We start from the raw sequence: 111,171 nt of genomic DNA, 5'->3' as shown, positions 1-111,171 counted from the left end.
GCCGTGCGCGCTGTACGCGGTAGGCGCGCGGCTGATCCGCGACGTGCAGCCCGGCGAACTGGTGTGGGTGGACCGCTCGGGGCTGCATTCGCTGATGGTGGAGCCGCGCCAACCCACCCCGTGCGCCTTCGAGTGGATTTACTTTGCCCGCTCGGACAGCCAGCTGGACGGCGTGGACAGCCACGAGAGCCGCATTCGCATGGGCCACCAGCTGGCCAAGGAGCACCCCGTGGAGGCCGATATCGTGGTGCCCGTGCCCGACAGCGGGATTGGCGCGGCCATCGGCTACGCGCGGGAAAGCGGCATTCCCTTTGATTACGGGTTGTACAAGAACCCGTATGCGGGGCGCACCTTCATTGCCCCCACACAGGAAGCGCGCGAGCTGAAGGTGAAGATGAAGCTCTCGCCCACCAGCGCGGTGCGGGGCAAGCGCGTGGTGCTGGTGGACGACTCGATTGTGCGCGGCACCACCAGCCGCCAGATCGTGAACCTGCTGCGCGAGGCGGGCGCCACCGAAGTGCATTTCCGGGTCAGCAGCCCGCCCATCAAGCACCCGTGCTTTTACGGGATTGACACCGCTGCCCGCAAGGAACTGGTCGCCAGCACCCACAGCGTCGAGGAAATCCGGGGGCTGATCGGCGCCGACACCCTGACCTTTATCAGCGAGCCGGGGCTGCGGGCGGCCATTGGTGGGGGCGGCCTATGCGGCGCGTGTTTTACGGGCGAGTACCCGGCGGGCACGCCCCTGCTGAACGACGTGGACAAGCTGGCGCTGGAGGTCTGAAGCGCGCCCCCAGGCCCCGCCCAGGTAGAGGGCGGGGCCTCTCCTTATGTCCCTCTACCGCAGCAGCGAGGCGCCGCCGTCCACGTACAGCTCAATGCCGGAGACATGCCGCCCCAGGTCCGAGGCCAGGAACAGGCAGGCGTCGGCGACGTCCACCGGCTCGCCCTCGCCGCCGTGCAGGGCGGGGCTGCCCTTGGGGAGTTCCACCTCAATGCCAATGCGCTCGGTATGGCGCTGGTCCGTGCGGTCCTGAATGTTGGTGTGAATCAGGCCCGGGCACACGGCGTTACAGCGGATGTTGTGCCGGCCCAGTTCCAGGGCGATCATCTTGGCAAAGGCCACCTGCCCAGCCTTGGAGGCGCTGTAGGCGCTGGCCCCCGGCGTGGAAAAGGTGCGGTTGCCGTTCACGCTGCTGGTGATCAGGATGCTGCCGCCCCCCGCGCGCTTCAGGTGCGGCACGGCGTAATGCACCGTGAGATAGGTGCCGCGCAGGTTGATGCTCTGGGTCTTGTCCCACTCCTCGGGCTGCAGCTCGTCAATGGGGGCCCACACGCCGTTGATGCCCGCGTTGGCGAACACGATGTCCAGGCGCCCGTACGCCGCCACCGTCGCCTCAATGGCGTCCCGCACCGAGGCCGCGTCGCTCACGTCGCACTGGATGTACAGCGCCTCGCCGCCTGCACCGGCAATCTCGCCGCGCAGCTTCTCGCCTTCTTCGGGCTGCACGTCGGCCAGGGCCACGCGCGCGCCTTCCTGCGCAAACCGCCGCGCCGTGCCCGCGCCAATGCCGCTGGCGCCGCCCGTAATAAATGCCACCTTGCCGTCTAACATGCCCATGCGCTGTCGCCTCCCGGGAATTGAACTTGGGTGGGGTGCCTGCTTGCCCGTGCAGGGTAAACCGCCCCCCCAGCCCAAGCCTGATCCCCGCCTTGATCGTCCGATCACGTTGGGCGCAAGTGTGGCGTACCGTGCGGTCATGGCTCCTCCCCGTTCCCAGATTCGCCCCGGCCTCACCGTGGACATCGTGCAGAAACAGGACCAAGCCTCGGGGCGGCTCACCCGTGGGGTGGTCGCGGCCCTGCTTACCCGCTCGCCCTCGCACCCCCACGGCATCAAGGTGCGCCTGACCACCGGACAGGTGGGCCGGGTGCAGGTGGTGGTCTCCCCCACTGGGGGCGAGTAAAGCTGGGCAGCAGACGCGGCTGGCTGTCCCTATGCTGGGGCTGTGACGTCGACAGCGGCTGCCAGTTCCATTGAAGGGCTCAACAGCAGCCCTTCAACTCCACTTCTGCCGCTGTCTTTCACGGAGACTCACTTCGTTCGCCCCAACGTCGTTGAAGGGGGGCCCTCCAACGACGTTGGGTTCCGCTATGAACTTGCCCCGCAGAGCGCAATGGACCGGGTGTGGCAGCGGGTGGCGGACCGCGAGGCCGCGCGCCTGCGTGACCTCTTTACCGCTCATGCCTCGCCCACCGTGCCCCCCCGGGCGGCGCTGGGCCACGCGCTGGCCGCACTGGTGCTGCTGGGCTTTGCGGCGCTGGCCCTGCTGGGCGGGTGGCTGCTGCTGCGCGCGCTGGGGCTGGGAGGGCTAAGCCAGGGCACCCGGATCGCCTGTGGGCTGGGGGCCCTGCCCCTGCTGCTCTTTGCCTGGACCGCGCGGCCCCGTGTTCACCGCATTGAAGGGGCGCGCCTGACTGAAGCCCAGGCCCCCGAATTGCACGCGCTGCTGCGCCGGGTGGGCGAGGCGGCCGGGGTGACGCGCCCGGTGCGGATCGTCCTGACCCCAGAGGCCAACGCTTTCATGGGCCTGCACGGCCCGCGCCGCGAACCCACCCTGGGCCTGGGACTGGCGCTGTGGTACGGCCTGGGCCCGCAGGAACGGGTGGCGCTGCTGGCACACGAACTCGCGCACCTGAAAAATGGCGATCCCACCCGGAGCGGGCTGGTGCACCACGCGTTGACCGTCCTGGAGCAGACCGTCAGCGTCCTGTGGCCCGACCCCATCATGGAAGCGCGCGCCACTCTGCCCGAAAAAGTAGGGAACCTGCTCCTCAAGGGCGCAGCCCTGCTGCCCCTGGGCCTGGCCCACCTGCTGCTGGGGCTGGTGGGGGCCGGCCAGCAGGCGGCCGAATACCGCGCCGATCTCTTGGCCGCGCGGGTGGCCGGCTCGGCGGCCAAGGCGGGCCTGCTGGACCGCCTGCACATGGCCCACCTGCTGGACAGCGCCCTGCACAAGCAGCGGCACCAGCCCCAGCGCCCCCACGCCTTTGCCGAATTCCGCCACATGCTCGACACCCTGCCGCCGGCGCAGTGGCAGCGGGCCCGCCAGGAGCAGGCCCAGCACCGCGTGCGCCTGGACCAGTCCCACCCCCCCACTGCCGACCGCCTGCAGGTGGTGCAGGCGTGGCCCAGTGCGCCCCAGTGCACCCTCAGCAGCGCCGAGGCCGCCCGGATTGACGCCGAACTGCTGCCTTTCGTGCCGGACCTGGAGGCCGCCGCCACCGAGGCCTACCGCGACCGCATTTCGCGCTGAAAAGCATGAACGGAGGGGCGAGAAAGGCTTTTCCTCTTCAGCGGAGGCTCCTGAATAACCCGCAAAGTGAAATAACAAGCCAACTGATTTGAAGCCGGCCCTTCTGCAGAGAAGGGGCGCTGTGGGCCGCACAAACAGCCCAGACCCTCAGTCGCACCGGGCGACATCGTACCAGCCACGGTGAAGCTAGCCCGTTTTGCCGCTCTGCTACACTGGGCGCCAACCTTTATGACCGTCTGCCCACCGTAACCGCAAGCTCCAGGGACGCTGTTCTTCTTTGTCTCCTGCGCCGCCCACCCTTCGGCGGCGGCCTGACTTGCTGTGTGCGGAGTTGCCATGACCTTATCCGAGACACGCGCCACGCGCGTGCCTGCGTTCAACCGCCTTTGGGCGGCCGAAACCCTGTCCGTTCTCGGCCAGCAGGTGGCCCTGCTGGCCCTTCCCCTCATCGCGGCGGTGACCTTGCACGCCACGCCAGCCCAGATGGGCCTCCTCGTGGCCATGGAGACCGCCCCGCTCCTCCTGTTCAGTTTGATCGCGGGCGTCTGGATTGACCAGCGGCCCCGCCGTCCCGTCCTGATCTGGACGGACCTGCTGCGCGCCGCCGCCCTGCTGGTGGTCCCACTGACCGCGCTGCTGGGTGTCTTACGGCTGGAGGTGCTGTATGGGGTGGCCTTCGTGGTGGGCACCCTCAGCGTGTTCTTCAACGTGGCCTATCAATCCCTGCTGCCCGACCTTGTCCCCAAAACAGCCCTCACCGATGCCAACAGCAAGCTGGAAACCTCTCGCTCCGGGGCCGAGGTGCTCGGCCCCGGTCTGGGTGGGGGGCTTATCGGTCTGGTGGGGGCCGTGGCGGGGGTCTGGGTCAACATCGGCACCTTCCTGGCCTCGGCCGCATTTCTGGGTGGGATTCGCGTTCCAGAGCAAATTCAGGCGCCTCAGACACGCACTTCGCTGGGCCAGCAGTTGCGCGAGGGCCTGCACTATGTCTGGTCGCATCCGCTGATCCGGCCACTGGTGCTGTGTGCCAGCACCCTGAATTTTGCCCAGGGCTTGCTGGACGCCCTGCTGGTGTTGCACCTCAGCCGCGACCTGGGCCTCACACCAGCCCAGATAGGGCTGGTGTACATGGGCGGCAATATCGGCTTTGTGGGGGGTGCGCTGCTGGCTGAACGGGTGGCGACCTGGCTGGGCCTGGGCCGCGCGGCCCAGCTGGCCGCACTGGTTGCGGGCGTGGGGCTGCTTCTGGTGCCGCTGTCCAGTCTGCTGGGGCCGCTGGCCATTCCCGGGCTGATTGCGGCGCGGCTGCTGTTCGGGTTCGGCGCCATCATCTTCTCGGTGCAGCATGTGACGTTGCGGCAAACCATCACGCCACGCGCCTTCCAGGGCCGCATGCATGCCAGTGTCCGCTTCTTTGCTGGTGGTGTGGTGCCACTGGGCGCCCTGCTGGGCGGGGTCGTGGGGCAGCAGTTTGGCGTGGGCACGGCGCTGGTCCTGGCCGGCGGCGTGGGATGCACGGCCTGGCTCTGGGTGTGGCGCTCGGGTGTCCCGGGGGTCGCCTCAGCTGAAGCGGTATAAACCTGGCCTGCGCGAAGGAGCCTCGCTCTGCCGCATGTACATGTCACGCACCTGACTTGCCCATCCCACTACCTGCCCCCAGGGCGTCGCTTGAGCCGCTCCTCAGGCGGCCTTCACAGGGTGCCCACCCGTACGTTCTGGGCGCGGCGGCTGCGCTTTGCTGGGGGTGTTCGTCCCGGGGCAGTCCTTCCCTGCCCACGCCGGAGCCGTCTGCTCTGCGTGCCCCTGGCCTGGCCCTGGCGGGGCCAGCCCCCCTGTCCTCTTTTCCCCGGAGGTGTGGCTATGAAACTGCACAACATCCTGTATCTGCTGGGCTTCGGCTCGATTCTGCTCAGCGCCTCGCAGTACTTCAAAGACGAGTCCTCGGAGAAGGAGCGCGACGGCCTGTTTGTGGGCCACTGGGCGCCCACCTTCTTCATTCTGGGCAAGATTGCCGAGGACAAGGCGCGCCTCAACCGCACGCTGACCGAGTAGGCCAGCACCGCCCTCTTTGCCGCTGCACCGGTTCACCCTTCGGGGGACTGGTGCAGCGGCCTTTGTGGTGAATGGTGACGGGGCCTGAAGTCCCCCCTCACCGTCCTTCATGGCCCCTGGCCTACGGTCAGGCCCAGGAGGTCCCCATGCCCAAAGCCTGGACCAACAAAGACGAGCGGCAGTACGAGCACATCAAAGGCAGTGCCCTGGAACGCGGCGAACCCGAAGACCGCGCCGAAGAGATTGCCGCCCGCACGGTGAACAAGCACCGCCGCGAGGAAGGGCGCACGCCGAACAGGCGCACCCAGGGCACCGGCAACCCGAACAGGGCCCTGGCCGAGCTGACCCGCGACGAGCTGTACAACCGCGCCCGCGAGCAGGGCATCAGGGGCCGCAGCGCCATGAGCAAGGCGCAACTGGTTGCCGCGCTGGGCGATTAAAGAGCGGGGACCACAAAAGGAGGCCGGTGCATTCGCTGCACCGGCCTCCCCTCTTCTCCTGTCCTGGTGATTACTTTCCGTTGCCGTTGCCATTCCCGTTGCCGGGGGGGGGCGTGGTGGGGCAGCCCTCGGGCGGCGCGGGGATGATGTCGCCGTGGCCCTCATGGGCGCTGAGGGCGTTGCGGCTGATCGTGATCAGGTTGTAGGGGTTGTTGGCGCTGCCCGTGGCGTGGCAGATCGTCACCTTGTCATTGTCCGAGCCGCCTCCAGGCGGGGTGGGGCTGGGGGGCGCCGGGTTGGGCGGCGTGGGGCTGGGCGGGGTCGGGCTGGGGGCCGCGCCGTCCGCCGTGGTGGGGCAGCCTTCGGGCGGCGCGGGAATGATGTCGCCGTGGCCCTCGTGGGCGCTCAGGGCGTTGCGGCTGACCGTGATCAGGTTGTAGGGGTTGGTCTCGCTGCCGGTGGCGTGGCAGATGGTCACCTTGTCGTTATCCGAACCGCCTTCAGGGGGTGCCGGGGGGGTGGGGGCGGGCGGCGCCGGATTGGGCGGCGTGGGGCTGGGTGGGGTGGGGGACGGCGGCGTGGGAGAGGGCGGCGTGGTGCCGGGGGCACTCACGGTAACCGGGCAGCCGCCTGCGGGCGCGGGGATAATGTCGCCGTGGTTGCGGTGGGCCGCCAGCGCACTGGCGCTCACGGTCAGCAGGGTGTAGGGGTTCGTGGCGCTGCCGGTGCGGTGGCAGATGGTCACGCGGCCACTGGTGGCGCCGCCTGCGGGCGGGGTGGCGGCTGGGGGCGTGGTGCTGCCCGCCGCTGGGGCGGTGACGGGGGTGGGGGTCACCACAGGCGCGGGGGCAGGCAACTGGCCGGGCAGCAGGGTCACCGGCGCCACTGGCAGCAGGCGCACGCTGCCCACGGCCACGGGGGTGCCGGGGGCCACTGGCGTCTGCAGTTCGTAGCGCTGCGCCCCCGTGCCGCGCGTGACCACCACGGCCGTGGCGGGCGCACTGCCAGCGGCCAGCAGGACCGTGGGGCCGCGCACGGTGGCGGCCACCACGTTGCGCCCGGTGACCAGGGTCAGGACGCCGCCGCCCCGCTGCAGATCGGCCAGCGTGACCGGGGTCACGGGCACCGCCGCACCGAAGGGATTGATGGTGGTGCCTGCCGGGCGCGACACCGCCGGACCACCGCCGCCAGCAAGGGCGGGGGTCAGCAACAACAGGGCAAGAGAAAGGGCACGTTTACCGTTCATGATCGGCCTCCTGGAAAGGGCACTGCTTGGGATGTCCACCGATGGTAGGAGGCCGGCGCCCGGCTGTCTTTTAAGTGACGTTGGTTTTTCTGTGTTACACCACACGGTTGAAGAAGCCCTCAAGGACCGCCTCATCTGCGCAGCGGCTGGGGATGGCGGCAAGGGCTGGCTGGGCCGCCGCACCGAAGGCCCTTGCCTGGAGAGCGCACCGGCGCCTTTTCTGGGTATGCCCGCAGCGCACAGCGAACATCTGCCCGGATTTGCCCGCAGAAATTCGCGGGGCACGTCAGCCTCGCTCTCCACCAACAGTTGACCCCCGCGTGGGCCCAGGACGCATCCAGGGCACGCGGGGGCGTTCTCAGGCCGCTCAACGGCAGCGCAGGTGTTAGGGGCGCCCCGCCTCAGTGTCGGGGCGCGGCCGTTCGGGTCGGCGCAGGCCCAGCCCGGCCAGAAGGCCGCCGGCCGCCGCCAGCCCCACGGTGATCAGCACATTGTTCAGCGGGCTGGGAAAGTTGGTGCTGCGGTTGGCGTTGGCCACGGCGTGCAACTGGTTGATGTCAATGACATCCTTGCCCAGCAGCACCGCCGCAGCGATGAGCAGAATGACGCCAAGCAGCAGGGCCACGCGCGACAGCAGGTACATGCCCCAGTGTAGGCAGCCGGCCCCCGGCGCGGCCTTCAGGCGTTCTTGGGGCTGTGGCCCGCCAGGCCCTCAGCCGCGCACCCGGGTGGGCACGCGCCAGAATTCTGTGCTGGCCGTCACGTACAGCGTGGTGCCCTCCGGCCCGCCGAAGCACAGGTTGCTGACCGTCTGGGGAAAGAGGATGCGGCCCAGCTCCTGGCCGTCCGCGCTCAGCACATGCACCCCGTCTCCGGCGCTGCTCCAGATGCGCCCGGCCCGGTCCACCCGCAGGCCGTCGGTCTTGCCGGGCGCCACGCGGAAGTGCTCGCCCGCACAGGTGGCGCGGCCATCTGGGTCCACCTCGTAGCGGTAGGTGACGCCGTCGCCTGTGTCGGCCAGCAGGAGCGTGCGGGCGCCAGCAAACACGAGGCCGTTGGGCTTCTGGCGGTCACGGATGGGGGCGGTCAGTTCGCCGTCCGGGCCCAGGCGAAACACCCAGCGGCCCGGCAGTTCCATCGGCGCGCCGGTGCCGCCTTCCTCGGGCTTGTCCAGGCCGTAGGTGGGGTCCGAGAACCACAGGCTGCCGTCGGGGTGCAGGGCCACGTCGTTGGGGGAATTGAATCTGTGGCCCTCAAAGCGGTCAGCCAGGGTGGTCCAGGTGCCGTCTTCTTCCTGGCGCAGCAGCGCGCGCTGGCCGTGCGAGCAGGCGATCAGGCGCCCCTGGGCGTCCAGGCAGTGGCCGTTCTGGTGGCCGCTGGGGTTCAGTTCCTCGCGCAGCTCGCCGCCGTCCGTGTAGGCCCAGGTTCGGTTCTGGCGCACGTCGCTGAAGATCACGGCCCGGCGCGCCGGGACATACACGGGCCCCTCGGTCCAGGTAAACCCCTCGCCCAGCCGTTCGGGGGCGGCACCTTCAGGGAAAAGGGTCAGGAACTCGGGATGGGCGCTGTGCAAGGCGGGGTGCGGCATGGGCCTATGGTGCCGCGTCTGGGGGCAGGGCGGGCCGCAGACCTCTGTCCAGCCCCGGCGAATGGGGTTACGCGCCCAGAGACAAAGCAGGGGCGCCAGGGTGCCATTTGCCGCTGCGGCCAGCGGTATGCTGAGGCGTTATGACGCAGTCGCAGACGATCATGTCCGGGGGCAACGCGGCCTTTATTGAGGGGCTGTACGAGGCCTACCTGGCTGACCCGAACAGTGTGGACCCGCAGTGGCGGGCCTACTTCGACGAGGTGCGCGCCGGCGCGCCCGACACCGCGCATTCCGCCATTCAGCAGGCGTTCTACCAGCTGGGCACCCAGCGCCGGGGCCAGACCGTGCTGCCGGTGCCCCAGGGCGTCAGCGGGGCGCAGCAGGCGGCGGGCGCCCTGATCACCGCCTACCGCGTGTACGGCCACATCAGCGCGCGCACCAACCCGCTCAAGATGCGCGGCATTCCCACCGTGCCCGAACTGACCCCCGAGTACTACGGCCTGTCGGCCGCCGACCTGAACGAGCCGGTGCAGGACGGCGTGTTCACCGGCCCCCTGCGCGACGTGATCACCCAGCTGCAAGACACCTACTGCGGCGCCATTGGCTTTGAATTCAACTACCTGCCCGCCACCGAGCGCGCGTGGTTCCAGGAGCGCATTGAGGCTGGGCGCGGCCGGGGGCAGTACAGCCGCGAGGAACGCCGCCGCCTGATGCAGAAGCTCACAGCTGCCGAAGGGCTAGAACTGTACCTGAAAAACAAGTACCCCGGCGTCAAGCGCTTCGGCCTGGAAGGCGGCGAGAGCTTTATTCCGCTGCTGGACCGCATTATTCAGCAGGCCGGGAAGGCCGGCGTGAAGGAAGTTGTAATGGGCATGGCCCACCGTGGCCGCCTGAACACGCTGGTGAACATCTTCGGCAAGCCCAGCTCCGTGCTGTTCGACGAGTTCGACGGCAAGAAGAAGCTCAGCGACAACCCCGATGTGGCGGGCGACGTGAAGTACCACATGGGCTATTCCAGTGACGTGCGCACGCCCGGCGGCCCCATGCACCTTGCGCTGGCCTTTAACCCCAGCCACCTGGAAATCGTCTCGCCGGTGGTGCACGGCTCGGTGCGCGCGCGCCAGGACCGCCGGGGGGACGTGGAACGGCGCAGCGTGCTGCCCATCACCGTGCACGGCGACGCGGCCGTCAGCGGGCAGGGCGTGGTCATGGAAACGCTGAACCTCTCGCGGCTTCGCGGCTTTTCGACGGGCGGGGCAGTGCGCATTGTCATCAACAACCAGGTGGGCTTTACCATCTCGGACCCGCGCGACACCCGTTCGAGCCGCTACTGCACCGACGTGGCCAAGATTGCCAACGCGCCTGTGCTGCACGTGAACGGCGACGACCCTGAAGCGGTGGCCTTCTGCGGCGACCTCGCGCTGGCCTACCGCCAGGAATTTGGCAAGGACGTCTTCATTGACCTGATCTGCTTCCGCCGCAACGGCCACAACGAGGGCGACGAGCCGCGCATGACCCAGCCGATCATGTACCGCGAGATTGACGGTCACCCTGGCACCCGGGCCCTGTACGCCAAGGCGCTGGAGGGCGCGGGCGTGCTGGACGCCGGCGAGGGCGAGCGCCTGGTCGAGCGCTTCCGCGACCAGCTGGACGCGGGCGAAGCCGTGGTCGAAGAGATGGAGAACGCGGCCCAGAGCAAGCTGGCCGTGGACTGGAGCGAGTACACCGGCACCCACTGGCGCGACGAGGTGCCCACCAGCGTGCCCCAGGCCAAGCTGACCGACCTGGGCCTGAAGCTGACCGAGGTCCCCGAAGGCTTCAAGGTGCACCGCACCATTGAGCGCACGGTGATCAAGCCCCGGCAGGCGATGGCGCGCGGCGAACAGCCCCTGGACTGGGGCATGGGCGAGATGCTGGCCTACGCGACCCTGCTGGACGAGGGCTACGGCGTGCGGCTGGTGGGCCAGGACTCGGGGCGCGGCACCTTTGTGCACCGCCACGCCGTCCTGCACGACCAGAACGCCCAGGACCCCATGAACGAGGAATACATGGCCCTGGCCCACCTGCGCCCGGAGCAGGGCCGCGTGGAAGTGGTGGATTCCACCCTGTCCGAAGAAGCCGTGATGGCCTTTGAATACGGCTACTCTACCTCTGAACCCAAGGCGCTGATCGCCTGGGAAGCGCAGTTCGGGGACTTTGCCAACGGCGCGCAGGCGGTCATTGACCAGTTCCTGAGTGCGGGGGAAAGCAAGTGGCAGCGCCTCAGCGGCCTGACGCTGCTGCTGCCCCACGGCTATGAGGGCGCGGGCCCCGAGCACTCCAGCGCCCGCCTGGAGCGCTACTTGCAGCTGTGCGCCCAGAAGAACATGCAGGTGGTGGTGCCCTCAAGCGCCGCGCAGATCTTCCACCTCCTGAGGCGTCAGGTGCTGCGCCCCTACCGCAAGCCCCTGATTGTGATGACCCCCAAGAGCCTGCTGCGCAACAAGCAGGCCATGAGCCCGCTCTCAGAGCTGGCCGAGGGCCGCTTCTGCGAAGTGATTGGCGACGACACCGTGCAACAGGCCCGGCGCGTGGTGATCAGCTCTGGCAAGCTGCACTGGGAGCTGGTGGAAGCGCGCGACGCCGACAAGGATGGCTACGCTGGCACCGCCCTGATTCGCCTGGAACAGCTCTACCCCTTCCCGGGGCAGGCGCTGGCCGAGGAACTGGCGGGGCACCCCGGCGCGCAGGTCGTGTGGGCCCAGGAAGAACCCGAGAACCAGGGCGCATGGCTGATGATCTGGGAGGACCTGGAAAAGATCCTGGCCCCCGGTCAGACCCTGAAGAGCGCCACCCGCCCACGTGCCGCCAGCACCGCCGCCGGGTATGCTAGCGTGCACGCCAAGGAACAGGCCAAGGTGATTGCTGACGCCCTGGGCGAAAAGATCAGCCGCGAGGTCGTGCAGGACCAGAAGGAACTGGCCCAGACGGCGCAGCAGGACGGGTAAAGTTCACTTGAAAAGCCCCTGGGGACATCCCCGGGGGCTTTCTCTATCTGCCCATCAAAGAGGTGGAGCGAAGGACATGTCCGGTCCTCCGCCCCTGGGGTGCCGCTGAATTGCACGGGTCCACGGCGTTTAAGCGTCCGGTTCATGCTCAGCAGCCGTGCTCTCCCGGCTGAGCTACCGCTCCGTGGGTGGAGGAGCGAAGGGGTTTTGAACCCCTGACCTCGGCTTGTCCGACCGGCCGCCCTTGATTGGACCCTCAGCGGCGAATGCTCAGCTTGGAGTGGAAGCTTGAGCTTGTGTTTCGGAAGGCCGCGCCGCCTCTACCGGTTTGGGCTACCCCGCCGCAGTGATGGCGGGCGCAGGACTCGAACCTGCACTGAAACGCGGTCTTCCTGTCAGCTTGAGGCTGAGCCTCAGCTTGGTACTCCAGGGCTCAGGATAGGGCGCGGGGCCAACCGCCCACATGCGCCGGGTGGCGTAGGCCACAGCAGAAACCGGAGCCCTGTGGTCGGGGCTCCGGTCATTCATAGGCGGCGCTTAGCTGTCCAGCAGGTACGCAAACACCCGCTCGCCCACCTTCTGCTCGGTGACTTCAAAGCTGTTCGCTTCCTCGCGGGCAAATTTCACGGCCTGCTGCAACTTCTGCACGCGGGTCTGCAACTCGTGCACGCGCTGGGCGGGCAGGGCGCCGCTGAACTTCACGGTGCGCCAGTACCCCACGGTCACGTCCTCGTAGTACACCTCCACCTGCGCCGGGTGCTTGTCGGTGGCCTCGGCCTTCACGTGGTTGCGCGGAATCTTGCGGGTGCGCACGGTCTGAACGGGCTCGGTGGCGTAGGCGTCGGCACCCGGGTCAAAGGTCCAGCTTTCGCTGGCGTCCAGCACGGGCAGCTTGCGCAGGAAGGTGCTCAGGTCGGTCAGCTGCTTTTCCAGAAACAGCAGGTAGCTGACCGGCACCTGTTTCAGGAGCACGCGCTCGCCCACCACCACGTCGGCTTTTGCCTCGCAGTTGGCCCAGTCCTTGGTGGCGGTCACGTCAAACAGCCCGGTCAGAATCTGGGCGGTCTGGCGGACCACCTCTTCGGCTTTTACCTGCACGCGGGTGGATTCGGGGGGCAGCAGCTCGCCTTCCTCGTCCTTGGGGCGGTAGGTGCGGGCAATGCCGCCCAGCAGGGTGGGCTTTTGCAACTGCTGGTGGGCGTCGGTGAGTTCGGCAAAGGAGCGGCTTTTCACGCCCTTTTCCACGGCGATAATCTGGTTCAGTCTGGGCATGGCAACTCCTCCGGAGGCGGCGTCAGGCGCTCCTCTCGGTTGGCTCTACGCTAGCGGCCCGCCCCGCCTGCCGAAATTCGCCGCATGACGCACTGGCCCCTAAGCCAAAGGGCGCGGCCCGCCCGCAGGGACGCCGCACCCGCCTCTGTTGCCGTTCCCGGCCCAGTCACAGGTCCCGGGGGGTATAACAGAAGGCGTTATGGCGGACATCAAGGTTCCTGTTTTTTCCGAGTCGGTGAGCGAAGGCACGCTGCTGGCGTGGCACAAGAAGCCCGGCGATCCCGTGAAGCGCGGCGAGGTGCTGGCCGAGATTGAAACCGACAAGGTGGTGCTGGAAGTCACCGCCCTGCAAGACGGCGTGCTGGTCAGCACCGCCAAGAACGAGGGCGACACCGTCCTGAGCGAAGAGGTGCTGGGCGTGGTGGGCGACGCGGGCAGTGCGCCGGCCCCGGCCCCCACCGAGACGCCAGCGGCGGGCACAGCCGCCAGCACAGCGCCCACGGAGAACCCGGCCGGCAACGAGGCCACCCGCCGCGACGACCTCTCGCCCGCCGTGCGCAAGATCGTGGCTGAACAGGGTCTGAACCCCGCCCAGATTCCCGCCACCGGGCCCCGGGGCAACATCACCAAGGCCGACGCTGTGGCCGCCGCGCAGGGCGGCCTGACCTACCAGGGCCCCCAGGACGCCGCCAAGCCGGTGAGCCAGCAGGCCGCGCCGCCTCAGCAGCCCAGCACCCCCGCCGTGATGCCCGCCGCCCACATTCCGGCTGGCGCGCGCCCCGAACAGCGCGTGCCCATGACGCGCATTCGCCAGCGCATTGCCGAGCGCCTGAAAGACGTGCAGAACACGGCGGCCCTGCTGACCACCTTCAACGAGGTCAACATGAAGCCGGCCATGGACCTGCGCAAGAAGTACCAGGACCAGTTTGTGGCCAAGCACGGCACCAAGCTGGGTTTCATGAGCCTGTTCGTGCGCGCGGCCACCGAGGCCCTGAAGGCCTTCCCGGTCGTCAACGCCAGCGTGGAGGGCAAGGACATCATCTACCACGGCTACTACGACATTGGCATTGCGGTGGCCAGTGACCGTGGTCTGGTGGTGCCCATCCTGCGCGACACCGACCAGATGAGCCTCGCGGGCATTGAGAAGCAGATCGCTGAATTTGCCACCAAGGCCAAGGGCGGCAAGCTGACGCTGGAGGACATGTCCGGCGGTACCTTCTCCATCACCAACGGCGGGACCTTCGGTTCCATGATGAGCACCCCCATCATCAACGCGCCCCAGAGCGCGATTCTGGGCATGCACAACATCATCGAGCGCCCCATTGCCCAGAACGGGCAGGTGGTGATCGCCCCCATGATGTACATCGCCCTGAGCTACGACCACCGCATCATTGACGGCAAGGAAGCGGTGCAGTTCCTGGTGATGATCAAGAACCTGCTGGAAGACCCCGCGCGGATGCTGCTGGAACTGTAAGGGGTGATGGTTGAGGGTTGAAGGGTGATAGAGAGGTCACCTTCGACCAACAAGAGGCAGGCTGGCGTGTTCGAACGCCGGCCTGCCTTTTTTGCTGTTGCCTTTTTAAGGGACTTCCAGGGTGTAGGCCACTAAGCCGTCGCGGCCCATGCGCACGGCTAGGCCCAGACGCAGCAGCGCCACAGCAGGCTTGGCGGCGCCGCTTGCGCCCAGCGCCTTCAGATCCCGCACGAAGCGCACTTGCGGTTGGGCGGAACGGAATGGCAGTTGTCCCTGGTCATCCACCGTCGCCAAGTCCATGCCCAGACCATTCACCCCCCGGAAAGCCACCGGGCGCAGCACGGCGTACACCTCGCCGGGTACACCCTGTACGTCAATGTGCTGGGCGAAGCTAGGCACACTTCCCCGCGATTCATGAGGCCGGGGAATCAGGTGGGCGCCGGCAAAGATGGTCAGCTGCGTGGGGCCGTAGAGCGTGGCTCCCAGCCGCTGCTCCACCATCGGCAGGACACTGACCCCCTCTCCGGGTTGCGCCAGTTCCAGCCGGAGGCGGCCCAGCCGCAGTACCGGGCCATCAAACGGGCGTTCCACGGTGAGCGGCTGGTTCAAGGTGGACCAGACACTGCTGAGGAGGATGTCGCTGCTCAACAGCCGCTCGCCGCCGCGCTCCAGCACCGGGCCCGGCCAGAAGTCTGGGCGCCCATTGCGGTTTGCCTGCTCAATCATGATGTCCAGGACGCGGTTGGTGCGGGGAAATTCGACCCTACCTGCTTCACCCGTTGCCTCCATCCAGCGCACCACCAAGACCTCTTCAGAAACGCTGGTCAGGGGGCTCTCCAGCCCTGCAGGGACCGGCACCGTTCGCTGAACCGTCTCCACCGTCGCCCCCTGCGCCTCCAGGCGGGCCGTCAGGCCGCCCAGCCCCACCCAGAAGTCCTGGGCGTGGGTACAGAGGGCGGCGCTGGTGGTGCTGCTTGGCCGACACTCTGGAAGATACGTGACCAGGGGCAGCTCTCTTGCGGTCTGGCGTGGCAGGGCCAGAAGGGTGCCCGCCAGCGCCACGCTGCACAACCCGCCCAGCAGCCCCAGCCTGGGCCACAGGTGCACCCGCCGGAGCCCGGCGGCCAGTGGCGCCGGCGCGCCAAAATCCTGCAGGGCGCGGCGCAGCGCCTCTTCTCTGGGCAGGCCCGTCACCTGCAATTCCGCTGTCCGCTCCAGAATGTTGCCTCGCAGCTCTTCGCGGACTAGTCGCCTTCGGCCCGCCGGCAGGCCGCGCGTGGCCCGGTTCAGAAACCGCTCAAGGCCATTCACCGGTTCCCCCAGCGCTCGGTCAGGCCCTGGTGCCAGCGGTGGTAGGCCTCCCGCTTGGCCTCCAGCGCAGCCTGCCCGGCTGGGGTGAGGCGGTAGTACCGCAGGGGGTGCCCGCCCCGGCTGCTGGGGCGGCTTTCGCTCTGCAGCCAGCCCCTCTGTTCCATGCGGTGCAGCGCCGGATACAGGGTGCCCGCATTCAGCGCCAGGTCGCCCCCCGTGAGCGTGTGCAGTTCCTTGGCCAGGTCCAGGCCGTACCGCTCACCCCCCTCCAGCAACGTCAGCAGCGACAGTTCCAGATCACCGTGATGAATTGGCATACATCAATATACGTTTTCGTTATTGGATTCCAATATCGGTTAGGCTATCTCTGACTTGGCCCGTTTCCCTCACCCTTCGGCCATCACCCATAATCCCCGTATGGATGCTCTTTCAGGCCGCTTCGGCGGTGTTGCGGATGGGGTGGCCCTGCAAGCCACCTGGGACGGCGAGCGCCTGAAGGGGCGCGTGGGCGGCTACACAGACGGCACCGACGTGACGGTGTGGATTGACGAGGGCGTGCTGCTGGGCCGCGTGGGCGGTATCACCCACGGCTTTGACGTGCGCGCGCAGATTGCAGCGGGCGTGATGACCGTGCGCCTGGGGGGCTACACCGAGGGCGTGGACGTGACCCTGAATTTCACCCCGGACACGGTAACGGGCCGCTACGGCACCTTCACCGATGGCCTGGACGTCAACCTGCGCCACTACGCAGGCGAGGTGCGCGGGCGCTTCGGGTCGTTCACGCGGGGGGTGGACGCCCGCATGGACCTGGGCGCGGTGCCCTTTCCGCTGGGCGCCCTGCTGATGGCCTGCGCCCTGCGCCTGTGGCTGGGCCAGGGCCGGCTTCTCAGCGCCAGCCGCTGAGCCCTACAACTTGTCGCCCACGTGAATGGCGGCAATGCCAAAGGTGAGCAGCCGGTGCCGGGTGCGAAAGCCCGTGGCCTGCATCATGCGTTCCAGGCGAGCGGGCTCGGGAAAGGCCAGCACGCTTTCGGGCAGATAGGTGTAGGCCCCGGCGTTCCCGCTGACCAGCGCGCCAATGCGCGGCAGGACATGCTGAAAGTAAAAGCGGAACAGCGCCCCGAACAGCCCGGGTCGGGGCGGGGGGAACTCCAGAATCACCGCCCGGCCCCCCGGCGCCAGCACCCGCCAGAATTCGGCCAGCCCGCGCTCGTAGTCCGCAAAGTTGCGAAAGCCAAAGGCACAGGTCACGGCGTCAAAGTGGCCGTCGGGGTAGGGCAGGTTCAGGGCGTCCCCCTCTTCCAGAGCGATCTTCAGGTGGCGGGCCTGGGCCTTCTCGCGGCCAATGGCCAGCATCTGCGGCACGAAATCGCTGCCGATCACCTCGGCTGCTGGGGCGCGGCTCTTGAGTTCCAAGGCAAAGTCGGCGGTGCCGGTGGCCACGTCCAGAACGCGGCGGGGCTGCAGGGCCAGCGCCTCCTGGGCCGCCGCGCGGCGCCAGCCCCGGTCCACGCCCAGGCTCAGCACCCGGTTCAGCAGATCGTAGCGGGGCGCAATGGCGGCGAACATCGCCTGCACGTCCTGCCCCTTGTCCTGCCGGTCGCCCACCGCTGGCCGCTTGGTCATGGGGGGCATGATAGGGCGCGCCGCCCGGGACAGGAGGGAACCCTGGTCAGTTCAGCCGCAGCAGACCCGCTGCTGTCGGCCTAAAACCGCAGGCCGCATGGAAGCCAGCCAGATGCGGTTCGTAGTCCACGTGCAACCACTGGGCGCCCAGATCGCGCGCCGAAGCTGCCGCCCGGCGAACCAGTTCGGTCCCGATGCCGCGCCGCTGCCAGGCCGGGTGAACGGTGGTGTCCAGCAAAAAGGCATGAACGCCCCCGTCCCAAGCGGCATGAACGAAGCCGATTAGCACGTCACTGTCATGGGCGGTAACCCAGGTCAGCGAGCGGGACAATATGGCCGGCCAGCCCTGGCCATCATCGTCGCCGCCCCAGGCCACCTCACGCAGCTGCCCCAGCGCGAGCGGGTCAACAGAGGCCCGAATCCGGTAATCCATCAGCCTCCAATCGTGCCCAGGGCGCGGCCCACCTTCTCGTAGGCGGCCAGGGCCTGTTCCAGATCGTCGCGGGTGTGCTCGGCGGTCACGATGTTACGAATGCGGGCCAGGGTGCGGGGCACGGTTGGGAAGCCCAGCCCCACAGCGAAAATGCCCTCGTCGAACAGGCGGCGGCTGGCCTCGAAAGCGGCGGGCGCTTCCCCGAAAATGACCGGCGTAATGGGCGTGACGCTGCCAAAGGTGTCGAAGCCCAGGCGCTGCAATTCCGCCTTGAAGAAACGGGTGTTGTCCCACAGCCGCTCCATCAGGGTGGGGTCGCGCTGCACCTCGTCCAGGGCGGCGGCCAGGGCCCCCACGGTGGCGGGGGCCTGGGCGGTGGAGAACAGGTAGGGCCGGGCGCGGTTGATCAGCAGCTGGCGCAGGTTGGCGTGCCCGGCCGCGTAACCGCCCACGCCGCCCCAGGCTTTGGACAGGGTGCCCACCTGAATCACGTCGTCGGCGTATTCAAAGCCGAAGTGGTGCACCGTGCCCCGGCCCTGCGCGCCCATCACGCCGCTGCCGTGGGCGTCGTCCACATAGGTCACGGCGCCGTACTTGCGGGCCACCTCAACGAGTTTGTCCAGCGGCGCCACGTCGCCGTCCATGCTGAACACCCCATCGGTGACCACCATGATCAGGCCTTCGGTGGGGTTCTCGCGCAGCACGCGGTCCAGGTCTTCGGGGTCGGCGTGCTTGAAGACCTTGCGGGTGGCCTTGGTCAGGCGCAGGCCGTCAATGATGCTGGCGTGGTTCAGCTCGTCGCTGACCACGAGGTCACCCTCTTTGAGCAGGCCGCCCAGCACGCCCTGGTTGGTGGAAAAGCCGCTGTGCAGCACCAGCGCGCTGCCGGTGTGCTTGAAGCCGGCAATCTGCTCTTCGAGTTCTTCGTGAATGCGCAGGGTGCCCGCAATGGTGCGCACGGCCCCGGCGCCCACGCCCCATTTCTCCAGGTACTCGGCGGCGCGAGCCTTCAGGGCCGGGTGGTCGGCAAAGCCCAGGTAATTGTTGCTGGCAAGGTTCACGACCTCGCGCCCGTCCACGGTGGTGCGGGCGTGCTGCGGGGCGTCAAGCACGCGCGGGCTGATCAGCAGGCCACTTTCACGCAGGCCGGAGAGTTCGGCGCTCAGGCGGTCGGACAGGGTGACAGGCATGGGGGCAGTGTACGGGCGTGGGGGCGAGTTTGTCCGTGCGGCAGGGACGGGTAAAATCAAGAGACATGCAGCTGCAGAACGGTGGTGGACTTCACCTGTCTCTCGAAATCCTGGACTACCAGTTCCCGGAGGCCACAGACGAATGGGATGCCAACTGGCTGAATGTGCGGCTAAAGCTGTCTTTGCCAGATGGCCGGCTCTGGGAGGTGGTAGACCCCTGCTTGACCGCGCAGGAGGCGCAGCGGCTGGGGACCTGGCTGACAGAGGTGGCAGAACACGCCCCGACCTTTATTGGCTGGCAGGGGGCCGTGCTGAGCAGCGAGGAGTCCTTCACCGAACCCTGCTTGATGATCGCGGCCCGCTCGCCCTGGTTCAGACACCCTGAGCGGGACGATCAGCTGCACCTACGCGTCACGCTGAGTTCAGAGTATCTGCCGCCCTTTGCCCATGAACTAAACCATTCACCAGCCTGGTCAGAAACCGGTGAGATCTTGGAATGCTGGCTCGACTTTCCCCTCACCGAGGAGGATCTGCGCAAGCTGATAGCGCAGTGGGAGGCACAGGTCAGCCAGTTTCCAGTTCGGCCCACACCCTGAAAGCTAAAGGGGCAGCCACATCCAGTGCTCTGCGTGCACCCGCCCGTCCCGGCGCACCGCGTCCGGCTGGGTGCCCCACACGCGAAAGCCGCAGCGTTCGTACAGGCGCCGGGCGGCGTGCTGGGTGTCCATGACGGCGAGGTTCAGGGCGGTCACGCCGGGCCACGTCTGCACTTCGGCGATGGCTGCGCGCACCAGCGCCTCGCCCACGCCCTGCCCGCGCGCCGCCGGGGCCACCGACACACTGAAAATGTTCACGCGGTGCGCCTGGGTCGGGGGCTGCTCGCGCATCAGGGTGAGCAGCCCCACGAGGTCACCCTTCAGGAAGGCGCCCAGGGTTACGCCGGGGGCGTCCGGGGCCAGGCGCTCGGCCAGCCGTTCAGCCGGCCACGCGGCGAAGTGCTCGGCGGTGGTCACAAAGGCGTCGGGGTCAGCGCGCAGGGCAGCGAGACGGGCCTCACGGTAGGCGGGGGCATCGGCCAGGGTCAGGCGGCGAATGCTGGGGGCGGTCACGCGGGCACCTCGGCCGCCAGGGGCACCACCTCGGCGGGGCCGGGGCGGCTCTGGCCTATTTGTCGGTCGCGCCAGTTCAATACGTGGCCGTCGGCGCGCACATGGCGGGTCAGGGCCAGATCCAGGTCGGCCACCAGCCAGCCCGCCTCGTTCCAGCCGCGCTGCGCCACCACGCCGTCGGCGGGCAGGCCGTTATCGGCGGGGGCGTAAATGCCGGCGGCCCCGTGGGCGTCTTCCACCGCGTAGGTCCAGGGGGCGTTGGCAATCAGGGGCGCGTGCAGGGCGTAGCACTGGTTTTCCAGCGCACGGGCCATGCTGCCCACCCGCACGCGCGTGTACCCGGCGCGGCTGCCGGTGAACGACGGCACCACCAGCAGTTCCGCGCCGGCTTCAGCCAGTTGGCGGGCCAGGGTGGGGAACTCGCTGTCGTAGCAGATGGCAATGCCAAAGCGCAGCGTCCAGCCGGGCAGCGGCAGGTCAAACACACGCACGCCTTCGCCGGGCGCAATCGCCCATTCCTCGGCCTCAAAACGGGTCATCAGCAGCTTGTCCTGGTGGGCCTGGGTGCCGCCCGGGCCAAACACGTAGGCGCGGTTCACAAAGCCCTCGCCCTGGGCCACCGGATAGCTGCCCGCCACGATCCCCACGCCGTGCTGGCGGGCCAGCCGGGCGTGTAGGGCCAGGAACTCGGGCAGGAAGGCCTGCAGCGCCGGGCGCATGCCCAACACATCGTGGTGAAGGTCGCGGGGCAGCAGGCTGATCAGTTCCAGCGGGCTGTATTCGGGAAAAACGAGCAGCTGCGCGCCCTGGGCCGCCGCCTCCCCCACCCAGCGCGAGAGCTTGGCCTCGTAGGCCGCCCAGCCCTCCAGAAAATCCACCGGATACGCCGCCGCCGCCGCCCGCACCACCGAGCCCTGTTCCGTCATGCGCCCGAGTGTAGGCCAGCGCCCCCACCGCGCGCCGCCGCCAGATGACCTAGCCCGCGTAAGGAGAGTGACCTCCAGGGGTGGCCCTCTGCGGCACTTGACCGGCCGTTCCGTATGCGTTCTCTCTGGGCTATCAAACAGCCGCCGAGCCCCCTACAGAAAAAAGAAAAAAGCCCCTCTAAGAGGAGCTTCTCTGCTGGTCGAGGCGGCGAGATTTGAACTCACGACCCCTACCACCCCAAGGTAGTGCGCTACCAGGCTGCGCTACGCCTCGACGGCCAGCCACAGAACTATAGGCAACGGGGGGGCAGCCGTCAAGGGCTGTGTCCGGCCCCGGCAGCCGCCCTGGCCCTGGGCCCCGCTATCCTGCACCCTGACATGACACTTTCTTTTGACGAGAAACTGCGCAACTACGCGCGGCTGGCGGTGCGGGTGGGTCTGGGCGTGCGTGAGGGCCAGCGGGTGCTGGTACAGGCCCCGGTGGAAACGGCGGCGCTGGCCCGACTGGTGGTGCGCGAGGCCTACGCGGCGGGTGCGAGCTTCGTGGACGTGCGCTGGGACGACGACGACGTGCAGCTGGCCCGCTTTGAACTGGCCCCGGATGGTTCCTTTGAGCAGATCAGCAAGTGGCGGGTGGACGCCGAGATCGAAACCGCCGACGCGGGCGGAGCCGTGATCGCCATCCGCGCCACCAACCCCAACCTGCTGGGCGGCGTGGACGCCGAGCGCGTGGCCACCCACCAGCGCACCCTGGCCGCTTACCGCCGCCCCTACACCGCGCAGGTGATGACCAACCGCCTGAACTGGAACCTGATCAGCGCGCCGGTTTCGGGCTGGGCGGGGTTGATGTTCCCAGACGCCAGCGCAGAAGAGGCCGTAGAGAAGCAGTGGGACGCGATTTTCGCCGCCACCCGCGCCGACCAGCCCGACCCGGTGGCGCTGTGGCAGGCGCATCTGGCCGACCTGAAGCGCCGCCGCGACCTGCTGACCGAGAAGGGGTACCACGCGCTGCACTTTCAGGGTGGCGACACCGACCTGACGGTGGGGCTGGCCGACGACCACGTCTGGGGCGGCGGCGCGGCCGATACCCCGGGCGGCGTCACCTTCACCGCCAACATTCCCACCGAGGAAGTCTGGACCGCCCCACACCGCGAGCGGGTGGACGGCACCGTGGTCAGCACTAAGCCGCTGTCGTACAACGGCACCTTGATTGACGGCATCCGCATTCAGTTCGAGGGCGGCCGGATCACCGGGGCCAGCGCCCAGCAGGGCGAGGCCGCGCTGCTGAAGATGATCGAGACCGACGAAGGCAGCCACCGCCTGGGCGAAGTGGCGCTGGTGCCGCACTCCAGCCCTATCAGCCGTTCGGGGCTGTTTTTCTACAACACCCTGTACGACGAGAACGCCGCCAGCCACATCGCCATTGGCAGCGCCTACCGCTTTAACGTGCGCGGCGGGGTGGACATGACTCTGGACGAATTCCTGGCCAAGGGCGGCAACGACTCCCTGACCCATGTGGACTGGATGATCGGCAGCGACCAGATGAACGTGGACGGCCTGACCAAAGACGGTGGCCGCGAGCCGGTGATGCGGAACGGCGAGTTTGTGATTTAGGCGGAGAGCGCAAGGCTGATAGCAGATGGCCGATGGCTCAGGGTTGCCCCTGCCATCGGCCATCTGCCATTGACCATTTGCTATAGGCCGCCCTATGGCCTTAAGTCCTCTTCTTCGGTCAGGAAATCCACGGCGCCGCTGCCAATCTCGTAGTAGGCGCCGATCACGCGGATCTGGCCGCTGGCCTCGGCGGCGCGGATCAGGGCTTCGCCGCGCAGGCGGTGCACCTGATGGCGGACGTTGTGCAGCACCGCCTCGCGCATGCGGGCCTTCTTGTCACGGATGGGCGACATGGCGCGCAGGCTGGGCTGAATGCGCCGGATCAGGGCCTGCAGATGGGGCGGTTCCTCGGCAATCTGGGATTCGGGCAGCAGGGCGGCGGCCACCGCGCCGCAGGCCTCGTGACCCAGCACCACGATCAGGTGAACGTCCAGGTGGCGAATGGCGTATTCCAGCGTCCCCAGGCCGGATTCCCCCACCACGTTGCCCGCCACGCGCACCACGAACAGCTGCCCCAGCCCCTGGTCAAACACCAGTTCCACCGGCACGCGGCTGTCGCTGCAGGCCAGCACCGCCGCGTAGGGGGTCTGCCCCATGATCTGGGCGCGGCGCTCGTTGGCGCTGACCTCGGGGCGGGTGGCGTGCCCGCTGAAGAAGCGCGCGTTGCCGTCCTTGAGGGCCCGAATGGCCGCCTCGGGGGTGGCCACGTCCGACTCTTTCAGGTTGGCGATGTCCGCCATGCTGGCCCCGCGCCGGATGGCGTCGAGCAGCCGACGCTCCAGGTCAGAGGCGGTGTGTTCGGCGGTGTCATCCATGCGCGGCATGGTAATGTCCGCGCCGCCGGCCGGGCTGCACCGGGTCTATCCTGGGGCCCATGAGCGAACCCGACGACCTCTCGCTGGCCGAGCTGCTGGAGCGCTACGCCACGCTGCGCGACACCCTGCTGGGCCTGGAAGCCGAGCGCGACGAACTGGGCGCGCGCATCAAGGCTGCGCTGCAGACCGGGCAGCAGGCCGAAACCGAGCTGTACCGCGCCGCCCTGAAGGTCTCGCGGCGGGTGGAATACCCCGTGGACCGCTTCCGGGAAACCTTCGGCGACGCCGCCGCGCTGGAGGTGGCCACCATTGACCGCAAAAAGGCCGAGGCGCTGGCTGGGGCCGGCGACCTGGACCCCGAGCAACTGCGCGAACTGGCGGTGGTGAAAGAAACCCAGGCGCTGGTGCTGCAGCCCAAGACCCGCTGACCGTGGCGGCTGACGGGCCCCTGACCCGGCGCAGACCCCACGGTGACAGGCGAGCGCGACCCTGGGCCCATGAGCCAGGACCCCGTCTCCCTGCTGTCGCTGCTGCACCCGGTTCTGCGCCCCACCCTGGGGCACGAGGTGGGCGACCCTGCCCCGCTGACCGAGCACTTTACCCCCCACGCCCACGTGTACACCGAGCGCGAAGCCCGGCAGGCACGCCTACGCCAGGCCCAGAGCGACCTGGACCGCCTGACCCGGTAAGAAGCTCGCCAGCCTCACAACAGCGCGCGGCCCCTCTTTAGGACGGGCCGCGCGCGTTGATGGCACTAAAAAAGCATTGCCGGTGAGCAGCGGCACCCGCGAATCATCCCTTATGGCTGCTGCCTTCCGGCCCTGACCAGGTTCAGGCGTTCACGCTGCGCTGCGCCAGCAATGCAGGCGGAAGCATAGCACAGGTGCGCTGGGAACAGAGGCCAGAGCGCCGCCCACCGGCACAAGGGCACAAAACGGCGCCGGCACCCTGATCAGAGTGCCGGCGCTTGTGGTGCTCGGGATGGGACTTGAACCCACACAGCTAAGCTACACGCCCCTCAAACGTGCGCGTCTACCAATTCCGCCACCCGAGCATCTCAGAGAGGCGAAGCCATACTAGGGGCGAGGGGGGCCCGTGTCAAGGTGAGGCCGCTTGCTTCTGTGCCCGGGCGTGCTATCCTCGCGTTTGCCGCCGCGAACGGTCAGGCCCCGGGGGTTCTCCCCCGTTTTTGCCGGGCTGGCGCGTGCGGGACGTTCATAACAAGAGAGGCATCACCCATGATCGACAAGAAGCAGACCATCCAGACCCACGCCAAGCACGGCACCGACACCGGCAGCACCACCGTGCAGATTGCCCTGCTGACCGAGCGCATCAACAACCTGTCGGCCCACCTGACCGCCAACAAGAAGGACAAGCATGGTCAGCGCGGCCTGCAGCTGCTCAACGGCCAGCGCCGCCGCCTCCTGAAGTACCTGGAGCGCACCAACTACGACGAGTACATCGCCCTGACCGATCAGCTCAAGATTCGTCGCGGCCAGCGCATCGTTCGCTAAACCCCGACTGAATGGTCACCGCCACCCTGCTTTGGGGTGGCAGTTTTTTGATGCCTGCGGCGCTGATGCTTTACCGCTCGCCGGGGGCCGGGCGGTCGCGGTGCGGCACGGCGCGCCAGTCGCCGCCCGGGACCGCCACGGCGCCGGGCTGCCCCAGCCGCCCCGTGCGGGCGTACACGTATACCCAGGCGGGCGCCTCTCCCCCACCTTCCAGGTGCAGGGTCACGAGCTGACGGGTGTACAGGGGTGGGGCGTCGTGCAGGCCTTCCAGGTCGTCCAGAAAGGGCAGGGCCTCACGCCACGCTTCGGGGGTGTAGCTCAGCAGCTGGCCGCGCACCTGGGCCTCTGGGGGGCCCGGCACCAGGGCGGGGTAAGCTTCGGGGCTCAGGTGGTAAAGGGCAAAGCCACGCAGCACCGCGCGCTGGGCGCGGAAAGAGCCACCCAGCGCCGCCACGTGGGCGTTGCGCTCGCCGGGCATCAGGGTGCCGTACACAAAGACGCCGCAGGGCCCTTGGGTCATGGCCGCCACTGTAGCGGGGCCGGGCGTTCTATGGTGGGGGTATGTCGCTGCACCAGTGTGCCGCCACCCTGCTGACCAACCCCCAGGGTCAGGTGCTGCTGGTGCAGCAGAGTTACGGCCTGCGCCTGTGGGGCTTTCCAGGCGGCGTGGTAGACCCCGGCGAAACCGCCCCCGAAGCCGCCGTGCGAGAAGTGCGCGAAGAGGTGGGGCTGGACGTGGAACTGAGCGGCGTGGTGGGCGTCTATCGCCTACAGGGCGGCGGCTGGCCGGACATTCTGGCCTGGGTGTTTACCGCGCGGGTTCTGGGCGGCACCCCGCGCCCCGATCCGGCCGAATTGACCGCCCTGGGCTGGTTTGCCCCCGGTGCCCTTCCCAAACCTCTGCTGCCAGACGCCGAAGCCGGACTGGTCGACTGGACCGCCGGCCGCAGCGGCGTGGTGCGCCCAGTACAGCGCACCCTCAGCCTGCCGCCGCTGGTCTGAGAGCAAAAGCCAAAGCGGTGGGATGCACCTTCCACCGCTCTGCGGGGTCCCCACCAGAGACAGGCGGCGCGGGCGGAGTTGAAGGGCGGCTTTTTGGCCTCAGGACGAATTCGGCGGAGGCTGTAAGACCACCGCTGAGCCCGCAACGGTTCAGGCCGGGCCGGCTGACCCGACCGCAGTGACCCGTGCCGTGCCGCAGAGAGTGGGCCCCCTCTGCGGACGGATCATTCCGACGGCTGCCATCTGGGGCGCTCCAACAACGCTTCAGGCCGATAGCCAAAGCGGCACCGCAGACGAGGCCCCCGTGACCAGAAAAGGAGCCCTCAACGCCTTGGGCCGTCTCCTCCCGCCTCGCCTGCCTTAAAGCCGCTGGCCGCGCGGTTGGTGAAAGTACACACGGCCCACCACCGTCGCTTCCTCGGGCTTCAGGGGCGGGTGGTCGGGGTTATCGCTGCTCAGCCACAGGTGATCGCTGTAGCGGCGCAGGCGCTTGACGGTCAGGCCCAGGCCCGGCACATGCAGCACGTAAATGCGGCCCTCGCGCAGGTCCAGGTCGCCGGGGTCCACGTACACGCGGTCTCCAGGGCGAATCCCGCCCGCCTCGGTGCTCATGGAGTCGCCCTGCACCTCCAGCACCAGCATGCCGGGGCGGTGGTCACGCAGGGGCACCAGTTCGTAATCAATCACGCGGCCCTCGGCCTCGGCGGTGGGCAGGCCGGCCGTGGCGAGGGCGCGCACCGGCACGCGCACCAGTTCCAGGGTGCTCAGGATGTCCTCGCTGGGGTGCGGTGCCAGAGGCCGCAGGCCGGTGCGGGCGGTCCACTCGCTGAGCGACAGGTTCAGCGCCCGGCGCAGGGCGTCCTGCCGCTCGGGGGTCAGGGCACTCAGGGCGCGCTCGCCCCGTTCCAGGCGGCTGAGATACGGCTGGGTCACGCGTCCGGCCTCGCCGCCGTGCTGCGCGGTGCGGGCGCACAGTTCGGCCTGCCCCAGACCCTGGCGCCGCCGCTGTTCGCGCAGCCAGAGGGCCACATCACTGCCGGGCACGGTGGTGGTCATGAGCGCAGTGTAAACGCCTGCCCCGAGAGGGATTGCATACCGGCGACTTGTTTTATGACTATAGACATATTATGCTGACAGCAGATCGCACCGCGTTCGTTCGTGGGCCCCTTTTTCCCTGCCGTCGGAGGCCACCATGCCTGACCCGTCTTCCCTGCCCCCCGCGCTGAGCGCCCTGGCCCCCCTGTTGCTGCTGGCCTTCGTGGCGGGCAGCTTTACCCAGCTGACCCGCGTGCTGTCCCGCCCGGGGCGACAACCTCTGCGCCGCACCGCTGCCCAGGCCCTGGCCGCTGGCGTGGCCGCCCTGACCGTCACAGCGCTGCTGAGTGCCGCGCTGCCAGCCCCCGTGGCCCCCGCGCTGCTGCTGGCCGCCGCCTGCGTGACTGGCTGGAGTGGGCCCGCCGTGCTGGCCCGCCTGAGCGTGTTGACTGAGCGCCAACTGGGCCTACGCCCCCCACTGCCCGGCCGCGACCCCGAGCGCTGACCATGCGCCGCCGGGCACACCGCCCTATCATGAAAAAGGCTGTCATTTGCATGAAATCTGCCCCAAGTCACATAGAAATGTTGGCCACAGCATGCCGGCCGCCGCTGACCGACAATGCGCCATGAACCTCAGGTCAGCTGCGGGCGGCGCTGTCCGCCCTTTCCTTGTGGCCCTGCTCTCTGCCCTGCTGTCGGCAGGCGGCGCCCAGCAGAGTGCCTCGCCCCAGAACCCCACCTCGGCCCCAACGCCAAATGCTCAGGCGCAAAGTGTTCAGGACCGCCGCGTGCGCACGCTGGCGCCTGCCTCGCCCCTGACCACGCAGGAGCAGGCCACCCTGCAGGGGCTGGTGGCCAAGGTGCGCCCCGCTACCGTGCGTGTAGAACAGTGCTCTACCCCCACGTGTACCAGCCGCGACGGCGTGGGCACAGGCGTGCTGATTTCGCCTGACGGTCTGGTGCTCACGGCCTATCACGTGATTCAGGGCGCCACGGTTCTGAGCGTGCAGACCGAAGACCGCACGCGCTACGTGGCCCAGGTGGTGGGCTACAACGATCAGGACGATCTGGCGCTGCTGCGGGTCTCAGTCCCGGCGGGCACACCGTACCTGCGCCTCGCCGCCGCGCGCCCGGCGGTGGGCGACATTGCCCTGGCGATTGGCAACGGGAACGGCGCGTTCCTGAAGACCAAGGTGGGCCGCCTGACCGGCCTGGATTCAGATGCGGGGCGCGCGGACTTTCCGCCCGGCACCCTGGAACTGAATGCGCCGCTGGTGCCCGGCGACAGCGGCGGCCCGGTGGTGAACGCCCGGGGCGAACTGACCGGCATCGTGAGCTACATCAGCCTCCGCCCGCAGTCGCGCCAGCCGCAGTCCTACGCGGTGCCGGTAACGGCCACCGACCCCCGGCTGGCGCAGCTGAAAGCGGGCGCCAAGCTGGACGCCCCGGTCATCGGCATTTTCCTGGGTGGTCCCTTTTCGAATCTGTTCTTCCTGCCCGCAGAGGGTTTCCGCGAACTGGCGCCGCTGCTGAAGCTGGGAGACACCCCCGGCGCCTTTTTCACCAGTGTGAGCCCTGGCAGCCCGGCTGCGCAGGCCGGCCTGCGGCCCCTGGTGCTGAATGCTGACGCCGAACGCGTCTCGGGTGACATCGTGACCGCCGTGAACGGCAAGCGCATTGTGAATTTCAGCGAGTTTCAGTTTGCCGTGCGGGCCTACAAGCCCGGCGACACCATCACCCTGAGCGTGCTGCGCGACGGCAAGCCGCTGGAGGTCAAGCTCACGCTGGCGGGGCGCAGCACCGTCCAAAACTGAGAACCACCGCGTGCAGATGGGGCCTCCGGGCCCCGTTTGTGTGCAGAGGGATCTTCATACTCTCGTAATAGACCTTGACAATTCTGCCCAGGGCAGAATAATGCAGCTATGGACACCCTGAAAAAAGCCGGAGCCATGCTGGCCCACCTGGAGCTGTTTCACCGCATGCTCGACCTGCGCGGCCTGCTGCAACTCGCCGCCCACATGGAAGAGCGCGGCGACCGCGTGACCCTGATCAGCCCCGCGAGCATCACCCTGATCGGCGCTGAGATGCACAGTGACGCCCAGGTGACCACCGCCAAGGGCGCCACCATTGAGGCCACCACCGCCTACCGCGTGTTGCAGGGCCTGAAAGGGCACGAAGCCCCCGAATACGCCGTGACCCGCGAGGAACTGGGCGCCCTGAACGCCCGCGCCGTGGCCGAACTGGGCGAGAGCGACGCCCTGCGTGCCTTTGAAGCCACCCTGAGCCGTATTACGGGCGCGCCCACCGAGCCTGCGGGCGAGCGCCCGGCCCGGGGCCGCCGGGGCGCCGAGGCCGACACCCCCACCGAGCAGCCCGCCGCCTGAGCCCGCCCCACGCCACCATCAGCCGCGCTTCACGTCCGCCCGCTAGGGTGGGGCCCGTGAAGCGCGGCGCATTGGCAGCTGTTCTGATGGTTTCTCTGGCGGGGGCCCAGGTGGTGGCAGGGGCGCCGGGACTGCTACTGAGCGGCGAGTACGCCCGCGCCTACGACGCGGCGCGTGCGGCCGACGATCCGCTGACGGCCAGCCGCGCCGCCGCCGCGCAGGCCGAGTACCGGGCCGGGGGCACGCTCTGGGTGACGCGGGCCGTGGAAAGTGGGCGGCAGGCCAGCCGCGAGCAGCCCCACAACGCCGACGCCGCCCTGGCCCTGGGCAGCGCCCTGGGGCTGCAGGCGCGCGCCGGGGGCTACACCCTGGGCGCCCTGAAAACCGCCCACGAGGCCCGAGCCGCCCTGGACCGCGCCCTGGCGCTGGCCCCCGGCCGCCCCGACCTGCAGGCGGTGCTGGCCGAGTGGCACGCCGGGGCCTGGGCGCGGGCGCGCATGTTCAGCGGCGGCAACCCAGAGCGCGCCCGCACCCTGGCGCTGGGCGCGGCGCGCGCCGCCCCGGACACCGTGTTCGTGCAGGCCCACGCGGGGCTGGCCCTGGCCCTGCTGCGCGACCCCCAGGCCCGCGCGGTGCTGGCGCGCGCTGCCGCCCTGAACGCCGACAGCGCCCTGGACCACGACGTGCAGGCCCAGGCCCGGCAGGCGCTGGGCACTCTGAAGTGACCACAGAACCCGGAGACCTTGAGGGCAGACCCCCGCAAGGTCTCTGGGGCGAACGAAGTGAGTGCCTGTCGGAGACAGCGGCGGAAGTGGAGTTGAGGGGCCGCTTGCGGATCCCAGGGGAGAACTGGCCGCCGCTCTGGTCAGGCTTCCGGTTCATCAGTGCTGGAAGAACGGATGAACCCGACCGGAGGGGCTCGCAGAGAGGCGTGGAGGCACCGGGTTGCCCCTGTGGGTGTACCGAAGTGGAAGGGCTGCAACGGATGATCCGGAATCCGTATGAATCGCGCGCGGTTGATCTGAAGGTCAACCGCGCGGCCTGAAACAGCGGCGCAGTAGAGCGGGGAGCAAGCAAGAGGACCTCGCTCCTCCTCTGGCCACGGTTCAGTGGCGTGCCGAGAGATTTCCGCGCCCGGTGCGAAACCCTCCACCTGGGGGCCGCTATCCTACGGGGTATGACGGCCCCCGACTCCCCTGCTGCCCCTTCGCCCGGCGCCCCGCGCGTGGCCCCCAATTTCATTACCGAGATCATTGAGCGCGACCTGAAGGCTGGCAAATACCCGCAGATCGTCACCCGCTTTCCGCCCGAACCCAGCGGTTACGCGCACCTGGGGCATATTTTTGCGTCGTTTCTGGATTTTCAGACGGCTGTGCAGTACGGCGGGCGCTACCACCTGCGCATGGACGACACCAACCCCGAACTGGCCACCCAGGAATACGCCGACGCCATTGCCGAGGACCTGCAGTGGCTGGGCTGGGACTGGGGCGAACACCTGTATTACGCCAGCGATTACTTTGAGCGCTACTACGCCTACGCCGAGCAACTGGTCCTGCAGGGCGACGCCTACGTGGATTCGGTGAGCGGCGCCGAGATGGCCCGGCTGCGCGGCGACCCCCATACCCCCGGCACCCCCAGCCCCTACCGCAGCCGCACGCCCGAAGAGAACCTGGACCTGCTGCGCCGCATGCGGGCCGGCGAGTTTGCCGACGGCGAGCATGTGCTGCGCGCGAAGATTGATCTGGGCAGCCCCAACATGAAGCTGCGCGACCCGGTGCTGTACCGCATTCTGCGCGGGCACCACTACCGCGCGGGGGACGCGTGGTGCATTTACCCCATGTACGACTTTCAGCACCCACTGCAAGACGCCATTGAGGGCGTCACGCATTCCATGTGCTCGCTGGAATTCGTGGACAACCGCGCCATTTACGACTGGCTGATGGAGCGCCTGGGCTTTGAGCCCCGGCCCCACCAGTACGAGTTCGGGCGCCGGGGCCTGGAATACACCATCACCAGCAAGCGCAAGCTGCGCAAGCTGGTGGAAAAGGGCGCCGTGAGCGGCTGGGACGATCCCCGTATGCCCACCCTGCGTGCGCAGCGCCGCCTGGGCGTGACCCCGGAAGCCATCCGCGCCTTTGCCGCCCAGATCGGCGTGAGCCGCACCAACCGCACCGTGGACATCAGCGTGTACGAAAACGCCGTGCGCGACGACCTGAACCACCGCGCCCCCCGTGTGATGGCGGTGCTGGATCCGGTGCGCCTGACCCTGAGTAACCTTGATACCGCGCAGCTCCTTCAGCTGCCGTACTGGCCCTTTGACGTGGTGCGCGACAGCCCGGATGGCCTCGTGGCGCGGCCCACGGGCGAGCGCGTGGCCCCCGAGCAGGCCACCCGCCCGGTGCCCCTGACGCGCGACCTCTACATTGAGCGCGACGATTTTCACCCCGAGCCCCCCAAGGGCTACAAGCGCCTGACACCCGGCGGCACCGTGCGCCTGCGCGGCGCCGGGATTATCCGCGCCGACCGCTTTGAGGTGGACGAGCAGGGGCAGGTGACCCATATTCACGCCACCCTGCTGGGCGAGGACGCCAAGGCGGGCGGGGTGATTCACTGGGTCAGTGCCGAGCGTGCCCTGCCGGCCGAATTCCGGCTGTATGACCGCCTGTTCCGGGTGCCCAACCCGGAAGCCGCCAACCCCGAGGACACGGCGGCCGGACCCGAAAATCCCCCCTTTGATCCCGAAGGCATTGGCCACGAGGACGAAGCCGCGCCCCTGGACACGAAATTCCTGCGGTACCTGAACCCCGAGAGCCTGCGGGTGACGCGGGGCTTTGTGGAACCCAGCGTGGAGCACGACCCCGAAGGTACCCGGTACCAGTTCGAGCGCCAGGGCTACTTCTGGCGCGACCCGGTGGACAGCCGCCCCGGCACGCTGGTGTTCGGCCGGATCATCACGCTGAAGGACACTTGGGCAGGCAAGACAGAGGGCGGAAAGCCAGCGGCAGAGGGCCAGAGCAAGGGCAAGAACGCCCAGGAGTCGAAGGGTCAAGGGGTCGAGAAAAAGGCCGGGGGCGAGAAACCAGCTTCGCCCGCTGCGGCCCCGGCGCCGCTGACCCCCGAGCAAGAGGCCGAGGCGGCGCGGCTGACCGGGCTGGGCGCCGCCGAAGCCGAGGCGCGCACCGCCGCGCGGGACGAGGCGCTGCTGGCCTTTGTCCAGGGGGCCGCGCCCGGGGCCACCTTTGGGCAGGTGGTGTCGTGGGCGGTCAACGACCTTGCGCCGGGGCTGCGGGCGGGCACGGTGCAGGTGCAGGCCGCCGACCTCGCCCCCCTGGCCGAGCGACTGGCGGCGGGCGAGCTGACCACCCGCGTGGCGCGCGAGGTGCTGGCCCGCGCCGCCGCGTCCGGCGAGGCGCCGCTGGGCATCATTGAGCGCGAGAACCTGGGGGGCGCCCTGTCCGCAGAGGCGCTGGCGGCGGCGGTGGCCGAGGTGCTGGCCGCCCACCCCGACAAGGTGGCGGCCTACCGCGCGGGCCGGGTGGCCCTGATGGGCTTTTTCACCGGCCAGGTGATGCGTGCCACGGGCGGCAAGGCCCAGCCGCAGGCGCTGGCCCAGGCCCTGACCCGCGCGCTGGAGCCGCAGGGCTAAGCCGGCACGCCAGACCGCACCCCACCCAGCGACCAGGCCCTGCTCCCTGGTCGCTGAGTCTTTTCGTTGGGTCTTTGCCCCTGCGCCCCCAGAGGGGGGCCCCGCAAGCCAGCACACGGGCCCGTCGCCGCCCCTGTACAGTGGCCCTGATGACGCCCAAGACCCCGTTTGCTGCCCTGCTGGGCCTCGCCCTGACGCTGGGCAGCGCCGCCAGCGCCCTGAGCCTCTCGGACCCCAAGGTGTACACCGTGCCCGGGGCCAACAGCCGCGTGGCCGCCTTTCTGCCCGGCGGGCAGGTGGCCGTGAACGCCGATAACGGGGTGCTGATTCTGGACCAGAACCTCAAGACCGTGCGCAGCTGGTACACCCTGCAAGACGAGGTGACCGGACTGGTGGCCAGCCCCGACGGCGCGCGGGTGGCCGCCATGACGCGCCGCCGCTGGTCGGTGTGGGACACGGCCACCGGCCGCGAGGTGCGCAGCGGCCAGAGCACCTACGACACCCGGCTGGGCTTTGACGCTCAGGGCAACCTGCTGGTGCTGGACGACGGCACCCTGTACCGGGTGACCATCGCCAGCGGGCAGCGCCAGTCGGTGCTGGGCGACGGCGACCTGTACGACATCGCCGTGAGCCCCGACGGCACCCTGCTGGTGGCCCTGTACGAGGATCAGGTGGAACTGGTGCGCCTGACCAGCGGCGAGGTGCTGGCCAAGGCCCCGGTGGAGGGCGAGCCCTACGAGGTGGCGGCCACTTTTGCCCCCGGCGGCGAGACGGCGGTGGTCCGGCTGGACGAACAGGCTCTGCTGCTGCGCGCCGGGCAGGCGGCCACCGCGCTGGAAGGCGGCGAGGACCTCTCGGCGCGTGGCAGCGTGGTGTTCCTGAACCCGCAGCAGTTCGTGTATGCCCTGTACGGCGAAGGCCAGCTGTACGACGCCCAGAGCGGCGAGACCGTTGGTGACCCCCTGGAGTTCGATGCCGCCGGGCCCCTGGTGGCCGGCCCCGACGGCACGGTGCTGTCGCTGGGCCGCAGCGTGGGCCGCCTGAGCACCGCCAACCTGGGCGCCCCGGCGCGCCCCCAGGTGACCCTGCCGTCCAGCAACACGCTGGTGGGCGCCTTCGTGGGGGGCGTGCCGCACGCCGGGGTGAATGAGTTCATCAACCTGAAGACGGGCACGGCGCTGAACGTGGGCGCCCGCACCATCTGGTCGGCCGAGGCGGCTGGGGACAGCGTGTGGACCCTGGGGGGTGTCACGGTCAACGTGTACCGCGCGGGTAAGATCACGCGGCTGGAGACCCTGGACGAGGACGCCGAGTACGAAACGCTGCGCACCTCGCCGGGCGGCCAGCTGGCGGCAGTGAGCGGCTATTACGGCGCGGCGCTGCTGGACGGCCGCAGCGGCAAGCTGCTGGGCAAGGTCACCGAGTCGCAGCTGAAGGTGGAAGACATCCACGGCGCCGTGCCCACCCTGGACGGCAAGGGCCTGATCATCACCCCGCACGAGGGCGATCCTTTCCGCTACGATCTGGCCACCAAAAAGCGCACGCCAGTCTTCAAGCTGCCCGCCGACGCGGAGGTCTATGACCTGCAGCAGAGCCCCGGCGGCACCCTGGCCGTGCTGTACGGCACCGAGAAGGATGACCGCATTGCCCTGATCAAGCCCGGCGCCACCACCGCCTTTAAAACCCTGGTCGCCACCAGGGCCGTGCGCGCCCTGCGCTTCAGCCCCGACGGCAAGCTGCTGGCCGTGCTGACCAGCGACGCGCAAAACGCCCTGCAGCTGTACGACACCGCCACTGGCGCCCTGCTGACGCGCACCGGCGCCTTTGGCATGCAGACCTCGCTGCTGGTGTGGAACGCCGGCGGCACCGAACTGCTGGTGGGCTCGGGCCTGCTGGGCCAGAGCGGCAGCGCCACGGTGTACACGGTCAAGCGGTAATGCGGCTTCCGAACAAGCCCGTCACGCGTAACGGGCTTGTTTCGGCCGGAAGGACTCGCAGCCTTGCACAGCAGAGAAGGCAAGGGAACGGACGTCCGGAAGACGGAGCCGAGAGGCGCCGATGGTAGAGATCACCCAGCCCTTTCCTGAATGGTGCAGAGATGGACGGCAGTCCGTCTCAGGGCAAGAAGCCAAAGGCCATGAGCCGTGGGGAGACCCGGGGCTCATGGCCTGTCCTCAGGTGGCCGACCGGCAGCATCGAGCCACCGGTTTTGGGCGTCCTGAACGTCCCTGCACTCAAATCCCCTTCTTCAGGAGGAGCTGCTGGAGAAGCTCAGGGCTCTGGCGCGCGTCATCCTGGGCCACGCGAAGGGCTTCGGCCAGCACCTCCAGGTGGCTCTGAGCCACGATAAAGCGGTCATCGGGGTACTGCCGCAAGGTGTATTGCAAGGTGTGCAGCGCACTCAACGCTTCGCTGAGGTTCTCGGTGCAGTGCAGTGTCTGCAGCAGGGCGCCCAGGTGCAGGCTCTGTTCCCGCTGCACTGCTTCGATGCTGCTGCGAATCAGGAAGCTGGCGCGCCGGATATCCAGCAGCATCGCCGCCGTCATCGTGTCTGGTCCACCGTATCCACGCCGCCTACAGGAGGCCAGCCAATCGGGGGCCAGGACGGCATCAGATCCTCCACTGTGTTGGCCTGGGGCGCCGAGGCAGGAGCCGCAACGGTGGGCGCGCAGAAACCGGCGAGAACGCAGAGCATCAGAACGGCTTTGATGTGGCGCATGGTGGATCTCCTTGGGGTGAATTTGATGCCCCTACGGTAGATCGGGGGGTGGGAATGAGCTGGGACAGAGCGGGTGTCCCAGGGTGCCGACCGGGCCTGACTGCACGCGCCGCCCTACACGCGCAGGCCCAGGTCTTGAAGTTCCCGGCGCAGGGTGGGGTCCGGCGCTGTCCCAAATTGCTGGTCCAGCATCTGGGCGTACGCCTGATACGCTGCCGGCGCCTGATCGGGTTGCCAGCGGGTCAGCACGCGAATCAGGCTCAGGTGGAAGGCTTCCTGGTCGTGGTGCACCCTCACAGCCTCGCGCAACACCGCGATGGCCTGGGCTGGGTCCTGCTGAGCCACGGTGCTTTCCACGGTGCCCAGCGTCTGCACCTGCTCCTGGCTCAGGGTGTCGCGAATCTGCTGCGCCCAGTCTGCGTCCACATCGCTCAGCAGGTCCTGCGGGCGCAGGATCAGCAGCGCCCGGCACTGGCCGTTGCGCGCCTGTTCCCGGGCTTCCAGGAGGTTGCAGGTGATCGGCAGATCGGGATGCAACTGGTAGCGCCCATGCAGGTAGGGCAGCGGATCTACCTCCAGGGGCGCGGCTTCCCTGAACAGCGCGCGCAGGCGCCGCACCACCACCCGGAAGTATTCGTGGTGCCGGGGATCGCGTGAGCCGTCCCAGAGATCGCTCCGCAATTCGTTGAGGGTGCCGCTGCCGTGCCAGAGCAGCCAGACCAGCAGTTCGCCCGATTTAGCCAGCGGCAACTTCAGCACCCGTCCTTCCAGACGGCACTCGATATACCGCCCCACATGCAGTTCAAAGGTTGGCTGCTGGGGCAGGACTGGCACCTGCTCCATGCCGCGCAGGAAATGAGCATTCTGGGTGCCCAGCCGGGCCATCAGCGGGCGGAGCCGAACCTGATCAGCCGCGCACAGCACCTGAAGATCAACGCCGCGCAGGGCGGGGACCAACGCTTCCAGCTGCGCAGGATTCAGCCGGCCTGCCCTGGCATCCAGCGCCAGCAGCAACAGGTGGGCGCGCAACACGTGGGCCCGGTCCACACCCGATTCGGCCATGTGGGTCAGCGCCCGGCGGGCGGCCACGTCATCACCCTGATCGAACGCGCGCAGACCGGTGTACAGCGGCGTCAGTCGCTCACGGAACATGGGCAGGGTCGCGGTGTCCAGCCCCTGCTGATAGTGCGCCTCGGCCAGCGCCGTTTCGCCCTGAGCGGCATACAGGTCGAAGGTATTGAAGTGCAAGAAGGGCCGCATCACATGCAGACCCTGCCGCTCCACCACCTGCTGTGCCGCCTGCAACGCCTGGGCCGCTTCTGGCCACTGTCCGCGCGCCATCAACAGGCGTGCGCGCGACTGGTACAGGGCAGGCAGATGAACCGGCTGACTGCGCTCGGCCTGCGCCAGCGACTGCCGCAGCAGGGCCTCGGCTTCTTCCAGCCGTCCCTGGAGCAACTGGGTATCAATGCGCTTGGTGTCAATCTGCAGGGCGCTGGCCGGACGCCCGTTGTCGTGGAACAACGTCCGGGCGCGCTCTAGTGCCGTTTCCTGCTCATCCCAGCGCCGCAGCATTTGCAGGGCGTACTGGTGATAGTTCAGGCTGTTGGCTTCGTCCAGCGGGGCGGCGCGGCGCCGCGCCTCGGCCACCAGGTGGCCCGTCACGCTCAGGCCCTCTTCCAGCCGCCCCAGAGAAATCAGAGCCGAAGCTTTTTGCAGATTCAGATGGGGGTGCAGGTGGGCGTCGGGGTGGTTCAGGCCTTCCTCGGCGTAGCGCAGTTGGGCATCCAGATCGCCAGCGCGCGCCGCTTGCAGCGACAGCGCCGCGTACCCCAGCGCGCCAAGCTGTCCAGCGCGCTGCAACGCATGCAAATCCTGAAGCCCAGCGGCCACTTCTCCGGTTTCAATGCGGGCAATCGCAGCGTATTCCTGCCACCACAGTGGGGGAGTGCCTGGGTGCAGCGCCGTCGTTTCGGTCAGCAAGGCGAATTCCAGGTTGGAGCGCAGCGTGGGAAACAGGCGGGCAGCGGCATGTTCCAGCAGCGTTTCATCACCGGCCAGAGCGGCAAAGCGCGCCGCACTGAGCAGGTCACCCGCCCGCATGGCTTGCTGGGCAGCCTGGGTATAGCGGGTGCGGGCCCGGGCCGGATCGCGCTCCAGCTGCCGGCGCAGCAGGCCCAGGAGCAGGCCATGAGGCCGGTACAGGCCACGCCCCAGTGGTGTCAGGGGCAGGCCCGCCCCGCGCACAGTGACCAGCCAGTGGTCGGGCATCGCCACCCCCAGCCCACCAGGACTCGCCTCGTTCCATTCCTCTAGCAGCGCCAGATCGGGCAGCGCCACCTGAATTGGTGGGGGCAGGGTTGCCAGCACGTCACGCAGCAGATCGTCGGCGTCGACATGGCGCCCAGGGTCCAGAACACCCAGAGCCAGTCCCACCGGCCAGCCATCGGTGGCCTGCTGCAGCGGCGCCGCCAGTTCCGGACAGTCCCGGGCCTCCATGTAACGCGCTGTTTCTTCGGGGGAAAACCGCAGCTGCGCCTGGGTTAGCACGTCCACCTGCCCCGCTGCACTCAGGCGTGCCAGCGGAAAGCCGTGCAGGTCGTAGCCCGCCAGAATCAAGCGGTGGCCCTCGGGCATCATGTCCACCACACTGGCCAAAAAGGCCCCGTGCAGCCCGCTGATGCGCTCGGCGTGGTCAATAATCAGGTCCAGCAGGTCTTCCTGGCCCCACTGCCGCACAAGTTCCTGAGCAAAGCCGTCCAGCGACGCGCAGTAAGCCGCCGGCACCTCCACGCTGCTGCGGCCCGCGAAGGCCCGGTTGAGGCTCTGCATCAGCTGCTGGACCTCACAGTCGCCGGTGCTGGCGGTCAGCCAGGCCACCCGCCGCCGGGTGCTGCGCGCGTACTGGGCCAGCAGTGTGGATTTGCCGTACCCGCTCGCGGCCAGCAGTACGGTGCAGGGGGTATGGACCTGGGACAGCCGTTCCAGCGCCGCCTGCCGCACCACTTCATGCGGTAGCGCCTTGGGGATGGCCGCCCTGGCATGCAGGGGCGGAGAAGCCGGGGGCATGCTTCAACTTTAACGGTCGCGCTGCTCCGTCGCCTGACGCGGGCGCCCACACCGTGTCGGGGGTCGTTTTGGCCCCAGCCCCGCACCCTGGGCGCCACGTCTGGCACCTGGCCGCCGGGGTTCCCCGCACTGCCTTGCCAGGGTGCGCCGGACTGCATCCGGCGCCTGTCCCACCCCCAGAAGGGCGCCGTCCCATGTGATTCCCAGCCTCGCCGGTACAACGGGTCTCAAGGGCAAGGCAGGAGCGGACAGCACCATCCTCCGCTGCCCCCACACCAGACCCACCCTGCGCTCCGACCGGGGCCTCAGGAGGTGCATTTCTCGACAGCCCACTTCACTCTGTCCGCCGCCGGCCCCTTCGCCCCTCGCTGCCCACCAAGGACGTGACCCATGAAAAAGATCCTGAAGCTGCACACCCTGCGCACCAAGTCCACCCGCAACCTCGTGGCCGACTGGAGCACCATGAGCTCCGGCTGCAACTCGGTGACCTCCAATGAGTGGAGCACCATCAGCTCTGGCTGCACCAAAGACCAGAAGGCTTTGACCTAAGCGCGCCGCGCTGAGCCGGCTCGGGTGAACGGTTCTGGGAGCTGTTCACCCGCTCTTTTCCCACGTCCCCATAACAAGAGACTCTCTTTTTCCACTCCCCACGGAGGCCCCTATGCCCGCACCCCAGGTTGACCCCCAGGCCCAGTTCACCGCCATTTTGCGGCGCCTGCACGTTCACCCCGAATTTTACGAGGCGTTCGAGCGGTATCAGCCGGCGCCCCACCTGCTGCGGGTGGCGCAGAGCTTTGTTCCCGTCACCTGCCGCATCATTCAGGAAGCCTTCTGGACCCATGTGAAACCGCTGGGTGCGCACAGCCCCATGCAGGGCTGGAAAATTCATGTTTCGGCCACCCACACCAACGCTGAACAGGTTCTGGAGCTGGCCGGCCGGGTCTGCGTGGCAGCGGGCGTGCCCTTTAAGTTCGCCAGCGACTACCAGATTCTGGACATGCTGCTGTCCAAGGGCTGCTCGCGCGGTTCCAGCGGCAAATTCATGACCATTTACCCCAACACTGTGGCCCAGTGCCAGCAGCTCCTTGACGAGCTGTATGAGGCGCTGCGCGGCCAGGAAGGCCCCTACATTCTGTCGGACCGCCGCTACAAGGACAGCAAGGTGCTGTATTACCGCTACGGCGGCATTCTGCCTGTGACCCGTCAGGACGTGAGCGGGGAGCAGGCCTCCTACCTGCTGAGCCCGGAACTCGAAGAGGTGCCTGACGAACGCACGCCCTATTTTCAGCTGCCGGCCTGGGTCACAGACCCCTTTCAACCCCCCGAGCCCGATGAAGACCTGATTCTGGGTGAGGGCCGCTTTCAGGTGACGGACGTGCTGTCGCACTCCAATACCGGCGGGGTGTATCTGGCCCGTGACGCCCAGACCGGGCAGCAGGTCATCATCAAAGAAGCGCGCCCCCATGTGAACCGCTCGGCGCAGGGCCACGACGCTCTAGATCACCTGCGCAAGGAATACCGCCTGCTGACCCAGCTGAGTGGCACGGGGCTGGCCCCAGAGCCCGTGGCGTTTTTCACCGAGTGGGAGCATGCTTTTCTGGTTCAGGAGCGTCTGAAGGGCAAAACGCTGCACACGCACGCCCTGCGCCGCAGCAAGGTCATTCGCTCGGATGCCAGTGCCCGGGAGATTGCGGCGTGGCGGCGCGAGGTTCAGGCGCTGGCCGCCGGCATCGTCCGGCTGGTGGCACAGCTGCACCGGCAGGGCATCTCGTTCGGTGACCTCTCGGCCAACAACATCATGATGCTGGGCTGGGCCCAGGGCCGACCGCGCCTGAAACTCATTGATTTTGAAGCCGCCTGCGAAGTGGGTGTGGACCAGCCAGTCAATATGTTCACGCCCGGGTACGCCCCGCCGTCGCGCAGTGCACAGGCTGGTTCGTCGCTCAGCGATGACCACTTTGCCCTGGGAGCGGTGCTCATGGCGCTGCTGCATCCCATTAACGCCCTCAACGGCCTGAAACCCACCCTGTACCAAGACTTTGGTGCGTCGCTGGAGCGCGATTACGCTCTGGACCCAGCGTATATGGCCGCGATTCGCACCCTGACCACTCCCGGCGCCGTCCCCGATCTGGACGACCTGGCGCGCCGCCTGGAACCTGCGCAGCGCGGGCGCAGCCAGCCGCGCCCCGCCATCCTCACCGAGCCCCAGCCGCTGCCCAGTGCGCGTCTGGAACATGCGGCCCAGGACGCCATTCGTTATGTCCTCAGTGTGGCCACCCCCCACCGCAGCGACCAACTGTTTCCAGGCGGGCCGCAGCTGAGTAATCCTCTGACGCTGGACCACGGCGCGCTGGGGGTCGCCCTGGCGGTGCAGGCGGTCAGCGGCGAAGTCCCGGACTGGGTCCGCGAGTGGATCTCGCGCCAACCCCTGCATGGTCGCTACGCCCCGGGCTACTTTTCGGGCCTGGGTGGTGTGACGACTGCGCTGCTGCGCCTGAACGAACCAGAGGCCGCTGCCCGCGCCTTTCAGGTGGCCGGGCGCGGCGTGCACCTCTTCGATCAGATCTCGCTGGGGCTGGGGGCGTGCGGCTATGGCTTGGCGGCGCTGGAGTTGCACCACGCCACTGGCGAGGCCCGCTACCGCCAAGAGGCCGAGCGCATTGGGGAAGTGCTGCAGGCCACAGTCAGTCTTCAAGACGACCAGGCCACCTGGCCCACCTTCGGCACCGTGCGGGTGGGGCTGGCCCACGGTGGCAGCGGCGCGGCGCTGTTCTTGCTGTACCTCAGCCGGGTCACCGGGCGCGCTGACTTTCTGGACCTGGGCCGGCAGGCCCTCAACGCTGACCTGGCCTGCGGGCGGCGGGTGGACGGCAAAGAGGCCCTGGGCTTTCCCGACGCGGTCTCGGGCGGCATCCTGTACCCCTATTTGCAGAGTGGCAGCGCCGGGGTGGGCAGCGTGCTGCTGCGCTACCAGAACGCCCGCCCCCAGCCAGGAGACGACGACATCCTGCGCGGCATCCGTGCGGCGGTGAGTCAGAAATACACCCTCTTCCCAGGCCTGAATATGGGCCTGAGCGGTCTGGGCATGTACCTGCTGGACGTGCATGCTTTTCAGGGCGACGCCTCAGCGCTGCGCGACGCTCACCGCGCCGCTGAAGGGACGCTGCTCTTCGGCCTGCCGCGCCAGGGCGGCCTGGCCTTTCCTGGCGATTACCTGCACCGCATCAGCGCGGACCTGGGCACAGGCGGCGCAGGCGTGGCCGTCTTCCTGCACCGCCTGGCGATGGGCGGCGCAAGCGCCCTATTCCCCGATCATCTGCTGGCTGGCCCCGGCGGGGTGCGCGCGTGAGCGCCCCCGGTCATCTGCGCCGCGACCTCGCCTTTGTGGTGGGACCCCACGCCCAGCGCTTTGGCCTGGCCCTGGGCTGGACCTTCGCCGCCGCCACGCTGCTGACCCTGGTCAATCCTCTGCTGACCCGCTGGATTTTCGATGTGGCTGTCCCTGGGCGCCAGGCCGGGCTGCTGCTGGGGGTGGCGGCCGTGGCGCTGGTCCTGCTCAGCGGCCTGCGCTGGCTGGATTATCAGTACGCCCTGTTTCAGCAGCGTTTGACCAACCGCATGACCACCACCCTGACGGCCCGGCTGCTGCGCGCCTTCTACCGCCTGCCGGCCGAACAGGTGGCGGCCCACGGTGAGGGCTACTACGCCGCGCGCACCATGTCTGAGGTCAATGAGGTCGTCGATCCACTCGTGGATATGGGCGTGAGCCTGCTGCGCTCTGTCACGGTCTTCGTCACGGCCCTGGGCACAGTCCTGGTGCTGTCGTGGAAACTCACGTTGGTGCTGCTGCTGATCACGCCCGTGCTGCTGCTGCTCTCGCGCTACTTTGCGGCCCACCTGCATACCAATGCCCAGGACGTGCAGGAGCGCACGGCCCGGCAGCAGGCGGTGCACACAGCCGCCATTGCGGCCTACCGCGCCACCCGCACGTTCGGCCTTGAGGAACGCGCGGCGGCGCAGGTTCTGGGCGCCCTGGGCGAGCGCCTCAGCAGTCTCTATACCCTCAGCCGGCACACCGGGCTGTACCAGACCCTCAGCCGGATCTCGCTGGGCGTTGCTGAATTCGCCGTGGTGGTGGCTGGAGGCCTGGCAATTATCGCCACCTCGCTGACGCTGGGGGGCCTGATGGCGTACATGGCAGCGTTCTGGCTGGCGGTGAATGCCGCTCAGTCACTCATCGACCTGATTCCCGAACTCAGCGTGCTGCGGGCCGGAATTGGGCGCCTGCGCGAGCTGGACGAGGCGCCCGGCACACCCGAGCAGGCCAGCGGCGACCTGTACTGGCAGGGGGTCAGCTGTGGGCAGGGAGATGTCACGGTCCTTGAGGGAGTCACTGTGCGCGTGCCCCAGGGCAGCCGCACCTTGATCTGTGGCCCCAATGGCAGCGGCAAGAGCACCCTGGCCTTGACTGCCCTGGGCCTGCTGGCCCCCCAACTGGGCACTCTGACCCGCCCGGCACGGGTGAGCGGCTTGGTCGAGCCGGTGGTCTTTCCCCCCCTCCCCCTGAGCGACCTGCTGGAGGGCACCGATGCCGTGCGGCGCGAGGCGCTGGTTCAGACCCTGGGACTGGACAGTCTGCTGCACCAGCCCTACAGCGACCTCTCGCTGGGGCAGAAGAAGAAGGTGGCCCTGCTGATGACCCTGCTCAAGCCCGCCGATCTCTATGTGTTCGACGAACCGCTGGCCAACCTGGACGACGACACGCAGCAGCTGGCCCTTGAACTGATGTTACGTGAAACGCGGGGCCATACCCTGCTGGCCGTGATGCACGACGCCGAGCGCGTCGCCGCGCATTTCGACTTGCGGCTGGAAGTGGGCGGCGGCGAGGTGAAGGCCCGGCCCCAAGTACTCAACTCCGCCACCTGTGAGCCGACTCCGGGAGCCTTCGCAGCACAACCTGCTCCTGCCTGAAGCAGGGGGAAAGCGTCGCCACAAGCGGTTAAACCATAAGGGCCATGAGCCGTGGGGGACCCCCGGGCTCATGGCCTTTTTGCTGTCCAGCACAACAGAAGCAGGGCCACCCGAACGCGTGACCCTGCTTTTCCCCATGGCCCAGAGCTCATGGCTTATAGCCCTCCACCCCTAATTCAGCGTTCGGCCACCCTGCGCGCCCTGCTGGGCCAGCATCTCGCCGGCGCGGCGCAGGTGTTCTTGCAGGGTCACGTGCCAGTCGTCGCTTTCGGGGGTGTGGCTCAGGGCCTGCTGGGCATAGGCATAGGCGGCGGCCGGGTTGGGAAAGCCCTGCTGGGCCATCACATCGGCCGCCATCTGCGAGGCGGTCAGCCAGTCACGGCTGCCGGGGGCGGCCTCGCGAATGACGCGCTCGTAGTGGTCCAGGGCGTCGTCCAGCTGGAAATAGTCCAGCGCCACGCTGCCCAGCACGAGGCTGGCCGGAATCACGGCCCCCTGCGACAGGGCCTGCTCGGCTTCCTGCTGCGCTTCGGGCAGGCGGCCCAGGCGGTAATCGCACTCGGCCATGTCGGCCAGCACCTCGGGCAGGTAGGGGTACCCCGGGTCTGACAGGGCCGCTTCGAGCTTCTCGCGGGCCTCCACCGGGCGGTCCAGGTCCAGGAGGGCCACGCCCAGTTCGTGGTTGGCGTACGGGCGGTCCCCCTCGCCGGCCAGCCGCAGGGCCTCTGCAAAGGCGTCCAGGGCCTGTTCAGTCTGGCCCAGGTGGGTCAGCACCTGCCCGCGCACCAGCGCCACGCCGTAGCTGGGGTCGCCGTGCTGCGCCTCCAGGCGCGCGGCCTCGCGGATCATGTCGTGCGCCCCCGAGGGCTGGCCCAGGTTCAGCAGCGCCTGGGCGCGCAGGTAGTGCCACGTGGCGAGGTTCAGGCCCTGCTCCTCGGCTTCATCGGGGCTGGGGCGGGCGGCGTACAGGGGCCGGGCCTGATCCAGCGCGGCCTTGGCGGCGTCGGGCTGGCCCAGTTGCAGGTGCAGCGCGGCCTGCTCCTGCAGCATGACTGCGCGGTTCATCCCTGAGGCGAGGTGGGCCGCTTCGGCATACAGGCCCACCGCCTCGGCGCTCTGGCCCAGGCTCTCGTGGGCGTCGGCCTCCCAGGAGCGCAGGCGCCAGCGCAGGTGCTGCGGCAGCTCGGCGCTGCCCACATGCACGTCCAGGGCCTCCTGGGGCTTACCAGACAGCGCCAGCGCGCACAGGGCATGAAAGCGCGCGACAGGGTCCGGGCCCTCGCGCACCCCCTGGGGCGGCGGGGCGGCCTCCCCGCCGCGCGTGCGGGCGTCAAGTTCAGCCGCCAGGGCCAGATATAGCGGGTCGTCGCGCCGCGCGGGGTCCAGGGTGCGGGCCTCGCGCAGCGCCGCGCCCAGTTCGGCCAGGGCCGCGTCGCCATACAGGGCGTGCAGGTGGCCCAGGTACAGCGCCAGCCGGGCCCGCTCGGGCTTCTTCGCCTCGCGCATGGCGGCTTCCAGAATGCCAAAAGCCGCGTCGTAGTCGCCCCCCGCGAGCGCCGCGCACAGTTGCTGCCAGGTGGTGGCCACGTCAATCATTCCCGGTCAGGATACTGCGCCGCTGCCCCCGCACAGCTGACCGCTTGCCAAAGCGCAGGCGCCACGAGCGGTGGGCCAGACCGTTTTCAGGCGTGGCCCGCGAGCCGTGGGAGAAAGGTCGTCTGGAACGCCGGGCCTGCTTGCTCCCCAAGCTCTGCTCCGCCGCGCTGCGAGGCGCCCGCAAGAGAGCGCGGAAGAACAGCGTGTCAGTCGGGCGGCTTTCAACGAACGGCTCGAAGCTCTTGATGAGGCGGAGTGTGGGGACGTGTGGGCTGAGCAGCGTGACAACGGGCGAAATGTCGCCAGGAAGCTTGGCCAGGAAGTCGTAGAGCTGAAAGAAAGGGAATGCTGCCGCCAACAGGCCTCTGGCTTTTGCCCACGAAAGCCTGGTTCAACCCACGGCCCTTGCTGAAGGGTAAGGCGCACCGAGACGTCCTTCCACCTCCTGAGCCCCGCCTGCTGAAACCCTCTCGGCCCCCTTAGAGGGTTGCCCAGAATCGCCCTCCACAGGCGGCCAACGTGACCCAACACTAAAGGGCAGGTGTAAGGCGGCCCTCACTCACCCACCTTGAGTCTGGTAGACTCAAGTTCAGCGGGCGAAGTCCGCCTTATTCCCTATTCCCCCCTTCCCCTTTCGGAGGACTGTTCTTGAAACGGCTCAATCCCTGGCTGATCGTCCTGTTCGTCCTGGCCCTGTTCCTGATGTTCTCTCAGGCGCCTATCAGCGGACGGACCAGCGTGAGTTACGACCAATTTAAAAACCTGCTGGGCGAGGGCAAGGTGGCCCAGGTAGTGGTGCGCGAGAGCAACGCGGCCGTCACCCTGAAAGAGCCCACGCAGATCACGCTGCCGGGTCCGGGCAACCAAGCGCCGCGCACGCCCACGGTGGAACGCTTCAACGTGCTGCTGCCCAGCAATCCCGCCACCCGCGACGACACGCTGATTGCCGAACTGGAGCGCCAGGACGTGCAGCTGACGTTCGAGCGCCCCAGTCAGTGGCTGGGCATTCTGCTGAACTTCCTGCCGATCATCCTGCTGTTTGCCATGATGTACTTCTTCTTCATGCGCGCTCAGGGCGGTCAGAACGGCGTGATGCAGTTTGGCCAGAGCCGCGCCAAGAAGTACGGCAAGGAAAACCGCGTGCCCACCAAGTTCACCGACGTGGCCGGCCACGAAGAGGCCAAGCGCGAACTGGTGGAAGTGGTGGACTTCCTGAAAAACCCCGGCAAGTACCACCAGATTGGTGCTGAAATTCCCAAGGGCGTGCTGCTGGTGGGCCCCCCCGGCACCGGTAAAACGCTGCTGGCCCGCGCCATCGCCGGCGAGGCCGATGTGCCCTTTTTCAGTGTCAGTGCCTCGGAGTTCATGGAGATGTTCGTGGGCGTGGGCGCCAGCCGCGTGCGCACCCTGTTCGAGGATGCCCGCAAGAGTGCCCCGGCCATCATGTTCATTGACGAGATCGACTCGATTGGCCGCAAGCGCGGGGCCGGGATTGGCGGCGGACACGACGAGCGCGAGCAGACCCTGAACCAGATCCTCTCGGAGATGGACGGCTTCGACAAGACCAGCAGCGTGATCGTGCTGGCCGCCACCAACCGCCCCGACGTGCTGGACCCCGCGCTGCTGCGCCCGGGCCGCTTCGACCGTCAGGTGACCATTGACCTGCCCAACCTCAAGGAGCGCGAGGCGATCCTGAAGGTGCACCTGCGCAACAAGCCGCTGGCCGGCGGCGTGGACGTCACCGAGATCGCCAAGAGCACCCCGTACTTCTCGGGCGCCGACCTGAAGAACGTGACCAACGAGGCCGCGCTGGAAGCCGCCCGCCTGAGCAAGACCCAGATTGACATGAGCGACTTTTACCGCGCCCTGGACAAGATCACCCTGGGCCTGGAAAACGGGTCGCTGACGGTGAGCGAGCAGGAAAAGAAAGCGATTGCCTACCACGAGGCCGGGCACGCCGTGACGGCCGCCGTGATTCCGGGCAGCGACAAGCTGCAGAAGGTGAGCATCATTCCGCGTGGCCGCGCGCTGGGCGCCGCCTTCTACCTGCCCGAGGAACAGGTGCTGATGAGCAAGGAGCGCCTGGAAAACCAGCTGGTGGTGGCCCTGGGGGGCCGCGCCGCCGAGGAAGTGTTCATGGGCAGCGTCACGTCGGGCGCCGCCGACGATTTCCGCAAGGCCACCAACATCGCCCGGCGCATGGTGCTGGAATGGGGCATGGGCGACAACTTCAAGAACATGGCCCTGACCACCGACAGCGGCCCCGTGTTCCTGGGCGAGGACATGGCCAAGCCCAAGGCCTTTAGCGAGCACACCAGCCAGCTGGTAGACGAGGATGTCAAACGCATCCTGACTCGCGCCTACGAGCGCGCCCGCGAACTGGTGACCCAGTACCGCCAGGCCATGCACGAGGTGGCCGACGCCCTGCTGTCCCAGGAACTGATTACCGGTGACGTGGTGCGCGAGGCGGTGGGCCGTGTGGGCGGCGAAACGCAGCCCATGCCCCAGACCACCGCTTAATACCTTCAGCTTCACTTTCACGAGCCCCTGGTCAATCGGCCAGGGGGCTTTGTGTTTCTCCTGCTGGGCAATCTGGCGGATGCTGCGTGCCCTGCACCCGGCCAGACTGGCTTCATGCCCGCCTACCATCTGGAATCGGGCGCCAACGCCGAGCGTGAGGCCGCAGTCTCAGCCGCGTTGGTGGCCTACAACGACAAGCACAGCCCCATACTGCGCCAGCGCCTGACCCCCGAACACCGCATGAGTGTGCCGCTGGAGTGCTACCTGCTTTCGGACGCGGGCGAGGTGCTGGGCGGCTGTACCGGCCGGGCCGTGCCGCTATGGGGCTGGCTGGAGATTGATCTGCTGTGGCTGCATGACCCCCTGCGCGGCCAGGGCTGGGGGGCCCGCCTGCTTGGCGACGTGGAAGCGCAAGCCATGACACTGGGCTGCACCCGTGCCAAGCTCAGCACCTGGGAATTTCAGGCGCGCCCCTTTTACGAGCGGCAAGGCTACGTGGTCTACGCCGAAGAACAGGACTATCCGCCCAGCCACACGAACTTTCTGATGCGCAAGGCACTGATGCCACCCACACGCGGCTGAACGGCCCGGCGAACCCCCGCCCCACTGAACCCTACCGGCGCCCGGTTGCGTACTCTGAACGTGACGTGGACTCTTATGGCTAAGGCGGGCCCACCCCAGGCAGGGCAGGCCGAGCCGTGCCCCGATCTGGTCCTGGCGGCTCGGCTGCGGCGCCGCGACGAACGGGCGCTGGCCGAAGCCTACGACCTGCACGCGGCGGCGATGTACGGCGTGCTGACCCGCCTGCTGGACGCGGCCAGTGCCCAGGAGGTCTTGCAGGACGTGTTTGTGCGGCTATGGGAGCGCCCCGAAGCCTATGACCCAGACCGGGCGGGCCTCCGGGCTTACCTGCTGGTCGTGGCGCGCTCGCGGGCCCTGGACCGCCTGCGCGCCACAAAAGTCACCACGCCGCTGCACCCCGAGGACGGCGGTGAATTGTCACTGCCCGACGAGCAGCCCGGCCCCGCCCAGCGCAGTGAAGCGCAGGCGCGCGCTGGCCGCGTCCAGCAGGCACTGGGCGGCCTCAGTGCCACGCACCGCGAAACGGTGGAGCGCGCCTATCTGCGCGGCGAAACCCGCGAGGAAATTGCCGCTGGCATGGGCGTGCCGGTCGGTACGGTCAAGAGCCGGCTCAGCCATGCGCTGGGCCACCTGAGGCGCCTGCTGGGCGAGGAGGCCCGTTCGTGGCTGGATTAGAGACACAGTGCCAGGCCGTGCAGGACGAGCTTCACCGCCACGTCGCCCACGGCGAGCCGCTGAGTGAAGCGGCCCAGGCCCACCTGCGCGGCTGCGCCGAGTGCCGAGCGGAACTGGCCCTGCTGCGCCGCGTGGAGGCCGCGCTGCTGGCCGAGGTGCCCCCTGTGGCCCCACCGCCTGCGGTGCGCGCGCAGGTGCTGGCCAGCGCCCGCCCGGCCCGGCGCTGGTGGCCCGCCGCCCTGAGCGCGGCGGCTGTGGCCGGGGCCCTGCTGACCCTGGGCCTGTTGGGGCCCTCACGCGGGGTGGCGGGCGCGCTGCCCGACCCAGCGGTGGTGGTCAGCGTGGACGGCCGCATGCTGGTGGCCAGCAATGACCGTCAGGGCACGCTGAGCGTGCTGGCCGGGGGCCAGGTGCAGGCCACCCTGACGGCCCCCGCGCCCCAGAGCCCCTGGTTTACCGAGGGCGTGCGCCTGGGCCAGCGGGTGTTTCTGGCCGACGCAGCCAATGACCGCGTGCTGGAACTGACCCTGGCCCCGCTGCGCCTGACCCGCACCCACCACGTGCCCGACGGCATAGCCGGCCTGACAGCTGACAGCGGCGCAGCAGGGGGCCGTGTGTACTTCAAGAGCGTGCGCGGCGCGGTGGGCACCCTGGGCGGCGCGCAGGTCACACTGGCCCGCGAGGCCGGTATGCCCCTGGCCGACGTCATGGACGGCGTGCTGCTGCTGGGGGGCAATCTGCTGGTCACGCACCACCTCAGCGGCGAGGTCTGTGTGCTGGACCCGGCCACGCTGGCCGTGCGCCGCCGCCTGCTCCTGGGCGGAATGCCGGTGGCGCTGGCAGCGGTGCGGGGCGGCGTGCTGGTGCTGGACGTGCAGGGCCGCCTGCTACGGCTGCGGGCGGACCTGAGCGTGGCGCAGACCTGGGCGGTGGGCGGCCACCCCGACAAGCTGAGTCTGAATGGCGACGTGGCCCTGCTGACCGACCGCAGCGGCGCCGTGACGCGGGTGCCCCTCAGGGGCGGCCCGGTGACGCGCACCACGCTGACCCACCCGATGGACATCACCGCGCTGCCCGACGGCACCTTCGCCGTGGCCGAGGGGGGCCAGGGCCTGCGCGTGCTGGACAGCACCCTGCAGACCCGCCAGCAGATGACGCGCCAGCATTGAACCTCTGGCGCCCCTCGGCCCGTACCCAGACTGGAGGCCCACCATGACCCGATTCACCCTGACCGCCCTACGTCCCGCCGCCCCCTTTCTGCTGCTGGCGCTGGTGGCCACGGCCGCCGCCAGCATGCCCAGCCACAACATGAGCGCCATGACGAAAGCGCCCGGGTACCAGCCCTATACGAAAGCCGCCTTTGACGCCGCGAAGGGCCAGCAGCGGGTGCTGTTCTTCTGGGCCTCGTGGTGCCCCAACTGCCGCGCCGCCGAGGCCGACATCCAGAAGAACCTGAAGGGCCTGCCCGCCGGCGTCGTGATCTTTAAAACCGACTACGACAAGGAAACGGCGCTGAAAAAGCAGTACGACGTCACGTACCAGCACACCTTCGTGCTGGTGGATGCCCAGGGCAAGGCGCTGCGCAAGTGGAGCGGCGGGGGCCTGAAACAGATTGTCGCCAACGCCGCCGCCGCCAAGAAGATGTGAGCGGCCATGCTGCTGCTCCTGGTGGCGTTTGTGGGCGGCCTGCTCACGGTGCTGTCGCCCTGCGTGTTGCCGGTGCTGCCGGTGCTGCTGTCGGGCACGGTGGGCGGGCGGGGCCGGCCCCTGGGCATCATCGCCGGGTTTCTGGGGTCGTTTGTGCTGCTGACGCTGTTTCTGGCCAGTGTGGTCACGGCCCTGAACCTCAGCCCGGACGCCATTCGCTGGGTGGCCGTGGCGCTGCTGGCCGCCTTTGGCCTGACGCTGGCGGTGCCGGCCCTTCAGGCGCGCTTTGAACTCGCGGCCAGCCGCGCCCTGCCGCAGCGAACAGGCGGCGGGGGCGACGGGTTTCTGGGCGGTGTGCTGGTCGGCGCGACCCTGGGCGTGGTCTGGACGCCCTGCGTGGGCCCCATTCTGGCCAGCGTGACCACCCTGGCCCTGAGCGGCGAGGTCACGGCCTTTGCCGCCGCCGTGACACTGGCCTACGCACTGGGTGTGGCGCTGCCCATGCTGGGCGTGATGTGGGGGGGCCGGCGCCTGCTGCACCGCCCAGCCCTGCTGGGCCGCCTGAATGGGCTTCAGCAGGCGTTCGGCGTGGTGCTGGTGCTGTTTGCCGCCGGCATGGTCTTTGGCCTCGACCGGCAGGTGCAGACCGTCCTGGTCGAGCGCCTGCCCGCCCTGCAACGCCTGACCTTCCTGGAGGAAACCGCAGGCGTGCAGCGCGAACTGGAGCGCACCGAGCTGCAGCCCGCGCTGCCGTAGCGCCAGACAAACAGGGCGGCCGGGGCATTACGCCCCGGCCGCCCTGATTTGTTCAGCCCGGTCTATTCGCGCCAGATGGCCCAGTGGTCGTCCAGGGCGTCCATCTCGGCTTTGCTGTGCCCGCCCTGGCGCAGCAGGGCCATGATCTGACCCCGGTGGTGGCTGTCGTGCACCACCGTGTGCATCAGAAAGTGGGCGGGGTGGGAACGGTAGCTGCCCTCGTTCCAGGGATCGGCAAACGGCTCGCCCGAGGCGAGGTGGGCCTGCACTGCGTTCACAGCGGCCTCGTCCCCAGCGGTCAAGGCCGCGCCCAGCTCTTCGGCGGGGGCCTCCTGCCAGCGCCACAGGGGGTCCCCGTCGGCGTCTTTCTGCGTGGGGTCCAGCAGAGGCATGGCATGCTCGCGCGACAGGTTCCACAGCCAGCCCACCCGGAAGCCCGCCATGTGGCGCAGGTGCCGCTCGATGGTCCAGCCGCCCTGGCCGTCACTCAGGGCGTAGTCGGCCGGGGCCAGGGCCTTCAGGAGGGCCTCGTTCACGCGGGCATTGCGGCGAAAGGTTTCCAGAGGCAGCGAAAGGTCGGCCATACATTCATTCTCCTTGAAAGGCAGCGGGTGGGGTACGGTTCCAGAAGTCCGGCGGTTCAAGCCCAAGAGCCCGCAGATACACATATCCCTGGGCGCGGTGGTGCACCTGGTTGTCGATGGCCCCCAGCGCCGCACCCAGCCCACTCAGCTCGCCCCAGCCGGTGCGCTGCATGTCCAGATACCGCGCCTCGGGCACGGCCGGCAGTTCCCGCGCCAGCCGGGCAGACTGCGCCGCCCAGGCCGCACGCAGGGCGGCCGGGTCCTGGTCAGCCGGCTCTGGCCAGTGCGGCTCGCCCCAGGTGCCCGTGCGCAGCCCATCCAACACGTACCCAGTCTGGCCATGCACCTCCCACACCATGGCGCCAAACGGGCGCAGCGGCGGCGCAGATGAGAAGGTGAACAGCGCCTCGTCGGGGTAGGCCAGCAGGGTGCGGGCGGTCAGGTGATGGTGACCCAGCCAGTGGGCGGCCAGCGCCGGGCCCAGCATCAGCGCTCGTAAAAGGCCGGCGGCTCGATGCCCAGAGCGCGCAGGTAGACGTACCCCTGACCCCGGTGGTGGATCTCGTTGTCGATGGCGTAGGTCACCAGGGCCAGCGGCGACATCTCGCCCCAGGTGGTGGGCTGTGGGCGGTTCATCCACTCGGGGTCGGCCCCCGGCAGGGCCGTGTCTAGCGCGGGCGTCTGGGCATCCCAGGCCGCCAGCAGCGCCGCGCGGTCCTGGGGCCCGGGCTCGGCCGGCGCGGTCCAGCGCCAGTCATCGTCGCGCAGACCCGTCAGCACGTAATCGGTGAGGCCCACCAACTCCCAGCTCAGCTCCCCAAAAGTGCGCATGGGGGGCGCCGCCGTGAACGTGAACAGTGTGTCCTCGGGAAAGGCCTCAATGACCCGGCGGGTCAGGGCGCGGTGGCCCTGCCAGTGCGTGAGCAGCGCGTCCAGCGTGAGAACAGAGGGAACAGCGGTGGAGGGGGCAGTGGTCGTCATAGGTGAACCTCCTGTGGTTGAATCTGCCCCTAGCGTAATAGTGATTCCCGTCAGGGTGTGTCGCCTTTGGGGTGTACGCTGAGCCCCATGTACGACCCGGCCATGCGTGTGCTGACGGTGCTGGAACTGCTGCAGGGCCGCGAGAGCGTGACCGGCGCGGAACTGGCCCGCCGGCTGGAGGTCAGCCCGCGCACGGTGCAGCGTTACGTGACCCGGCTGCAGGATCTGGGCATTCCGGTGGAAGGCCGACGGGGCGTGGGCGGCGCCTACCGCCTGAAGCCCGGGTTCCGGCTGCCCCCGCTGATGTTCACGCCCGAAGAAGCCCTGGCCGCCGCCCTGGGCCTGCGCGCGCTGCAGGGGCTGGGCTTGGGCGCGCTGGCCCCCGCCGCCGAAAGTGCCGGAGCCAAGCTGACCCGCTGCCTGCCCCAGGCCCTGCGCGACGACGTGCGGGCGCTGGAAGGCAGCGTGCAACTGGACGCCTCGCCCTGGGCGGTGGGCGTGGAGGTGGAGGTGCTGGCGACCCTGCTGCAGGCCGTGCGCGCGGCGCGCACCGTGAAGCTGACCTACGCCGCGCACGAGGCGCCCCCCAGCGAGCGGCAGGTGGACGTGTACCGGCTGGTGCACTTTGACAGCCGCTGGTACGCCGTGGGCTGGTGCCACCTGCGCGGCCAGAAGCGCTCGTTCCGGGTGGACCGCATGCAGGCGCTGGCGGTGCTGGACGCGACCTTTACCCCGCCCGCCGACTTTGACGCCGCCGCCTACCTGCGCTCGCAGTTGCGCGCCCCGCCCACCGCCTTTGACATCAGCGTGTGGCTGGACGCCCCGCCGGAACACCTGCGCGGCCGGGTGTCGCTGTGGGGCAGCGAACTGGAACCCGAGGGGCAGGGCACCCGCCTGCGCTGCCAGCGCGAACACCTGCACTCGTTTGCCGCCTTTCTGCTGGGCCTGGACTGCGACTTCCGCATTGACAGCCCGCCCGAACTGCACGCCGAATTTGTGCGCCTGCACGCGCGCTGCACCCGGCACCTGCCGCTACACTAGCCCATGACCCCTGACGGCCCGCTTCCCACCACCGCCGATCTGGCCCAGGGCAAGGCCTACACGGGCCACGGCGTCACCGTCTACTACGACGCCCGGCGCTGCGTGCATGTGGCCAACTGCGTGCGCGGCCTGCCCGAGGTGTTCCGGCCCCAGGAACGCCCCTGGATTCAGGCGGAGAACGCCGACCCCCAGGCCATCGCCGCCGTGGTCCGCACCTGTCCTACTGGCGCCCTGCACTACGCCCTGGACGGCGAAAGCCCCGAGACGCCCCAGCAGCCCACCACCATTACCCCGTTGCCCGACGGTCCCCTCGTGCTTCGCGGCAACCTGACCATCACCACCCCGGGCGGCGAGGTGCGCGACGTGCGCGCCGCCCTGTGCCGCTGCGGCCAGAGCGAGAACAAGCCCTACTGCGACGGCACCCACGCGAAGGTGGGCTGGATCAGTGGCGGGGGATGACCACCGAAACCACGCCGCTGATGCAGGTCTATCTGTCGGTGATGGGCGACTTTGACCCCGATGAATTCACGGTGCGTGTGGGCTTGACGCCGACCCGGACGTGGCGGCGGGGCGAACGCAGCGCCGTGGACGCGCGCTTTGCTGGCCGCACGGTGCCCGTATGCGACCACTGGGCCTTTGGCCTGCCAGAACAGCCAGCATTTTATCTGGAGCCGCTGGTCGAAGAAGTGCTGGCCGAAACAGCAGGACAGCTCAAAGTGCTGGGGCAGGCCGTGACGGACCTGGGGCTGAATCTGGAACTGGTTGTGGTGGCGAAATGGGACCCCGCGACCACCTCTAGCCCATCTCTTCACCTGAATGGCCAGCAAATGGCCCTCCTGGGCGCCATTGGTGCGGCACTGGACATTGACCTTTACGCTGATCCATAACTTGACGCTTCATCTGCCCCCTGAAGCCTACCCCGGCCCCCTTTCCGTCCCCTGGACGTAAACTGCGCTATGACCGCACACAACATCCCCGACCTCATTCGCAAGAAGCGCGACGGCCAGACGCACACGCGCGCCGAACTGGAGCAGCTGGTCCTGGGCTACACCCAGGGCGAGGTGCCCGACTACCAGATGAGCGCGTGGCTGATGGCTGTGTTCCTGCGCGGCATGGCCGCGCAGGAAACCGCCGACCTGACGATGGTGATGGCCGAGAGCGGCGACCTGATGAACCTGGGCACCCTGGAACGTACCGTGGACAAGCACTCCACCGGCGGCGTGGGCGACAAAACCAGCCTGATCCTGACCCCCATGCTGGCCGCCCTGGGCCTGACCGTGGCCAAGATGAGCGGGCGCGGACTGGCCCACACCGGCGGCACCATTGACAAGCTGGAGAGCATTCCCGGCTGGAGCCCCGAGCTGGAAGAAGAGCCCTTCCTGCGCCAGGCACGCGAGATTGGTCTCGCCCTGGTGGGCCAGAGCAAGGACCTCGCCCCGGCCGACGGCAAGCTGTACGCCCTGCGCGACGTGACGGCCACGGTGGACTGCCTGCCCCTCATCGCCAGCTCCATCATGAGCAAGAAACTGGCCTCTGGGGCGCACACGGTGGTGCTGGACGTGAAGGTGGGCGCCGGGGCCTTCATGCGCACGCTGGACGATGGCCGGGGACTGGCGCGCGCCATGGTGGACATCGGCACCCGCGCCGGGCGGCAGGTGCGCGCGGTCCTCACCGACATGGACACGCCCCTGGGCCACATGGCGGGCAACAGCCTGGAAGTGCAAGAGGCCCTGGACACCCTGCGCGGTCAGGGGCCCCACGACCTCACCGAACTGTGCGTGGCCCTGGCAGTAGAAGCCCTGGCGGCCCACGGCGAGCCCGAAGCCCAGGCCGAAGCCCGCGCCCGTCAGACCCTGCAGGACGGCAGCGCCCTGGCCAAGTTCCGCGCCTTCGTGGCCGCGCAGGGCGGCGACGCCAGCTACGTGGACGACCCGGCCAAGTTCGACGTGGCCCCCGGCCGCGCCGACGTGACCGCCCCCACAGCCGGATTCGTGGCCCGCATTGACGCCCTGAGCGTGGGCCGCGCGGTGCTGGCCCTGGGCGGCGGGCGTGAGCGCAAGGGCGAGGCCATTGACCACGGCGTGGGCGTGGAACTGCTGAAAAAACCCGGCGAGGCGGTGGCGGCGGGCGAGGCCGTGCTGCGCATCTACCACCGAGATGGACGCGGCCTGGACACCGCCCAGCACCTGCTGAGCGCCGGCCTGGAGATCAGCGAGACCGCCCCCGAAGCCGAGCCGCTGATTCTGGACCGCGTGAATTGAGGAGGCCATGAGCTTTGGGCCATGAGCCATGAGGGAGGACCGGGGAGGGTGGCCCGGTTCTCTTCCTTTCAGGGGATGAGCGCCTGTGTGGTGGTGCCGGCGCCGGGGAAGAACGGCCCCATCTACCCCCAGCGCTCATAGCCCATGGCTCATGGCCCAGAGCCCCCTTACGGCACCCGCAGCGCCTTGCAGTTGTCGCCGGGGAAGCGGGGGGTTGGGGCGTCGCTGGAGACGATCAGTTTCTCGTTTGCCCCCACGTAGCCCTCGCAGCGGGCCAGCTGTTCCAGGTACGCCGGGTCGTTGGCGGCGCGAATGGCGTCGCGCAGCACGCGGGCGTCCTGTTCCAGCGCCGCGACGCGCGCCAGGGTCTGGCGGGTTTCGGCCGACCACGTCACGCTGCGGTACGCCATGTGCCCCAGCTGAAAACTCAGCTGCACAATCCCCAGGGCCGCCAGCACGCTGGCCACCATCATGCTCAGGGGCAGGCGCTGCACGCGCCGCCACCAGGCGCGCCGCGCCGGGCGGGGGGGTGGGGGCGCGTCGGTCACGCCCGGCAGAATAGTGCATGGCCGAGGGAACAGATGAGCCGGACGACGCCTCCAGTCGGGCGCGGCTGCGGTCCAATTTCGCCATAGACCCACCGCTACACTGGGCCGCATGACGGGAACTTCTGAACAGAACGCCGCTTCTGCGCGCGTGCCCGCGCTGAACTGGCAAGACGCCCACCGCACCCAGATTCAGCTGCGTTACGGCGATCTGGACGCCATGGGCCACGTGAACAACGCCCGCTACGCCGAGTTTCTGGAGGTGGCCCGCCTCGCCCTGGCCGCCGAGTTGGGCATTGAACTCGCCGGGCGCTCGGTGCTGGCGCGGCTGGAACTGGACTACGTGCGCGATATCCGCCCCGGGCAGCAGGTGCTGATCGAGACACTGGTGGAGCGCACCGGCCGCACCAGCTGGACCAGCGTGTCGCGCATTCTGGCCGATGGCGTGCCCTGCGCCTTTTCGCGGTCCGTGGTGGTGCGGGTGGATGACCAGGGCCGCCCCGAGCCGCTGCCCGAGGACCTGAAGGGCCAGGTTTCCCCGTGGCTGGTCCGGGCATGACCAACTTTGAAGACCGGGTGCTGTACCAGGGCGACCCCTGGGTGCGCCTGGACACCTTGCCCCGCCTCCTGGCCGAGGGCTGGCGCCGCACCCTGTCGGCTGGCGGGGTGGTGAGCGTGGTGCGCACCCCGTTTCAATGGTCGATGGGCAGCCCGGTCATCGAGATCGAAACTGGCGGCTACATGGGCGATGTGGGCCTGTACGTGCCCGAGGTGCAGCTGCCCGAAGCCCTGGCCCTGCTGGGCCTGGATGAGGAAGAAGAAACCGACCAGGACATGTAAAGAGGCTGCCGAGGTGAAGCCTGAACAGGGCGGGGCCCGGCTCTGGCCCCAGCCGCTTTGGGCTGTGGGCGCGCCCGCTTCACCGCCCCTATCCAGAGGAGTCCTGAGCGCCCCAGAAGCGCTTCGGATAGAGTTCGGAGAAGTTTTTTGCGCCTCTTCCTTTTTCGCCCGGCCGCTGCGCGCGGCGTTTTCTCTCAGCCCGGAGCCTCCATGAGTTCACCTTTCTCCCCAGAGCAGATCAGCATTGGTATTGATGTCGGCGGCACCAAGATCGCCAGCGGCGTGCTGCGCGGCGACGAGCTGCACGATCCCCATCAGGTGCCCACCCCCGAAACCGGCTGGAAGGCCGTGCTGGACGCCATCGCCGGTGAGGTGCGCCGCCTGCAGGAGCGCCACCCTGAAGCCCGCCTGATTGGTGTGGGTATTCCTGGGCCCCTGAACGCCGACCGCACCCGCGTGAAGTTCGCGCCGAACATCTACGGTTTCACCGACGTGCCCCTGGTGGACGGCCTGCGTGACCGGCTGGGCCAGCGCGTGGTGCTGGAAAACGACGCCAAGGCCGCCGCCCTGGCCGAGGCCCACCTGGGCGCGGCTCGGGGTGCCGAGAGCAGCATTTACGTGACAGTCAGCACCGGAATCGGCTCGGGGATCGTGCTCAATGGGCGCATCTGGCGCGGGCGGCATGGCATTGCCGGCGAGATTGGCCACGTGACCGCCCTGCCCGGCGGCCCGGTGAGCGGCACCGGGCTGGACGGCGCGCTGGAAGCCCTGGCCAGCGGCACCGCCATCGCCCGGGATGCCAGTTACACCCTGAACCGTGAAGTCACCACGGCCGAGGCCTTTCAACTTGCGCAGCAGGGGCACCCCGGCGCCCGCCGCGTGGTGACGCAGGCGATGCGGCACATCGGCATTGCCCTAGCGGACCTGCAGAAGGTCATTGACCCGGAAGTCTTTGTGCTGGGCGGCGGCGTGGCCAGCGTGGGCGACTACTTCTTCCACGGCGTGCAGGCAGCGGCCGACGAGTACGCGCAGGGCTTTGCGCCGGTGACCATTCGCCGCGCCCAGCTGGGCGGCAATGCCGGCGTGATCGGCGCGGCGCTGGCCGCACGGCACGGGTAAAGCCCACCGGCCGTGTCCCTAGAGAGCCCCATGAAGGACAACGCCCTGCTCAGCGCAGCCGAAGCCTACGCCCGGCCGTTTTATGCCGAAGCCCACCGCGCCTACCACAACACGGCGCATGTGGAGGCCATGCTGGGCGCGCTGGCTGCCCGGGGCGTGCTCTCCCCTGCCCTCGCGCTGGCGGTGTGGGGCCACGACCTGATCTACGACCCCCGTGCAGGAGACAACGAGGCCCGCAGCGCCGAAGTCTTTGGGATGTGGCTGGCCGGTCAAGGCGCGCCTGCTGAACTGGTGGCCCAGGTGCAGGTCCTGATTCTGGCCACTCAGCACCGGGCCTTGCCGGCCACGCGTGAGGAGGCCCTGCTGGTGGACGCCGACCTGGGCATTCTGGGGGCTGAACCCCGCGCCTTTGCGGCCTACGACGCGGCCATTCGCCAGGAATACCGCCATGTGCCGGGGCCGCTCTACCGCATCGGGCGCCGCAAGGTGCTGCAGGGGTTTCTGAACCGCGAGCGGATCTACACCACACCAGAGTTTGCAGGACTGGAAGCGCAGGCGCGGGCGAATCTGGCCGGGGCCATCGCCCAGCTGTAGAGATCAGAAAAACGCCGCCCCTTCTTCGGGACGGCGTCTCTGTTGGTGCGGGGCTTCAGTCGGCGGCTGAGCCGTGGTTCCCCGCTTGAATATTGGCGCGCTGCTGCTCGGCTTTCGCCTCGATCTTCGCCTTGATCTTCTTCTGGGTGTAGCTGGCTTCGCGCTCGCGCTGGTCCAGCACGCTGCGAATAAAGCGGATGTCATCCTCGATGCCGGGAATGACCACCTGCTCCAGGGCGTTCACGCGGCGGGAGGTCTTCTTGATCTCCTCGCCAATGCGCCGCAGCTTCGTTTCGGTGGCGGCCACCTTCACGATGGCTTCCATCACGCCGCCAAAGTCGGTGGCGGCCTGAATGGTCCGCGCACCCACATTGATGGGGCTGAAGCCTGCGGCCTGCGCCCGCTCGGGCACGCTGATGCGGGGCACCTTCACGCCGTACAGGTTCTCAATCTGCATGTTCACGGCGTAATCGCCGCTGCCCGCCAGACTGAGGCTTTCCACAGCTTCCGGGCTGTCCCAGGCCTTGGCCCCGAACAGGCTGGTGTAGGCGCCCTTGCTGACACCGCTCAGCTGCTCACGGGCGGCCAGCGCGTCCTTGACCAGCGCAAAGAACTCGCCGATCAGGGCGTCGCGCTTGCGCTTGAGCAGGTCGGCGCCGCCGGAGGCCGTTTTCAGGCTGGCCTTGCTGGCCAGCAGTGCGCTGCGGGTGGGGCTGATCTGTCCTGCCATACATTCACCTCCTTCGTCGGTGAAGTCAGTGGTGAGTGGGAAGTGGAAAGTGGGAAACGCGTAGTCCACTCACCACTCACCACCTTCCACTCACTGTCTTACATGCGGTTACCCTTCCACATCTCGTCCATCTTGGTGCCGTAGTACTTGTCGATGGCGTCCTTGGAGATACGGGTCAGCTGGCTCTGGGGCAGCTTGGAGAGAATCCCCCAGGCCACGGTCAGGCTGTCTTCGATGCTGCGGTCCTGGTCGCCCTGGCCAATGAAGTACTGCTCGAAGTCATCGGCAAAGCGCAGGTACAGCTTGTCGGTCTCGGTCAGCGCGTCTTCACCGGTGATGGCCACCAGCTTGCGCAGGTCCAGGCCGTTGGCGTAGGCGGCGAACAGCTGGTCCGAGATGTTCTTGTGGTCGGCGCGGGTCTTGCCCTTGCCGATGCCGTTGCCCTGCAGGCGGCTCAAGGAAGGCAGCGGGTTGATCGGGGGGAACACACCCTTGGAGTTCAGGGTGCGGTCCACCACGATCTGGCCTTCGGTGATGTACCCGGTCAGGTCGGGGATGGGGTGGGTGATGTCGTCGTCGGGCATCGACAGGATCGGCACCTGGGTGACCGAACCGGGCTTGCCGTCCACCACACCGGCGCGCTCGTACAGCGACGCAAGGTCGGTGTACATGTAGCCGGGGAAGCCACGGCGACCAGGGATCTCTTCACGCGCGCCGCCGATTTCACGCAGCGCCTCGCAGTAGTTCGTCAGGTCGGTCAGGATCACCAGCACGTGGTAGCCGTGCTCGAAGGCCAGGTACTCGGCGGTGGTCAGGGCCATGCGGGGGGTCAGCAGACGCTCCACGGCGGGGTCGTCGGCCTTGTTCAGGAACAGCACCGAGCGGGCCAGCGCGCCCGTGCGCTCGAACTCCTGCGTGAAGAAGCTGACTTCGCGCTGGGTCAGACCCATCGCCGCAAACACCACGGCGAAGTCGCCTTCGTGGCCGGGCACCTTGGCCTGACGGGCGATCTGGGCCGCCAGTTCGTTGTGCGGCAGACCCGAGCCGGAGAAGATCGGCAGCTTCTGGCCACGGATCAGGCTGGTCTGCACGTCAATGGTGGAGATCCCGGTCTGAATGAACTCCTCGGGCTTGGCGCGCGCGGCGGGGTTCATGGCCTGACCGTTGATCGACAGGCGCTGCTCGGCCACCACGGCGGGCAGGCCGTCAATGGGGCGGCCCAGGCCGTCGAAGCGGCGGCCGATCATTTCCTTGCTCACACCCAGGCGGGCCACGTCTTCCACGAGGCTCACGCTGGCGGTGGCGAGGTCTAGACCACGGGTTTCTTCGAACACCTGAATCACGGCGTTCTGGTCGGTCACCGAGATGACCTGACCGCCGCGCGTACGCCCGGAGGCGTCCTTGATGTTCACGATGGCGCCGTACGCGAGGTCCGAAGCCGCGTTCACGAACAGCAGCGGACCGGAGATGTACGCGACGTCGTTGTATTCCTTCTGGAGAAGGGTCACGCTTTCACTCCCTTGAAGGTGGTGTGCAGCTCGTCCATCACGCCTTCACCGTAGGCGATGAACTCGCTTTCCGGGGTGTAGCGGGCGCGGGCCAGCTTCTCGATGACAGGGTTCTGGATGATCTCGTCGATGGTCGCGCCACTCTTCAGGGCGGCGTCGGCCTCGTCGTAGAACTTCAGGAACATCTTCATCAGGCCGTAGTTCTTGGGCATGGAGGCCGAGGCGTCCACCGGGTCAAAGCCGTTCTGCTGCAGGAAGTCTTGGCGCAGCATGCGGCCCGTCTCGATGATCAGACGCTCGTTGTCCTGCAGCGCGTCGGGACCGACGAGCTGCACCACTTCCTGCAAGCTGGCTTCCTGCTGCAGCAGGTTGCCGATGCGCTGACGCAGCTCGGGGAAGTCCTGGCCCACGTTCTCGCGGTACCACTTGTCCAGGATCGGCGTGAACAGGCTGTAGGAGCCGTTCCAGTTGATCGCGGGGAAGTGGCGGCGGCGCGCCAGACCAGCGTCCAGACGCCAGAAGGCGCCGGTAATACGCAGGGTGGCCTGGGTCACGGGCTCGGACATGTCGCCGCCGGCGGGGCTCACGGCGCCGATCACGGACACCGCGCCGTCTTCACCGGCCAGAGTCTTGACGGCCCCGGCGCGCTCGTAGAAGGCCGCCAGCTTGGCGCCCAGGTAGGGCGGGTAGCCTTCTTCGGCGGGCATTTCTTCCAGACGCGAGGAGATTTCGCGCAGCGCCTCGGCCCAGCGGCTGGTGGAGTCGGCCATCAGGGACACCGAGTAGCCTTGGTCGCGGAAGTACTCGGCCAGCGTGATGCCGGTGTACACGCTCGCTTCACGGGCGGCCACGGGCATATTGGAGGTGTTGGCGATCAGGATCGTGCGGTGCATGAGGGGCCCGCCGGTCTTGGGGTCTTCCAGTTCCGGGAACTCCACCAGCACGTCGGTCATCTCGTTGCCGCGCTCGCCGCAGCCCACGTACACCACGATGTCGGCGTTGCCGTACTTGGCCACCGACTGCTGGGTCACGGTCTTGCCCGAACCGAAGGGGCCCGGGATCGCGGCGGCGCCACCCATGACCAGGGGGAACAGCACGTCCAGAATGCGCATCCCGGTGAGGAACGGCAGGCTGGGGTCCAGCTTCTTGGTCACGGGACGGGGCGCGCGCACGGGCCAGTAGTGGGCCAGGCGCAGCGGGGTACCGTCTTCCAGTTCCGCAATGGTGTCGTCGATGGTGTACTCACCGGCCGGCACGACCATGCGCAGCTTGCCCGCCTTGTCGGGGGGCGTCAGGATCTTGTGCGTAAAGGAGAACTCGGGCACGGTGCCCAGGATGGTGCCGCCCTGGACGGTGTCGCCGGCCTGCACGCTGGGCGTGAAGGCCCACTTCTGGGTGCGGTTGAGGCTGCTCACTTCGATGCCGCGCGCGATAAAGTCGCCCGAGGCTTCGCGGATCTTGTCAAGCGGGCGCTGAATGCCGTCGTAGATGCCGTTGAGCATCCCCGGCCCCAGCTCCACGCTGAGGGGCAGACCGGTGGTTTCCACAGGCTCACCCACGGTCAGGCCGCTGGTGTCTTCGTACACCTGCACGAAGGCGGTGTTGCCGTCGAGGCGAATAATCTCGCCCACGAGGCGCTCCTTGCCCACGCGCACGATGTCGTACATTTTGGCACCGTACATACCGTCCGCAATCACGGCCGGCCCGGCGATGCTCTGCACGACGCCCTTTTGCTGTTGCGTCATTTCAGTCTCCTTCGGAGAGTGTCTAAGGGTCGAGGGGTCTAAGAGTCTAGGGAAAGAAACGGATTGTGTTTGTGTTTCCGCCCTGAGATCTGTTGACGCTTAGGCCCTTTGACCTCTTTTTACAGTTTGATATCGAACCCAATCGTGTCGCGCACCAGTTTGCCCATGTAGGCCTTGGCGTCCACCGTGTTCGGGTTGAAAGCGTCTTTGAGGCTGGGAATGGGCAGCAGGATCGGCAGGTCGCGGCCGCGCATCACGCGCGCCGTGGCGGTCTGCGGATCGGGAATCAGTCCCGTGTCCACGGCCACCAGACCGTACTGCCCCTCCACGATCAGCCGCTCCAGGGCCGCCACGGCGGTCTCGGGCGTGGCTTCCACGACCTCGGCGCCCGCAAGGCGGTAACCGGTGGCCGTTTCGGCGTCGCTAAGCACCGCCACGCGCTGCGTGGTGCCGGTCATGCCTGCACCTCCTTGCGAATCTGCTCGGGGCTCAGGTCATAGAACTTGCCGCGCCCGATCAGACGGAGCTTGGCAATCTCGATTTCCTTGCGCCGCAGGAAGTCCAGGATCAGGCCCACGCCCTCAGGGTCGCCGGCCGCAATGTTGCGGGTGGCGGTGTCCAGGGCGCGGCGGGCCGCCACCTCGGCATCTTCCAGGCTGGGGGCTTCCAGAATGGCCGCCACGTCGCTCAGGCCGCTGGCGTCGCCGCCCGCAAGCCGGGCATAGCCGCCCGCGTCCAGCTTGCCGCCCGGCACGAACAGCGCCGGGTTCATGGGCTGGCCCGCGCTGGCGCGCGCAATCAGGGCGTTGGTGATGTCGATTTCGCGGCTCAGGTAACGGCGCAGACTGGTGTTGCGCGCCACGTTCAGAGCGTGGCGATAGTAGCCCTGGTCCAGCGCCACTTCCAGGTCCAGCAGGCGACCGCTGGCCTGGTAGGCCGTCGCCCCCGCGCGCAGGGCGGCGGCCAGCGGGTGCCCGCTGAGGGCAATCGCGGCGGCCGCGCTCTGCAGGTCGGTGCTCTGGGCGGCGGTTTGCAGCGCGCTGGGCTTCAGGGTGCCGCCGGGAATCAGGCTGCCCAGAATCGCGTCGGCGCCGCGCCCGGCGGCAATGCCGCGCGCCACCGTCTTGAGGTTGACCAGATCCCACTTCATCAGCAGGGCCTGAATCTCGCGCTTGGCGTCGCCGTCGGCAAAGCCCAGCACCTTGCGGGTGGTGTCGAACAGGTTGCGGCTCAGGGCCTGATCCAGTTCGGCCAGTCCGGCGGTCTCGGTGGTGGTTTCGCGCAGGTTCGCGGCGAGGTCCGTTTCGGTCAGGACCCGCAGGAACTCCTGGTAACTGCCCGCCGCGAGCGCCGAGTCAAGCGAGCGTCCGTCGAGCAGTTTGGTCCGCATAACGCGGACGCGCGTGTTGATGTAAGCGTAGTCGTCGGGCATGGGGAACCTTATTCCGCGAGCAGGCGGCTGATCTGGGGGGCCAGTTCGCCGCGCACGCGCTCCAGGCGGCCCAGCAGCGTGTTCTGCACGCTGGACTTGCCGTCGGCACCCACCAGACGAACGCCGGTTTTCACCTGCTCGTTGGCGCGCACCTCCAGCTGGCGGCCCAGCTGCGAGAGGGCCTGGTGCACGGCGCCCATCTCAGCCGAGGCGGTTTCCACCACGCGGGCGTCGGGCAGCACGCCCAGGGCCTCTTCCAGCAGGCGCACCACGATCATGGGGTACTCGGGCGACTGCGCCGCGCCCTGCAGGTAGCCTTCCGAGGTGGCGAACGCCTGGGCCTGCAGCGAGTCCGACGCCGAGAGGCGCTGGGCGTTGCTGTCCAGGTCGGCGGCGCTGCGGGCGCGCACCAGTTCGGCCTGCCGGGCACCTTCCATCTGGCGGGTGCGCGACTCGATCAGGGTGCGGGCGCGTTCCTGGGCCTGCGCCACGATCTCCCCGGCGCGGGCCTGGGCCTGGGCGCGGATCTGCTCGATCTCCTGCTGGGTCTCGTTTTCGAGAAGCTTGTCGAGGGCCATATCAGTTCAGGATGAACAGCGCCAGGAAGCCGAAGATCACCAGGGTTTCGGGCAGCAGGAAGTACAGCAGCAGGCTACCGGCCTTGCTGGGGTCCTCGGCCACGGCGCCCACGAGGCTGGAGCCGATGCGCGCCTGGGCGATACCGGTGCCGATGGCGCCCAGGCCCAGGGCCAGACCGGCACCCACGGCGCGCAGACCACGGTACAGCTCGTCGGTGGCGGCGTTGGTGCCTTCCTGGGCGTAACCGGTGCTGATCAGGGCGAAGGCGAGGGACGCGAGGACGATCTTGTTGTACTTGGTCATGGTGAACACTCCTGTATTTATTTGACCTGCCCCTGCGCGGGGCTGAGGCGACGAAGGGGGTTGTAACGGGGGCTGGAATCGGCGTTGAAGCCGGTGGGGTTCAGGAACTCGACCATGTGCAAACGCAGCGGCTGCAGCACGTGGCCAATCAGGGTCAGCGCCAGCACCAGGAAGTGCAGCACCAGACCCAGCACGATGCCGATGATGATGCCCAGGAACCCGATGTTCTCGGCCAGGCTCCAGCCCAGGTCGGTGCACAGCTTGGCCAGAATGGCCGACACCAGACCCACGGCGAAGATACGGGCGTAGCTCACCACGGCCCCGCCCTGCGACAGCAGTTCAATGGGCAGCAGGGGGAAGTGCTTGATCACGCGCAGCCAGCCGATCACAAAGGCGGCAAAGCCCAGGTACATCAGCAGCACGCGGGGATCAGAGAAGTTGGTAAAGGCGCCGAAGTCCTTGCCCGCACGGGTGGCGAAGGCCATCATGATCAGGCCGAACACGCCGCCGAACAGGGCGATGCCTTCCCAGGTGTGCAGGGGGTCTTTGTGCTTGAGGCCCTGCTGAATGCGGATGCCCCAGCCCCACAGCACCTGCAGGATGCCGAAGAGCAGCGCGAAGATCAGCGCCACATTGCTGAAGTAGCCGGTTTCCAGGCGCGGGAACACGATGGGAATGAAGCCCTTGTAGTACCCGTGCTCGGCCTTGTAGGGGTCCACCGGGAAGGTCAGGCCAGTCCAGCCCCACAGGCGGTCCAGCAGGCCCGGGTTGATGTAGAAGAAGTGCAGGTGCTCCAGCAGCGTGCCGAAGAACTCGCCGGTCAGGAAGCCCCACAGGATGGTCCAGGCGGCCATGACGTTGGTCACGTAGCCCAGGTCGCGCAGGGTGGCGGGCGGCACGTAGGCGCCGAAGAAGCTCAGGTCCCAGCCTTCATTGCGCTTGGCCTTGCCCAGCAGCCACATGCCAAAGGCCAGGAACAGCAGCCCGTAGCCGATGTCCGCCATGATGATCCCGAAAAACAGCGGGAAGAACAGCGCCACGACCCAGGTGGGGTCGAAGGTGCCGTACTTGGGCGGGGTCATCAGGCCCATCACGGTCTGGAAGGGCTTGACGTAGCTGTTGTTCTTCAGCTCCACCGGCACGAGGTCGTCGTGGTGCTCATCGACAGGGTGAACTTCGTAGCTCACGCCCGTGCCGAAAGGGGCCAGAGCCCGTTCCAGGGCACCCAGACGGTCGGCGGGGACGTAACCTTGCAGCGCGAGGCTGTACTTACCCCGGGCCGATACGGCGCGCACGTCGTGAATGGCCACGCGGTCTTTCAGGGCGTCGCGCAGGGCGAACAGCACCGGGGCGTGGGCCTGGGCCAGCTGGTCACGCTCGGCCGTCAGCTCGCCCAGGCGGGCGGTGCCGGTGCGGGCGATGCGCTCCATCTCGGCGGCGGCGTCGCTGAGGCCCATGCCGTCAAAGCGGCCGGGCAGGCGCAGTTCGCCCAGGCGAACGCGCGACAGGGCCGCGCGGGCCTGATCGCGTTCGCTGCGGCGCACGGCCACCAAACCCACGCGGTTCTGGCCCACGGTTTCGGTGGCCAGAGCGTAGCGGTCACTCAGCTCGGTTTGCAGGGCCGCGTCCAGCTCCGCGAGGTTGTCGGTGGGCTGCAGCACGAAGGGCAGGGTCGCCAGTCGGCGGCTGCGGTCCAGCCCGCCCGAGAGCCGGGCCAGGGCGCGCACAGCGTCGCCGTAGGCCGCTTCGGCGTCCAGGTCGGCCTGCAGTTCCTGGCGGGCGCGGGCCAGCGTGGCCACCGGCTGGGCGGCCGCCTCAATCAGCTCGGCCCACTGCCCTTCGGCGGGCAGGGGCGCGGGCGCGGGGCGGTAGCTGCCCAGTTCGGCGATGGTGCTTTCCACGCGCGCCAGCAGGCGCTCGTCTTCGCGGCGGCTCTGGGCATCGGCACCCACGAGGTTGCCGGTGCTCAGAGGGCCGCCCGTGATGGGCTTGAGGTGCAGCACCCCAGCGTCCTGCAGCGCCGCAATGACCGCTTCACTGCCGCGCTTGCGGGTGGCGATCACGACCTGCTGCATGGGGATGATCACGGAAGCACCGCCCTCATGATGGTGTCCACGGCCTGACCCAGCTTGGCCTCGGCGCGCGCGCGGGTGCCCTGGGCCTGCTCTGCCGCCGAAGCGGCCGCCTGCTCGCGGATCTGCTGCACTTCACCGGCCAGCGCCTGCTCGTGCTCGGCCTGCATGGCCTTCACCTGAGCTTCCGCGTCCCGGAGGATGCTCGCCGCCTGCGCCTCGGCAGCGGCCACGGTCTGCTGCGCCTGCACGCGGGCCGCTTCAACCTGCGCGTCCAGCGCGGCCTCGCGGCTCGCCAGCTCACTTAAGACTCGACTTGAGACGTCCAAAACTCACTCCTCCTTTCCCTTCGTGACTCAAGCACCCCGGTCAAGCGCCCCATGAACGTCATGGGGTGTGGCGGGGGTGCGGTGAGTTTTTCGGTGGCCCGACCCTGTTAAGCGATGTGTCAGACTCGGGGCCCATCGTAACACAGCCCCCGAAGCCCCCCGACAGGTCAAGCGTCCCTGAGGGTTTTTCACAGCAACAGGGCACACAACACGCAGGGCTGGCGCCCCGGGGATGCGGTCGGGGCGCCAGCGGACGTGGGGGGGCAGAGGGAAAGGGGGGTGCGGGGGGCGGTACGCGGGGAGCGAGTGGCGTGAGCCGCCAAGGGGTCAAGGTGCCGGGGGGTCGAGAGGGTGGGGACGGGTGAGAGGGGTGGCTCGACTTCTGGACAGCTCGGCCCCTCGACGGGCAGCAGGCGGAGGGCGCGACTGGTGTGAGCCTGCCCCCCGCCCGCCCCTCCTCAGTCGCCGCCCACGAAGACGGGGGCGCCCAGGCCAGTTTCGTTGTCGGCGTAGCCCTGCTCGCTGTGGGCGCTGACGTCCATGCCAGCGACTTCCTGGCTGACCGGCACCCGCAGCGGCATGAACAGCCCCACGACCCGCAGCAGCACGTAGGAACCCAGGCCGGTGTAGGCCACCGCCGCCACCACGCCGACCAGTTGAATGACCAGTTGCTCGCCCACAGGCTTGCCGCTGCCCGTGGTCCAGGCCAGGGCCCCGGTGAGCAGCGCCCCCACGATGCCGGCCACGCCGTGGCAGGCAAAGACGTCCAGGGCGTCGTCGGCCTTCAGGCGGGTCTTGAACTGCACGGCGGCGAAGCTGGCAGCCGCACCCAGCGCGCCCACCAGCACCGAGGCGGCGGGGCTGACAAAGGCGCAGGCGGGGGTGATGGCGACCAGACCCACCACCAAGCCGGTGGCGGCGCCTACAGCGGTGGGCTTGCCAGTGCGCACGCTTTCCAGACCCAGCCAGGTCAGCATGGCGGCGGCGGGGGCGATCAGGGTGGTGATGAAGGCCAGGGCGGCCGTCTGGTTGGCGGCCAGCGCCGAGCCGGCGTTAAAGCCCATCCAGCCGAACCACAGCAGGCCCGCGCCCAGCAGCACGAAAGGCACGTTGTGCGGCACGTGGGCGGTGCGGGGGAAGCCCAGGCGGGCCCCCAGCACGGCGGCGGCCACCAGGCCACTCACCCCAGCCGCAATGTGAATCACGGTGCCGCCCGCGAAATCCAGCGCGCCCAGCTTGAACAGCCAGCCGTCGGCGCTCCAGACCCAGTGGGCCAGCGGTGCGTAAATCAGCAGGCTCCACAGCGCCCCGAACAGCACAAAGGCGCCAAAGCGCATGCGCTCAATGACGGCCCCGCTGATCAGCGCCACAGCGATGATGGCGAACATGGCCTGAAAGGCCGCAAAGACGTAGGTGGGAATGGTGCCTGTGAGGCCGCCCGCCAGACCATCCAGGCCCACGTGCACCAGCGAGCCCACCAGGGCGTTGCCGCCTTCGCCAAACGCCAGCGAGTAGCCGACCAGCAGCCACAGCACGGCGACGAGGCCAATGGACACCATGCTCATCATCATGGTGTTCAGCACGCTCTGGGTGCGGCTGAGGCCGCCGTAGAAAAAGGCCAGACCGGGGGTCATCAGCAGCACCAGGGCCGAGGCCACCAGCATCCAGGCAGTGTCGCCGCTGTCCAGCTTGGGGGCCTCGGTCTGGGCTAGGGCTGCGCCGCCCAGCAGTACGGTCAGGGGCAAGAGGGTCTTGAGCATGGCATGTCCTCCTAATGCCCTTTAAACGGGCGTGAGCTTGGTTTCGGTGACGGGGGTCAGGGCGGCGTTGTCCCGCTCGCCGGTGCGGATGCGGTAGACCTGCTCCAGCGGCTGCACGAAGATTTTTCCGTCGCCCACCTCGCCGGTGCGCGCGCCCTTGCAGATCGCGTCAATGGCCACCTGCACGAAGGGCTCGCTGAGGGCCATGCGGATTTCCACCTTGTCGCGGAATTCCACCATCACGCGGGTGCCCCGGTAGTGCTCCACGATTTCCTGTTCGCCGCCGTGGCCGCTGACCCGCGAGAGCGTGATCCCGCTGATGCCCGCCTGAAACAGCGCCTCTTTGACCTGCTGCACCCGTTCTGGGCGCACGACTGCCGTGACCAATTTCATGGCGTCTCCTTTTTCCATGCCAATTTGCAGTGTTCGCATCCCTGCATACCGCCAGCTTAGAAAGATTTGCGCAAGGTGTCAGGATTAGTCTGGACATTTGTGCAAGATTTCTGAGACGGATTGCAGGAATGGGGGAAGAAAAGGCCGATGGGTACCCCTAGCTGTGCGCGCTGGTGCCTCCACAGCCCACACGAAAGGAGAGGCCCTCTGGACCTCTCCCCTCCCCTTTCTCGCCTTGGCTGGTTCAGATCAGGCGGCGTGTTCGCCAGCGGGTCCAGAAGCGGTAGGCCACCACCACCAGCGCGGCCAGCAGCAGCACCGCCAGCAGGGGCACGAACACGGCCAGCACACTCATGAGCAGGCTGGTGGCGTCCTCCAGGCCACTGACCACCGGATTGCCCAGGCCAGCCGTGGTGGCGGTGGCCACAGGGCGCGCGGCCGTGCGGGTGGCGTGGACCCCACCTGCCACCAGCACGCCCAGCGCGAGGCTGAGGGCCGGGGGAATGTCGGCCACGCCGGTCTGGGCGGCGAACAGAATGGCGCCCGCCGCCGTGTTCACCACGCCGCCCAGCAGGTGCAGCGCGTGGTCCACGCCGGGAATCTTGTCCCCCACGAAGTCCAGGGCGCCCAGCACCCCAATGCCCAGCAGCACCCAGGGGTTCGAGAGCAGGTCGTAAGGCGCATTCAGATTCAGGACCCCAAAGCGGTCCAGCAGGCCCACCAGCAGCAGCGGAATATAGGCGTTCAGGCCCGCCGCCCCCGACAGGCCCAGCGAGGAGAGCAGCCCCGAGAGCAGTTCCATGCGCCTATTACGCGCGCTGGCCCCGCCTGTTGCCAGGGAGGGCCATTTGCGGGAAGCTTGAGCTTTGGGGCCCGTAGAGCAGCCGGTGTGACAGCGAGGCTCAGTCCAGGCCAAATAAACAGATCGTGGCGTCGTCATCCAGCGGGGTTGGGCCCACCACGCGCACCGCGTACTGCTGGCCTTCACGGGTCCAGTCGGCTTCGTGGGCCAGGATGTTGTCGAAGAGGGTCACGCTCCGCCAGGGGGAGAGCGTGGCCTGGGCGCGGTCTGCATTCTTCGACATGATGCCTATCAGGGTGCCCACCCCGTCCAGGCTGGGCTCGCCGCTGAAGATCAGGCGGCCCGGCCCAGCAGCACAGACCTCCTCATTCTCCTGTTCATAGTCCAGTCCAGCAAAGACGCGCCCCTCCTCACCGGGCCGGGCCAGCCACCAGAGACCACCCAGCGCCGCTGCCCCCAGCACCCAGCCCAGCCAGCCACCCCGTTTGCCCTTTGCCATGCCTTAGCGTACTGTCGCGGCCTTAACGCAGGTAGGCCAGCAGCAGGTTCAGGCCAGCGCGCAGGTCGTCCACCTGCACGGCTTCCACCACCGTGTGGATATACCGCGTGGGCAGGCTGAGGGTCACGCTGGGCACGCCCCCTCTGCTGCGCTGAATGGCCGCGCCGTCGGTGCCGCCCAGGGGCAGCACTTCCAGCTGGGCGGGAATGCCGCCCTTCTGCGCCAGATCCCAGAACTGGTCCACCAGGGCGCGGTGCGAGATCATGGTGGAGTCAAAGACCTTGATGCCAATGCCCTCGCCCAGGCGGGTCACGGCGTCTTCGGGGGCGGCGCCAGGGGTGTCCACGGCCAGGGTCACGTCCAGACCGATGCCCACAGTGGGCTGCACGCCGTAGGCCGCTGTCACGGCGCCGCGCAGGCCCACCTCTTCCTGAGTGCTGAACACCGCAATGACCTCGTGTTTCGGCGCGGTGTCTTTCAGCGCGCGCAGGGTTTCAAGCAGCAGGAACACGCTGGCGCGGTCGTCCATCGCCTTGCCGCACACCAGATTGCCCACGCGGCGGGCGGTCTGGTCCAGGGTGACCATGTCGCCCACCCGCACCTGGGCCTTGACGTCCTCGGCGCCCAGGCCCAGATCAATGAAGAACTCGCGGACCTCGGGGATTCTCTTGCGCTCCTCGGGGCCGGCGATGTGCACGGGCTTGCCACCGGGGGTCAGGATGCCGCTCAGGGGCCCGCCCCGGGTGTGCACCGTGACGTTGCGGGCGAACAGGTTGCGGGGATCAAAGCCGCCCAGCGCCTGCACGCGCAGGTAGCCCTGGGCGTCAATAAAGCGCACCAGAAAGCCAATCTCGTCCATGTGGGCGGCGATCATCACGCGCTCTTGGCGCTCGCCTTTCTGACTCTTGCGAGCGGCGCGGCGGGCAATCACGTTGCCCAGGGCGTCCACCCGCACCTCGTCGGCGAGGCCCTGCAATTCCTGCAAGACGAAGTCGCGCACGGCGTCTTCCTGCCCAGGCACGCCGGGCAGGTCGGACAGGGCCATCAGGAGGTCCAGCCGCAACTCCGGCGTGGTGGCCTGGGGGGCGGGCAGTTCAGCCTTCTTCTTGGTTTTCGGCACGGCCCTCAGTATGCGCCCCCCCTGTCGGCTCCGGGACCGCTGCTGGGGGGGCAGGCGGCTTCGGGCGCAGGTCGGTGCCGTTGAACTGTCCCTGTGCTTCGGACAGCCCAGCCACGGCCCACACCTCCACCGCACCCGCGCCCAGGCGCACCAGTTCGGCCACGGTCGGCGCTTCCTCGGCCTGCCATTTGCTGAGCACCCAGTCGCTCACCGCCCAGCCGCTGGGCGGACGGTTGATGCCGATTTTCAGGCGGGGAAAGGCGTCGTGGCCCAGCAGGCGGATGATGTCGCGCACCCCGTTCTGGCCGCCGTGGCGCCCGCCCATGCGAAATTTCAGCAGGCCAAAGGGGCTGTCGAGGTCGTCTTGCACCACCAGCAGCGCGGCGGGGTCCAGCTTGTAAAAGGACAGCAGCGGCACCACCGCCTTGCCCGAGGCGTTCATGAAGGTCTGTGGCTTGACCAGCAGCACCTTTTCACCGGGGGCCGGGCCCAGCCGGACCTCGGCCACCTCGGCGTCCTTGCCCTCTTTGCGCCATGTCGCCCCAGCGCGGCGGGCCAGTTCATCCACCACCAGCCAGCCCACGTTGTGCCGGGTCTGGGCGTACCCGGCGCCTGGGTTGCCCAGGCCCACCACCAGCTTCAAGGCAGGCGCCTCAGGCCTCGTGGCCGGAGAGCAGTTCGCGCCACTTGCTTTCTGTCTCGCGCACGCGGTGGTCACTGCGGGCGCGGGCGTACCCGGCCCGGAAGTCGGCAAAGCGGGTGTCAGTGTCGGCAAACAGCAGGCCCAGGGCCTGACGCACGTCCGTGATGTTCCGCTCGCTGAGGGTCTGGTCCTTGGCGTCCAGCACCTCGTCCAGCGTGGCCATCAGGCCCGACAGGGGGCGCAGCCACTGAAACTGCGGGTGGTTCATCACCAGGGAATACAGCTCGAAGGGGCCTTTCACTGGCCCGTGCATGAATTCGTATTCGCCCTTGGCCACGTCCAGCAGCGCGGAATGAAAGTGCCGCAGCGCCGGAGCCAGGGCCGAGAGTTTTGCGCGAACCGCAGCGTCTGTCATGGGGTCAGGGTAGCAAGGGCGGCGAGGGGTTCAGCAGAGGCCCCGGCCAGCCCTCTTGCCTTACCAGCCCCAGGTGCCCGGTTCGCCCTTGAAGGGCCCCACCACATCGGGCGTGATCCAGCCGCCATAAAAGCCGCCGGGCTGTGGGGTTACACGCACGCCGTCCACGCGGCAGTCGTCCATGCGCCCGGCATACACCGCCACAGCCCTGGCCAGCGGCGCAAAAGCGGGCGTGGGGCGCTCGTAACTCCAGCCGGCAGCGACTTCACAGCGGCCTCCCATGCTCAGGGTCCAGTACGAGGCCTCGCCCTTCCATTCGCACACGCTGCGGCCCGGCGCGGGCGAGAGCACCCCGGCCACAAAAGCCGCGCGCGGCAGGTAATAGGTGGGCGGGTGGCTGGTTTCCAGCACGCGAAAGCCCTGGGTGGTGTCGGCCACCAGCATGCCACCCAGCCACACCTGCAGTCGGCGTGACGTGTGTTCCAGCCGGGGCGGGCGCGGATAGGCCCAGACGCTTTCCTGACCAGGACCAGCGGGAAGGGGGCGCGGCGGCATGGGGGGAGGATGGGGCCACGGGCCCGAAGTCGCCGTCAGGGCGCTTACCATCGCACCGGGCGGCCCGCGCTCAGCCCAGGCGGTCGTTCAGGCCTTCGCGCGCCTGCCTCTGGCCCCCGGCATACAGTGCGCCGGTCAGCGGGTCCACCGACCTTCCCTTCTGCTCCAGCTCCGGGCGAACCTTGGTCCACCGCCGCAGCAGCCAGACCGGGACAAGCATCAGCAAAGCCAGGATGAGGAAGGTGGACATGAACCAGAGTAACACTGGGGCCTGGAGAGGCGTGGCCCTACCCGAAAAGCCCACGCGGTACGCTGACCCATGCCCCACGCCGACGTACCCCTCAGCCTGGACACCGCGATCAATCTGGCCGACCTGGAGACCCTGGGGCGCGCGGCGCTGGACCAGAATGCGCTGGAATACTACGCCAGCGGCGCCAACGACGAGCACACCCTGCGCGAGAACCGCGCGGCCTACGCCCGCTTGCGGCTACGCCCGCGCGTGCTGGTGGATGTGGAAACGGTGGACCCCTCCACCCAGGTGCTGGGGTTGCCGCTGCGCAGCCCGATTGGCATTGCCCCCAGCGCCTTTCACGGCCTGGCCCACGCCGAGGCCGAACGTGCGACCGCCCGCGCCGCTGCCCACGCGCAGAGCGTAATGACCCTGAGCACCTTTTCCAACACGCCCATAGAAGAGGTGGGGCAGGCGGCGGGCGGGCGGCTGTGGTTTCAGCTGTACCTGTGCCGCGACCGGGCGCTGAGCCAGGGCATGATCCAGCGGGCCGAGGCCAGCGGCGCGCGGGCACTGGTCTTTACCGTGGACGCGCCGTACCTGGGCCGCCGCGAGGACAATGAGCGCCACCGCTTTGCCCTGCCGCCCCACCTGCACGCGCCCAACGTGGGGCCCCGCGAATGGCTGGCCGGGGTGGAAACCGACACCGGCTCGCAACTGGCGAACTATTTTGCCCACTTGGTGGACAAGACCTTTACCTGGAATGACCTGGACTGGCTGCGCGCCCAGACCCGGCTGCCTATTGTCCTGAAAGGCATTCTGACCGCTGAAGACGCCGCGCTGGCTGCCGACCACGGCGCACACGTGTGGGTCAGCAACCACGGGGGGCGCCAGCTGGACACCACCGTGAGCAGCCTGGAAGCCCTGCCCGAAATCGTGGACGCGGTGGCCGGGCGCACCGAGGTGTATCTGGACGGCGGCGTGACCCGGGGTACCGATGTGCTGAAAGCCGTGGCCCTGGGCGCCCGCGCCGTGTTCCTGGGCCGGGCGGCGCTGTGGGGACTGGCCGCCGGGGGCGAGGCCGGCGTGGCCCGCACCCTGGACCTGCTGCACGAAGAATTCCGGCTGGCCCTGGCCCTATGCGGCAAGCCCAACGTGGCCGCCCTGGGGGCAGACGTGGTGCGCCGGGACTAAGCTGGCAGGAAGAGACCGGGGCCGTCTGTCCTGTCTTTAAGCGGGGAGAACACTGAGTTGGAGCCCTCACAGCTGATGGAGCGATTTCCCCATCGCTTCGCTGAGATGCCATAACTCTTGTCATCGCAGGGGCGCGAACAGGTTCTGCGTTCTACAGAGTGCGACGCGACACAGCCGGTGTGTCCTTACCCGGACAGCGGCGCCGCAGCGGGTGAGTGGGCCCAGTGTCCCAGCCGACCTTCCGCTCAGCACCTTCCCGCCTCACTTCAAAGCGGCTCCCACTCTTGAATGGCTGCCCCCAGGACTGCCCTCAGCGGGCCTGGGCCACCACGCTGGCCAGGGCCTCTGGCGGCGCGGGGCGGCCGGTCAGGTACCCCTGCACGGTTTCGCAGCCCAGGTCGCGCAGGGCGGCCAGCTGGGCCTGGGTTTCCACGCCTTCGACCACCACGCGCAGGTTCAGGCCGCGTGCCAGGGCCAGCAGCGCGCCCACCACCCGCCGGTCCAGCGCGGAATCGGCCACGCCCAGAATCAGGGAGCGGTCCAGCTTCAATTCGTCCACTGGCAGGTGCAGCAGCGTGGACACCGAGGACTGCCCGGTGCCGAAATCGTCCAGCGAGAGGTGCACGCCCAGCGCCCGCAGCTGCGAGAGGCGCCGCGCCGCCAGCTGCAGGTCGCGCACCGCCAGCCGCTCGGTGAGTTCCAGCTTGATGGCCGGCCCACCCAGGCCGTGGCGGCGCAGGGTGGCGTAGACCGTGCCCAGAAACTCTTCCTGCGAGACCTCCAGCGGCGAGACATTCACCGCCACCGGCACCTGCAACCCCCAGGCGGCCACCTGCCGGCAGGCCTCGTCCAGCACCCAGGCGCCCAGCGCCGAGATCAGCCCGGAGTCCTCGGCCACCGGAATAAAGCGCGCCGGGGACACGGCGCCCAGTTCGGCGTCGGTCCAGCGCAGCAGGGCCTCGAAGCCCACCGGGGCGCCGCTGCGGGCGTCCACCTGCGGCTGGTAGTGCAGGTGCAGCCCGCCTGCCGCCGGGGCCTCCAGCGCGCGGCGCAGGCGGCCCTCAATGCGCAGCTGGGTGTGGGCGGCGGTGTCCAGGGTGGGCGCAAAAAAGCGCGTGGCGTTCTTGCCTTCCCGCTTGGCCTGGTACATCGCCATGTCGGCCTGCCGCAGCAGATCGTCGGGCACGGCGCTGTCGGGGGGGTGCAGCGCAATGCCCAGCGAACTGCGCACGCTCAGGGGGGTGCCGCCCAGCACCACGGGCGGGGCCAGGGCCGCCTGCAGCCGCCCCGCCACCCGCGCGGCGTCCTGAGGGCTCTCCAGATCGGAGACCACCGCCACGAACTCGTCGCCGCCCAGCCGGGCTACGGTGTCGCTGGGGCGCACGCACGCCTGCAGCCGGGCGGCCACCTCGCGCAGCAGGGCGTCGCCCGCCGCGTGACCCAGGGTGTCGTTCACCCGCTTGAAGCCGTCCAGGTCAATGAACATCACCGCCACGGCGCGGCCCGTGCGCTCGGCGCGGCGCAGCTCCAGGGCCAGACGGTCCAGCAGCCGCGCGCGGTTGGGCAGGCCAGTCAGGGCGTCGTGCTGCGCTTCAAAGGCGAGGCGTTCGGCCAGGGCTTCGAGTTGCGCCTGCGCCTGACGCCGCCCGGAGATGTCGCGGTCCTGGCCCAGCACATGTTCGCGCCCGCCCACCAGCACGGTGCTGCTGGCGGTTTCCACGGGGAACACATGCCCATCTTTGTGGCGGTGCTCACCCTCGCCGTGGACCGGCTGCTGGGCGCGAATCCAGGCCAGCAGTTCTGGGCCACGGCGCGCCATCAGCGGTTCGGGGTGCAGCAGGTCGATGGACTGGCCCAGCAGTTCCTCGCGGGCGTAGCCGTTCATGGCGCAGAACGCCGCGTTGCAGTCCACGATGCGCCAGGGCACCTGGGGGTCGTGCGGGTCCAGCAGCACCAGTCCGTCGGCCGATTGGTCGAACACCACCCGGAACTGCGCCTCGCTTTCCTGGCGGGCCTGCTCGGCCTGCCGCTCGGCGGTCACGTCCATGCCGGTGGCCACCACCAGCGCCACCTCGCCGGCCGGGTCCAGCAGGGCGGTATTCGACCAGAGGATGTAGCGCCGCTCGCCGGACGCCGCCCGCCAGTGGTTCTCGTATCGCCCTGGGAAATCCCCCGCTGTCAGCGCCGCGAAGGCCGCCGTGACCCCGGCCACTTCCTCGGGCGCCAGCACAAAGGGCCACAGCACCTGCCCACGCACCTCCTCGAAAGTCAGGCCTGTCAGGCGCTCGCAGGCCGGGTTGAAGCGCACCACGCGCCCGGCCGGGTCCAGCACCACCACTAGCGTATCGGTGACGCCCAGCACCGCCTCGGCCAGCCCGGCGCCGTTGGGCGAGGGGTCGGGGCCCGCGTCGGCAGGAGGCATACGGGCAGCTTAACGAACCCGGGCTGGGCTCTGCCATTCACCCTGCGGCCCCGCCTTGACCAAAGTCATGGCCGGGGTCGCCCGGGCGCGGCAGGCTGGGGCGCATGAGCTACGTGATCACTTCGCGGTGTGCCGGGGTTCGCGACGGGGCCTGCGTGCAGGTGTGCCCGGTGGCCTGCATTCACGACGCTGGCGAGCAGTTCGTGATCGACCCGGACGAATGCATCCACTGCGGGGCCTGCGCGGTCGCGTGCCCTGTCGGGGCCATCTTCTTCGCCCCAGACCTGCCCGAAGCCCACCGGGACGCCGCCGAGTTCAACCGCGCCTTTTTCCGCTGAGCGTGACGGCCCGTTCCACTCTGGGACGGACCGCGCCCCTCCACGGCGCCCATGCCACCGCCGTTGACCGACACGCGCTTCTTCGCGCCAGCGCCCTGTGCCAGCATGGCCCCGTGCCCGACGCCCTGAGCCTGCTGCGCCGCACCCCGCCGTTTTCGGGGGCGGCCCCGGGCACCCTGGCCGCGCTGGCGGGGCAGGCCGCGCCGCTGACCCTGGCCCGGGGCCAGCCCCTGTTCCGTGTGGGCGACCCCGTGGACACCCTCTTCATCGTGGCCGACGGGAGCGTGCGGGTGTACGTGGTGGGCGCGGGCGGGCGCGAACTGACCCTGCGGCTGGACGGCGCGCACCAGCCGGTAGAACTGGCGGCAGCGCTGGGCGGGCAGGCGCAGACCGCGCACGCACAGGCGCTGACGCCCACCCTCCTGCTGACCCTACCCGCCCTGGCCCTGACGCGTGAGGTCACGCGTGACCCGGCGCTGGCGGCCTCGGCCCTTCGCCACCTTGCCCGGCGCGCGGCCGACAGCCAGCGCCGCCTGGAAGCCCTGGTGCTGAGCGGGGTGGGCGAGCGTCTGTGCACCTATCTGCTGGCCTGCGCCCTGCCCCACCCCCTACCCACCAACAGCGAACTGGCCGCGCTGCTGGGCACCGTGCCGGAGATCGTGAGCCGCAAGCTGGGCGAGCTGTACCGCCTGGGGCTCATCCAGTGGCAGGGGCGCACCGTGACCGCTCTGGACCGGGCGGGGCTGACCGAGCGCACCTGAGACAGGCCGCGCAACCCAGCGCAGCAGACGGGACCTGTCCCCCTATCATGCGGCTCGTGCGCCTGCCTTTTCTTCTGCCTGCGTTGCTGGGGCTGACCCTCTGGGCCCCGGGGCCCGCCGCCGCCCAGAGCGCGCCCCCTCCCCGCATGGGCTGGCACGAGCAGTACCAGCGCCTGGTGTACGACCTGCCCGGCCGCGCGAGCTGGACCATAGACCGCCAGCCCGGCGAGGTCCGGGTGCGGCTGAGTGGCGCGGCGCTGCCCGCCAGCACCTTCACGTTCGAGGTGCCCGGCGACAGCGTGCAGGCCGTGGTGGCCCCCCAGACGGTCACCCTGACCAGTCTGCAGGGCAAGGCGCTGCGCCTGAACGTGACCCTGCTGGCCCCGGCGCCGGGCGCGGCGGGGCGGCGGCTGGTGCTGGACCTGTACCCGGCCGACACGTGGACCGAGTACGAGCCGCCGCTGGCGGGGCCGTGTGCGCTGGGCCAGGGCGGCCAGAGCGTCCCCTACGTGCCCCCGGCCTTTGCCACCGGACAGGTGGGCTTTTACATGGCGCAGCTGGACCCGAAGACGCTGGCGCCGCTGAAGGTGGTCTCGCACCAGCCGGACGCCCTGTTTCCGCTGGCCAGCACCTTCAAGCAGCTGACGCTGTGGGCCGCGCTGCGCGATGTGGACGCCGGGCGCCTGAACCTGAACACCCGCTTGGCGGTCACGACCAGCAACCGCTCTATTGAGTTTTACCGCCCCGGAAACCGCACCCTGCTGGACCTCGCCACCCAGATGGTGGTCAGCAGTGAGAACACGGCTTCAGACATCGTGCAGCTGGCGGTGGGCCCAGAGCGGCTGCAGGCGGCGGCGCGCGGGTTTGGCACCTGCGCCACGCGCGTGCAGGTGACCACCAAAACCATGTGGGCGGCCCAGGCGGGCCTGATCCCCGAGGTCTACGGCCCAGACACCCTGTCCTGGGCCCAGACACTACTGACCCTGCCTGAAGCGGCGCAGGCCGGGGCCGCCGCCCAGGCCGTGCAGGCCAGCCTGCGCCTGAGCCCAGAGCGGGTGCAGAGTGACCTGGAAGCCTATTTTCGCAGCCCGGCCTACAGCCCGCAGCTGGACGTGGCGCTGCAAAACCGCAGCACCCCGCGCGAGTGGGCCTCGCTGGTCGCGCGGCTCCACCTGCGCGGCGGGCTCAGCCCCCAGAGTGCCAACCTGTTTCGCCGTCTGCTGGCCCAGAGTTGCTGCGCACCCAAAGGGGTGACGTACCGGTACTGGGGCAGCAAGGCGGGCAGCGGCTGGCGGCTGGTGACCCTCAGCGGCCTGCTGCAGCTGCCGGGCGGCGAAACCTTCGCCTACGCCTATTTCAACCACGGCTCGGATGTGGTGGACAGCCCGGACATAGAGCGGCAGCTGCCGCAGATCGCCCGCTACGTGTGGAACACGGCGCAGCGGCTGCACGCCACGCGCTGAGGGGCCGTGGGCACTGCTGAGGTCCATGCCACCTCAGCATGAGCCGGCACCAGCCAGCTTCCTGTCTGCCTGGTCAGCGCCCCCCGGCGCGCGGCCTGGGCCATGCCCCGGTGGACCACAGGGCCCACAGCACCAGCAGCGGCTGAAAAAACAGGCGGGTCAGCCGCGCCTGATCTGTGTTGAGCCCAAACGCATCGGTGCGGGTGAGGTACTGCGAGATGTTGCCAGGGAAGATAGCCACGAAAAAGGCGGCCACCACCCACCCCACCGTGACCCGCTGGCGGGGCAGGGCCAGCAGGGCGGCGCCCAGGCCGATTTCCACCACGCCGGAGGCCAGCACCACAAAATCCTTGTCCAGCGGCACCCAGTCCGGCACCTGGGCCTGAAAGTCCTGGCGCAGCGTGGTGAGGTGGCTGACACCCGCGCCGATCAGCGCCAGCCCCAGCAGCGTGCGGGCGAAGGCGCGCGGCCAGCCTCCCTGGGTCACGCGGCCTCTTTCGGCTGGCGGCGTGGACGGGGCACGCGCAGCGTCTTTTCGCTCTCCAGCAGCCGCTTCAGGGCGGCCTCGCTGCGGGTTAGGCCGTCCAGGGCGGCTTCGCCCCGGGCCGCGCGGGGCTCGTAGTCGTCCAGCACCTTGCCGTCCAGGTAACGGTCAAAAATCACGGGGCAGATATAGCTGCTGCGCGTCACGGCGGGCGTGTTGCCCAGGTCGCTGGCCACGTATTTCACGCACTCCACCAGCGTCCTGCGGGCCTGCCGCTCCGTGTCGGCCACCCCGGCTTCGGCCAGGAATTCGGCGGCCAGCAGCGTGCCGCCCCAGGTGCGGAAATCCTTGGCGGTAAAGGGGCCAATGACTTCGCGCAGGTAAGCGTTCAGTTCGCCGGAGCGGATGCGGCGCCGCGTGCCCTCCGCGTCCACCGTCTGAAACAGCCAGGGCCCGGGGAGGTCCAGCAGGCGCGAGATGTTGGCCGCCAGCGTGCGGTCTGTGGTGGCCTTGTGCTGGGTGATGCCGTGCTTGCCCTTGAAATGGAAGGTCACAGTACTGCCCTGCACCTGCACGTGGCGCTGGCGCAGGGTGCTGAGGCCGTAGGTTTTGTGCTTGCGCGCGTAGTCGTCGCTGCCCACCCGGAAGCGGGCCACATGCAGCAGCCGGGTCATCAGGGCGGCCACCTTGCGCGGCGGCAGGCCCTGGGCGCGCAGGTCGGCGCCCGTCACCGTTTTCAGGGTGCCCAGGGCGCCCGCAAAGCGGGTCAGGCGCTGCCACTTTTTCAGCGCGCCCGCCTGCACGAAGTCCGGGTGGTAGCGGTATTGCAGTCGCCCGGCCGCGTCGCGGCCAAATGCCTGCAACTCCGCGTCGGGATAGGGCGAGACGAATACGCCCTCGTAGGCCGGTGGCACCGCCAGCTTGGCGATCCGGGCGATGCCGTCCTCGTCCTCGTAGGGGGTGCCATCGGGCCAGAAGTAGCGGAAGGCCTTGGGGTCGTTGCCCTCGCGGCGCAGGTATTCCTCCTGCAGCAGATCGGTGCGGCTGCTCATCGGCGCTCCGGGGTCATTCCTCGGCCTTCTGGGGCAGTTGCCAGTCAATGGTGCCGCGCCCGGCGTCTTCCAGGGCCGCGTTCACCTGCGAAAAGGGCCGCGAACCGAAGAATTTGGCCTCACTGAGGGGGCTGGGGTGGGCGGACTCGATGACCACGTGCTGCGGGCCTGTGATCAGCTTCTTTTTCTTGCGGGCGTAGGCGCCCCACAGCACGAACACCACCCGTTCCTCCTTGGCGTTCACGGCCCGAATCACGGCGTCCGTGAAGTGCTCCCAGCCCTTGTTCGCGTGGCTGTTGGCCTGCCCCTCGCGCACGGTCAGGACGGCGTTCAGCAGCAGAATGCCCTGGTCGGCCCAGTGCTTCAGGTAGCCGTGGCGGGGCGGGGTGAAGCCAGGGATGTCCTCTTTCAGTTCCTTGTAGATGTTGCGCAGGCTGGGCGGAATCGTCACGCCGGGGCGCACCGAGAAACTCAGGCCGTGCGCCTGCCCGGGGCGGTGGTAGGGGTCCTGGCCCAGGATCAGCACCTTCACGTCTTCCAGCGGCGTAAAGCGCAGGGCGTTGAAGACATCGGGGGCAGGGGGAAAAATATGGTGCTCGCGGCGCTCGTGCACCAGAAAGTCTTTCAGCTCATGAAAGTATGGCGCGGCAAATTCGCCCCCCAGCGCCTGCTGCCAGGATTCGGGGAGCCCCGCCGGCAGGATGGCTTTGGGAGTGTCGGGCGTGGGCTTCAGGCCAAACAGGTCAGGTTGGTCGGACATGGGGTGGCTCCTTTGCTGCGCAGTCTGCCGCGTTTTGCTGGCGCGTTTTTCGGGCAGGCCCTGCGCTTTTCTTTCGGCTCGGACCACCGCCTTTTTGCGGCTGCCGTGGCGGTCGTAAATCCGCCGCGCCTCCACCTCAAAGGCGGGCGAGGTGCGCGCGGCGTAAATCCGCGCCCGCGCGCGGCGTCCGGCTGCGTGCTCATCCACGATGGGCGGCGGGTAGGCCAGGCGCGTGGCCCCGGTCCACTCCCAGGGCGCGTGCAGGAAATCGCCGGGCACGTCGGCCAGTTCCGGCACCCAGCGGCGGATGAATTCGCCCTGCGGGTCCTGCTCGCGCGCCTGCCGGGTGGGCGAGTAAATGCGCACGCGGTTAATCCCCACGGTGCTGCCCTGCATCTGCATCTGCGACCAGTGGATGCCGGGCTCGTTGTCCAGCCACTGCCGGGCCAGGAACAGCCCGGGGCGGCGCCAGTGCAGCCACAGGTGCTGCGTGGCGAACGACACCAGCATGGCCCGCATGCGAAAGTTCAGCCAGCCGGTGGCGCGCAGCAGCCGCATGCAGGCGTCCACCAGCGGAAAGCCGGTCTGGCCCGCACACCAGCGCTCAAAATGCTCCTCGTTCCAGTCGTTCTCCCGCAGGCCGTCCAGCGCGCGGTTGAGGTTGCGAAACTCCATGTCCGGCTCGGATTCCAGCCGCTGCATGAAATGGCAGTGCCAGTGCAGCCGCGATTCATAGGACCGCAGCGAGCGCACCCAGCGTGGGTCGGCCCCGGGGTCGCCCTTCACGTCGGCCAGCCGCTGCCGGGTGGCCTGCAGCACCTCGCGCAGCGAAATCGTGCCGTAGGCCAGCGGCGCACTGAGGCGCGAGCAGCTGGTCTCGGCGCTCAGGGGGCTGCTCATCTCGCGCATGTAGTTCACGCCGCGCACCGTCAGAAAGGACTGCAGGTTCTCGTGGGCATACGCCTGCCCGGCCGGGGGAATGGCCTTGGCGCTGGGGGGCACCCCCAGGTCGGCGTGGTCGCGCAGGCTGCCGGGCTCGGCGTCGGTGCCGCGCAGGGCCGGGGGCACGGGCACCTGCGGCGCACCCAGGCGCTCTTCCCAGGTGGCGGCCCAGCCGTCGCGGTTTTTCAGGCGCCGCACCACCCCGTTTTGCGGCAGTTCGTGCAGGGGCAGCCCCCGGGCCCGCGCCCAGGCGCGCACGCGGCGGTCACGGGCAAAGCTCACGCCGTTGCCAGTTTCCTCGTGGGCCCACACCGCCCCCACGCCGTGAGCCTCGCGCAGTTCGTCCAGCACCGCCACCGCCTCGCCCACCCGCACCACCAGCGGCGTGCCCAGCGCGCGCAGGCGCAGGTCCAGTTCGGCCAGGCAGCCGTTCAGGTACTGCAGGTGGTGGCCGTCAAATTCCTCGTGGTGCACCTGTTCCGGCTCGTAGATGTACACGGGCAGCACCGGGCCGCGCGCCGCCGCTTCAAACAGGGGGGCGTGGTCGCGCACGCGCAGGTCTTTTTTGAACCACACCAGTTGCACCGGCCCAAACACAGCCGCCAGTGTGGCCCAGCCTCTCCGGGCAGACGGTGGGCGTTCGCCCGGACTTCAGAAGAGATAAATCCGGGCCGCCCAAGGTGCAGGCGGCCCGGATCTGTGAGGGGCTGGGGTTACTGAATGGTGGCCCGGAAGCAGAAGGTCACGGTCTGGGCGGGGGCCAGCACGAAGCTGCCGCCGTTCACACTGACCTTGCCGCCACTGAGCAGGCCCGGGTCGCCGTCGGCGGCGGCCGTGTAGAACACGGTGCCGGCGGGGCTGCTGACGCGGATGTCCTGCCCGGCGCCGTAGGCCCCCACGCGGAAGGCGGTGTTGGCGGGCACGCTGTCGGAAAAGAGGATGTTGGTGGCGCTCAGGTTACCGTCGTTACGGGTGGCGATGCAGTATTCCAGTACGTCGCCGGGGTTGCCGCTGGAGGTGGTGCCCACAGGGCCGCCCCGGGTGATGTTCTGCACGGTCTTGCTCACACTCAGCTTCACCTGATAGACGGGTGTGACCACTTCGTTGGAGGGCACACCGCCCTGGGGACCCTCGGTGTAGCGCACCACGGCCACGTTGCGCACCTCGGCCGGGTTCAGGGTGAAGGGCTTGTTAACGGTGACGCGGAAGGTCACCACCACTTCGTTGTCCAGCGTGTTCGGGGTGGAATCAATCTTCAGCACCTGGGTGGTGCAGGCCGCCCCACTCTGGCTGCAGATGCCCACAGGCTGGGCGAAGGGGTAGGCCGCGCCGCCCAGGTTGGTGGCGGCCCCGCCCGTGACCGTGGTGGTAAAGCCGTTCACCCGGGCGCTCCCCGCCACGTAGGTGGTGCCGGCCGGCAGGGCGTCACTGAAGGTCACGCCGCCCGCCGGGAGGGTGCCGCTGTTGCGCACCGTGATGGTGTACTCCAGGGTGTCGCCGGGCTGCACCTTGTCGCCGCTGCTGCCCGCGACCTTGCGCACGCTCTTGACCACGTTCAGGCTGGGCGCGTACGAGGGGAAGAAGCAGCTGGCGAGGTCGGTGGAGCCGGGCGCGCTGGTGCCCACACTGGTGTAGGTCACGTTCACGAGGTCAATCTTGACCAGTCGGCCCTGGTTGTCGCGGGCATAGATGCCGCTGGGGCTGGCGGCAATGCCGTTGAACTGCGAGCCCTCGGACGGGTTGCTCAGGCGGCCCAGGTACTCGGCGGTCACGCTGGCGCCGGGGGTAATCAGCCACAGGTCAATGCTGCCCGAGCCAGTGGCGGCGCTCACCATGTACAGCTTGCCGGTGTTGTCGGCAAAGAAGTCGCCGTTGTCGAGGAAGCTGGGCGCGCCGCTGCTGGTGGAGGTGACCTTGCCCAGCAGGGTGACTGCGTAGGCGCCGCTGGTCTCGAAGCGCCAGAAGTTCGCGCCCGAGTCCATGGCGTAGCCAATGCCCGTGCTGGTCACGGCCATGCGCACCAAGCGCCCGGAAATCCCGCTGAACACGCCGCCGCTGAACCACGTCTTGGTCACGGTGTCGTACACGCGCAGGCGGCCGTCGTCCGTGGCCGTGAAGAAGCGCTTGGCATCGGCCGAGATGGCCAGCGTGGCCGAGGTGCCGCCGCCCGGCAGGGTGGCGATCAGGGTACCCACCGTGTTGGTGGTCACGTCCAGCAGCCGGATTTCGGTGCCGTCGGTGCTGCTGCCCGGGGCGGCCAGGGCGTACACCTGCTGGCAGGTGGGCTGCGCCGTGGGCGGTGTCACCGTGGTGGTGGACACCGCGCACTGCCCGCCCGTGGCCGTGCAGCTGCTGGGATCGGGGGTGGGGTCGGGGTCGCCGCCGCCGCCCACACTGGCCTTGTTGGTGATGGAGCCGGACAGGGTCCCCGCCAGGGTCACTGGGAAGGGCAGGCTGACGCTGGCGCCGGCCGCCAGGACACTACTGCTGGTGCAGGTCACGTTCTGGCCGCTGGTCGTGCAGGTCCAGCCGCTGGCCGGGGTAAAGGAGGCGGGCGTGCTCACGCCCGTGGGCAGCAGGTCGCGCACGGTGACTGTGCCGCTGGTGGGGGCGTTGCCGGTGTTCTGCACGTTCAAGGTGTAGCTGGCGCCACTCTGGCCGGCCACCCAGGGCCCGTTGTTGCTCTTGGTGATGGTCAGGCTGGGCTTGGCGGGCACCGGGCAGGTCAGCTTCAGGTCGTCCAGCTTCAGCACGTTGGTGTCGGCACTGGTGCCGTCTTTCAGGGTGTAGATCTGCAGCGTGACCTGGGTACCGGGGCTGGTAAAGGTGGGCACCGTCTGCAGCGTGTAGGCGGTGGTCACCAGGGCGCCGTCGGTCTGCTGCAGCACCGCGCCGCCGCTGTCGCGGAACACGTAGCGCAGCTGGGTGGCGGTGTTGGAGTGGCTGCGCACCCAGTTCTCGTAGCTGAGGCTGGCGCCAGCAGGCACGTTGATGCGCTGCTCGTACAGCAGGCCCGGGGTGGTCAGGGTACCGCCGTTCTTGCCCTCAAAGTTGGCGATGTTCATGTACAGCGCAAAGCCGCTGCCCGAACGGTTGATGTCGTCCCACAGGGTATAGGTGCCGTCCGTGTTCGTGACGGTGGCGGCGTCGTCGTTGTCGTCGCTATCCCCGTCGTTGATGTAGCGGTGGTTTTTCACCTCGGCCAGGGCGGCGCGGGTGTTAAAGCTCTGCACGAAGGGCGCGCTGGCGGTGCAGGTGCCCGGGGTGGGGGTGGTCGTGGTCGCCGTGACCTGGGCCAGGGCGGCGCTGCTGCCCAGCAGGCCCAGGGCCAGGACGCCCCGCAGGGCGCGAGTCCAGGTGTGCAGGGGCATCAGCGGCCCTCCTCGGTGGTGGGCGCGACCTCGGCCGGGGCGGCGAGGTTCACGCCATTGGGCTGGTTGTCGTCCAGCATCAGGTCCAGGCGCAGGTACAGGCCCTGGCGGGTGTAGATATTCGTGCCAATGCCGCTGAAGCCCACGGGGTTGTAGCCCAGCGTGACCCAGGTGCCCGGCAAGGCGCGGTAACTGGCTTCCAGGCCCACGCTGCTCAGGGTGGAGTTGGTGGCGGGCTGGAACAGGGCGCGTCCTGCCAGACCCAGACCCAGGCGGTCAGTGACGTAGTAGGTGCCGCTCAGCGAGGCCTGGTAGGTGGCGCTGCCGGGCTGGGCCAGCAGGCTGCGTCCGGCCAGCCCGCCGCGCAGGGCGTACTGGGGCGTGTGGTACTCGGCGTTCACCTCCCCGATCAGTTCGGGGGTGCCGCCGGCCAGCGCGCCGTCCTTGTAGCGCACGTACGCCAGGCCCTGCCAGGGCCCCGCGCGCAGCGCCGCCGAGGCCGCGTAGTGGCGGCCCGCGCCTGCGCCGAAGACCTGATGGGCGTCGGCGGCCAGGGTCAGCTGGTCGTTCACGCTGTAGCTGGCGCCGGCCTTCAGGCCCACGCTGAACTTGCCGGCGGTGTTGGCGGCGTCGGCGGCCAGCGTACCGCTCAGGCGCTCGGTCTTGTAGCGCAGGGCCACGCCCGCGTTCCAGCCGCCCTCGTTCTGGGTGTCGCCGTCCAGATCCAGGATATAGCTGCCGTTCAGACCGACGGTGGTGGTGTCATTCAGGGGCAGCTGGGTGTCCACGCCAAAGCGGGCGCGGTTGCCCCAGCCGTCGGCGCCGGGCAGGTCGTAGTTCACGGCCACGTTGGTCATGCCCATCTTGGCCTGCAGGCCCAGGCTGGCGCGGTGGCCGTCTTCCCAGTTGATCTCGTCGCGCGCCGTTAGGGTGAGGTTCTCGCCCAGGGGCACACTGGCCTTGAGGGTGCTGGTGGGGTCCAAGTTGCCACTGAACGGCTGCACGTGCTCGGCGGTCACGCTCAGGGCGCCCTGGGTGTAACCGGCGCTCAGAATGCCCGCCACGCCCTGCTCGGCGCCCAGGCCCACGCGCACGCCCGCGCCCAGCGTAAAGGGCGAGAAGGAGTACAGCCCGCGCAGGTCGGCGTGGCCGGTCGTGGTCTCGGGTGCGCCCCCGGTGCCCGGGGTGCGGGTGTAGGCGGCGCGGGCGTTCACCGCGAAGCGGTCTGTGACCTCGTAGGTGGCGTCGGCGCTCACGCCCAGGCCGGGCGCGGCGGCGTTCAGGCCCCGGTAGCTGCTGTCCTGGTAGTGCGCCGAGGCATTCACGCTGAAGCGCTCGCCGGTCAGGCTGGCGCTGCCGTTCACCAGCACGCCCCCGCCCGCGTAGGCGGCCAGCAGATCGGCGCGGGCCGTGTCGGTGGCGTAGCGGGCCCGCACGCCGATGCTGGTTACGCCGTCCAGGTTCACGGCGGCGGCGCCAATGCGGGCGTTCTCGCCCACGCGGGCGCCCACCTGCACGCCCCAGGCCAGCTTGCGTGCCCCCAGCGGGTCATTCAGGCGGTAGCTGAGGCGCACGCGCAGTTCGCGGCCCTCTGCGTCGACCAAGTCCAGCGGGCGCTGGAAGTACAGCACGCCCGACGCCGCGTCCAGGGTGTAGTCCTGCAGGCGCACCAGGGGCCGCACAAGTTCCTCGGCGCCGGTGAGCGGGTTAATGCTGACGAGTTCCACGCTCTCGCTGTCGCGCTGCAAGTTGCCCTGGCCCAGCGGCAGGGTGCGCAGGCCGTTGGGGGCGATGGTCCGGCGCACGAGGTCGCCCGGCAGCGCCGCCACGAAGCCCGACACCTGCGGATTGCTGCGGGTAAAGCCGCTGAGGGTGGTGGCGTTGATCCCGACGCTGAACACGTCCACCGGCACCGGGGCCTGGCGGTAGCTCACGCTGAAAGCGGGGTGCTCGTAGCGGGCGGCCACCGGGTCAATGCCCTGGAGGGGCATGGTTTCGGTGCTGCTGTCGCCGTAGTTGGGGTAGCGCTCCAGGGTGCTGGTGGTGGGCAGGGCGTGGGCGGTGTCCTGGCGCACGGTGGTCTGCCCGGCGGCGGTGCGGTCGGCCACCACGGCGCCGTTGGCGGCCACGTACAGCTTGCCCTCGCCAATCGGGGTTTCCAGATACGCGGCGCCGCGCGCTTCGCCAGCCGCCACGCCGCCGCTGCCCAGCAGCACGCCAGCACTGACCATGCCAATACCCACGCGGGTGGTGCTGGGCAGCGCTTCAAAGGCCTTGGTGATCACCCGGTCGCCCAAGCGCACGCTCACGTCGAAGCGGCCGGGCACGCTCTGGGGTTCCAGTTCCAGCACGCCCTCGCCGTCCACCAGTTTCACCTGATAACTGGCCACGCTGGGCTGGGCGTCGCCCTGGGCCGGTTCCAGGCTGGTCTGCACCGTCACGTTGCTGCTGGCGGTGGTCAGGCCCGAGGCGTCCAGCAGGCGAATCCCAATGCGCAGCGGGGTCACGCCGTCGGCCACCAGTTGCTCGGCCTTCAGTTCGGCGTTCACCGGGGTGCCGGCCAGGAACACGCGCACCGTCTGGTCCCCGAAAGTGATGGTGTTTTCGCCGGTGCGCAGCCCTATGCCGTAGAACTCCTGGCGCTGGGTACCGCGCTCGGCGTCCACGCTCTTGCGGCCCAGGGTGGCGGGGTCCACCGGCACGCCGTTCACCAGCGGCAGGGCCGTGCTGTCGGCGGGGCTTTCCAGCGCCACGGTAATGCGGTCACGCTCGCGGAACACCGTGCCGTCCAGCGGCAGTTTCAGGGCGCCGTCGTTTTCGGTGGCGGCGGCCTGGGTGTCCACGGCGGGGCGCAGGCCCCCCAGGTCGTCGAGGTTGCCCTCGCCCACCAGCACCGTCAGGCCGCCTGCCGACTTGCCCACCAGGGTGGGGCTGGCCAGCGCGGGCAGGGCGCCCTCGTGGGTAACCGTGTAGGTCAGCACGCCGCGCGGGGCGCCGGGGGTGGTCCAGTAGAACTTGCCGCTGGGGCCCACCTGCGGGTCGGCCAGGGGGCGGCCACTCAGCTGGCTGCTGCCGGGCACGTAGGTGCTGCCCGCCGGGGGCTGGTGCGCCACGATGACTTGATTGGCGCCCCGGGTGCTGGGCACGTCGAAGGGAATGCGCACCGTGCTCTGGCGGGTCTGGGTGACCACCGGGGTGGGGGCCGGGGCAGGCGGGGTCTGCACCCGCAGCACGCCGCCCACCACCTGCTGGCTCTCGCAGCTGCTGCTCAGGGTGGCTTTCAGCTGGCCTTCGCTGCCGCCGTCCCCCTTCACGCGGGCGCGGTAGGTCAGGACCTTTTCCTCACCGGGGGCCAGTTCGCCGCTGAAGGTGGTGGGGTCCAGGGCCTCCAGGGCAGCGCCGGGGTCGTCGTTCAGGGTGTAGGGGGCGCTCACCCCGGAGGTGTTTTTCAGGCTCAGCGTCACCGTCACCGTTTCACCGGCCAGGGTGGGGCTCAGCTCGGCGCGGCGCAACTCAATCTGCGTGGCGGTGGGCAGCACGCGCACGCCCAGGGTCTGGGTCTGGTTCCACGGAGCCAGGGTGGCGCGGGCCTCGCCGCCGCCCGCCGCTTCGGCCTTGGCCTCAAAGGTCAGGACGCCGGGGTTGGCCGCGTCCACGCGGGCGGTGGCGGTGGTCTCCCCGTTGGCGGTAAAGCCGGCCGGCAGCGCCACGCGCAGAGTGGCGGGCAGCGGCTGGCGCTCGAAGGCGGTCTGGGCACGGGCGGTGAAGGTCACCACGTCGCCCACACACACTTCGGGCTTGTCGGCGGTGAAGCTCAGGTCCACGCTGGGCCTCACCTGCACGGCCACACGCGCCGTCTGGCCCTTGACCACGGTGGCGCTGGGGGCGTTGACCGTCACCTCGGCGCCGGTGATCGGCTCGGCGCTCACCGGGTATTCCTTGGCGGGCAGGGTGAAGGGGCCAGCGGCGCCGTTCACGTTGTAGGTCTGCTCGCCCACAGTCACGGTGGCCTGGGTGGGCAGCGTTTCGTCCGGCAGCACCAGTTCGGCCTGAATCTCCAGGCGGCCCGTGGTGTCGGCCGTGACGATCTTGATGGGGCCGGTGCTCAGCTCAAAGCCCACCGAGTTCGACCACTGGTAGGTCTTCTGGGGCTGGCGCAGGTACAGGGTGTAGTTACCGGCGCCCTCGGGCACGGCCACATCGGTCCACTGCAGTTCGCCGCTGATCTTGACCGGGTAGGCGTTGCCCTGGGCGTCGCGCAGCTCGCCCTGCAGCTCGCTCTCGCCGTCACCGTCGTACAGGCGGATGCCCATGGGGCCGCCGGGGTTGTACACGTTCAGCGCCGGCACCCAGTCGTTGGAGCGAATGGTGACGTTCAGGTGATCGGCTTCCACCGCCGCGCTCACCGAGGTCAGGCGGAAGGCGAAGGTGTTCTTGCCGTTGCCCTGGGTGCGCACCTTCAGGGTGTAGGTGCCGGCGGGCAGGTCGCTGTTCAGGAAGGTCTGCCAGTCCTGGGCACCCACGCCGAAGTCCTGCTGCTTGACGACCTCGCCGGCGGCGTTCACCAGCGTGAAGGTGGAGCTGACCGGGGCCTTGGGCTTGCCCGTGTCGTAGTTCTCGTCGCCGTACTGGTCGGGGGTGCGATAGTCGGCGGGGTCGAACTGGGCGCCGTAGACGTCCAGCTGCACGCGGGAGCTGAGCCCCACAATCAGGCGCAGGTCCTGGTCGCCCACGGTCCACATGAGCTTGTTGCCCACCGAGGTCAGGGGAAGAGAGGTGGCGATTTCCTGCGCTGCGGCCGAGCCGAGGAGGGCCGCCGTCAGGGTGGTGATGGCGCGTTTCACTCAGTACCTCCAGCTCGCCGTCGGGTCGGTGACGGCGCCCTTGGGGTCGCCGGTCCAGCGGAAGCGGTAGGTCACCGCTCGCTCGCCACCCGGCAGGATGTCGTAGGTCAGGACGTTCTGGCCGTCAATCAGCTCGGCGCCGGCCGGCAGCGGATCGTCAATGCGCACGGCGTTCAGGTCGGCGCTGCTGCTCAGGATCAGCTGCACGCGGTACTCGCCGGCCATCTCGCCCGCAAACACCTGCTTGCGGATGGTCAGGGTCTGCGGGGTCTGCAGGGGCAGACCGGCCGCCACGCGCAGGGTGGTGTCGCGGATCACGGCAATCTCGCCGTAGTCGGGGGCCAGCGGGAAGTCCACGCTGGTGAGGCCACGCACGTACACCAGGCGGCTGCCGGGGCGCCCCGCATCCTGGGGCACGCTGAGGTTCTGGGCCCACACCGAGTTGGGGTCCAGACGCAGGGCGTGGGTGCCCTCCACGAGGTTGCGGAAGTGGTAGCGGCCCTGGGCGTCGGTCAGCGCGATGCGGCCACCGGCCAGAATCACCCGGGCGTTCTGGTAGGGAATGTCGGTGCCCCGGTCGTAGATGCCGTTGCGGTTGGTATCCAGGAACACGTAGCCCACCACGTCGGCGGTGTTGCGCCCGAAGATCAGCGGATCAATGCGGTTCACGGCGCTGCTGACCGGCGTCTGGGTCTGGCCGTTGTTGCTGATGGCCGTGGCGATGGCGCTGTTGCGGATCTGGGTGCCGGCCTCCGGCGTCACTTCGGCGTCGAAGGTGATCACGGCGCTGGCGCCCGGGGCCAGCCCCGGAATTTCCCAGACGTAGGTGCGCCCCGAGACGGTCGGCACAATCGGCGTGCCGTTCAGGCGGCTGCTGCCCTCGATGTACACCAGGCCCGCCGGCAGGGTGTCCTGCACGCGGATGGTCTGCAGGGCGGCCGTGGTGCTGCGGTTGGTCACCGTGAAGGTGTAGGTGATGGTCTGGCCGTAGGCGACCTGCTCGGGGCTGCTGGTCTTGACCATCGTGAGGTTGGCCTGGTTGAACACGCCGTTTTGTACGGGGTTCGATTCCGTGGGCGTGGGCACCTCGTTGCTGACCACGGTGAAGGTGTTCACGGCCAGGGCGCCGTCGGGGGTGCTCTGGGGCACGCGGGTGCGCAGGTTCAGGGTCACGGCCTCGCCGGGGTTCAGGCGGGCAAAGCGCCACACTACTGTCTCGCCTTCCAGCACCCCGCCCTGGTCGGCGCTGATGAACTCCAGCGCGTCGGTGCGGATCAGGTTGCCGCCCGCATCCAGAATGCGCAGGTTACGCAGGTTGTCGCGGATCACCACGCCCGTCAGGGCGAAGTTCTGGGCGTTGGTAAAGCTCAGGGTGTAGGTGATCTCCTGGCCCGGGGCCACGAGGCCGCTGCCCGCGCTGCCGGTCTTGACCGGGCTCAGCAGGTTCTGGGCCACGCTCAGCACCACGTCAATGGTCAGGTTGTCGGGGGCACCCCGGCTGCTCTGGGCGCGCAGCTCAATGCGCAGGTCTTCCAGCGCGGAGCTGACATTGCCGCCCCGGATCAGGTAGCAGGCGTTGAAGTCCTTGGTGGCCTGCGGGGCCAGGTCCGGCACCCGGAAGGGCTCGGTGATGGGCGTGCCGTCGCGCTCGGTGAAGCGGATGGTGGCCTGCCCGCGCACGGCGCGCCCGGTGATGGTGATGGTGTCGGGGCGGTCACCCAGGTTCTGCACGGTGTGCGGGAAGCAGACCTCCTGACCGATCAGGGCGTTCTGCTTGGTCTGCTTGTCGTCCTCGCTGAGCTCGCCGCCCGGCAGCGCCTGCGGGTTGCCAATGGGCCCCAGGGCGATGGCGGGGGTGTAGCGCACAGTGATGTCGGCCGGGGCGTCCACGGCAATGTCACCGCTGCGCAGCAGGCCCACGTTGCGCCGGGTGCCCGTGGCCTCGGGCGCGCGTAGGCGGAAGGTCAGGGTCAGCGTCTCGCCGGGCCCCAGGCTCTCGGTACGCACGCGGATGGCGGCCACGGGGCTGGTCTCCGTGCCCGTCCAGGTGGTGCCGTCGGCGCTGTATTCCAGCACCCCGCTGCCCAGCACGCGCGCGCTGCCGCTGATAAACACGAAGTCGCGCATCTCGGGCGTGTTCAGGAAGTCGGTGACCGTGACCGGGCGCGAGGCCCCGGCGCCGGTGTTGCGGGCGACCAGGGTCACTTCGGTGATCTCGCCGGGGCGCACTTCGGGCACAGTGCCCACCGCCTGGGGCTTCAGGCTCTGGGTAAAGATGGGGCTCACCGGGCTGAAGGTCTTGGTCAGCGTCAGCTCGGGCGGCTCGCTCACGCGAATGCGGCCCACGTTGTCGTCATCGGTCTCGCCGGGGCGCCCCGAGGTATTCGTGGCGCAGCTGGCAATCAGGTTGACGAAGGCGTCGCCCCGGTTGCTGGCGGCCGTGGTGGCCGGCACGAACAGGGTGGTGCTGGCGTCGGCCGCCAGGGTCACGCTCTGCACGGCCGCGTCGCTGTCGTCCAGCTGGCCGTTACCGTTGGTGTCGGCGCGGATGCCCAGGCCGCCGGGCGTGAACTGCGAAGCGCCCTCCACGGCCGTGCGCAGGCCCACCGTGTTGACGGCGTTGCCCGCGTTGGTCAGGGTGTAGCGCAGGGTTGCGCTCTCGCCGGGCAGCACGGTGAAGCTCTGGCCCGGCTGGGCCACGGTGCCGCTGGGCACCACGCTCACGGCGCAGATCGGCTGCACCACAGTCGTGACGGGCGGGGTCGGAATCGAGGTGGGCGGGCCGCCTTCCGGGGTGAATTCCAGGACGGCCTGGTTTTCAATCACCGTTCCGGCGGGTGTGCCTGCGGCGTGGGCCGGGCTGAGCAGAGCCAGCGCCAGCGCCGCGAGCGTCTTGAGCACCGAAGGGTTGTTGCGCACGTTGCCTCCCAGAGCAAAAAGGGTGGGGAAAGAAAACAGTCTCGTGTTGGGGGTCACAGGGGGAGCGGAAAAAGAAAGCGGTCGGGGCTCCCCCAGGGGGAGGGGGGCGCGCTCCGGTCTGCACCAGAACGCGCCCGCACGTCAGGCTTACTTCACTTCGACAACGAAGGTGCCGGTGATGGTCTGGCCGGGGGCCAGGATGTCGCCGGTGTCAATGGTGCCGTTGTTGTTGGTATCCACGCCCGCGTAGACGGTCACGCCGTCGTTCTGGGGCGCCGCGATGGGGGCCGCGCTCCAGCTTGCACCGTCGGTGGAGTACAGCACCGTGCCGGCGGCCGTGCTGGTGGCGCTGAAGCTTACGTACCGGGTGTTGGCCGGCAGCGTGTCGCGGATGAACGCCTTGGTCACGTTGGCATTGGAGGTGTTCTTGCCGATGATCGTGTAGGTCAGTTTCTCGCCGGGCTTGGCTTCGGCCTTGTCCACGCTCTTGGTGGGGGCGCCCACCGGGGTCTTGCCCACCACGACGGTGTCGTTGGTGTCGGGCACCGACACGCCGGTCGTGGGCGAGGTGGCGCGCTGGGTCAGGGTGATGGTCTGCGCAGCAGCGGCGCAGGGCACGTCCACCACGGCCACCAGCTTCAGTTCGGCGCCGGGGGCCAGCGGGCCGGTGTCGGCCACGCCGTTGCCGTTGGTGTCGGTCAGGGCGGTGTCGCCCGCGTCGAACACCTTGTTGCCGTTGTTGTCGCGGAAGTACACGACGTTCACGGTCACGGTGCTGCCGTCCACCAGCTTGATGGGCGCGGTGCCGCTCACATCAAAGGTGTCGGTGGCGCTGCCCAGGTTGGCAATCTCCATGCCGATGGAGGTGCGGGTGGGCGCCGTGGTGCTGGTGCAGGTGCTGGGCGGAATCACAGGCGAACCAGGGTTGCCGGGCTGGCCGGTTTCGGGGGTGCCGGGGGTGCCCGGGTTGCCGCCCGGGGTGGGCGTGGGGTTGCCGAACGACAGACCCGGCAGGTTCACGATGTCGCGGGTGGCGTCGCTCTTGCTGGGGTCGTTGCTGGAGGTGGTGATCACCGTCACCGTGGGGGCGTTCACTGGGTTGGTGGGCGCGCCGCCAGCCGGGAAGGTCACGCGCACCAGCAGGTCGGCGGTGGCGCCGGGGGCCACGGTGCCCACATCGGGGGTGCCGTCGCTGTCGGTGTCGGTCAGCGGGGTGCCGTCGGGCTTCAGCAGCGTCACGGTCGTGCCGGCCGGGAAGCCCGCGAGGCTGGTGGTGATGTCCAGCACGTCGGGGCGGTTACCGGTGTTCTGCACGGTGTTCGTGAAGGTGATGGTCGTGGTGGTGGCAATCGCCTGCGCGGTCTGGGTGTCGCTGGCGCTGGGGGTAATGGTGATGCCCTCGGGGCTGGTGTAGGGCGGGGTCACGGGGTTGCCGTTGCCGTCCGGGTCGCTCTTGGGCCCAATCAGCGCCGAGTCATTGCGGGCCACGGTGGTGACGTTGGAGTTGTTGGCGTCACGGGGCACGCTGGGGTCGTTGTTGAAGGCCGGGTTGTCGCGGCGGTTGCCGGTGGGGTCGGCGCCGTAGCGGTCGGTGTTGGCGGCGGCCGTGGGCACCGTGTACACCTGGAAGAATTTCACGCTCTGGTCAATGGCCACGCCCGTAATGGAGGTAATGGCGGTGGCCGCCGCAATTTCGGCGTCGCTCAGGGTGTTGTCGTTGTTGGTGTCGGCGCTGGCGGCGTAGAAGCGGATGTTGTCCGGGGTCTTCACGGCCCCGGCGGGGTCGGGGGTGTTCGTCAGGTCGTAGGCTTCGCCCGGCACGTTGCCGGTGTTGGTCAGCGTGTAGGCGAAGCTCACGGTGTCGCCGGGCTTGGCCGTGGCGGTCTGGCCGGGGCGGGTGTAGTCGGGGGTGGTGCGGTCGGCGCTGCCGTCGTTGGGGGTAATCGTGAAGCTGGGCACCGGCAGCACCGTGGTGGTCACCGGGTTGGAGGGAATGGGGGGGTTGGGGGTCGTGCCGCCTTCAGGGGTGAACACGATCTCGGCCGTGTTGGTGATCACGGTGCCCGCCGGGGTGCCGGCAGCGGAGGCGGTGCCGGCGGCCAGCGCGGCCAGCAAGGTGCAGATGGTCCAGGATCTCTTCATGTCGTTTCCTCCGGGGAGCAGGGGGCGAAGCTTCTTAAATGACGGTCACGCGCGCGGGCCTTCTGCGCGTTTGGTCCGGGCGGGAGGCCGGGTTCTGGGGTCGCGCTGCGGTGCGGGCCACCGCGCGCCGCCACGCCAAACCACAACGGCCACGACCCCCGCATGAAGCGGCGACCGTGGCTGGGTGAAGCGCGGGCAGCATGAGCATCAGAACACACCTCCGAGAACAAAGAGTTGACCGACAGCCTGCGGAACAATTCCGCCTTCTGTCGGTCGCGCCACTTGCTCCTCACCTGACATAAGCGCCCGTCTGCGCCAGGTGATTCATCGCTTCAGAAATAAGGTTGTGCGGTCAGCGGGCGAAGGCCGCCGGGGTCTCTCCGGACAGGCACGCAAGCGAGGGTTCAGAGTACTGACACCTTCATGTCTGACTCAGGCGTCACTATGAACTTTCTCACTCCGTACGTCCACCCGTATCATCCCGGGCGTGGGGGGGGTTGTCAAACCCCAAGGCGGCCGGATGACGCTTTGGCAATGGGGGTACCAGTTCCCCCATCAAAGGCGTCTATCTCTTCTATAAAGCGGTCAAAGAGGTAGCGGCTGTCGTGCGGGCCTGGGCTGGCTTCCGGGTGGTACTGCACCGAAAACACCGGGTAGCGCGCGTGTGCCATGCCCTCCAGGGTGCCGTCGTTCAGGTTCACATGGGTGGCCACAAAGGCCCCATTGGGAATCGAATCAATGTCCACGGCGTATCCGTGGTTCTGTGACGTGATCTCCACATTGCCCGTTAACAGATTCTTCACGGGCTGGTTGCCGCCCCGGTGGCCGAACTTCATCTTGAAGGTCTTGCCGCCCGCCGCGAGCCCCAGAATCTGGTGGCCCAGGCAGATGCCGAAGGTGGGCAGCAGGCCCATCAGTTCCCAGGCGGTCTTGTGGGCGTATTCCAGCGGGGCCGGATCGCCGGGGCCGTTGGACAGAAACAGGCCGTGCGGCTGCAGCGCCATGATCTGCGCCGGGGTGGTGTGGGCCGGCACCACAATGGGCTCAATACCCACCTCGGCCAGCCGCTCGATGATGGTGTGCTTGATCCCGAAGTCCATCAGGACCACGCGCTTGCCGTGCCGCAGGGTGGGAAAGGCGTAGGGCAGGGCGGTGGTGACCTCGCGGGTCATGTCGTGCCCATCAATGTCCTGGTGGTCACGGGCGCGCTGCACATACACCTGTTCCTCGGCGGGGGTGAATTCGCCGTAGGAATCTTCGGGGTGGGTGTAGGAGCGGTGGGCGATCACGCCCTTGACCACGCCGCCTTCGCGCAGGCGCCGCACCAGCGCGCGGGTGTCAATGCCCTGAATGGACACCACGCCGTACTGCTGCATAAAGGCTTCCAGAGACTGCTGGGCGCGGTGGTTGGAGTACTCGCCCGAGAACTCGCGCGAGATAAAGCCGCGCACGTAGGGCTTGTTGCTCTCCATGTCGTAGATCGCCACGCCGTAGTTGCCCACATGCGGGTAGGTGATCGTCACGATCTGCCCGTTGTACGAGGGATCGGTCATGATCTCCTGGTAGCCAGTCATGGAGGTGTTGAACACCACCTCGCCCACGGTTTCGCCCCGGTGCCCGAAGGCGTAGCCCCGGTACACGGTGCCGTCTTCCAGGGCCAGGATGGCCCGCTCTTTTCTAATCATGTGTGTCCCTCCATTCGCGCCTCGCTGGACGCGTTTCATGGCCGGGCGCCGCGCGGTCCATCCTGGCTTGCCCAGTCACGGGTTTACCAGCGGTAGCGCACGCTCGCCTTGCCGATGATGACATTCCCGGTCACGCTGCGCTGTGAGGTCATGCCGTCAAAGCGGTTGATAAGGTCGGCCGCCGCGTTCATGGCCGGGGCCAGCAGTTCTTCCAGTTCCTCGTCCTGCATCTCGGCCGGCAGGCTGCCCATCAGGTCCTTGCCGCTCAGGGCGGGCAGGTCTGGGGTAAAGCCGAAGCCCGCGTTGCCCGTCAGGCCCGCGCCCTGGAAGGCCGCGCTTTGGCCCAGGGTGGCGCCGCCTTCGCGCAGGGCCGCGCGCAGGGCCTCGTCGCTCCAGGCGGTCACGAGGTAGCCGTCGCGGAAGCCGTAGACCATCTTCATGCCGGCCAGCAGGGTATCGAGCTGCTTGAAGCTCTCGCCCATCATGCCCAGGCCGGCCAGCCCCGCGCCGCCCAGTTCGGCCATCATGTCCTCGTCCATGTCGGCCATGACGCGCTTCATGGTCTGGTCCTGCACGTCCTTCAGGCTGGCACGCACGCCCTGGATCGCGGCGTTCACGCTGCGGGCGTACTCGGGCAGATGGGCCTCGGCCGCCGCCTGATCGGTCACGCGCTGGTAGCTCACGCTGTAGCGCAGGCTGGCCAGAGGGTCATTCTGGTTCAGGCTGGCCTTGGTGCCGCCCGCCAGGGTCACCTGCGCGCATTCGCCGCCCAAGTACCCCCCCGAACGCTCCAGGTGACTGGCGAGCTGGCTGTCCGTGAGGAAACCAAAGGGCTCGAACAGGTCCACGCGGGTGAGCCAGCGGCCCAGGTAGGCGCCGGATTCGGGGGCGCAGGCGGTGGCCTGCACGGCTTCGGCGGTGGCCGGAATGATGTCCTGCACCTCAAAGTCGCTGGTGGCCGTCAGCAGGCGGCGCAGCGGGGCGTCCTTGCCCTCGGGGTTGACCACCTGGGCCGAGGAGGTGCTCAGGCCGCTGGCGGTGGTGGTGAAGCCTCCGGCCACCTGTCCCAGCGTGTCAATCGCGTCCACCACGGGCGAGAGCAGGCGGGGCAGAAACACCTGCGACAGCTGCGAGCGGATCACCTTGGCGGCGGCGCTGAAGTTGGCGTACAGGCCCAGTTCATTGGCGCCCGCCGCGCGGGTGGCCGCCGCATACGGCGCCGAGGTCGCCAGGGTGGGCGCCGCCTTGCCGCTCAGGCGCCCCAGGTACGACATCAGCAGCGCCTTGTCGGTGGACACGTACAGCAGCCCCCCGCCCTGGCCCACGAACGCGTCGCCGTCGCGGGTGAAGGTGAAGTTACCCACCCGCGCGGTGGCCTTTTTGCCCGTGAACATCTCGCGCGACAGTTCACCCGCGCGGGCTACGGCCAGCAGTTCGGGGGTAAAGGTGCCGCCCTTGCCCTGCACCGCGAACACGCCGGCCACACCCTCGCGGCCCAGCAGGTCGGTAGCGATGGCCTGGAAGCCGCTCACCATCTCGGCCGGGCCGTCCTCACCCAGGTCGGCGGCGGCCAGCACGCGGTTCAGGGCCCCGCCAAAGCGCTGCAGGGCAGGCGCGGCATTCTTCGTTTCCAGCGTCAGCAGGGCGCCGGCGGGCAGCGAGGCGCTCAGCGGCTTCTGGGCCGTCTGGGCGCCAGCAGCCCCGGCGAGGCTGAGGGCAAGGGTCGTCAGTGAGAACAGGGTGACAGTTCGCTTCATGTCACCCATCGTAACTGGCCACCGGTCAGCGGCAGGCCGCAGATGCCCGCTCACGACAGCGCCTTGAACATGGCGATCTCGTTGCAGTTTTCAAAAAAGGCGCAACGCTGGCACTCTGACCACACCTTGGGGTGCAGATTCGTCTTGTCTATGCGGACAAAACCGCACTTTTCAAAGAAGCCCTGCTGGTAGGTCCAGGCAAACAGAGCAGGGAGGTCTATCGCACGGGCCTCGGCCTCGCAGGCTTCGACGAGCTGCTTGCCCAGCCCCCGGCCCTGCATGTTCGGGTGAATGGCCAGCCCGCGCACCTCGGCCAGGTCGGGAGCCAGCAGATGCAGACCGCACACGCCTGCCAGCCCGCCGGGCTTGCCCTCGTGGGCCTCGGCCACCACCAGATGAAAATCCCGGATGGTTTCCGCCAGCAGGGCGCGGGACCGCACCAGCATCAGCCCCCGCGCCGCCCAGTAGCCGATGAGTTCGTGGATCGCCTCGATGTCCGAGAGCCTGGCCTTGCGCGTGGCCAGCGGCGCCTGCGGATGCAGGTCCGGAACAGCGATGGAATCGAGGGCAAGGGTCATTGGGGCCCCTTTGGGGCCGGAACTGGGGAGTGGAGTCTGGGAAGTGGAAGAGCTGTTTCCACTGCCCACTGCCCACTCACCACTAACGGTCTTACCCCAGCGTGCGCATCCAGGTCGTGCCGCCGGGGCGCTCGCCGCGCGCGCGGTAGGCCTGAATCTGGGGTGCGTCGGGGATGTCGCCCATCACCACGGCCAGGGGCACCTGCTGAAAGCCGAAGTTGCTCCAGTCGCCGCCCTTGGAAAACAGGTACAGGGTGCGGTCGCCCCGGCCCTGGGCGTATTCCAGCGCGCTCATGATGAGCCGCCGCCCCAGGCCGCCGCCCCGGGCTTCCGGCAACACGGCCGCGCCACGCAGCAGCGAGGCCCCGTGACCGTGTTCCAGGCCAATGGCCCCCACCGGCTGCCCGCCGCGTTCCATCACCCAGTACGTGGTGCCCTCGGCCAGGGCGGCGTCGGTGTCCAGGCCCGCTTCGTGAAAGACGCGGCAGACAGTGTCCTTGTCGGTGGGGCTGGCCAGTCGAATCTGAACGCTGGAATCGGTCATGGAATGCTCCTTGTGAACGAGACTCGGCCGGGGTCACGGGGACCGCCGGAAAACAGGGGTTGTGCGTGGCGGCAGCATAGCGCAAAGCCCTGTGGAAGCGGTGCCGGGTCTGGGTCACACCTCCTCTCCCCCACCGGGCTGCACGTCCAGTCGCCAGGCCTGCTCGTCGTGAATCCAGCCTTTGGTGAGCCCGCTGCGCACCTGCGGGGCGCCGGGCAGCGCGGCGCTGATCTCGGCGGCGGTCACCGGCACGAAGCCAAAGCGGCGCCAGTAATCGCCCGCTTCCTCACTGAACAGGTACACCTGCCCGTCGCCGCGCAGGGTGGCGTGGGTCAGCGCGCTGCGCACCAGCGCGCGGCCCAGGCCCTGCGAGCGGGCCTCTGGCAGCACGGCGGTGGACCGGATCAGGCTGACCCCCTCGCCGTGTTCCAGGCCAATGCAGCCGCCGGGGGTGCCGTTCAGGTCGGCAATCCAGTAGGTGCTGCCTTCGGGCGTGACGCTGGAGGTGTGCAGTCCGCAGCGGGTGAGCAGGTCCAGAATGGTGGAAAAGTCTTCAGGCTGCGCCTGGCGCAGTTTGACGTGCATATCGGTCAGGGTCATGGGTGACTCCGGGGGTGGGGCAGGGGGCGGGTGGGGACGGGCGGCGGGCAGCGTCATCGTCGTTCCTGATCGGCCCTGGCCGCCGCTTTGAGGAAGTACCGCACCCCCGCCCCCGCCGAGGCGTCCGTGGCCCAGCGCGGAATGACGTGCAGGTGCACATGGGGAATGTGCTGCCCGCCCGCCGGGTACACGTTCCAGCCCACGGTGTAGCCGTCGGGCTTCACGGTGGCGTCCAGGTGCGCCCGGACCTCGGCCAGCAGGGCATGGACGGCGCTGGCTTCGGCAGGGGTCAGGTCAAAGACCGTCTCACAGGGCCGCTTGGTCACGATTAATCCCGAATAAGGCAGGCCATCGAAGTACCGCGAATTTTGTGTGTAGACACACAGCTCGTTCTCCAACAGCACTTCCCCTTCTCCAAAGTCGGCGCGGGTACTGTGTGGGTTTTCATGGGGATGAGCCAACCAATGCGCCCATTCTTTTTCCCTCTCTCGCAGTTGACTGCCATCCAGTGTGATGGTGATATCCACGTCCTTACTCCTCCAGGGCCCGGCGGGCATTCTGAATCGCCACCCGGACCTGTTCGGGCGCTGTGCCCCCAAAACTGGCGCGGCCCCGCACGCTCTCTTCGACGGTCAGTTTGCCCGCCACCTCCGCGCTCAGCAGCGGGTGGGCGGCCTTCAGTTCGGCGTCGGTCAGATCCCACAGCTGGCGCCCGGAGCGGCTGGCCAGCCCCACCAGGCCGCCCACCACCTCGTGCGCCTCGCGGAAGGGCACACCCGCGCGGGCCAGGAAATCGGCCACATCGGTGGCGGTGGAGTAGCCCCGGGCGGCGGCGGCGCGGGTGACGTCTGCGTGCCAGACCGTTTTCGGCAGCATGTCGGCGTACAGCCGCAGGACAATGCTGAGGGTGTCGTAAGAGTCGAACACGCCTTCTTTGTCTTCCTGCAGGTCCTTGTTGTAGGCCAGCGGCGTGCCCTTGACCACCGTCAGCAGGCCCATCAGGTTGCCAAACAGGCGCCCGGCCTTGCCCCGGGCCAACTCGGACACGTCCGGATTCTTCTTCTGCGGCATGATGCTTGAGCCCGTGGTGTGGCTGTCGGGCAGCGTCAGAAAGCCGAATTCAAAGGTGGAGTACAGAATCAGTTCTTCCGAAAGGCGGGAGAGATGCGCCCCCAGAATCGCGCCGGCGCTCAGGAATTCCAGCGCGAAATCGCGGCTGCCCACGCCGTCCAGGCTGTTGGCGGTGGGGCGGGCAAAACCCAGCGCGGCGGCGGTGGCGTGCCGGTCAATGGGCCACGGCGTACCCGCCAGCGCCGAGGACCCCAGCGGCGACTCGTCCATGCGCGCGGCGGCGTCGCGCAGGCGGCCCTCGTCGCGTTCCAGCATCGCCACGTAGGCCATGAACCAGTGCGAGAGCAGAATGGGCTGCGCCACCTGCAGGTGGGTGTAGCCGGGCAGAATGACCTCACCCGGCAGGTGCTTTTCGGCTTCGGCGAGCATCACCACGCGGAGGTGACGGGTCAGGTCGGCCAGCTTCAGCGCGGCTTCCTTGGTGAACAGGCGGAAATCCACCGCCACCTGATCGTTGCGGCTGCGCGCGGTGTGCAGCTTGCCCGCCACAGGCCCAATGCGGTCACGCAGGGCGGCTTCCACATTCATGTGCACGTCTTCGCGGTCCAGGCGCCACTCGAAGCTGCCCGCGCGGATATCGGCCAGGACGGCCTGAAGCCCAGCCGTAATCTGCGCGACTTCCTCGGCACTCAGAATGCCCACCTGCCCCAGCATCGCCACATGGGCCAGCGAGCCCTGAATGTCCTGCTCGGCAAGGCGCTGGTCGAAGCCGACAGAAGCGTTGAACAGTTCCACGAGGCCATCGGTGGCTTCAGCGAAACGGCCGCCCCAGAGTTTTTTATCGTGTTGGGTCACGCTCTTCCCCTCAAATCTTTAAGTATCCGGCTCACAGCGTTCTCGTAGTACGAAGAGAATTCAGCTATGGCGCCTTGCCACGTGGTGGGCACGATCCCACAATCGGCTGCCCGATTGTCTTCCCAAAGTTGATTTCGTCCTGGCCCCGAAACGACGAGCTGGCGGAAATAGCCACATCCTATGTCTTCAATCCTGAGAGAACCAGAAAGGTGGAAGTCATCGAAATACCAGTCCATCCAGTGCTCGACATTCCTCTTATCCGGCTCTCCAGGTTGCAGCTGGACGGATGTATCATCAATATCAGGAGTCCACGCTATAACATGCGGGAAATCGGCCGTCTTATTCCCAACGCTGTATTTCAAAACCTCTTCCAAGGGAAGAATTTGACCTATTTGATAGTTATTTGAAGAAAAGCCGTTGCCAAATTCAGTCAGGAAGTGTGCATAACTATCTGGGAGTTCGATCCCCATCTGCTCTTGAATCTGAAACAGTGCTTCCTTGTGCAAGCGTGGTTCGACCTGCAAAAAGCTCCCTGCTCCTTTCAATCTTTGGTGGGGCTCGCAACCACGTAGCGCAGCAATCGCTTCCAGTTCTATCCGAAGAAGGCGCCACACCTCTTTCCCCTGACTCATGGCATCTGCCCCCCGCGCACCTCTTTCACCAGCACCATCGGCGGCGGGCTGGCCGGGTGGGCGTGGGCATACGGCTCATTGCTGGGCCCGTAGCCCAGGCGCTCGTAAAACGGCAGCACGTCTAGGTTGTACTGGCTGACGGCCAGCAGCACCCGCGCGTAGCCACCCCTGCGCGCCACCTGCTCCACCTCGCGCACCAGCGCCCGGCCCAGCCCCTGCCCACGCGCCTGCGGGCGGGTGGCGAGTTTGTTCAGGGTCAAGGTGGCCTCGCCGTCCGGGCGGTAGCCCACGCAGCCCAGAGCCTCGCCCCCCTCGCCCAGCGCCAGAAACCCGCCTGCGCCCGGCATGAACAACGACCGCGTCAGATCGGCGGGCGTGGTGCGGCTCCAGCTGCTGCGGGGGTCCATGCCGGCCGCCATCATCACGGCGTGAAAGGCGGCAATGTCGTCGGGGTTCACTGGGCGCAGGGTCACGGCGCGGCCCCCAGGGTCAGGCGCAGTTCGGGGTGGGGGCTCTCCACGAAGCCCAGGCGCTCGTAAATGGGGCGGCCCTGGGCCGAGGCGTGCAGGGTCACGGTGCGCAGCCCCCGCCCCTGCACCTCGGCCAGCACCGCGCGCATTAGGGCCTCGGCCACGCCCTGACGGCGGCCCTGGGGGGCCACATACACGTTCAGGACATAGGCGCGCAGGGTCGTGGGGTCCTCGGCGGTGGGGGGCTTGGGGTGAAACATCAGCCCCGCGCCGCCCAGAGGCTGCCCAGCCTGTTCGGCCACCCAGCCCACGTAGTCGCCGCTCGCCAGCGCGCCGCGCAGCCAATCGGTCCACAGGCCCAGTTGCGCCTGCGCCGCGTCGGCCGTCAGGTCGCCCATATCCACGAACATCTGCGCGCGCTGGGCGGCCAGCACCGGGGCGTCGTCCGGCCCGGCCTGTCGAATAGCCCAACCGGGGGACGTCATGGCCCCACCCGCCCAGGAATCTGGGCGAGGTGGTGCAACTGGTGGGCCACGTAGTCTTCGGTCAAAAAGCGCAGGGTCACTGGCTCGCCGCCGCCAATCTGCACCGTGTGGCCCAGGCTGGCGGGGGGCAGCGCGGCGATCAGGTGCGCCAGCTGCGTCTGGTACGCCGCCCACAGCTCGACCAGGTCCGCCCAGGGGCGCGCGGCGTACGCGCCGGCCTGCACCCAGGCGGTCTGGTCGTAGCCCGGCAGGCTCAGGCCGCTGTCCAGGCTGACCCGCACAAAGCGGGCGTGGTTGTTCACGCCAGAATCCAGCAGGTGCCCCAGAATCTCCTTGGCGCTCCAGACCTCCGGAGCGGCCTTGTGCGACGCCTGGGCCTCGCTGATCGCCCTCAGCGCGCCCAGGTGGCTCTGCACAACCTCGGCCAAGCCTGCCATCCTCAGACCTGGGCGGGCTCTTGGTCGGGCTGCTCTGCCTTGGCGGCCACGCGCGCCTGCACCCGCATGCGCAGAGCATTGAGCTTGATGAAGGCGCCGGCATCGTGCTGGTTGTAGTCGCCGCCCGCTTCAAAGGACACGAGGTCCTTGTCGTACAGGCTCTGCGGCGCCTTGCGACCCACGACCGTGCAACTGCCCTTGTACAGCTTCAGGCGCGCGGTGCCGGTCACGCGGCTGGCCACATGGTCAAAGTACACCTGCAGGGCCTCGCGTTCGGGGGCGAACCAGAAGCCGTTGTAGACCAGTTCGGCGTACTTGGGCGACAGCTGGTCGCGCTGGTGCAGCACCTCGCGGTCCAGGGTCAGGCTCTCCACAGCGCGGCGAGCGTGGTACAGCAGGGTGCCGCCGGGCGTTTCGTACACGCCCCGGCTCTTCATACCCACGAAGCGGTTTTCCACGAGGTCCAGGCGGCCCACGCCGTGCTTGCCCCCCAATTCATTGGCCTTCTGCAACAGCGCGGCAGGCGACAGCGCTTCACCGTTGATCGCCACCGGGTTCCCGCCCTGAAACTCCACTTCCACGTATTCGGGCTCGTCGGGGGCCTGCTGGGGGTCGGCGGTCAGCCTGAACATGTGCGCGGGCGGCTCAGCCCAGGGGTCTTCCAGAATGCCGCCCTCATAGGAGATATGCAGCAGGTTGGCGTCGGTGCTCCAGGGGTCCTTCTTGGTGGTGGGCACCGGAATGCCGTGCTCGTGGGCAAAGGCTTCCAGATCGGCGCGGCCCTGGAACGACCAGTCGCGCCAGGGCGCCACCGTCACGATGTCGGGCTTCAGGGCGTAAGCGGTCATCTCGAAGCGCACCTGATCGTTGCCCTTGCCGGTAGCCCCGTGCGACACGGCCACGGCGCCTTCTTTCTGGGCAATCTCGACCATCTTCTTGGCAATCAGCGGGCGGGCAATAGAGGTGCCCAGCAGGTAAAAGCCCTCATAGAGCGCGCTGGTGCGGAACATGGGAAAGACGTAGTCGCGCACGAACTCCTCGCGCAGGTCCAGGGCATAGGCGGCCACGGCGCCGGTGTTCAGCGCCTTGACCCGAGCTTCTTCAACTTCGTCGCCCTGGCCCAGGTCGGCGGTGAAGCACACCACGTCGTAGTTCTGCTCGGTCTGGAGCCACTTCAGAATGATGGAGGTGTCCAGGCCGCCGCTATAGGCCAGCACGATCTTGTCCCGCTGCTGTTCGTTTGCCATGTGGTGATTGTCTCCTGTTTGTGTGAAGGGCGCGCAATATGACGCCCGGCGAGACCACGCCGCTCTGAACGTCCCCAGAATGGAGAGGGGCGTTCAGGCAGGGTCAACGTCGGGCGGGCAGGGTGTGCATGGTGTCCATCTGTATGGATATGCGTTAACGACGCATAGCTATGCACAGAGGGTAGCAAGGGGGAGGGGGACGGTCAAGCGCGCTGTCCAGGCGGGAGGTGCGGCGGGCGGCCGGCACAGCCGCAAAAAGACCCAGCACGGTGGCTGGGTCTTTCGGGGGTTCAGCTGGGAGGTCAGGGCAGGCGGTAGTTCAGGCCAATGCGCGCATTGCCCGCAGGCGTCACGCCCCCGCCCGTGCCCACGGTCACCTTCACACCCAGGCTGCCTTCCACGAAGATGCTCAGGGGCGGGGTCACGTTGTAGCGCAGGCCCAGAATGCCCTGGGGGGTCAGGCTGAGGCTGGAGCCTGCACCCAGGCCCACATCGGCGCCCAGGCCAATGCCGTAGTAGGGGTTCAGGCCGCCCAGCGCAGCGTCGTTGGCGTTGAAATCGGCCAGGTAGTCCACGCTGCCGCCCACCGAGAGGCGGTTGTAATTGAAGTTGGTGGCATTCAGGTTGAGGCTGTAGCGCATGGCAGAGCTGCCTGTCAGGTCGTTTTGCAGGTGCAGGCTGACCCCGGAGCCCACCGAGGCACCCACCGAGGTGGCGGCGGCAGCGGTCGAGACGGCACTCAGGGCGAGCAGGCCAAGCAGGGTCTTCTTCATGCCCCGCAGCATAGAGGCGCGGCTCACAGTTTCGGGTGGCCCGAGTCTGGGCAATTCTGCAGGCGCGCTTGGTCAAACCTTAAGAAAAGCCGGACCTGTGCCGTGAGAATTTACACGGGCCCGGGTGAGGCCCTTGTCAGGGCCCCCGCGCTAGAGTGCCTGCATGTGCCCCAACCCCCCCCCGGTGGGTCGGCGGTCTGGTGCGTGCGCCCTTCCCGGCCTTGCCCGGTGCAGCCTGTGCAGCGCGGCGGTCCCGGAGGCCCCATGACGCCCCTCGCCCAGCGCTGGCAGCGTGCCCTGCGCCCCCCCTCCCCCGATACAGCTGAATTTGCCTACCGGCGCGGCGGCCTGCTGGCCCTGCTGGCCTGCGGCGTGTTTGTCAGCGCTTTTACCCTGCTGGCAGAAGTAGGCGACGATTTCAGCGACACCGACCGGCTGGCCCTCACCGTGATCATCCTGAAAAACGTGGGCTTCATGGTGTGGCTGTGGCGCCGGCCCCGTCACTTTCTGGCCATTGGCCTGACCGAACTGCTGCTGGAAATTGTGGCGGCCATTTACCGGTTGCATGTCACGCTGCACAGTCCGCCCAGCATGAACGGGCTGGGCGGCTACGCCCCCTGGATGATCGTGACCTATCTGGCGGCGTTTCTGGTGCTGCCCACCCGCGCGGCGCTGGGGGTCAGTCTGGTGCAGTTCGGGGGCCTGCTGCTGGTGGGGCTGGGGTTCAGCCTGGACCCGCGCAGTCATCCGGTGCTGCGCGCGGCGCTGGGCAATACCCTGGTGCAGACCTATCTGGTGCACGCCACGTTTATTGCCTTTCTGGCCCTGCAGCAGCGGCTGCTTCAGCATTACATCCAGGCGCTGGTGAACGCCCGCCACGAAGCCACTCTGGCCCGCCAGGACGCCCTGACCGGGCTGCCCAACCGCCGCCAGCTGACCACCTGGCTGGAAGACGCCCTGCCGCATGTGAGCCACCAGCCGCTGAGCGTGGTGCTGTTTGACCTGGACCACTTCAAGCGCGTGAACGACACCTACGGCCACGACGTGGGCGACCAGACCCTGCAGCGTGTGGGGCAGGTGCTGCGCCGCTGCGTACGCCAGCGCGACCGCGCCGGGCGCTGGGGCGGCGAGGAATTCCTGATTCTGGTGGACGGCAACGCCGCCGCCGCCCTGATGGTGGCCGAGCGACTGCGCGAGGCGCTGAGCCAGGACGGTCACCCCCAGGTGGGCCCGGTGACCATCAGCTGCGGGGTGGCACAGGCGACCATCCACGAACCGCTGGACCTGCTGCTGCGCCGCGCCGACGAGGCCCTGTACCGCGCCAAGCACGCCGGGCGCAACACGGTGAAACTGGCCGCTTAAGGGCCGCGCCCTGTCTGGAGCGGCTGGCCCTTCCGCCGTCCTGCCCTGCCCGCTACCCTGCCGGGCGTGCCCCCTTTCTTCCGTGGCCTGCTGCTGGGCCTGTCCCTGATCGTGGCGATTGGCCCGCAGAACGCCTTTGTGCTGCGCGCGGGCCTCACCCGGCAGCGGGCCCTGCTCTCGGCGCTGGCCTGCGCCCTGTGCGACACGGCCCTGATTGCCGCTGGCGTGCTGGGCGTGGGTGGTCTGCTGGCCCGCAGCCCGGGACTGGTGCTGGCGGGCACGCTGGGCGGCGCGGCTTTTCTGACGTGGTACGGCCTGCGAGCGCTGCGCTCAGCCTGGGTGGGGGGTGGGCCGGGGTTAGAGGCGACGGGGGAAGCCCCCCTGACCGCCCGGCAGGTGATTGGCACCGCTGTGGGCTTCAGCCTGCTCAATCCGCACGCCCTGCTGGACACGGTGGTGCTGATCGGCGGGGCCAGCGCCGGGCTGGGCACGGGTGCCCGTCTGGCGTTTCTGGGCGGCACCGTGCTGGCGTCGTGGCTGTGGTTTTTCGCGTTGGCCCTGGCCGGGCGCACCCTGGCCCCGCTGATGGCCCGGCCCCAGGCGTGGCGGGTGCTGGACACCCTGATCGGCGTGACGCTGCTGCTCACGGCGGCAGGCTTGCTGCTGGGGTTACGGGGACAGTAGCGAGAGGCCCGAGCCCGCTTCCAGCCCCCCGATGGCCTCCAGAACAGCGGCCCAGTCGGTCGGGTCAGTGGCCGGAGGTGGGGGAAACAGGGTGGCCTGGTGCTGCTGCCACAACGCGGTCAGCTCGGCGGCGCTCAGGCGGCCCAGTGCAGCGACCTCCTGCAGGCGTTCACCCATCGCCCCGTTCAGCCGGGCGCGGAAATCCGCTACCTCATACGAAAATGAAGTAAAGATTGGACATTACGCATTGGGAAGCCAGTGGAAGTACGTCGTGCGCGAAACCAGAGCTTCTTGGGTCATCAGCCAAGCACATCGCTCGTCAACGGCCGCGAGCAACTCAGCTCGGCTGTCCCAGGCGCGATTGACCAATCCCGCTTTGATCGGCGGCCACAGATGCTCTGCTGGCATCAGTTCTGGCGTGTAGGGCAGAGAAAACATCAGTTCAATGCCTTCAGGACAGATCACTCTTTGACTGCGGTGCCACCCGGCATTGTCGACATAGAGAATGATATGGGCCTCGTTGTGGGGATCAACGCGCGCTTTGAAGAGTTGCAGCGCGGCATTGAAGGAGGCCACGTCGACGCTGTCGAACCGGAGCAGGTCGCAGCGTCCCGTCCAAGGATGGACGAAGCCGTACACGTACAGCCAGGAATACCCGTTGCTGTGGGGAACGCGCTGGCGTTCCCCGCTCTTCATCCAGGTGG

At 68.6% G+C, this 111,171-nt stretch carries 108 protein-coding genes, 3 tRNA genes, 1 other RNA gene and 1 riboswitch (1 of these 113 only partly in view); of the genes, 45 read left to right on the top strand and 67 right to left on the bottom strand.

The window, feature by feature from the left end; genetic code table 11:
* Positions 1-784, top strand: partial view of an amidophosphoribosyltransferase gene (gene purF / locus KMW22_RS12130; RefSeq protein WP_221090307.1) — the 3' portion only. The gene continues 635 nt to the left of window position 1, outside the view; 784 of the gene's 1,419 nt are visible here — the last part of the coding sequence; its start codon lies beyond the left edge, outside the window; its stop codon occupies positions 782-784.
* A gap of 54 nt (positions 785-838) precedes the next feature.
* Here purF and KMW22_RS12125 read toward each other — a convergent pair whose 3' ends face one another.
* Positions 839-1,621: an SDR family oxidoreductase gene (locus KMW22_RS12125; protein ID WP_221090306.1), complete on the bottom strand. Its 783-nt coding sequence runs from the start codon at positions 1,619-1,621 to the stop codon at positions 839-841.
* A 139-nt stretch (positions 1,622-1,760) separates the two neighbouring features.
* Here KMW22_RS12125 and KMW22_RS12120 point away from each other — a divergent pair, with 139 nt between their 5' ends.
* The 5 genes from KMW22_RS12120 to KMW22_RS12100 all read left to right on the top strand — a co-directional run bounded on the left by KMW22_RS12120 (position 1,761) and on the right by KMW22_RS12100 (position 5,809).
* Entirely contained in the window at positions 1,761-1,967 is a 207-nt protein-coding gene (locus tag KMW22_RS12120; RefSeq protein WP_221090305.1) for a YwbE family protein, read from the top strand.
* 210 nt (positions 1,968-2,177) lie between these two features.
* Positions 2,178-3,317 (top strand): M48 family metalloprotease, encoded by a 1,140-nt coding sequence (locus KMW22_RS12115; protein ID WP_221090304.1) that lies wholly within the window; start codon positions 2,178-2,180, stop codon positions 3,315-3,317.
* 336 nt (positions 3,318-3,653) lie between these two features.
* Positions 3,654-4,895: an MFS transporter gene (locus KMW22_RS12110; protein ID WP_221090303.1), complete on the top strand. Its 1,242-nt coding sequence runs from the start codon at positions 3,654-3,656 to the stop codon at positions 4,893-4,895.
* A 282-nt stretch (positions 4,896-5,177) separates the two neighbouring features.
* Positions 5,178-5,369 (top strand): hypothetical protein, encoded by a 192-nt coding sequence (locus KMW22_RS12105; RefSeq protein ID WP_107138315.1) that lies wholly within the window; start codon positions 5,178-5,180, stop codon positions 5,367-5,369.
* A gap of 146 nt (positions 5,370-5,515) precedes the next feature.
* Complete coding sequence (locus KMW22_RS12100; RefSeq protein WP_221090302.1) at positions 5,516-5,809, top strand: addiction module toxin RelE; 294 nt, start codon at positions 5,516-5,518, stop codon at positions 5,807-5,809.
* Between the two features lie 70 nt (positions 5,810-5,879).
* Here the strand turns inward: KMW22_RS12100 and KMW22_RS12095 are convergent, their stop codons facing one another.
* Complete coding sequence (locus KMW22_RS12095; RefSeq protein WP_221090301.1) at positions 5,880-7,055, bottom strand: hypothetical protein; 1,176 nt, start codon at positions 7,053-7,055, stop codon at positions 5,880-5,882.
* On the opposite strand from KMW22_RS12095, the gene KMW22_RS12090 reads away from it, so the two are divergent.
* Positions 7,054-7,368, top strand: coding sequence for a hypothetical protein (locus KMW22_RS12090; RefSeq protein ID WP_221090300.1), 315 nt, complete (start codon positions 7,054-7,056; stop codon positions 7,366-7,368). The two genes, KMW22_RS12095 and KMW22_RS12090, sit on opposite strands and share 2 nt — an antisense overlap.
* A 72-nt stretch (positions 7,369-7,440) precedes the next feature.
* Here KMW22_RS12090 and KMW22_RS12085 read toward each other — a convergent pair whose 3' ends face one another.
* Both KMW22_RS12085 and KMW22_RS12080 read right to left on the bottom strand, forming a co-directional pair.
* On the bottom strand, positions 7,441-7,698 hold the full coding sequence (locus KMW22_RS12085) for a hypothetical protein (protein ID WP_221090299.1): 258 nt from the start codon (positions 7,696-7,698) through the stop codon (positions 7,441-7,443).
* 69 nt (positions 7,699-7,767) lie between these two features.
* Positions 7,768-8,643: an SMP-30/gluconolactonase/LRE family protein gene (locus KMW22_RS12080; protein ID WP_221090298.1), complete on the bottom strand. Its 876-nt coding sequence runs from the start codon at positions 8,641-8,643 to the stop codon at positions 7,768-7,770.
* A gap of 140 nt (positions 8,644-8,783) precedes the next feature.
* Here KMW22_RS12080 and KMW22_RS12075 point away from each other — a divergent pair, with 140 nt between their 5' ends.
* Positions 8,784-11,630, top strand: a complete 2,847-nt coding sequence (locus KMW22_RS12075; protein WP_221090297.1) for a 2-oxoglutarate dehydrogenase E1 component — start codon at positions 8,784-8,786, stop codon at positions 11,628-11,630.
* A 63-nt stretch (positions 11,631-11,693) separates the two neighbouring features.
* Here the strand turns inward: KMW22_RS12075 and KMW22_RS12070 are convergent.
* A tRNA-OTHER gene (locus tag KMW22_RS12070) sits at positions 11,694-11,814 on the bottom strand.
* Between the two features lie 353 nt (positions 11,815-12,167).
* Positions 12,168-12,902, bottom strand: coding sequence for a DUF7873 family protein (locus KMW22_RS12065; protein WP_221090296.1), 735 nt, complete (start codon positions 12,900-12,902; stop codon positions 12,168-12,170).
* A 199-nt stretch (positions 12,903-13,101) separates the two neighbouring features.
* Between KMW22_RS12065 and odhB the strand changes: the two genes are divergently transcribed.
* The gene (odhB, locus tag KMW22_RS12060; protein WP_221090295.1) at positions 13,102-14,376 is read left to right on the top strand and encodes a 2-oxoglutarate dehydrogenase complex dihydrolipoyllysine-residue succinyltransferase; all 1,275 of its coding nucleotides are present in this window, start codon (positions 13,102-13,104) and stop codon (positions 14,374-14,376) included.
* Positions 14,377-14,481: 105 nt separating this feature from the next.
* Here odhB and KMW22_RS12055 read toward each other — a convergent pair whose 3' ends face one another.
* Both KMW22_RS12055 and KMW22_RS12050 read right to left on the bottom strand, forming a co-directional pair.
* Entirely contained in the window at positions 14,482-15,687 is a 1,206-nt protein-coding gene (locus KMW22_RS12055; RefSeq protein ID WP_221090294.1) for a permease prefix domain 1-containing protein, read from the bottom strand.
* The gene (locus KMW22_RS12050) at positions 15,684-16,004 is read right to left on the bottom strand and encodes a PadR family transcriptional regulator (protein WP_221090293.1); all 321 of its coding nucleotides are present in this window, start codon (positions 16,002-16,004) and stop codon (positions 15,684-15,686) included. Before KMW22_RS12050 ends, KMW22_RS12055 begins: the two co-directional genes overlap by 4 nt.
* Before the next feature lie 100 nt (positions 16,005-16,104).
* Here KMW22_RS12050 and KMW22_RS12045 point away from each other — a divergent pair, with 100 nt between their 5' ends.
* Positions 16,105-16,590 (top strand): hypothetical protein, encoded by a 486-nt coding sequence (locus KMW22_RS12045; RefSeq protein WP_221090292.1) that lies wholly within the window; start codon positions 16,105-16,107, stop codon positions 16,588-16,590.
* Positions 16,591-16,593: 3 nt separating this feature from the next.
* Here the strand turns inward: KMW22_RS12045 and ubiE are convergent, their stop codons facing one another.
* Genes ubiE through KMW22_RS12030 form a run of 3 tightly spaced genes read right to left on the bottom strand, consistent with a single transcriptional unit; the run spans position 16,594 to position 18,936 of the window.
* The gene (gene ubiE, locus KMW22_RS12040) at positions 16,594-17,313 is read right to left on the bottom strand and encodes a bifunctional demethylmenaquinone methyltransferase/2-methoxy-6-polyprenyl-1,4-benzoquinol methylase UbiE (protein ID WP_221090291.1); all 720 of its coding nucleotides are present in this window, start codon (positions 17,311-17,313) and stop codon (positions 16,594-16,596) included.
* Between the two features lie 46 nt (positions 17,314-17,359).
* A complete protein-coding gene (locus KMW22_RS12035) occupies positions 17,360-17,746 on the bottom strand; it encodes a GNAT family N-acetyltransferase (protein WP_221090290.1) in 387 nt (128 codons plus the stop codon).
* Positions 17,746-18,936 (bottom strand): BioF/Kbl family PLP-dependent acyltransferase, encoded by a 1,191-nt coding sequence (locus KMW22_RS12030; protein WP_221090289.1) that lies wholly within the window; start codon positions 18,934-18,936, stop codon positions 17,746-17,748. The genes KMW22_RS12035 and KMW22_RS12030 overlap by 1 nt, the downstream gene beginning before the upstream one ends.
* 65 nt (positions 18,937-19,001) lie before the next feature.
* Here KMW22_RS12030 and KMW22_RS12025 point away from each other — a divergent pair, with 65 nt between their 5' ends.
* Positions 19,002-19,532 (top strand): WapI family immunity protein, encoded by a 531-nt coding sequence (locus KMW22_RS12025; RefSeq protein WP_221090288.1) that lies wholly within the window; start codon positions 19,002-19,004, stop codon positions 19,530-19,532.
* Positions 19,533-19,535: 3 nt separating this feature from the next.
* On the opposite strand, the gene KMW22_RS12020 is transcribed toward KMW22_RS12025, so the two are convergent.
* From KMW22_RS12020 to KMW22_RS12010, 3 genes are all read right to left on the bottom strand, one after another.
* Positions 19,536-20,045 (bottom strand): GNAT family N-acetyltransferase, encoded by a 510-nt coding sequence (locus KMW22_RS12020; protein ID WP_221090287.1) that lies wholly within the window; start codon positions 20,043-20,045, stop codon positions 19,536-19,538.
* Positions 20,042-20,971: a carbon-nitrogen hydrolase family protein gene (locus KMW22_RS12015; protein ID WP_221090286.1), complete on the bottom strand. Its 930-nt coding sequence runs from the start codon at positions 20,969-20,971 to the stop codon at positions 20,042-20,044. Before KMW22_RS12015 ends, KMW22_RS12020 begins: the two co-directional genes overlap by 4 nt.
* A gap of 197 nt (positions 20,972-21,168) precedes the next feature.
* A tRNA-Pro gene (locus KMW22_RS12010) sits at positions 21,169-21,245 on the bottom strand.
* A gap of 104 nt (positions 21,246-21,349) precedes the next feature.
* On the opposite strand from KMW22_RS12010, the gene KMW22_RS12005 reads away from it, so the two are divergent.
* Positions 21,350-22,585, top strand: coding sequence for an aminopeptidase (locus KMW22_RS12005; RefSeq protein WP_221090285.1), 1,236 nt, complete (start codon positions 21,350-21,352; stop codon positions 22,583-22,585).
* 92 nt (positions 22,586-22,677) lie between these two features.
* On the opposite strand, the gene KMW22_RS12000 is transcribed toward KMW22_RS12005, so the two are convergent.
* Positions 22,678-23,400 (bottom strand): carbonic anhydrase, encoded by a 723-nt coding sequence (locus KMW22_RS12000; protein ID WP_235692891.1) that lies wholly within the window; start codon positions 23,398-23,400, stop codon positions 22,678-22,680.
* 59 nt (positions 23,401-23,459) lie between these two features.
* Here KMW22_RS12000 and KMW22_RS11995 point away from each other — a divergent pair, with 59 nt between their 5' ends.
* Both KMW22_RS11995 and KMW22_RS11990 read left to right on the top strand, forming a co-directional pair.
* Positions 23,460-23,828, top strand: a complete 369-nt coding sequence (locus KMW22_RS11995; protein WP_221090283.1) for a hypothetical protein — start codon at positions 23,460-23,462, stop codon at positions 23,826-23,828.
* 69 nt (positions 23,829-23,897) lie between these two features.
* Complete coding sequence (locus KMW22_RS11990) at positions 23,898-24,089, top strand: hypothetical protein (RefSeq protein ID WP_221090282.1); 192 nt, start codon at positions 23,898-23,900, stop codon at positions 24,087-24,089.
* Between the two features lie 73 nt (positions 24,090-24,162).
* On the opposite strand, the gene ffs is transcribed toward KMW22_RS11990, so the two are convergent.
* Positions 24,163-24,261: signal recognition particle sRNA small type (ffs, locus tag KMW22_RS11985), an RNA gene on the bottom strand.
* A gap of 109 nt (positions 24,262-24,370) precedes the next feature.
* Positions 24,371-24,454: transfer RNA gene (locus KMW22_RS11980), tRNA-Leu, on the bottom strand.
* A gap of 184 nt (positions 24,455-24,638) precedes the next feature.
* Here KMW22_RS11980 and rpsO point away from each other — a divergent pair.
* Complete coding sequence (gene rpsO / locus KMW22_RS11975; RefSeq protein WP_221090281.1) at positions 24,639-24,914, top strand: 30S ribosomal protein S15; 276 nt, start codon at positions 24,639-24,641, stop codon at positions 24,912-24,914.
* A gap of 70 nt (positions 24,915-24,984) precedes the next feature.
* On the opposite strand, the gene KMW22_RS11970 is transcribed toward rpsO, so the two are convergent.
* Entirely contained in the window at positions 24,985-25,434 is a 450-nt protein-coding gene (locus tag KMW22_RS11970) for a gamma-glutamylcyclotransferase family protein (RefSeq protein WP_221090280.1), read from the bottom strand.
* 41 nt (positions 25,435-25,475) lie between these two features.
* Between KMW22_RS11970 and KMW22_RS11965 the strand changes: the two genes are divergently transcribed.
* The gene (locus tag KMW22_RS11965; protein ID WP_221090279.1) at positions 25,476-25,916 is read left to right on the top strand and encodes an NUDIX hydrolase; all 441 of its coding nucleotides are present in this window, start codon (positions 25,476-25,478) and stop codon (positions 25,914-25,916) included.
* Positions 25,917-26,276: 360 nt separating this feature from the next.
* On the opposite strand, the gene KMW22_RS11960 is transcribed toward KMW22_RS11965, so the two are convergent.
* Positions 26,277-26,972 carry an XRE family transcriptional regulator gene (locus KMW22_RS11960; RefSeq protein WP_221090278.1) on the bottom strand — a complete coding sequence of 232 codons (696 nt, stop codon included), beginning with the start codon at positions 26,970-26,972 and terminating at the stop codon, positions 26,277-26,279.
* Positions 26,973-27,108: 136 nt separating this feature from the next.
* Between KMW22_RS11960 and KMW22_RS11955 the strand changes: the two genes are divergently transcribed.
* The 6 genes from KMW22_RS11955 (at position 27,109) to KMW22_RS11930 (ending at position 34,918) form a co-directional block, all read left to right on the top strand.
* On the top strand, positions 27,109-27,456 hold the full coding sequence (locus KMW22_RS11955; RefSeq protein ID WP_221090277.1) for a hypothetical protein: 348 nt from the start codon (positions 27,109-27,111) through the stop codon (positions 27,454-27,456).
* A gap of 166 nt (positions 27,457-27,622) precedes the next feature.
* Positions 27,623-28,765 (top strand): S1C family serine protease, encoded by a 1,143-nt coding sequence (locus tag KMW22_RS11950; RefSeq protein ID WP_328774682.1) that lies wholly within the window; start codon positions 27,623-27,625, stop codon positions 28,763-28,765.
* A gap of 108 nt (positions 28,766-28,873) precedes the next feature.
* Positions 28,874-29,335, top strand: coding sequence for a multidrug DMT transporter (locus tag KMW22_RS11945; protein WP_221090275.1), 462 nt, complete (start codon positions 28,874-28,876; stop codon positions 29,333-29,335).
* A 56-nt stretch (positions 29,336-29,391) separates the two neighbouring features.
* Entirely contained in the window at positions 29,392-30,060 is a 669-nt protein-coding gene (locus KMW22_RS11940; RefSeq protein ID WP_221090274.1) for a hypothetical protein, read from the top strand.
* 452 nt (positions 30,061-30,512) lie between these two features.
* Complete coding sequence (locus KMW22_RS11935) at positions 30,513-32,981, top strand: glutamine--tRNA ligase/YqeY domain fusion protein (RefSeq protein WP_221090273.1); 2,469 nt, start codon at positions 30,513-30,515, stop codon at positions 32,979-32,981.
* Between the two features lie 149 nt (positions 32,982-33,130).
* A complete protein-coding gene (locus tag KMW22_RS11930) occupies positions 33,131-34,918 on the top strand; it encodes a WD40 repeat domain-containing protein (RefSeq protein WP_221090272.1) in 1,788 nt (595 codons plus the stop codon).
* Positions 34,919-35,215: 297 nt separating this feature from the next.
* On the opposite strand, the gene KMW22_RS11925 is transcribed toward KMW22_RS11930, so the two are convergent.
* Positions 35,216-35,527, bottom strand: coding sequence for a hypothetical protein (locus tag KMW22_RS11925; RefSeq protein WP_221090271.1), 312 nt, complete (start codon positions 35,525-35,527; stop codon positions 35,216-35,218).
* A gap of 287 nt (positions 35,528-35,814) precedes the next feature.
* Positions 35,815-38,769 carry a MalT transcriptional regulator family protein gene (locus KMW22_RS11920; RefSeq protein ID WP_221090270.1) on the bottom strand — a complete coding sequence of 985 codons (2,955 nt, stop codon included), beginning with the start codon at positions 38,767-38,769 and terminating at the stop codon, positions 35,815-35,817.
* 390 nt (positions 38,770-39,159) lie between these two features.
* On the opposite strand from KMW22_RS11920, the gene KMW22_RS11915 reads away from it, so the two are divergent.
* The 3 genes from KMW22_RS11915 (at position 39,160) to KMW22_RS11905 (ending at position 43,740) form a co-directional block, all read left to right on the top strand.
* On the top strand, positions 39,160-39,318 hold the full coding sequence (locus KMW22_RS11915) for a hypothetical protein (RefSeq protein ID WP_221090269.1): 159 nt from the start codon (positions 39,160-39,162) through the stop codon (positions 39,316-39,318).
* 112 nt (positions 39,319-39,430) lie between these two features.
* The gene (gene lanKC, locus KMW22_RS11910; RefSeq protein ID WP_221090268.1) at positions 39,431-42,118 is read left to right on the top strand and encodes a class III lanthionine synthetase LanKC; all 2,688 of its coding nucleotides are present in this window, start codon (positions 39,431-39,433) and stop codon (positions 42,116-42,118) included.
* Positions 42,115-43,740, top strand: coding sequence for an ABC transporter transmembrane domain-containing protein (locus tag KMW22_RS11905; protein ID WP_221090267.1), 1,626 nt, complete (start codon positions 42,115-42,117; stop codon positions 43,738-43,740). The genes lanKC and KMW22_RS11905 overlap by 4 nt, the downstream gene beginning before the upstream one ends.
* 171 nt (positions 43,741-43,911) lie before the next feature.
* Here the strand turns inward: KMW22_RS11905 and KMW22_RS11900 are convergent, their stop codons facing one another.
* Positions 43,912-45,336, bottom strand: a complete 1,425-nt coding sequence (locus tag KMW22_RS11900) for a tetratricopeptide repeat protein (protein ID WP_221090266.1) — start codon at positions 45,334-45,336, stop codon at positions 43,912-43,914.
* 648 nt (positions 45,337-45,984) lie between these two features.
* Here KMW22_RS11900 and ftsH point away from each other — a divergent pair.
* The 6 genes from ftsH to KMW22_RS11870 all read left to right on the top strand — a co-directional run bounded on the left by ftsH (position 45,985) and on the right by KMW22_RS11870 (position 51,516).
* Positions 45,985-47,856 (top strand): ATP-dependent zinc metalloprotease FtsH, encoded by a 1,872-nt coding sequence (ftsH, locus tag KMW22_RS11895; RefSeq protein WP_221090265.1) that lies wholly within the window; start codon positions 45,985-45,987, stop codon positions 47,854-47,856.
* 114 nt (positions 47,857-47,970) lie between these two features.
* Positions 47,971-48,438, top strand: a complete 468-nt coding sequence (locus KMW22_RS11890) for a GNAT family N-acetyltransferase (protein WP_221090264.1) — start codon at positions 47,971-47,973, stop codon at positions 48,436-48,438.
* A gap of 60 nt (positions 48,439-48,498) precedes the next feature.
* Positions 48,499-49,113 (top strand): RNA polymerase sigma factor, encoded by a 615-nt coding sequence (locus tag KMW22_RS11885; protein ID WP_221090263.1) that lies wholly within the window; start codon positions 48,499-48,501, stop codon positions 49,111-49,113.
* A complete protein-coding gene (locus KMW22_RS11880; RefSeq protein WP_221090262.1) occupies positions 49,101-50,282 on the top strand; it encodes a hypothetical protein in 1,182 nt (393 codons plus the stop codon). Before KMW22_RS11885 ends, KMW22_RS11880 begins: the two co-directional genes overlap by 13 nt.
* A gap of 43 nt (positions 50,283-50,325) precedes the next feature.
* Complete coding sequence (locus KMW22_RS11875) at positions 50,326-50,760, top strand: peroxiredoxin family protein (RefSeq protein WP_221090261.1); 435 nt, start codon at positions 50,326-50,328, stop codon at positions 50,758-50,760.
* A gap of 6 nt (positions 50,761-50,766) precedes the next feature.
* Complete coding sequence (locus KMW22_RS11870) at positions 50,767-51,516, top strand: cytochrome c biogenesis CcdA family protein (protein ID WP_221090260.1); 750 nt, start codon at positions 50,767-50,769, stop codon at positions 51,514-51,516.
* 62 nt (positions 51,517-51,578) lie between these two features.
* Here KMW22_RS11870 and KMW22_RS11865 read toward each other — a convergent pair whose 3' ends face one another.
* From KMW22_RS11865 to KMW22_RS11855, 3 genes are read right to left on the bottom strand one after another with little or no spacing between them, the layout of a single operon-like run.
* Positions 51,579-52,100, bottom strand: coding sequence for a DinB family protein (locus KMW22_RS11865; RefSeq protein ID WP_221090259.1), 522 nt, complete (start codon positions 52,098-52,100; stop codon positions 51,579-51,581).
* 4 nt (positions 52,101-52,104) lie between these two features.
* Positions 52,105-52,587: a DinB family protein gene (locus KMW22_RS11860; protein ID WP_221090258.1), complete on the bottom strand. Its 483-nt coding sequence runs from the start codon at positions 52,585-52,587 to the stop codon at positions 52,105-52,107.
* Complete coding sequence (locus KMW22_RS11855) at positions 52,587-53,081, bottom strand: DinB family protein (protein ID WP_221090257.1); 495 nt, start codon at positions 53,079-53,081, stop codon at positions 52,587-52,589. The genes KMW22_RS11860 and KMW22_RS11855 overlap by 1 nt, the downstream gene beginning before the upstream one ends.
* An 87-nt stretch (positions 53,082-53,168) precedes the next feature.
* Between KMW22_RS11855 and KMW22_RS11850 the strand changes: the two genes are divergently transcribed.
* The 4 genes from KMW22_RS11850 to KMW22_RS11835 all read left to right on the top strand — a co-directional run bounded on the left by KMW22_RS11850 (position 53,169) and on the right by KMW22_RS11835 (position 56,383).
* Positions 53,169-54,122, top strand: a complete 954-nt coding sequence (locus KMW22_RS11850) for a helix-turn-helix transcriptional regulator (protein ID WP_221090256.1) — start codon at positions 53,169-53,171, stop codon at positions 54,120-54,122.
* A 3-nt stretch (positions 54,123-54,125) separates the two neighbouring features.
* Positions 54,126-54,581 (top strand): (4Fe-4S)-binding protein, encoded by a 456-nt coding sequence (locus KMW22_RS11845; protein ID WP_221090255.1) that lies wholly within the window; start codon positions 54,126-54,128, stop codon positions 54,579-54,581.
* Positions 54,578-55,009, top strand: coding sequence for a DUF4279 domain-containing protein (locus KMW22_RS11840; protein WP_221090254.1), 432 nt, complete (start codon positions 54,578-54,580; stop codon positions 55,007-55,009). Before KMW22_RS11845 ends, KMW22_RS11840 begins: the two co-directional genes overlap by 4 nt.
* 69 nt (positions 55,010-55,078) lie before the next feature.
* Entirely contained in the window at positions 55,079-56,383 is a 1,305-nt protein-coding gene (locus KMW22_RS11835) for a thymidine phosphorylase (RefSeq protein ID WP_221090253.1), read from the top strand.
* A 167-nt stretch (positions 56,384-56,550) separates the two neighbouring features.
* Here KMW22_RS11835 and KMW22_RS11830 read toward each other — a convergent pair whose 3' ends face one another.
* Entirely contained in the window at positions 56,551-56,931 is a 381-nt protein-coding gene (locus KMW22_RS11830) for a cell division protein FtsB (RefSeq protein ID WP_328774681.1), read from the bottom strand.
* A gap of 109 nt (positions 56,932-57,040) precedes the next feature.
* Here KMW22_RS11830 and KMW22_RS11825 point away from each other — a divergent pair, with 109 nt between their 5' ends.
* The 4 genes from KMW22_RS11825 (at position 57,041) to KMW22_RS11810 (ending at position 59,481) form a co-directional block, all read left to right on the top strand.
* Positions 57,041-57,487 (top strand): acyl-CoA thioesterase, encoded by a 447-nt coding sequence (locus KMW22_RS11825; RefSeq protein ID WP_221090252.1) that lies wholly within the window; start codon positions 57,041-57,043, stop codon positions 57,485-57,487.
* Entirely contained in the window at positions 57,484-57,768 is a 285-nt protein-coding gene (locus KMW22_RS11820) for a hypothetical protein (RefSeq protein ID WP_221090251.1), read from the top strand. Before KMW22_RS11825 ends, KMW22_RS11820 begins: the two co-directional genes overlap by 4 nt.
* Before the next feature lie 210 nt (positions 57,769-57,978).
* A complete protein-coding gene (locus KMW22_RS11815; RefSeq protein WP_221090250.1) occupies positions 57,979-58,887 on the top strand; it encodes an ROK family protein in 909 nt (302 codons plus the stop codon).
* A gap of 30 nt (positions 58,888-58,917) precedes the next feature.
* Entirely contained in the window at positions 58,918-59,481 is a 564-nt protein-coding gene (locus KMW22_RS11810; protein WP_221090249.1) for an HD domain-containing protein, read from the top strand.
* A 55-nt stretch (positions 59,482-59,536) separates the two neighbouring features.
* Here the strand turns inward: KMW22_RS11810 and KMW22_RS11805 are convergent, their stop codons facing one another.
* The 18 genes from KMW22_RS11805 to KMW22_RS11720 form a co-directional block, all read right to left on the bottom strand.
* Positions 59,537-60,211, bottom strand: coding sequence for a V-type ATP synthase subunit D (locus KMW22_RS11805; RefSeq protein WP_221090248.1), 675 nt, complete (start codon positions 60,209-60,211; stop codon positions 59,537-59,539).
* 98 nt (positions 60,212-60,309) lie between these two features.
* Positions 60,310-61,719 carry a V-type ATP synthase subunit B gene (locus tag KMW22_RS11800; protein WP_221090247.1) on the bottom strand — a complete coding sequence of 470 codons (1,410 nt, stop codon included), beginning with the start codon at positions 61,717-61,719 and terminating at the stop codon, positions 60,310-60,312.
* Positions 61,716-63,464: a V-type ATP synthase subunit A gene (locus tag KMW22_RS11795; protein ID WP_221090246.1), complete on the bottom strand. Its 1,749-nt coding sequence runs from the start codon at positions 63,462-63,464 to the stop codon at positions 61,716-61,718. Before KMW22_RS11795 ends, KMW22_RS11800 begins: the two co-directional genes overlap by 4 nt.
* Positions 63,465-63,583: 119 nt before the next feature.
* The gene (locus tag KMW22_RS11790; RefSeq protein ID WP_107137196.1) at positions 63,584-63,922 is read right to left on the bottom strand and encodes a V-type ATP synthase subunit F; all 339 of its coding nucleotides are present in this window, start codon (positions 63,920-63,922) and stop codon (positions 63,584-63,586) included.
* Entirely contained in the window at positions 63,919-64,896 is a 978-nt protein-coding gene (locus tag KMW22_RS11785; protein ID WP_221090245.1) for a V0D/AC39 family V-type ATPase subunit, read from the bottom strand. The genes KMW22_RS11790 and KMW22_RS11785 overlap by 4 nt, the downstream gene beginning before the upstream one ends.
* Positions 64,897-64,904: 8 nt before the next feature.
* A complete protein-coding gene (locus tag KMW22_RS11780) occupies positions 64,905-65,474 on the bottom strand; it encodes a V-type ATP synthase subunit E (protein WP_221090244.1) in 570 nt (189 codons plus the stop codon).
* Between the two features lies 1 nt (position 65,475).
* A complete protein-coding gene (locus KMW22_RS11775; RefSeq protein ID WP_221090243.1) occupies positions 65,476-65,778 on the bottom strand; it encodes a V-type ATP synthase subunit K in 303 nt (100 codons plus the stop codon).
* A gap of 17 nt (positions 65,779-65,795) precedes the next feature.
* On the bottom strand, positions 65,796-67,865 hold the full coding sequence (locus KMW22_RS11770) for a V-type ATP synthase subunit I (protein WP_221090242.1): 2,070 nt from the start codon (positions 67,863-67,865) through the stop codon (positions 65,796-65,798).
* A complete protein-coding gene (locus KMW22_RS11765) occupies positions 67,862-68,179 on the bottom strand; it encodes a V-type ATPase subunit subunit G family protein (protein WP_221090241.1) in 318 nt (105 codons plus the stop codon). The genes KMW22_RS11770 and KMW22_RS11765 overlap by 4 nt, the downstream gene beginning before the upstream one ends.
* Positions 68,180-68,637: 458 nt before the next feature.
* Positions 68,638-69,939: an ammonium transporter gene (locus KMW22_RS11760; protein ID WP_221090240.1), complete on the bottom strand. Its 1,302-nt coding sequence runs from the start codon at positions 69,937-69,939 to the stop codon at positions 68,638-68,640.
* 21 nt (positions 69,940-69,960) lie between these two features.
* Positions 69,961-70,332, bottom strand: a complete 372-nt coding sequence (locus KMW22_RS11755; RefSeq protein WP_221090239.1) for a P-II family nitrogen regulator — start codon at positions 70,330-70,332, stop codon at positions 69,961-69,963.
* A gap of 244 nt (positions 70,333-70,576) precedes the next feature.
* A complete protein-coding gene (locus KMW22_RS11750; protein ID WP_221090238.1) occupies positions 70,577-71,134 on the bottom strand; it encodes a DUF4126 domain-containing protein in 558 nt (185 codons plus the stop codon).
* Between the two features lie 100 nt (positions 71,135-71,234).
* Complete coding sequence (locus KMW22_RS11745; RefSeq protein WP_221090237.1) at positions 71,235-71,633, bottom strand: hypothetical protein; 399 nt, start codon at positions 71,631-71,633, stop codon at positions 71,235-71,237.
* A gap of 22 nt (positions 71,634-71,655) precedes the next feature.
* Positions 71,656-72,753, bottom strand: a complete 1,098-nt coding sequence (locus KMW22_RS11740; protein ID WP_328774680.1) for a M42 family metallopeptidase — start codon at positions 72,751-72,753, stop codon at positions 71,656-71,658.
* Positions 72,728-73,396, bottom strand: a complete 669-nt coding sequence (pth, locus tag KMW22_RS11735) for an aminoacyl-tRNA hydrolase (RefSeq protein ID WP_221090236.1) — start codon at positions 73,394-73,396, stop codon at positions 72,728-72,730. Before pth ends, KMW22_RS11740 begins: the two co-directional genes overlap by 26 nt.
* Positions 73,397-73,406: 10 nt before the next feature.
* Positions 73,407-73,811: a hypothetical protein gene (locus KMW22_RS11730; protein WP_221090235.1), complete on the bottom strand. Its 405-nt coding sequence runs from the start codon at positions 73,809-73,811 to the stop codon at positions 73,407-73,409.
* A gap of 60 nt (positions 73,812-73,871) precedes the next feature.
* Positions 73,872-74,366 carry a DUF427 domain-containing protein gene (locus tag KMW22_RS11725; protein WP_221090234.1) on the bottom strand — a complete coding sequence of 165 codons (495 nt, stop codon included), beginning with the start codon at positions 74,364-74,366 and terminating at the stop codon, positions 73,872-73,874.
* A 70-nt stretch (positions 74,367-74,436) separates the two neighbouring features.
* A complete protein-coding gene (locus KMW22_RS11720; protein WP_221090233.1) occupies positions 74,437-74,616 on the bottom strand; it encodes a hypothetical protein in 180 nt (59 codons plus the stop codon).
* 69 nt (positions 74,617-74,685) lie between these two features.
* On the opposite strand from KMW22_RS11720, the gene KMW22_RS11715 reads away from it, so the two are divergent.
* The gene (locus KMW22_RS11715) at positions 74,686-75,789 is read left to right on the top strand and encodes an alpha-hydroxy acid oxidase (RefSeq protein WP_221090232.1); all 1,104 of its coding nucleotides are present in this window, start codon (positions 74,686-74,688) and stop codon (positions 75,787-75,789) included.
* A gap of 310 nt (positions 75,790-76,099) precedes the next feature.
* On the opposite strand, the gene KMW22_RS11710 is transcribed toward KMW22_RS11715, so the two are convergent.
* Positions 76,100-78,211 carry a putative bifunctional diguanylate cyclase/phosphodiesterase gene (locus KMW22_RS11710; protein ID WP_221090231.1) on the bottom strand — a complete coding sequence of 704 codons (2,112 nt, stop codon included), beginning with the start codon at positions 78,209-78,211 and terminating at the stop codon, positions 76,100-76,102.
* A gap of 104 nt (positions 78,212-78,315) precedes the next feature.
* Here KMW22_RS11710 and KMW22_RS11705 point away from each other — a divergent pair, with 104 nt between their 5' ends.
* The 3 genes from KMW22_RS11705 to KMW22_RS11695 all read left to right on the top strand — a co-directional run bounded on the left by KMW22_RS11705 (position 78,316) and on the right by KMW22_RS11695 (position 80,773).
* Positions 78,316-78,549 (top strand): 4Fe-4S dicluster domain-containing protein, encoded by a 234-nt coding sequence (locus KMW22_RS11705; RefSeq protein ID WP_221090230.1) that lies wholly within the window; start codon positions 78,316-78,318, stop codon positions 78,547-78,549.
* Between the two features lie 113 nt (positions 78,550-78,662).
* Positions 78,663-79,310 carry a Crp/Fnr family transcriptional regulator gene (locus KMW22_RS11700; RefSeq protein WP_221090229.1) on the top strand — a complete coding sequence of 216 codons (648 nt, stop codon included), beginning with the start codon at positions 78,663-78,665 and terminating at the stop codon, positions 79,308-79,310.
* Positions 79,311-79,366: 56 nt separating this feature from the next.
* The gene (locus KMW22_RS11695) at positions 79,367-80,773 is read left to right on the top strand and encodes a serine hydrolase (RefSeq protein ID WP_221090228.1); all 1,407 of its coding nucleotides are present in this window, start codon (positions 79,367-79,369) and stop codon (positions 80,771-80,773) included.
* 73 nt (positions 80,774-80,846) lie between these two features.
* Here KMW22_RS11695 and KMW22_RS11690 read toward each other — a convergent pair whose 3' ends face one another.
* The 20 genes from KMW22_RS11690 to KMW22_RS11595 form a co-directional block, all read right to left on the bottom strand.
* The gene (locus KMW22_RS11690; RefSeq protein ID WP_221090227.1) at positions 80,847-81,260 is read right to left on the bottom strand and encodes a DoxX family protein; all 414 of its coding nucleotides are present in this window, start codon (positions 81,258-81,260) and stop codon (positions 80,847-80,849) included.
* The gene (locus KMW22_RS11685; RefSeq protein WP_221090226.1) at positions 81,257-82,309 is read right to left on the bottom strand and encodes a DNA topoisomerase IB; all 1,053 of its coding nucleotides are present in this window, start codon (positions 82,307-82,309) and stop codon (positions 81,257-81,259) included. Before KMW22_RS11685 ends, KMW22_RS11690 begins: the two co-directional genes overlap by 4 nt.
* 13 nt (positions 82,310-82,322) lie before the next feature.
* Complete coding sequence (gene ung, locus KMW22_RS11680; RefSeq protein WP_328774679.1) at positions 82,323-84,608, bottom strand: uracil-DNA glycosylase; 2,286 nt, start codon at positions 84,606-84,608, stop codon at positions 82,323-82,325.
* 116 nt (positions 84,609-84,724) lie between these two features.
* Positions 84,725-87,382, bottom strand: coding sequence for a DUF11 domain-containing protein (locus KMW22_RS11675; RefSeq protein WP_221090225.1), 2,658 nt, complete (start codon positions 87,380-87,382; stop codon positions 84,725-84,727).
* On the bottom strand, positions 87,382-92,226 hold the full coding sequence (locus KMW22_RS11670; protein WP_221090224.1) for a hypothetical protein: 4,845 nt from the start codon (positions 92,224-92,226) through the stop codon (positions 87,382-87,384). Before KMW22_RS11670 ends, KMW22_RS11675 begins: the two co-directional genes overlap by 1 nt.
* Positions 92,227-95,145, bottom strand: coding sequence for a DUF7933 domain-containing protein (locus tag KMW22_RS11665; RefSeq protein ID WP_221090223.1), 2,919 nt, complete (start codon positions 95,143-95,145; stop codon positions 92,227-92,229).
* A gap of 147 nt (positions 95,146-95,292) precedes the next feature.
* The gene (locus KMW22_RS11660; RefSeq protein WP_221090222.1) at positions 95,293-97,287 is read right to left on the bottom strand and encodes a DUF11 domain-containing protein; all 1,995 of its coding nucleotides are present in this window, start codon (positions 97,285-97,287) and stop codon (positions 95,293-95,295) included.
* A 258-nt stretch (positions 97,288-97,545) separates the two neighbouring features.
* Positions 97,546-97,631: riboswitch (cyclic di-GMP riboswitch) on the bottom strand.
* Between the two features lie 156 nt (positions 97,632-97,787).
* Positions 97,788-98,972, bottom strand: a complete 1,185-nt coding sequence (gene carA / locus KMW22_RS11655) for a glutamine-hydrolyzing carbamoyl-phosphate synthase small subunit (protein WP_221090221.1) — start codon at positions 98,970-98,972, stop codon at positions 97,788-97,790.
* An 83-nt stretch (positions 98,973-99,055) separates the two neighbouring features.
* Positions 99,056-100,729 (bottom strand): hypothetical protein, encoded by a 1,674-nt coding sequence (locus KMW22_RS11650; protein WP_235692890.1) that lies wholly within the window; start codon positions 100,727-100,729, stop codon positions 99,056-99,058.
* A gap of 50 nt (positions 100,730-100,779) precedes the next feature.
* Positions 100,780-101,307, bottom strand: a complete 528-nt coding sequence (locus KMW22_RS11645) for an N-acetyltransferase (protein ID WP_221090220.1) — start codon at positions 101,305-101,307, stop codon at positions 100,780-100,782.
* Positions 101,308-101,398: 91 nt separating this feature from the next.
* Positions 101,399-101,851 (bottom strand): GNAT family N-acetyltransferase, encoded by a 453-nt coding sequence (locus tag KMW22_RS11640; RefSeq protein WP_221090219.1) that lies wholly within the window; start codon positions 101,849-101,851, stop codon positions 101,399-101,401.
* Between the two features lie 114 nt (positions 101,852-101,965).
* Complete coding sequence (locus KMW22_RS11635; RefSeq protein ID WP_221090218.1) at positions 101,966-102,451, bottom strand: GNAT family N-acetyltransferase; 486 nt, start codon at positions 102,449-102,451, stop codon at positions 101,966-101,968.
* A 53-nt stretch (positions 102,452-102,504) separates the two neighbouring features.
* On the bottom strand, positions 102,505-103,008 hold the full coding sequence (locus KMW22_RS11630) for an HIT family protein (RefSeq protein WP_235692889.1): 504 nt from the start codon (positions 103,006-103,008) through the stop codon (positions 102,505-102,507).
* Positions 102,983-104,377: an argininosuccinate lyase gene (gene argH / locus KMW22_RS11625; protein WP_221090216.1), complete on the bottom strand. Its 1,395-nt coding sequence runs from the start codon at positions 104,375-104,377 to the stop codon at positions 102,983-102,985. Before argH ends, KMW22_RS11630 begins: the two co-directional genes overlap by 26 nt.
* Positions 104,374-105,009 carry an SMI1/KNR4 family protein gene (locus KMW22_RS11620; RefSeq protein ID WP_221090215.1) on the bottom strand — a complete coding sequence of 212 codons (636 nt, stop codon included), beginning with the start codon at positions 105,007-105,009 and terminating at the stop codon, positions 104,374-104,376. The genes argH and KMW22_RS11620 overlap by 4 nt, the downstream gene beginning before the upstream one ends.
* Positions 105,006-105,482, bottom strand: coding sequence for a GNAT family N-acetyltransferase (locus KMW22_RS11615; RefSeq protein WP_328774678.1), 477 nt, complete (start codon positions 105,480-105,482; stop codon positions 105,006-105,008). The genes KMW22_RS11620 and KMW22_RS11615 overlap by 4 nt, the downstream gene beginning before the upstream one ends.
* Entirely contained in the window at positions 105,479-105,964 is a 486-nt protein-coding gene (locus KMW22_RS11610; RefSeq protein ID WP_221090214.1) for a GNAT family N-acetyltransferase, read from the bottom strand. Before KMW22_RS11610 ends, KMW22_RS11615 begins: the two co-directional genes overlap by 4 nt.
* On the bottom strand, positions 105,961-106,401 hold the full coding sequence (locus KMW22_RS11605) for a DinB family protein (RefSeq protein WP_221090213.1): 441 nt from the start codon (positions 106,399-106,401) through the stop codon (positions 105,961-105,963). Before KMW22_RS11605 ends, KMW22_RS11610 begins: the two co-directional genes overlap by 4 nt.
* A 2-nt stretch (positions 106,402-106,403) precedes the next feature.
* Positions 106,404-107,648, bottom strand: a complete 1,245-nt coding sequence (locus KMW22_RS11600; protein WP_221090212.1) for an argininosuccinate synthase — start codon at positions 107,646-107,648, stop codon at positions 106,404-106,406.
* 302 nt (positions 107,649-107,950) lie between these two features.
* A complete protein-coding gene (locus tag KMW22_RS11595) occupies positions 107,951-108,421 on the bottom strand; it encodes a hypothetical protein (protein WP_221090211.1) in 471 nt (156 codons plus the stop codon).
* A gap of 264 nt (positions 108,422-108,685) precedes the next feature.
* Between KMW22_RS11595 and KMW22_RS11590 the strand changes: the two genes are divergently transcribed.
* Positions 108,686-109,783, top strand: coding sequence for a GGDEF domain-containing protein (locus tag KMW22_RS11590; RefSeq protein WP_221090210.1), 1,098 nt, complete (start codon positions 108,686-108,688; stop codon positions 109,781-109,783).
* Positions 109,784-109,849: 66 nt separating this feature from the next.
* Positions 109,850-110,467: a LysE/ArgO family amino acid transporter gene (locus KMW22_RS11585; RefSeq protein WP_328774677.1), complete on the top strand. Its 618-nt coding sequence runs from the start codon at positions 109,850-109,852 to the stop codon at positions 110,465-110,467.
* On the opposite strand, the gene KMW22_RS11580 is transcribed toward KMW22_RS11585, so the two are convergent.
* Together KMW22_RS11580 and KMW22_RS11575 are read right to left on the bottom strand one after the other, a co-directional pair.
* Entirely contained in the window at positions 110,453-110,644 is a 192-nt protein-coding gene (locus KMW22_RS11580) for a hypothetical protein (protein ID WP_221090209.1), read from the bottom strand. The genes KMW22_RS11585 and KMW22_RS11580 overlap by 15 nt on opposite strands.
* Before the next feature lie 63 nt (positions 110,645-110,707).
* On the bottom strand, positions 110,708-111,171 hold a 464-nt coding region (locus tag KMW22_RS11575; RefSeq protein ID WP_221090208.1), incomplete at its 5' end, for a transposase.

It is taken from the genome of Deinococcus aquaedulcis, assembly GCF_019693445.1.
Lineage (GTDB): Bacteria > Deinococcota > Deinococci > Deinococcales > Deinococcaceae > Deinococcus > Deinococcus aquaedulcis.
The sequence above is the reverse complement of the archived record's forward strand: the minus strand, read 5'-3'. Positions and strand labels throughout refer to the sequence as shown.

Bases quoted from the DNA above. Each gene is read 5' to 3' on its own strand.
- KMW22_RS12125 (WP_221090306.1), bottom strand. From the start codon at position 1,621: ATGGGCATGTTAGACGGCAAGGTGGCATTTATTACGGGCGGCGCCAGC.
- KMW22_RS12120 (WP_221090305.1), top strand. From the start codon at position 1,761: ATGGCTCCTCCCCGTTCCCAGATTCGCCCCGGCCTCACCGTGGACATC.
- KMW22_RS12115 (WP_221090304.1), top strand. From the start codon at position 2,178: ATGGACCGGGTGTGGCAGCGGGTGGCGGACCGCGAGGCCGCGCGCCTG.
- KMW22_RS12110 (WP_221090303.1), top strand. From the start codon at position 3,654: ATGACCTTATCCGAGACACGCGCCACGCGCGTGCCTGCGTTCAACCGC.
- KMW22_RS12105 (WP_107138315.1), top strand. From the start codon at position 5,178: ATGAAACTGCACAACATCCTGTATCTGCTGGGCTTCGGCTCGATTCTG.
- KMW22_RS12100 (WP_221090302.1), top strand. From the start codon at position 5,516: ATGCCCAAAGCCTGGACCAACAAAGACGAGCGGCAGTACGAGCACATC.
- KMW22_RS12090 (WP_221090300.1), top strand. From the start codon at position 7,054: ATGATCGGCCTCCTGGAAAGGGCACTGCTTGGGATGTCCACCGATGGT.
- KMW22_RS12095 (WP_221090301.1), bottom strand. From the start codon at position 7,055: ATGAACGGTAAACGTGCCCTTTCTCTTGCCCTGTTGTTGCTGACCCCC.
- KMW22_RS12085 (WP_221090299.1), bottom strand. From the start codon at position 7,698: ATGTACCTGCTGTCGCGCGTGGCCCTGCTGCTTGGCGTCATTCTGCTC.
- KMW22_RS12080 (WP_221090298.1), bottom strand. From the start codon at position 8,643: ATGCCGCACCCCGCCTTGCACAGCGCCCATCCCGAGTTCCTGACCCTT.
- KMW22_RS12075 (WP_221090297.1), top strand. From the start codon at position 8,784: ATGACGCAGTCGCAGACGATCATGTCCGGGGGCAACGCGGCCTTTATT.
- KMW22_RS12065 (WP_221090296.1), bottom strand. From the start codon at position 12,902: ATGCCCAGACTGAACCAGATTATCGCCGTGGAAAAGGGCGTGAAAAGC.
- odhB (WP_221090295.1), top strand. From the start codon at position 13,102: ATGGCGGACATCAAGGTTCCTGTTTTTTCCGAGTCGGTGAGCGAAGGC.
- KMW22_RS12050 (WP_221090293.1), bottom strand. From the start codon at position 16,004: ATGCCAATTCATCACGGTGATCTGGAACTGTCGCTGCTGACGTTGCTG.
- KMW22_RS12045 (WP_221090292.1), top strand. From the start codon at position 16,105: ATGGATGCTCTTTCAGGCCGCTTCGGCGGTGTTGCGGATGGGGTGGCC.
- ubiE (WP_221090291.1), bottom strand. From the start codon at position 17,313: ATGACCAAGCGGCCAGCGGTGGGCGACCGGCAGGACAAGGGGCAGGAC.
- KMW22_RS12035 (WP_221090290.1), bottom strand. From the start codon at position 17,746: ATGGATTACCGGATTCGGGCCTCTGTTGACCCGCTCGCGCTGGGGCAG.
- KMW22_RS12030 (WP_221090289.1), bottom strand. From the start codon at position 18,936: ATGCCTGTCACCCTGTCCGACCGCCTGAGCGCCGAACTCTCCGGCCTG.
- KMW22_RS12025 (WP_221090288.1), top strand. From the start codon at position 19,002: ATGCAGCTGCAGAACGGTGGTGGACTTCACCTGTCTCTCGAAATCCTG.
- KMW22_RS12015 (WP_221090286.1), bottom strand. From the start codon at position 20,971: ATGACGGAACAGGGCTCGGTGGTGCGGGCGGCGGCGGCGGCGTATCCG.
- KMW22_RS12005 (WP_221090285.1), top strand. From the start codon at position 21,350: ATGACACTTTCTTTTGACGAGAAACTGCGCAACTACGCGCGGCTGGCG.
- KMW22_RS12000 (WP_235692891.1), bottom strand. From the start codon at position 23,400: ATGGATGACACCGCCGAACACACCGCCTCTGACCTGGAGCGTCGGCTG.
- KMW22_RS11995 (WP_221090283.1), top strand. From the start codon at position 23,460: ATGAGCGAACCCGACGACCTCTCGCTGGCCGAGCTGCTGGAGCGCTAC.
- KMW22_RS11990 (WP_221090282.1), top strand. From the start codon at position 23,898: ATGAGCCAGGACCCCGTCTCCCTGCTGTCGCTGCTGCACCCGGTTCTG.
- rpsO (WP_221090281.1), top strand. From the start codon at position 24,639: ATGATCGACAAGAAGCAGACCATCCAGACCCACGCCAAGCACGGCACC.
- KMW22_RS11970 (WP_221090280.1), bottom strand. From the start codon at position 25,434: ATGACCCAAGGGCCCTGCGGCGTCTTTGTGTACGGCACCCTGATGCCC.
- KMW22_RS11965 (WP_221090279.1), top strand. From the start codon at position 25,476: ATGTCGCTGCACCAGTGTGCCGCCACCCTGCTGACCAACCCCCAGGGT.
- KMW22_RS11960 (WP_221090278.1), bottom strand. From the start codon at position 26,972: ATGACCACCACCGTGCCCGGCAGTGATGTGGCCCTCTGGCTGCGCGAA.
- KMW22_RS11955 (WP_221090277.1), top strand. From the start codon at position 27,109: ATGCCTGACCCGTCTTCCCTGCCCCCCGCGCTGAGCGCCCTGGCCCCC.
- KMW22_RS11945 (WP_221090275.1), top strand. From the start codon at position 28,874: ATGGACACCCTGAAAAAAGCCGGAGCCATGCTGGCCCACCTGGAGCTG.
- KMW22_RS11935 (WP_221090273.1), top strand. From the start codon at position 30,513: ATGACGGCCCCCGACTCCCCTGCTGCCCCTTCGCCCGGCGCCCCGCGC.
- KMW22_RS11930 (WP_221090272.1), top strand. From the start codon at position 33,131: ATGACGCCCAAGACCCCGTTTGCTGCCCTGCTGGGCCTCGCCCTGACG.
- KMW22_RS11925 (WP_221090271.1), bottom strand. From the start codon at position 35,527: ATGACGGCGGCGATGCTGCTGGATATCCGGCGCGCCAGCTTCCTGATT.
- KMW22_RS11920 (WP_221090270.1), bottom strand. From the start codon at position 38,769: ATGCCCCCGGCTTCTCCGCCCCTGCATGCCAGGGCGGCCATCCCCAAG.
- KMW22_RS11915 (WP_221090269.1), top strand. From the start codon at position 39,160: ATGAAAAAGATCCTGAAGCTGCACACCCTGCGCACCAAGTCCACCCGC.
- lanKC (WP_221090268.1), top strand. From the start codon at position 39,431: ATGCCCGCACCCCAGGTTGACCCCCAGGCCCAGTTCACCGCCATTTTG.
- KMW22_RS11900 (WP_221090266.1), bottom strand. From the start codon at position 45,336: ATGATTGACGTGGCCACCACCTGGCAGCAACTGTGCGCGGCGCTCGCG.
- KMW22_RS11890 (WP_221090264.1), top strand. From the start codon at position 47,971: ATGCCCGCCTACCATCTGGAATCGGGCGCCAACGCCGAGCGTGAGGCC.
- KMW22_RS11875 (WP_221090261.1), top strand. From the start codon at position 50,326: ATGACCCGATTCACCCTGACCGCCCTACGTCCCGCCGCCCCCTTTCTG.
- KMW22_RS11870 (WP_221090260.1), top strand. From the start codon at position 50,767: ATGCTGCTGCTCCTGGTGGCGTTTGTGGGCGGCCTGCTCACGGTGCTG.
- KMW22_RS11865 (WP_221090259.1), bottom strand. From the start codon at position 52,100: ATGGCCGACCTTTCGCTGCCTCTGGAAACCTTTCGCCGCAATGCCCGC.
- KMW22_RS11860 (WP_221090258.1), bottom strand. From the start codon at position 52,587: ATGCTGGGCCCGGCGCTGGCCGCCCACTGGCTGGGTCACCATCACCTG.
- KMW22_RS11855 (WP_221090257.1), bottom strand. From the start codon at position 53,081: ATGACGACCACTGCCCCCTCCACCGCTGTTCCCTCTGTTCTCACGCTG.
- KMW22_RS11850 (WP_221090256.1), top strand. From the start codon at position 53,169: ATGTACGACCCGGCCATGCGTGTGCTGACGGTGCTGGAACTGCTGCAG.
- KMW22_RS11845 (WP_221090255.1), top strand. From the start codon at position 54,126: ATGACCCCTGACGGCCCGCTTCCCACCACCGCCGATCTGGCCCAGGGC.
- KMW22_RS11840 (WP_221090254.1), top strand. From the start codon at position 54,578: ATGACCACCGAAACCACGCCGCTGATGCAGGTCTATCTGTCGGTGATG.
- KMW22_RS11835 (WP_221090253.1), top strand. From the start codon at position 55,079: ATGACCGCACACAACATCCCCGACCTCATTCGCAAGAAGCGCGACGGC.
- KMW22_RS11825 (WP_221090252.1), top strand. From the start codon at position 57,041: ATGACGGGAACTTCTGAACAGAACGCCGCTTCTGCGCGCGTGCCCGCG.
- KMW22_RS11820 (WP_221090251.1), top strand. From the start codon at position 57,484: ATGACCAACTTTGAAGACCGGGTGCTGTACCAGGGCGACCCCTGGGTG.
- KMW22_RS11815 (WP_221090250.1), top strand. From the start codon at position 57,979: ATGAGTTCACCTTTCTCCCCAGAGCAGATCAGCATTGGTATTGATGTC.
- KMW22_RS11810 (WP_221090249.1), top strand. From the start codon at position 58,918: ATGAAGGACAACGCCCTGCTCAGCGCAGCCGAAGCCTACGCCCGGCCG.
- KMW22_RS11805 (WP_221090248.1), bottom strand. From the start codon at position 60,211: ATGGCAGGACAGATCAGCCCCACCCGCAGCGCACTGCTGGCCAGCAAG.
- KMW22_RS11795 (WP_221090246.1), bottom strand. From the start codon at position 63,464: ATGACGCAACAGCAAAAGGGCGTCGTGCAGAGCATCGCCGGGCCGGCC.
- KMW22_RS11790 (WP_107137196.1), bottom strand. From the start codon at position 63,922: ATGACCGGCACCACGCAGCGCGTGGCGGTGCTTAGCGACGCCGAAACG.
- KMW22_RS11785 (WP_221090245.1), bottom strand. From the start codon at position 64,896: ATGCCCGACGACTACGCTTACATCAACACGCGCGTCCGCGTTATGCGG.
- KMW22_RS11780 (WP_221090244.1), bottom strand. From the start codon at position 65,474: ATGGCCCTCGACAAGCTTCTCGAAAACGAGACCCAGCAGGAGATCGAG.
- KMW22_RS11775 (WP_221090243.1), bottom strand. From the start codon at position 65,778: ATGACCAAGTACAACAAGATCGTCCTCGCGTCCCTCGCCTTCGCCCTG.
- KMW22_RS11760 (WP_221090240.1), bottom strand. From the start codon at position 69,939: ATGCTCAAGACCCTCTTGCCCCTGACCGTACTGCTGGGCGGCGCAGCC.
- KMW22_RS11755 (WP_221090239.1), bottom strand. From the start codon at position 70,332: ATGAAATTGGTCACGGCAGTCGTGCGCCCAGAACGGGTGCAGCAGGTC.
- KMW22_RS11750 (WP_221090238.1), bottom strand. From the start codon at position 71,134: ATGGAACTGCTCTCGGGGCTGCTCTCCTCGCTGGGCCTGTCGGGGGCG.
- KMW22_RS11745 (WP_221090237.1), bottom strand. From the start codon at position 71,633: ATGGCAAAGGGCAAACGGGGTGGCTGGCTGGGCTGGGTGCTGGGGGCA.
- KMW22_RS11730 (WP_221090235.1), bottom strand. From the start codon at position 73,811: ATGACAGACGCTGCGGTTCGCGCAAAACTCTCGGCCCTGGCTCCGGCG.
- KMW22_RS11725 (WP_221090234.1), bottom strand. From the start codon at position 74,366: ATGCCGCCGCGCCCCCTTCCCGCTGGTCCTGGTCAGGAAAGCGTCTGG.
- KMW22_RS11720 (WP_221090233.1), bottom strand. From the start codon at position 74,616: ATGTCCACCTTCCTCATCCTGGCTTTGCTGATGCTTGTCCCGGTCTGG.
- KMW22_RS11715 (WP_221090232.1), top strand. From the start codon at position 74,686: ATGCCCCACGCCGACGTACCCCTCAGCCTGGACACCGCGATCAATCTG.
- KMW22_RS11710 (WP_221090231.1), bottom strand. From the start codon at position 78,211: ATGCCTCCTGCCGACGCGGGCCCCGACCCCTCGCCCAACGGCGCCGGG.
- KMW22_RS11705 (WP_221090230.1), top strand. From the start codon at position 78,316: ATGAGCTACGTGATCACTTCGCGGTGTGCCGGGGTTCGCGACGGGGCC.
- KMW22_RS11685 (WP_221090226.1), bottom strand. From the start codon at position 82,309: ATGAGCAGCCGCACCGATCTGCTGCAGGAGGAATACCTGCGCCGCGAG.
- KMW22_RS11675 (WP_221090225.1), bottom strand. From the start codon at position 87,382: ATGCCCCTGCACACCTGGACTCGCGCCCTGCGGGGCGTCCTGGCCCTG.
- KMW22_RS11660 (WP_221090222.1), bottom strand. From the start codon at position 97,287: ATGAAGAGATCCTGGACCATCTGCACCTTGCTGGCCGCGCTGGCCGCC.
- carA (WP_221090221.1), bottom strand. From the start codon at position 98,972: ATGATTAGAAAAGAGCGGGCCATCCTGGCCCTGGAAGACGGCACCGTG.
- KMW22_RS11650 (WP_235692890.1), bottom strand. From the start codon at position 100,729: ATGAAGCGAACTGTCACCCTGTTCTCACTGACGACCCTTGCCCTCAGC.
- KMW22_RS11645 (WP_221090220.1), bottom strand. From the start codon at position 101,307: ATGACCCTTGCCCTCGATTCCATCGCTGTTCCGGACCTGCATCCGCAG.
- KMW22_RS11640 (WP_221090219.1), bottom strand. From the start codon at position 101,851: ATGACCGATTCCAGCGTTCAGATTCGACTGGCCAGCCCCACCGACAAG.
- KMW22_RS11635 (WP_221090218.1), bottom strand. From the start codon at position 102,451: ATGACCCTGACCGATATGCACGTCAAACTGCGCCAGGCGCAGCCTGAA.
- KMW22_RS11630 (WP_235692889.1), bottom strand. From the start codon at position 103,008: ATGCCCGCCGGGCCCTGGAGGAGTAAGGACGTGGATATCACCATCACA.
- KMW22_RS11620 (WP_221090215.1), bottom strand. From the start codon at position 105,009: ATGAGTCAGGGGAAAGAGGTGTGGCGCCTTCTTCGGATAGAACTGGAA.
- KMW22_RS11610 (WP_221090214.1), bottom strand. From the start codon at position 105,964: ATGACGTCCCCCGGTTGGGCTATTCGACAGGCCGGGCCGGACGACGCC.
- KMW22_RS11605 (WP_221090213.1), bottom strand. From the start codon at position 106,401: ATGGCAGGCTTGGCCGAGGTTGTGCAGAGCCACCTGGGCGCGCTGAGG.
- KMW22_RS11600 (WP_221090212.1), bottom strand. From the start codon at position 107,648: ATGGCAAACGAACAGCAGCGGGACAAGATCGTGCTGGCCTATAGCGGC.
- KMW22_RS11595 (WP_221090211.1), bottom strand. From the start codon at position 108,421: ATGAAGAAGACCCTGCTTGGCCTGCTCGCCCTGAGTGCCGTCTCGACC.
- KMW22_RS11590 (WP_221090210.1), top strand. From the start codon at position 108,686: ATGACGCCCCTCGCCCAGCGCTGGCAGCGTGCCCTGCGCCCCCCCTCC.
- KMW22_RS11580 (WP_221090209.1), bottom strand. From the start codon at position 110,644: ATGGGTGAACGCCTGCAGGAGGTCGCTGCACTGGGCCGCCTGAGCGCC.